The 115343-nt window shown below is 71.3% G+C and carries 95 protein-coding genes, 3 tRNA genes and 1 pseudogene (2 of these 99 cut by a window edge); 50 read left to right on the forward strand and 49 right to left on the reverse strand.

From position 1 onward, the window contains the following. Positions 1-1061, reverse strand: partial view of an MFS transporter gene (locus HW837_RS24815; protein WP_045557745.1) — the 5' portion only. It extends 385 nt beyond the left edge of the window; 1061 of the gene's 1446 nt are visible here — the first part of the coding sequence; it begins with the start codon at positions 1059-1061; its stop codon lies off the left edge, out of view. 82 nt (positions 1062-1143) lie between these two features. Here HW837_RS24815 and dusB point away from each other — a divergent pair, with 82 nt between their 5' ends. After that, positions 1144-2298 (forward strand): tRNA dihydrouridine synthase DusB, encoded by a 1155-nt coding sequence (gene dusB / locus HW837_RS24820; protein ID WP_045557744.1) that lies wholly within the window; start codon positions 1144-1146, stop codon positions 2296-2298. Between the two features lie 98 nt (positions 2299-2396). Beyond that, positions 2397-3578 carry a polysaccharide pyruvyl transferase family protein gene (locus tag HW837_RS24825; RefSeq protein WP_193380073.1) on the forward strand — a complete coding sequence of 394 codons (1182 nt, stop codon included), beginning with the start codon at positions 2397-2399 and terminating at the stop codon, positions 3576-3578. Between the two features lie 547 nt (positions 3579-4125). On the opposite strand, the gene HW837_RS24830 is transcribed toward HW837_RS24825, so the two are convergent. Both HW837_RS24830 and HW837_RS24835 read right to left on the reverse strand, forming a co-directional pair. Further along, positions 4126-6066, reverse strand: a complete 1941-nt coding sequence (locus tag HW837_RS24830) for an amylo-alpha-1,6-glucosidase (protein ID WP_193380072.1) — start codon at positions 6064-6066, stop codon at positions 4126-4128. Then, on the reverse strand, positions 6063-7622 hold the full coding sequence (locus tag HW837_RS24835; RefSeq protein WP_193380071.1) for an MGH1-like glycoside hydrolase domain-containing protein: 1560 nt from the start codon (positions 7620-7622) through the stop codon (positions 6063-6065). The genes HW837_RS24830 and HW837_RS24835 overlap by 4 nt, the downstream gene beginning before the upstream one ends. Positions 7623-7788: 166 nt before the next feature. Here HW837_RS24835 and HW837_RS24840 point away from each other — a divergent pair, with 166 nt between their 5' ends. The 6 genes from HW837_RS24840 to HW837_RS24865 all read left to right on the forward strand — a co-directional run bounded on the left by HW837_RS24840 (position 7789) and on the right by HW837_RS24865 (position 16478). Then, positions 7789-9009: an ROK family protein gene (locus HW837_RS24840; RefSeq protein WP_177261764.1), complete on the forward strand. Its 1221-nt coding sequence runs from the start codon at positions 7789-7791 to the stop codon at positions 9007-9009. Between the two features lie 406 nt (positions 9010-9415). Beyond that, positions 9416-12166, forward strand: coding sequence for a pyruvate, phosphate dikinase (gene ppdK, locus HW837_RS24845; protein ID WP_045557443.1), 2751 nt, complete (start codon positions 9416-9418; stop codon positions 12164-12166). Between the two features lie 227 nt (positions 12167-12393). After that, positions 12394-12855 carry a hypothetical protein gene (locus tag HW837_RS24850; RefSeq protein ID WP_256254880.1) on the forward strand — a complete coding sequence of 154 codons (462 nt, stop codon included), beginning with the start codon at positions 12394-12396 and terminating at the stop codon, positions 12853-12855. Between the two features lie 102 nt (positions 12856-12957). Further along, entirely contained in the window at positions 12958-13605 is a 648-nt protein-coding gene (locus HW837_RS24855) for an ABC transporter ATP-binding protein (protein WP_237270369.1), read from the forward strand. After that, positions 13602-15902, forward strand: coding sequence for an FtsX-like permease family protein (locus HW837_RS24860; RefSeq protein WP_093789175.1), 2301 nt, complete (start codon positions 13602-13604; stop codon positions 15900-15902). The genes HW837_RS24855 and HW837_RS24860 overlap by 4 nt, the downstream gene beginning before the upstream one ends. A 213-nt stretch (positions 15903-16115) precedes the next feature. Next, positions 16116-16478, forward strand: a complete 363-nt coding sequence (locus HW837_RS24865) for a hypothetical protein (RefSeq protein WP_045557440.1) — start codon at positions 16116-16118, stop codon at positions 16476-16478. 88 nt (positions 16479-16566) lie between these two features. On the opposite strand, the gene HW837_RS24870 is transcribed toward HW837_RS24865, so the two are convergent. The 6 genes and pseudogenes from HW837_RS24870 to HW837_RS48835 form a co-directional block, all read right to left on the reverse strand. Then, entirely contained in the window at positions 16567-18159 is a 1593-nt protein-coding gene (locus HW837_RS24870) for a condensation domain-containing protein (protein ID WP_193380070.1), read from the reverse strand. Positions 18160-18261: 102 nt separating this feature from the next. Continuing rightward, entirely contained in the window at positions 18262-19596 is a 1335-nt protein-coding gene (locus HW837_RS24875) for a glycosyltransferase (protein ID WP_193380106.1), read from the reverse strand. Positions 19597-19676: 80 nt separating this feature from the next. Then, positions 19677-20837 (reverse strand): alkaline phosphatase PhoX, encoded by a 1161-nt coding sequence (locus tag HW837_RS24880; RefSeq protein ID WP_045557437.1) that lies wholly within the window; start codon positions 20835-20837, stop codon positions 19677-19679. A gap of 152 nt (positions 20838-20989) precedes the next feature. Continuing rightward, the gene (locus tag HW837_RS24885) at positions 20990-22741 is read right to left on the reverse strand and encodes a sensor histidine kinase (protein WP_193380069.1); all 1752 of its coding nucleotides are present in this window, start codon (positions 22739-22741) and stop codon (positions 20990-20992) included. After that, positions 22738-23898 (reverse strand): winged helix-turn-helix domain-containing protein, encoded by a 1161-nt coding sequence (locus tag HW837_RS50395; RefSeq protein ID WP_390623579.1) that lies wholly within the window; start codon positions 23896-23898, stop codon positions 22738-22740. Before HW837_RS50395 ends, HW837_RS24885 begins: the two co-directional genes overlap by 4 nt. A 27-nt stretch (positions 23899-23925) precedes the next feature. Next, positions 23926-24282: pseudogene (locus tag HW837_RS48835) on the reverse strand (response regulator transcription factor); the annotation flags it as partial. A 274-nt stretch (positions 24283-24556) separates the two neighbouring features. On the opposite strand from HW837_RS48835, the gene HW837_RS24895 reads away from it, so the two are divergent. The 3 genes from HW837_RS24895 (at position 24557) to HW837_RS24905 (ending at position 28514) form a co-directional block, all read left to right on the forward strand. Then, entirely contained in the window at positions 24557-25219 is a 663-nt protein-coding gene (locus HW837_RS24895; RefSeq protein WP_045557434.1) for a carbonic anhydrase, read from the forward strand. Then, entirely contained in the window at positions 25216-27276 is a 2061-nt protein-coding gene (locus HW837_RS24900; RefSeq protein ID WP_237270353.1) for a SulP family inorganic anion transporter, read from the forward strand. Before HW837_RS24895 ends, HW837_RS24900 begins: the two co-directional genes overlap by 4 nt. Positions 27277-27581: 305 nt before the next feature. Continuing rightward, entirely contained in the window at positions 27582-28514 is a 933-nt protein-coding gene (locus HW837_RS24905; RefSeq protein WP_045557433.1) for an oxidoreductase, read from the forward strand. Between the two features lie 126 nt (positions 28515-28640). Here the strand turns inward: HW837_RS24905 and nirD are convergent, their stop codons facing one another. From nirD to HW837_RS49655, 6 genes are all read right to left on the reverse strand, one after another. Further along, positions 28641-28991 (reverse strand): nitrite reductase small subunit NirD, encoded by a 351-nt coding sequence (nirD, locus tag HW837_RS24910; RefSeq protein WP_045557432.1) that lies wholly within the window; start codon positions 28989-28991, stop codon positions 28641-28643. Further along, positions 28988-31591 (reverse strand): nitrite reductase large subunit NirB, encoded by a 2604-nt coding sequence (gene nirB / locus HW837_RS24915; protein ID WP_045557431.1) that lies wholly within the window; start codon positions 31589-31591, stop codon positions 28988-28990. Before nirB ends, nirD begins: the two co-directional genes overlap by 4 nt. Then, entirely contained in the window at positions 31592-32809 is a 1218-nt protein-coding gene (locus tag HW837_RS24920) for an NAD(P)/FAD-dependent oxidoreductase (protein ID WP_093789179.1), read from the reverse strand. It abuts the gene before it with no gap. Positions 32810-33158: 349 nt separating this feature from the next. After that, the gene (locus HW837_RS24925; protein ID WP_093789180.1) at positions 33159-33857 is read right to left on the reverse strand and encodes a class F sortase; all 699 of its coding nucleotides are present in this window, start codon (positions 33855-33857) and stop codon (positions 33159-33161) included. A gap of 197 nt (positions 33858-34054) precedes the next feature. Then, positions 34055-34582: a hypothetical protein gene (locus HW837_RS24930; RefSeq protein ID WP_060884797.1), complete on the reverse strand. Its 528-nt coding sequence runs from the start codon at positions 34580-34582 to the stop codon at positions 34055-34057. 943 nt (positions 34583-35525) lie between these two features. Next, positions 35526-37328, reverse strand: a complete 1803-nt coding sequence (locus HW837_RS49655; protein ID WP_193380068.1) for a sigma-70 family RNA polymerase sigma factor — start codon at positions 37326-37328, stop codon at positions 35526-35528. A 401-nt stretch (positions 37329-37729) separates the two neighbouring features. On the opposite strand from HW837_RS49655, the gene HW837_RS24940 reads away from it, so the two are divergent. From HW837_RS24940 to HW837_RS24950, 3 genes are all read left to right on the forward strand, one after another. Continuing rightward, positions 37730-38170 carry an SsgA family sporulation/cell division regulator gene (locus HW837_RS24940; protein WP_078853434.1) on the forward strand — a complete coding sequence of 147 codons (441 nt, stop codon included), beginning with the start codon at positions 37730-37732 and terminating at the stop codon, positions 38168-38170. A 208-nt stretch (positions 38171-38378) separates the two neighbouring features. Then, positions 38379-39401 carry a permease gene (locus tag HW837_RS24945; RefSeq protein WP_371271410.1) on the forward strand — a complete coding sequence of 341 codons (1023 nt, stop codon included), beginning with the start codon at positions 38379-38381 and terminating at the stop codon, positions 39399-39401. After that, entirely contained in the window at positions 39398-40303 is a 906-nt protein-coding gene (locus tag HW837_RS24950; protein WP_193380067.1) for a TIGR03943 family putative permease subunit, read from the forward strand. Before HW837_RS24945 ends, HW837_RS24950 begins: the two co-directional genes overlap by 4 nt. Before the next feature lie 14 nt (positions 40304-40317). On the opposite strand, the gene HW837_RS24955 is transcribed toward HW837_RS24950, so the two are convergent. Next, positions 40318-41961: a M4 family metallopeptidase gene (locus HW837_RS24955; RefSeq protein ID WP_093789183.1), complete on the reverse strand. Its 1644-nt coding sequence runs from the start codon at positions 41959-41961 to the stop codon at positions 40318-40320. Positions 41962-42133: 172 nt separating this feature from the next. On the opposite strand from HW837_RS24955, the gene HW837_RS24960 reads away from it, so the two are divergent. Next, entirely contained in the window at positions 42134-42613 is a 480-nt protein-coding gene (locus HW837_RS24960; protein WP_093789184.1) for a gamma-glutamylcyclotransferase family protein, read from the forward strand. On the opposite strand, the gene HW837_RS24965 is transcribed toward HW837_RS24960, so the two are convergent. Continuing rightward, the gene (locus HW837_RS24965) at positions 42602-44788 is read right to left on the reverse strand and encodes a glycoside hydrolase family 36 protein (RefSeq protein ID WP_193380066.1); all 2187 of its coding nucleotides are present in this window, start codon (positions 44786-44788) and stop codon (positions 42602-42604) included. The two genes, HW837_RS24960 and HW837_RS24965, sit on opposite strands and share 12 nt — an antisense overlap. Positions 44789-44908: 120 nt before the next feature. Here HW837_RS24965 and HW837_RS24970 point away from each other — a divergent pair, with 120 nt between their 5' ends. Then, positions 44909-45460, forward strand: coding sequence for a GAF domain-containing protein (locus tag HW837_RS24970; RefSeq protein ID WP_193380065.1), 552 nt, complete (start codon positions 44909-44911; stop codon positions 45458-45460). A gap of 30 nt (positions 45461-45490) precedes the next feature. Here HW837_RS24970 and HW837_RS24975 read toward each other — a convergent pair whose 3' ends face one another. Then, the gene (locus tag HW837_RS24975) at positions 45491-47605 is read right to left on the reverse strand and encodes a molybdopterin oxidoreductase family protein (protein ID WP_045557422.1); all 2115 of its coding nucleotides are present in this window, start codon (positions 47603-47605) and stop codon (positions 45491-45493) included. 296 nt (positions 47606-47901) lie between these two features. Here HW837_RS24975 and HW837_RS24980 point away from each other — a divergent pair, with 296 nt between their 5' ends. Continuing rightward, positions 47902-48387, forward strand: a complete 486-nt coding sequence (locus HW837_RS24980) for a hypothetical protein (RefSeq protein WP_196789421.1) — start codon at positions 47902-47904, stop codon at positions 48385-48387. A gap of 64 nt (positions 48388-48451) precedes the next feature. Here HW837_RS24980 and HW837_RS24985 read toward each other — a convergent pair whose 3' ends face one another. Then, positions 48452-49084: a SanA/YdcF family protein gene (locus HW837_RS24985; protein ID WP_078853433.1), complete on the reverse strand. Its 633-nt coding sequence runs from the start codon at positions 49082-49084 to the stop codon at positions 48452-48454. A gap of 361 nt (positions 49085-49445) precedes the next feature. Here HW837_RS24985 and HW837_RS24990 point away from each other — a divergent pair, with 361 nt between their 5' ends. The 5 genes from HW837_RS24990 (at position 49446) to HW837_RS25010 (ending at position 56684) form a co-directional block, all read left to right on the forward strand. Further along, positions 49446-50306, forward strand: coding sequence for a sirohydrochlorin chelatase (locus tag HW837_RS24990; RefSeq protein WP_193380064.1), 861 nt, complete (start codon positions 49446-49448; stop codon positions 50304-50306). Positions 50307-50435: 129 nt separating this feature from the next. Further along, the gene (locus HW837_RS24995) at positions 50436-51764 is read left to right on the forward strand and encodes a deoxyguanosinetriphosphate triphosphohydrolase (protein ID WP_045557418.1); all 1329 of its coding nucleotides are present in this window, start codon (positions 50436-50438) and stop codon (positions 51762-51764) included. Between the two features lie 104 nt (positions 51765-51868). After that, the gene (locus HW837_RS25000; RefSeq protein ID WP_045557417.1) at positions 51869-53134 is read left to right on the forward strand and encodes an NAD(P)/FAD-dependent oxidoreductase; all 1266 of its coding nucleotides are present in this window, start codon (positions 51869-51871) and stop codon (positions 53132-53134) included. Positions 53135-53248: 114 nt separating this feature from the next. Further along, on the forward strand, positions 53249-55150 hold the full coding sequence (dnaG, locus tag HW837_RS25005) for a DNA primase (RefSeq protein ID WP_193380063.1): 1902 nt from the start codon (positions 53249-53251) through the stop codon (positions 55148-55150). A gap of 214 nt (positions 55151-55364) precedes the next feature. Next, a complete protein-coding gene (locus tag HW837_RS25010; protein ID WP_045557415.1) occupies positions 55365-56684 on the forward strand; it encodes an RNA polymerase sigma factor in 1320 nt (439 codons plus the stop codon). A 211-nt stretch (positions 56685-56895) separates the two neighbouring features. Here HW837_RS25010 and HW837_RS25015 read toward each other — a convergent pair whose 3' ends face one another. The 4 genes from HW837_RS25015 to HW837_RS25030 form a co-directional block, all read right to left on the reverse strand. Further along, positions 56896-58830 (reverse strand): ABC transporter ATP-binding protein, encoded by a 1935-nt coding sequence (locus HW837_RS25015; protein ID WP_093789190.1) that lies wholly within the window; start codon positions 58828-58830, stop codon positions 56896-56898. Continuing rightward, on the reverse strand, positions 58830-60563 hold the full coding sequence (locus HW837_RS25020) for an ABC transporter ATP-binding protein (protein WP_045557736.1): 1734 nt from the start codon (positions 60561-60563) through the stop codon (positions 58830-58832). The genes HW837_RS25015 and HW837_RS25020 overlap by 1 nt, the downstream gene beginning before the upstream one ends. Before the next feature lie 138 nt (positions 60564-60701). After that, positions 60702-62156, reverse strand: coding sequence for an FGGY family carbohydrate kinase (locus HW837_RS25025; protein WP_078853407.1), 1455 nt, complete (start codon positions 62154-62156; stop codon positions 60702-60704). A gap of 79 nt (positions 62157-62235) precedes the next feature. Beyond that, positions 62236-62541 (reverse strand): hypothetical protein, encoded by a 306-nt coding sequence (locus tag HW837_RS25030; RefSeq protein WP_045557412.1) that lies wholly within the window; start codon positions 62539-62541, stop codon positions 62236-62238. 175 nt (positions 62542-62716) lie between these two features. On the opposite strand from HW837_RS25030, the gene HW837_RS25035 reads away from it, so the two are divergent. The 4 genes from HW837_RS25035 to HW837_RS25050 all read left to right on the forward strand — a co-directional run bounded on the left by HW837_RS25035 (position 62717) and on the right by HW837_RS25050 (position 64054). Beyond that, positions 62717-62789, forward strand: a tRNA-Asn gene (locus HW837_RS25035). A 6-nt stretch (positions 62790-62795) separates the two neighbouring features. Beyond that, positions 62796-62871: transfer RNA gene (locus HW837_RS25040), tRNA-Asn, on the forward strand. 184 nt (positions 62872-63055) lie between these two features. Beyond that, a tRNA-Ile gene (locus tag HW837_RS25045) sits at positions 63056-63129 on the forward strand. A gap of 763 nt (positions 63130-63892) precedes the next feature. Continuing rightward, positions 63893-64054: a hypothetical protein gene (locus HW837_RS25050; protein ID WP_159040880.1), complete on the forward strand. Its 162-nt coding sequence runs from the start codon at positions 63893-63895 to the stop codon at positions 64052-64054. A gap of 152 nt (positions 64055-64206) precedes the next feature. Here the strand turns inward: HW837_RS25050 and HW837_RS25055 are convergent, their stop codons facing one another. The 15 genes from HW837_RS25055 to HW837_RS25125 all read right to left on the reverse strand — a co-directional run bounded on the left by HW837_RS25055 (position 64207) and on the right by HW837_RS25125 (position 79427). Next, on the reverse strand, positions 64207-65379 hold the full coding sequence (locus HW837_RS25055) for an XdhC family protein (RefSeq protein ID WP_045557411.1): 1173 nt from the start codon (positions 65377-65379) through the stop codon (positions 64207-64209). Between the two features lie 150 nt (positions 65380-65529). Then, positions 65530-67725, reverse strand: coding sequence for a xanthine dehydrogenase family protein molybdopterin-binding subunit (locus tag HW837_RS25060; protein ID WP_193380062.1), 2196 nt, complete (start codon positions 67723-67725; stop codon positions 65530-65532). Beyond that, positions 67722-68702, reverse strand: a complete 981-nt coding sequence (locus tag HW837_RS25065; protein ID WP_093789192.1) for an FAD binding domain-containing protein — start codon at positions 68700-68702, stop codon at positions 67722-67724. Before HW837_RS25065 ends, HW837_RS25060 begins: the two co-directional genes overlap by 4 nt. Before the next feature lie 12 nt (positions 68703-68714). Continuing rightward, a complete protein-coding gene (locus HW837_RS25070) occupies positions 68715-69356 on the reverse strand; it encodes a (2Fe-2S)-binding protein (protein ID WP_093789193.1) in 642 nt (213 codons plus the stop codon). Positions 69357-69434: 78 nt separating this feature from the next. Further along, the gene (locus tag HW837_RS25075) at positions 69435-70133 is read right to left on the reverse strand and encodes an SDR family oxidoreductase (protein ID WP_045557407.1); all 699 of its coding nucleotides are present in this window, start codon (positions 70131-70133) and stop codon (positions 69435-69437) included. Between the two features lie 109 nt (positions 70134-70242). Further along, positions 70243-70803: a PaaI family thioesterase gene (locus tag HW837_RS25080; RefSeq protein ID WP_045557406.1), complete on the reverse strand. Its 561-nt coding sequence runs from the start codon at positions 70801-70803 to the stop codon at positions 70243-70245. Next, the gene (locus tag HW837_RS25085) at positions 70800-72434 is read right to left on the reverse strand and encodes an MFS transporter (RefSeq protein WP_078853406.1); all 1635 of its coding nucleotides are present in this window, start codon (positions 72432-72434) and stop codon (positions 70800-70802) included. The genes HW837_RS25080 and HW837_RS25085 overlap by 4 nt, the downstream gene beginning before the upstream one ends. A gap of 156 nt (positions 72435-72590) precedes the next feature. Then, positions 72591-73424, reverse strand: a complete 834-nt coding sequence (locus HW837_RS25090; RefSeq protein WP_045557405.1) for an enoyl-CoA hydratase/isomerase family protein — start codon at positions 73422-73424, stop codon at positions 72591-72593. Next, a complete protein-coding gene (locus tag HW837_RS25095; RefSeq protein WP_045557404.1) occupies positions 73421-74041 on the reverse strand; it encodes a class I SAM-dependent methyltransferase in 621 nt (206 codons plus the stop codon). Before HW837_RS25095 ends, HW837_RS25090 begins: the two co-directional genes overlap by 4 nt. 57 nt (positions 74042-74098) lie before the next feature. Further along, positions 74099-74758, reverse strand: coding sequence for a response regulator (locus HW837_RS25100; protein ID WP_045557403.1), 660 nt, complete (start codon positions 74756-74758; stop codon positions 74099-74101). Next, positions 74737-74901, reverse strand: coding sequence for a hypothetical protein (locus HW837_RS25105; protein ID WP_159040879.1), 165 nt, complete (start codon positions 74899-74901; stop codon positions 74737-74739). The genes HW837_RS25100 and HW837_RS25105 overlap by 22 nt, the downstream gene beginning before the upstream one ends. Before the next feature lie 63 nt (positions 74902-74964). Beyond that, the gene (locus tag HW837_RS25110; protein WP_193380061.1) at positions 74965-76194 is read right to left on the reverse strand and encodes a low temperature requirement protein A; all 1230 of its coding nucleotides are present in this window, start codon (positions 76192-76194) and stop codon (positions 74965-74967) included. 62 nt (positions 76195-76256) lie between these two features. After that, on the reverse strand, positions 76257-77108 hold the full coding sequence (locus HW837_RS25115) for an alpha/beta fold hydrolase (protein ID WP_193380060.1): 852 nt from the start codon (positions 77106-77108) through the stop codon (positions 76257-76259). A gap of 56 nt (positions 77109-77164) precedes the next feature. Then, on the reverse strand, positions 77165-77980 hold the full coding sequence (locus HW837_RS25120; protein WP_193380059.1) for an oxidoreductase: 816 nt from the start codon (positions 77978-77980) through the stop codon (positions 77165-77167). A gap of 436 nt (positions 77981-78416) precedes the next feature. Then, entirely contained in the window at positions 78417-79427 is a 1011-nt protein-coding gene (locus HW837_RS25125) for an alpha/beta fold hydrolase (RefSeq protein WP_196789370.1), read from the reverse strand. A gap of 616 nt (positions 79428-80043) precedes the next feature. On the opposite strand from HW837_RS25125, the gene HW837_RS25130 reads away from it, so the two are divergent. The 5 genes from HW837_RS25130 (at position 80044) to HW837_RS48850 (ending at position 85487) form a co-directional block, all read left to right on the forward strand. After that, positions 80044-80622 (forward strand): TetR/AcrR family transcriptional regulator, encoded by a 579-nt coding sequence (locus tag HW837_RS25130; RefSeq protein WP_045557399.1) that lies wholly within the window; start codon positions 80044-80046, stop codon positions 80620-80622. 1383 nt (positions 80623-82005) lie between these two features. After that, complete coding sequence (locus HW837_RS25135) at positions 82006-83442, forward strand: carboxylesterase family protein (RefSeq protein WP_045557398.1); 1437 nt, start codon at positions 82006-82008, stop codon at positions 83440-83442. A 62-nt stretch (positions 83443-83504) separates the two neighbouring features. Then, positions 83505-84527, forward strand: coding sequence for a zinc-binding dehydrogenase (locus HW837_RS25140; RefSeq protein WP_193380058.1), 1023 nt, complete (start codon positions 83505-83507; stop codon positions 84525-84527). Positions 84528-84718: 191 nt separating this feature from the next. Continuing rightward, complete coding sequence (locus HW837_RS48845) at positions 84719-85015, forward strand: hypothetical protein (protein WP_234442501.1); 297 nt, start codon at positions 84719-84721, stop codon at positions 85013-85015. 169 nt (positions 85016-85184) lie between these two features. Then, positions 85185-85487 carry an alpha/beta hydrolase gene (locus tag HW837_RS48850; protein WP_234442500.1) on the forward strand — a complete coding sequence of 101 codons (303 nt, stop codon included), beginning with the start codon at positions 85185-85187 and terminating at the stop codon, positions 85485-85487. A 30-nt stretch (positions 85488-85517) separates the two neighbouring features. Here the strand turns inward: HW837_RS48850 and HW837_RS25150 are convergent, their stop codons facing one another. After that, positions 85518-86348, reverse strand: coding sequence for a helix-turn-helix domain-containing protein (locus HW837_RS25150; RefSeq protein WP_313895576.1), 831 nt, complete (start codon positions 86346-86348; stop codon positions 85518-85520). 236 nt (positions 86349-86584) lie between these two features. Here HW837_RS25150 and HW837_RS25155 point away from each other — a divergent pair, with 236 nt between their 5' ends. The 4 genes from HW837_RS25155 (at position 86585) to HW837_RS25170 (ending at position 89000) form a co-directional block, all read left to right on the forward strand. After that, positions 86585-86980: an MmcQ/YjbR family DNA-binding protein gene (locus tag HW837_RS25155; protein WP_045557395.1), complete on the forward strand. Its 396-nt coding sequence runs from the start codon at positions 86585-86587 to the stop codon at positions 86978-86980. Continuing rightward, positions 86977-87372, forward strand: a complete 396-nt coding sequence (locus tag HW837_RS25160) for an MmcQ/YjbR family DNA-binding protein (protein ID WP_045557394.1) — start codon at positions 86977-86979, stop codon at positions 87370-87372. The genes HW837_RS25155 and HW837_RS25160 overlap by 4 nt, the downstream gene beginning before the upstream one ends. 81 nt (positions 87373-87453) lie before the next feature. Beyond that, positions 87454-88767: a replication-associated recombination protein A gene (locus tag HW837_RS25165; protein ID WP_093789200.1), complete on the forward strand. Its 1314-nt coding sequence runs from the start codon at positions 87454-87456 to the stop codon at positions 88765-88767. Positions 88768-88862: 95 nt separating this feature from the next. Further along, on the forward strand, positions 88863-89000 hold the full coding sequence (locus HW837_RS25170) for a hypothetical protein (protein ID WP_371271404.1): 138 nt from the start codon (positions 88863-88865) through the stop codon (positions 88998-89000). A 1047-nt stretch (positions 89001-90047) separates the two neighbouring features. Here HW837_RS25170 and HW837_RS25175 read toward each other — a convergent pair. The 3 genes from HW837_RS25175 to HW837_RS25185 form a co-directional block, all read right to left on the reverse strand. Beyond that, the gene (locus tag HW837_RS25175) at positions 90048-90467 is read right to left on the reverse strand and encodes an ester cyclase (protein WP_045557388.1); all 420 of its coding nucleotides are present in this window, start codon (positions 90465-90467) and stop codon (positions 90048-90050) included. A 44-nt stretch (positions 90468-90511) separates the two neighbouring features. Next, positions 90512-91465: an alpha/beta fold hydrolase gene (locus HW837_RS25180; RefSeq protein ID WP_193380056.1), complete on the reverse strand. Its 954-nt coding sequence runs from the start codon at positions 91463-91465 to the stop codon at positions 90512-90514. 102 nt (positions 91466-91567) lie between these two features. Further along, complete coding sequence (locus HW837_RS25185) at positions 91568-92332, reverse strand: 3-oxoacyl-ACP reductase family protein (protein WP_234442496.1); 765 nt, start codon at positions 92330-92332, stop codon at positions 91568-91570. Positions 92333-92464: 132 nt separating this feature from the next. Between HW837_RS25185 and HW837_RS25190 the strand changes: the two genes are divergently transcribed. The 3 genes from HW837_RS25190 (at position 92465) to HW837_RS25200 (ending at position 93948) form a co-directional block, all read left to right on the forward strand. Continuing rightward, on the forward strand, positions 92465-93058 hold the full coding sequence (locus tag HW837_RS25190) for a TetR/AcrR family transcriptional regulator (protein ID WP_045557386.1): 594 nt from the start codon (positions 92465-92467) through the stop codon (positions 93056-93058). Between the two features lie 390 nt (positions 93059-93448). Next, complete coding sequence (locus HW837_RS50085; protein ID WP_313895577.1) at positions 93449-93613, forward strand: type II toxin-antitoxin system RelE/ParE family toxin; 165 nt, start codon at positions 93449-93451, stop codon at positions 93611-93613. Beyond that, positions 93610-93948 carry a helix-turn-helix domain-containing protein gene (locus tag HW837_RS25200; protein ID WP_045557385.1) on the forward strand — a complete coding sequence of 113 codons (339 nt, stop codon included), beginning with the start codon at positions 93610-93612 and terminating at the stop codon, positions 93946-93948. Before HW837_RS50085 ends, HW837_RS25200 begins: the two co-directional genes overlap by 4 nt. 44 nt (positions 93949-93992) lie before the next feature. Here HW837_RS25200 and HW837_RS50400 read toward each other — a convergent pair. Further along, positions 93993-95062, reverse strand: a protein-coding gene (locus HW837_RS50400; protein ID WP_419583497.1) for an IS630 family transposase whose coding sequence is annotated in 2 segments (ribosomal slippage) — positions 93993-94591 and positions 94591-95062 — 1071 coding nt in all. Because the reading frame shifts where the segments join, the coding sequence is not laid out codon by codon here. A gap of 760 nt (positions 95063-95822) precedes the next feature. On the opposite strand from HW837_RS50400, the gene HW837_RS25215 reads away from it, so the two are divergent. The 6 genes from HW837_RS25215 to HW837_RS25240 all read left to right on the forward strand — a co-directional run bounded on the left by HW837_RS25215 (position 95823) and on the right by HW837_RS25240 (position 99637). Next, on the forward strand, positions 95823-96056 hold the full coding sequence (locus HW837_RS25215) for a type II toxin-antitoxin system VapB family antitoxin (protein WP_045557384.1): 234 nt from the start codon (positions 95823-95825) through the stop codon (positions 96054-96056). Next, entirely contained in the window at positions 96053-96460 is a 408-nt protein-coding gene (locus tag HW837_RS25220; protein ID WP_045557383.1) for a PIN domain nuclease, read from the forward strand. Before HW837_RS25215 ends, HW837_RS25220 begins: the two co-directional genes overlap by 4 nt. A gap of 556 nt (positions 96461-97016) precedes the next feature. Beyond that, complete coding sequence (locus tag HW837_RS49660; protein WP_159040878.1) at positions 97017-97484, forward strand: gas vesicle protein; 468 nt, start codon at positions 97017-97019, stop codon at positions 97482-97484. Continuing rightward, a complete protein-coding gene (locus HW837_RS25230; RefSeq protein ID WP_234442495.1) occupies positions 97474-98409 on the forward strand; it encodes a gas vesicle protein in 936 nt (311 codons plus the stop codon). The genes HW837_RS49660 and HW837_RS25230 overlap by 11 nt, the downstream gene beginning before the upstream one ends. A gap of 47 nt (positions 98410-98456) precedes the next feature. After that, positions 98457-98771 carry a gas vesicle protein K gene (locus HW837_RS25235; protein WP_045557382.1) on the forward strand — a complete coding sequence of 105 codons (315 nt, stop codon included), beginning with the start codon at positions 98457-98459 and terminating at the stop codon, positions 98769-98771. Continuing rightward, a complete protein-coding gene (locus HW837_RS25240; RefSeq protein ID WP_093789202.1) occupies positions 98768-99637 on the forward strand; it encodes a GvpL/GvpF family gas vesicle protein in 870 nt (289 codons plus the stop codon). The genes HW837_RS25235 and HW837_RS25240 overlap by 4 nt, the downstream gene beginning before the upstream one ends. Before the next feature lie 603 nt (positions 99638-100240). On the opposite strand, the gene HW837_RS25245 is transcribed toward HW837_RS25240, so the two are convergent. Further along, positions 100241-100867: an NAD(P)-dependent oxidoreductase gene (locus HW837_RS25245; RefSeq protein WP_193380053.1), complete on the reverse strand. Its 627-nt coding sequence runs from the start codon at positions 100865-100867 to the stop codon at positions 100241-100243. 164 nt (positions 100868-101031) lie between these two features. Between HW837_RS25245 and HW837_RS25250 the strand changes: the two genes are divergently transcribed. Together HW837_RS25250 and HW837_RS25255 are read left to right on the forward strand one after the other, a co-directional pair. Then, positions 101032-101697 (forward strand): helix-turn-helix domain-containing protein, encoded by a 666-nt coding sequence (locus tag HW837_RS25250; protein ID WP_193380052.1) that lies wholly within the window; start codon positions 101032-101034, stop codon positions 101695-101697. A gap of 146 nt (positions 101698-101843) precedes the next feature. Next, complete coding sequence (locus HW837_RS25255; protein ID WP_045557379.1) at positions 101844-102503, forward strand: TetR/AcrR family transcriptional regulator; 660 nt, start codon at positions 101844-101846, stop codon at positions 102501-102503. 242 nt (positions 102504-102745) lie between these two features. On the opposite strand, the gene HW837_RS25260 is transcribed toward HW837_RS25255, so the two are convergent. Further along, positions 102746-103594 (reverse strand): TetR/AcrR family transcriptional regulator, encoded by an 849-nt coding sequence (locus HW837_RS25260; protein WP_313895579.1) that lies wholly within the window; start codon positions 103592-103594, stop codon positions 102746-102748. Between the two features lie 132 nt (positions 103595-103726). Between HW837_RS25260 and HW837_RS25265 the strand changes: the two genes are divergently transcribed. Beyond that, a complete protein-coding gene (locus HW837_RS25265) occupies positions 103727-105412 on the forward strand; it encodes an MFS transporter (RefSeq protein ID WP_193380050.1) in 1686 nt (561 codons plus the stop codon). A gap of 228 nt (positions 105413-105640) precedes the next feature. Here the strand turns inward: HW837_RS25265 and HW837_RS25270 are convergent, their stop codons facing one another. After that, complete coding sequence (locus HW837_RS25270) at positions 105641-106564, reverse strand: LysR family transcriptional regulator (RefSeq protein WP_045557841.1); 924 nt, start codon at positions 106562-106564, stop codon at positions 105641-105643. A 71-nt stretch (positions 106565-106635) separates the two neighbouring features. Between HW837_RS25270 and HW837_RS25275 the strand changes: the two genes are divergently transcribed. Then, positions 106636-107316 (forward strand): cyclase family protein, encoded by a 681-nt coding sequence (locus HW837_RS25275; protein WP_234442522.1) that lies wholly within the window; start codon positions 106636-106638, stop codon positions 107314-107316. A 48-nt stretch (positions 107317-107364) separates the two neighbouring features. Next, complete coding sequence (locus HW837_RS25280) at positions 107365-107832, forward strand: GNAT family N-acetyltransferase (protein WP_177261769.1); 468 nt, start codon at positions 107365-107367, stop codon at positions 107830-107832. Positions 107833-107842: 10 nt separating this feature from the next. On the opposite strand, the gene kstD is transcribed toward HW837_RS25280, so the two are convergent. Next, on the reverse strand, positions 107843-109642 hold the full coding sequence (gene kstD / locus HW837_RS25285; RefSeq protein ID WP_193382441.1) for a 3-oxosteroid 1-dehydrogenase: 1800 nt from the start codon (positions 109640-109642) through the stop codon (positions 107843-107845). Positions 109643-109932: 290 nt separating this feature from the next. On the opposite strand from kstD, the gene HW837_RS25290 reads away from it, so the two are divergent. After that, positions 109933-110844 carry an alpha/beta fold hydrolase gene (locus tag HW837_RS25290; RefSeq protein ID WP_045557845.1) on the forward strand — a complete coding sequence of 304 codons (912 nt, stop codon included), beginning with the start codon at positions 109933-109935 and terminating at the stop codon, positions 110842-110844. 27 nt (positions 110845-110871) lie between these two features. On the opposite strand, the gene fxsT is transcribed toward HW837_RS25290, so the two are convergent. Beyond that, the gene (gene fxsT, locus HW837_RS25295) at positions 110872-114810 is read right to left on the reverse strand and encodes an FxSxx-COOH system tetratricopeptide repeat protein (RefSeq protein ID WP_193380048.1); all 3939 of its coding nucleotides are present in this window, start codon (positions 114808-114810) and stop codon (positions 110872-110874) included. Then, positions 114807-115343: the 3' portion of a TIR-like protein FxsC gene (locus tag HW837_RS25300; RefSeq protein ID WP_159040885.1), read on the reverse strand. 801 nt of this gene lie beyond the right edge of the window; only the last 537 of its 1338 coding nucleotides appear in the window; its start codon lies off the right edge, out of view — the gene reads right to left on this strand; it ends in the stop codon at positions 114807-114809. The genes fxsT and HW837_RS25300 overlap by 4 nt, the downstream gene beginning before the upstream one ends.

The following is a 115343-nucleotide window of genomic DNA, read 5'->3' on the forward strand; positions in this document are numbered from 1 at the left end:
TTGCCGGTCTCGGCCTCGAACGCCGCGAAGAGCACCCCGCTCGCGGTCATCGCGACGCCGGCGATCAGCAGGGGCAGACGCGGCCCCCGGCTGCCGACCAGCCGCCCGGCGATCGGCGCGGAGACGAAGCACAGCAGCGCCATCGGGAGCATCCACAGCCCGGCGTGCAGGGCGTCGAGGCCGCGGACGTTCTGGAGGTACAGCGTGGACAGGAAGAGGAAGCCGCCGAGCGCGGCGAACGCGCTGACCGCTGTCACCGTCGCCCCGCTGAACGGCGCCGAATGGAAGAAGCGCAGGTCGATGAGGGGTTCGGCGCGGCGCGGCTCGTAGCGCAGGAGGGCCAGGAGCGCGGCGAGCGCGACACCGCCGAGAGCCAGGGTCTCGGCGACCGGGGCCGTCGGCGCCTCGATGATCGCGTAGGTGAGGGAGCCGAGCAGCGCGATCACGAGGAGCTGCCCCACGGGGTCGGGGCGGCGGGCCTTCGGGGCGCGGGACTCGGGGACGTACCGCCAGGTCAGCAGCAGCGCGGCCAGACCGACCGGCAGGTTGATCCAGAAGATCGAGCGCCAGCCGACCGACTCCACGAGCAGCCCGCCGATGATCGGTCCGGCGGCCATCGAGATGCCCACCACCGCACCCCAGATCCCGATCGCCCGCGCCCGCTCGCGCGGGTCCGTGAACGTGTTGGTGATGATCGACATCGCGACCGGGTTGAGCATCGAGCCGCCGACCGCCTGCACCATCCGGAAGGCGACCAGTGATTCCAGGTTCGGGGCGAGGGAGCACAGCAGGGAGCCGATCGCGAAGACGACCAGGCCCGCCATGAAGACCCGCTTGCGGCCGATCCGGTCCGCGGTGGAGCCGGCCAGCATCAGCAGCGCGGCCAGGACCAGCGTGTAGGCGTCGATGGTCCACTGCAGACCGGCGAGGCTCGCGTTCAGGTCACGCTGCATCGAGGGCAGGGCGACGTTCAGGACGGTGTTGTCCAGGCTCACGATCAGGAGGCTGGTGCAGCAGATCGCGAGCACCAGCAGACGGTGGCGGCGGCTGAGCTCGGGCATGCGGCCCATCGTACGCCCAACTCAATAGTGCGCCTAACTAATGAATGGCGGGGTGTGCGTCCGTGTGCGTGACAATGGGGAGATGTCCACGCCCTCGAACGCGCCCGCCCCGCCGCTCCGGATCGGCCCGCACACCGTCGCCCCGCCCGTCGTCCTGGCCCCGATGGCCGGCATCACGAACGCGCCCTTCCGCACCCTGTGCCGGGAGTTCAGCGGCGGCAAGGGGCTGTTCGTCAGCGAGATGATCACCACGCGGGCGCTGGTCGAGCGCAACGAGAAGACCATGCAGCTGATCCACTTCGACGCGACCGAGAAGCCGCGCTCGATCCAGCTCTACGGCGTGGACCCGGCCACCGTCGGCAAGGCCGTCCGCATGATCGCGGAGGAGGGCCTCGCCGACCACATCGACCTCAACTTCGGCTGCCCGGTCCCCAAGGTGACCCGCAAGGGCGGCGGCTCCGCCCTCCCCTACAAGCGCAACCTCCTCCGCGCGATCCTCCGCGAGGCGGTGAGCGGCGCCGGTGACCTCCCGGTCACCATGAAGATGCGCAAGGGCATCGACGACGACCACATCACCTACCTCGACGCCGGCCGGATCGCCGTCGAGGAGGGCGTCACCGCGATCGCCCTGCACGGCCGCACCGCCGCCCAGCACTACGGCGGCACCGCCGACTGGGACGCCATCGCCCGCCTCAAGGAGCACGTCCCCGAGATCCCCGTCCTCGGCAACGGCGACATCTGGTCGGCGGAGGACGCGCTGCGCATGGTCCGCGAGACCGGCTGCGACGGCGTGGTCGTGGGGCGCGGCTGCCTCGGCCGCCCGTGGCTGTTCGCGGACCTGGTGGCGGCCTTCGAGGGGCGGACGCAGGACATCGCGCGGCCCGCGCTCCGTGAGGTCGCCGACATCATGGTCCGGCACGCCACGCTCCTCGGCGAGTGGATCGGTGACGAGTCCAAGGGGGTCGTCGACTTCCGCAAGCACGTCGCCTGGTACCTCAAGGGCTTCGCGGTCGGCTCCGAGATGCGCAAACGCCTCGCCATCACCTCCTCCCTCGCCGAACTCCGCTCCGGACTCGACGAGTTGGACCTCGACCAGCCCTGGCCCGCCGGCGCCGACGGCCCGCGCGGCCGCACCTCCGGCAACAACCGCGTCGTCCTGCCGGACGGCTGGCTCAAGGACCCGTACGACTGCGCGGGCGTCGGCGAGGAAGCCGAACTGGACACGTCCGGGGGGTAGTTGATCGGGACTGCCCGTTCTGCCGGTGTTCCGGTCGATGTGCGGCCGGTTTCCGTCATCTCGGAATGAGTACGGAAATGTCCGGGTAGCGCCTTTTGGTGTGCGGAGCGAACGAGACCCCGAAGAAGCCGGCCAGGACACCGCCGAAGCGGCCCTCACGCAGACCGACGCCCCGGCCGGCGGCCCGGCTGCGGGAACCGTCCCGGCCCTCCGCCCCCTACGCGTCGCCCCCGTCCCACGTCCCCCACTGCGCCCACCACGTCGCATACGTCCTGACCGTCCTGGACCGGCTGGTCCCGGCCGGCACCCGGTGCGCGCTCATCGGCGCCCCGCTCAACTCCGACGTCGGCGACAGCGCGATCTGGCTCGGCCAGCGCGCCCTGCTCGGCGCGCTCGGGGCCGAGGTGCGCTACGCCTGCGACCTGATGTCGTACGACGCCGGGCAGTTGGCGGCCTGTCTCCCGGACGGTCCGATCATGCTGACGGGCGGCGGCACCCTCGGTGACCTGTGGGAGGACAGCCAACTCCTGCGCGAACAGGTCCTGCGCGACTTCCCGGACCGCCGGATCGTCCAGCTGCCCCAGTCCGTGCACTTCACGGACTACGCCAACCTCACCCGGGCCCGCCGCGTCTTCGACGCCCACCCCGACCTGACGCTGCTGCTGCGCGACCGGCACAGCCTGCACCGCTGCCGCACGGTCTTCGAGGCCCGCTCGCTGCTCGCCCCCGACCTGGCCTTCGCCGTGCCGCCGGACGCCCTCACCGGCGGCACGGCCGCCCATGACGTGGTCTGGCTGGCCAGGGAGGACAAGGAATCAGCGAAGGGCCCACCGGCCGGGCGGGGCGCGGCACGCAAGGAGCGCGGCGGCCCGTACGTCTTCGACTGGACCCGGGAGGGCGACGACACCGGCTGGCGGCGGGCCAAGGAGGCGCTGTGGCGGAGCCGGGCCCGCGCCCTGTGCCGCGCCGGTTCGGGCGACCCGCCCGGCGCCGCGCCCGCGCTCCTCGCCGCCTACGACGGCCTCGCCCGCCTCCAACTGGCGCGGGGCTGCCGCCTGTTGACCGCAGGCCGGGTCGCCGTCACCGACCGCCTCCACGGCCACGTCCTCGCCCTCCTCCTCGACCTGCCCCACGTCCTGCTGGCCGACCGCTACGGCAAGTCCCGCAGCCACTGGGACACCTGGACGACCCACCGCCCCCCGACAACGGAATGGGCCTGGACGGAAGCGGAAGCGAGGCGGACAGCGGAACGCCTACTGAAGACCGTCCGGGCCGCGTAAGGGGGATGGGGAAGGCTGCGGTGGGGCGTCGGGGCGTCGGGGGCGTCGGGGGCGTCGGGGCCGCGAGGCGTTGGGGCCGCGGGGCGGGGGGACGGCAGGGTGTTGGGGCGTCGGGGCCGCGGGGCGCCGGGGCGGCCGGGTTCGGGTGCGAGGGTTGCGGGCCCGGGTGCGGGGGTTGGGGGCTCGGGCGCGGGGTTCGGAGTCGGGGTTCAGGTGAGGGGGCGGGGGGCGTTGGGGCTGCGGGGTGTCGGGCGGCCGGGTTCGGGTTCGGGGGGTTGGGGGTTCGGAGTCGGGGTTCGGGTGCGGGGGTTCGGGTTCGGGTTCGGGGGGTTGGGGGTTCGGAGTCGGGGTTCAGGTTGGGGTGCGGGCGCCGGGGGCCGGAGTCGGCATCGAGGTCCGGGCGCCGGGCTTCCGGCCCGAAAGGCAAGGGGCGCAGCCCCTGCCTTTCAGGGGCGCGGGGAACTGCGCGAGAAGCCCCACCCACCCGCACCCGCCGACGAACCCCCACCCCCACGACCCCTAGGCGCCCCACCCCACCGACGGCGTCCTACGCGCCCCCGACCGCCGTCAACAAAGCCAACGGCGCCGCCGCGGACCGCGACTCCCGCACGCACGCGTGCGGATACGGCACCGGCGCCGGATGCGTGTCCCTCCCGTACCCGGCCAACACCTCCGGCAGCCGATGCCCGGCCGCCGTCGCCGCGTCCACCATGCCGGAGGCCACCGCCCGCGCCTCGTCGTGCAGCCCGTACCGCGCCAGCCCCAGCGTGATCAGCGCGTTGTCGTGCGGCCACACCGACCCCCGGTGGTACGACAGCGGGTGGTACGCCGGCTGCCCGGCGGCCAGCGTCCGCACGCCCCACCCGGAGAAGAAGTCCGGCTCCAGCAACCGCCGCCCCACCACCTTCCCGTACTCCTTGTCCAGCAGCCCCGACCACAGCAGATGCCCCGCGTCCGAGGCGAGCGCGTCGACCTGCCCGCCCTCCGCGTCCAGCGCCAGCGCGGGGAAACCGTGTCCGGGCATCCAGAAGTCCCGCTGGAACCGGTCGCGGAGATCACCCGCCGCCTGCTCCAGGAGCGCCGCGTACACCTCGTCCTCCCACACCGTGCGGGCCAGCACGGCGGTGCGGCGCAGCGCGTCGTACGCGTAGCCCTGCGCGCCCGCCGCCATCACCGGCCCGGCGGCGGGCCGGCTGCCGTCGGCGGAGCAGATCGCGCCGGGGGAGTCCTTCCAGTTCTGGTTGGCGAGGCCGCCCTGGTCGGCGCGGTAGACGAGGTAGCCGCGGGACGTGAGGCCGCCGTGGTCGAGCATCCAGCCGATCGCCGCCCGCGCGTGGGGTTCCAGACGGCGGGCCAGGGTGACGTCCCCGGTCTGCTCGACGTACGTGCCGAGCAGGACGAGGAAGAGCGGCGTCGCGTCCACCGAGCCGTAGTAACGGCCGTACGGGACCTGCCCGAAGTGCGCCAGCTCTCCATGGCGCATCTCGTGCACGATCTTGCCGGGCTGGGCCACCGAGTCGACCCCGACCTCGGTCGCCTGGGCGGCGGCGAGCGCGAGCAGCGTGGCGGCGGCCGGCTCCGGCCGGTAGGGGAGCGCGAAGAGCGAGGTCAGCAGGGCGTCCCGGCCGAGGAGGGTGAGGAACCAGGGCGCCCCGGCGGCGGGCACCCGCAGGGTCTCGCCGTCCGGGCCGGTCGCCGGGACCTGGAGCGCGGCGAGATCGGCGAGGCCGCGCGCGCACGCGGCGGCCAGCTCCGGCCAGCCGGTGGGGAAGGCCACGCCCTCCACGAACTCGTCCTCCGCCGACCGCAGTTGTTCGTGCACGGCGGCCGGGGAACGCGGCACCCGCAGGGCCCGGCGGTCGCCGTGCGTGCGCGCCATCACCCGGCAGGTCAGCTCCGCCGAGCCGTGCGGCGCCACGTCCAGGGCCCAGACGAGCCGCCGTGCGCCCGTCCCGGTCTCCTCCACGCCGTCCGGCGCGGGCTCGGCCGTCACCGTCGTACAGGATCGCCACTCGCCGCGCCGGTAGCTGAACTCCACCCCGTCGTCGAGGACTTCGCGCTTCCTGATGACGCCGCTCTTGGCGTACGTGCGGAAGTCGGAGCGCAGCTCGAACTGGTCGGTGAAGTCGGCGTCGACGGTGATCGCGATCCGGACCGTCGTCGGCACCGGCCGGTTGCTGGTGACGCGCAGGGTCTCCACGAACGCGCTGTCGGAGACGGCCTGTTCACGGAAGAGCGTGTACGCGGGCGGCTCCCGGCGGCCACCCCGGGGCACGAGCACACAGCGGGCGACGTCGCCGTCCGTGACCGGTGTGAGCGTCTCGGGGACCGCGCCGTCGACGGTCAACTGCCACCGGCTCAGATGCCGGGCGTCCCGGACGAACAGACCGTCCGGCGAACTGCCGCCCCGTACGCCGCTGATGTCGCCGCCGTCGCCCACGGCGGCGAACGTCCCGCCGCGCACGAGCAGGTGATGCCGGTCCGTCATCCCCGGTCCCCTCCCTGGTCACTCATGCCGAACTTGGCCTCGTTGGTGTCGTTGGTGTCGTGCTGCCGTGCGTGGTGGCGCTCCCGGGCGTGGTGCCGCTCCCGGGCGCGCGGGTGACCGTGGTCGTCCTGGTGCAGCAGGTCGAGGGTGAGCGCGGCCGTCCAGCCGAAGCCGGCCGCCCCGCACGCCGCTCCGGTGAACGGGTCCACGTACTCGGCGAACCCGGACGCCACCGCCGTCTCCAGCAGCGCTGTCCGTAGCACGTCGGCCCGCCGCCGCTCCCCGTGCAGCCGGAGCCCGCGCTCCAGCATCCAGTTGGTGTTGAACCAGGCGGGGCCGCGCCAGTAGCGGTGCGGATCGAAGGCCTCGCCGGTCAGGTCGTACGACGGTACGAGCACCGTCGTGTCGCCGAGCCCGAAGCGCGGGCCGTGCACGGTGCGGACGAGGGCGGCGGCGATGTCGCGGGGCAGCCCCGGGAGCAGCAGGGGGATCAGGCCGGAGACACCGCGCTCGGGGAGGAGGGTGCCGGTGGTGACGTCCCGGCAGAGGAACATGCCCTCCGCCGGGTCCCACAGCCGTTCCACCAGGGCCGCCGTCAGCCGTTCGGCGCGCTCGTGCCGGGCCGTCCCCGGCGCGCCCAACTCCTTCGCGACATGGGCGAGGGCGTGCTCGGAGGCGATCAGCAGCGCGTTGAACGCCGGATCCTCGACGGCGAACTCCGCCTCCCCGGGCCCGCGTCCCCGGGCCGACCGGTCACCCGCCCGGTCCCGGTGTCCGGCGTCCCGGTGTCCGGCATCGCGATATCCCGCGTCCCGGTAGTCCGCCGCCAGCCGCACGTACCGCCCGTAGTCCAGATCCGTCGGCCGGTCCTCGGCCGCCCCGTGGTCGAGGTCGGCCCGCCGGAAGGAGCGCGCCGGGGCCGGGGTGATCCGGGCGAGGGGCGCGTCCCAGGCGGGGCTGTTGTCCATGCCCTGCTCCCAGGGGTGGACGACCGAGGCCAGTCCGCCCCCGCCCAGGTCGCGGCGGTCCAGCAGATAGCGGTGCCAGGCGGCAAGACCCGGATAGACCCGGGCCAGGAAGCCGCGCGCCCGGGACAGCTCCGGGTCGGCCCGGTGCACCAGCCACGCCGCCAGCGCGTGCACCGGCGGCTGCACGATGCCCGAGGTCTCGGTGGTGCGCGGGGCGCCGGCGGCGCGTCCCGCGGTCGAGGAGCGCCAGAAGTCGGGGCTCGGGAAGTACGCGTCCAGCGGCACCGAGGGGTTGAAGACGATGTGCGGGATCCGCCCGTCCCCCCACTGCGCGGCGAGCAGCGTCTCCAGCTCGGTCTGCGCCCGCAGCGGCGACAGGTGCCGCAGGCCGATCGCGACGAACGCCGAGTCCCACGACCACTGGTGGGGATACAGCGTGCGCGACGGCACGGTGGACCGGCCCGTCCAGTTGGCCGCCAGCACCTCGGCCGCCGCGCGGTGCGGCGAACCGGCCGGATCGTATACGTCGTCCCCGGCTCGGGCTCTCGTGCCTGGCCGACGGGCGGTGAGCTGGGTTGTGCGGTCCACGCGGGGCTCCCTGAGGAGAAGGTGCCGACCGGTTCGGCGGTAGCTACCGTAGGGTTACGTCTACTTAACACGCAAAACTCAATATGTAATGCAGAGTTGGTGAACGCAAGAGGGTGAGCGGGAACGGATTCCCCGGGGGCCGCGACAATGGCGGCACCGAGACGACATGAGCGGAAGGGCCGTGAAGGTGGGCAGTCACGCCGGTGCAGGAGATCTGCTGGAGCTGGTCCGCAGCGGGCGGGCCACCACCCGCGGCGCGCTCCAGCAGGCCACGGGCCTCTCCCGGGCGACCGTCGGCCAGCGCCTGGACCGGCTCTTCCGCGCGGGCTGGCTCCGCGAGGGCGCCGGTGGCCCCGTCGACTCGCCGCTGGGCGGACGCCCCTCCATCACCCTGGAGTTCGACGACGAGCACGCGGTCGTCCTCGCCGCCGACCTCGACACCCGCCACGCCCGCGCCGCCGTCCTCTCCCTCACCGGCGAGATCCAGGCCGAGCACACCGGCATCCTGGTCATCGAGGAGGGCCCCGACGCCGTACTGGACGAACTCGGGCGCTGGTTCGCCGAGTTGCTGGAGAAGGCGGGCCGCCCGGCCGGCGCGGTCTGCGGCATCGGCCTCGCGGTCCCCGGCCCGGTCGACTCCGACACAGGCCGCGTCGTCCAGCCGCCGATCATGCCCGGCTGGGACGGCTACGACATAAGAGGCCGCCTGGCCCGCGCCTTCACCGACCACGCGTCCGGGCCGGCCGGGACACCGGTCCTGGTCGACAACGACGCCAACCTCATGGCGTACGGCGAACAGCGCGCGGGATACGCCGACTGCTCGGCGTTCGCGCTGGTCAAGGTCTCCACGGGCATCGGCGCCGGGGTCGTGGTCGGCGGCTCGATATACCGGGGGACCGACGGCGGCGCCGGCGACATCGGCCACATCCGGGTGCCGCAGGGCGCGGAGGCGCTGTGCAAGTGCGGCTCGTACGGCTGTCTGGCGGCGGTCGCGAGCGGCGGCGCCGTGGCCCGGCGGCTGGCGGAGGCCGGGGTTCCGGCGGCCTCCGGCTCGGATGTGCGGGATCTGCTGGTCGCCGGCCACCCGGGGGCGACGGCGCTCGCGCGGGAGGCGGGCCGGGTCGTCGGCGACGTCCTGGCGACGGTCGTGACCCTGCTGAACCCGGGCGTTCTGATGATCGCCGGCGATTTGGCCGGAACCCCCTTCCTCACGGGCGTCCGCGAACTGCTCTACCAGCGCGCCCTGCCTCGCTCCACGGCCCATCTGGACGTGGTGACCTCGAAGCTGGGGGAGCGGGCGGGGCTGGTGGGAGCGGGTGCACTGGTCGTCGAGCATCTGTACGCGCCGGAGCGGGCCGAGCAGCGGCTGGTCGCGCTGGGGGTGTGACGGGGGTGTTTCCGTCCCGTGGAGCGGTCCGCATGGTGAAATCGGGCCCCTTCGAACGGCGTGATTCTCGCCACCTCTGATAGCGGTTGCGCTCAGATGAGCGAATCGTGGGCGGCTCTGCGACTTCAAAGGGTGGCACTGGGTGCCACCCTTTGATCGTTCATCGAGCGAACTCAGGCGTGCCGAATGCCGCTCAGGTGAGCGAAATGGCGACCGGGTGGGGATGGTCGCCTTCAAGAAGTAAACGCATATCCGCTCTGCTCCTTGCCAAGCCTTGACTTTCGATCTCCTGGCGGACGGGTGGTTACAGGCGCATGACGCGCAAGTGGACGTACCCAGGTGCCTTCGATCTGGGTATGTTCCTCGCCGTCAGGGCAGCCACCGCGTCCTCAAGGAGTTGGGACCTGTGTCGGAAAACAAAGATCCCCACGTAGGCCACCACGTAGCTCAGAGCGTTGAGGGCGTGAAGTTTGTTTATGACTTCACCGAAGGCAACAAGGACCTCAAGGACCTCCTCGGCGGCAAGGGCGCCAACCTCGCCGAGATGACCAACCTCGGTCTCCCCGTGCCTCCCGGCTTCACCATCACCACCGAGGCGTGCAAGGTCTACCTCGACAGCGGCGACGAGCCCGCGGCACTCCGTGACGAGGTCACCGCCCACCTCGCGGCCCTCGAGGAGCGGATGGGCAAGAAGCTCGGCCAGGCCGACGACCCGCTGCTCGTCTCGGTCCGCTCCGGCGCCAAGTTCTCGATGCCCGGCATGATGGACACGGTCCTCAACATCGGGCTGTCGGACAAGTCGGTCCAGGGCCTGGCCAAGCAGGCCGGCGACGACCGCTTCGCGTGGGACTCCTACCGCCGCCTCATCCAGATGTTCGGCAAGACGGTGCTCGGCGTCGACGGCGACCTCTTCGAGGAGGCGCTGGAGGCGGCGAAGGCGGCCAAGAAGGTCACGGTCGACACGGAGCTGGAGGCGGCCGACCTCAAGAAGCTCGTCACCAAGTTCAAGAAGATCGTCAAGACCGAGGCCGGCCGGGACTTCCCGCAGGACCCCCGCGAGCAGATGGACCTCGCCATCCACGCGGTCTTCGACTCCTGGAACACCGACCGCGCCAAGCTCTACCGCCGCCAGGAGCGCATCCCCGGCGACCTCGGCACGGCGGTCAACGTCTGCTCGATGGTCTTCGGCAACCTCGGCCCCGACTCCGGCACCGGCGTCGCCTTCACCCGCGACCCCGCCTCCGGCCACCAGGGCGTGTACGGCGACTACCTGCAGAACGCGCAGGGCGAGGACGTGGTGGCGGGCATCCGCAACACCGTCCCGCTGGCGGAGCTGGAGGCCATCGACAAGAAGTCGTACGACCAGCTGATGCAGATCATGGAGACCCTGGAGAACCACTACAAGGATCTCTGCGACATCGAGTTCACCATCGAGCGCGGCCAGCTGTGGATGCTCCAGACGCGGGTGGGCAAGCGCACCGCCGGCGCGGCCTTCCGTATCGCGACCCAGCTGGTGGACCAGGGCCTGATCGACGAGGCGGAGGCCCTCCAGCGGGTCACGGGCGCCCAGCTCGCGCAGCTGATGTTCCCCCGCTTCGACGAGGACGCGAAGGTCGCCCAGGTCGGCCGCGGCATCGCCGCCTCGCCGGGCGCGGCGGTCGGCAAGGCGGTCTTCGACTCGTACACGGCCGTGAAGTGGTCGCGTTCGGGCGAGAAGGTCATCCTGGTCCGCCGCGAGACCAACCCCGACGACCTCGACGGCATGATCGCGGCCGAGGGCATCCTGACCTCGCGCGGCGGCAAGACCTCCCACGCGGCCGTCGTCGCGCGCGGCATGGGCAAGACCTGTGTCTGCGGCGCGGAGGAGCTGGAGGTCGACACCAAGCGCCGGCGGATGACGGTGCCCGGCGGCCATGTGGTGGAAGAGGGCGACCTCATCTCCATCGACGGTTCGAGCGGCAAGGTCTACCTGGGCGAGGTCCCGGTCGTCCCGTCCCCCGTCGTGGAGTACTTCGAGGGCCGGATGCACGCGGGTGCCCAGGACGCCGACGAACTGGTCGAGGCGGTCCACCGCATCATGGCCTTCGCCGACCGCAAGCGCCGCCTGCGGGTCCGCGCCAACGCCGACAACGCCGAGGACGCGCTGCGCGCCCGCCGCTTCGGCGCCCAGGGCATCGGTCTGTGCCGTACGGAGCACATGTTCCTCGGCGACCGTCGTGAGCTGGTGGAACGCCTGATCCTGGCCGACACGCAGGTGGAGCGCGAGGAGTCCCTCAAGGCGCTGCTCCCGCTCCAGAAGCAGGACTTCGTCGAACTCTTCTCGGCGATGGACGGCCTCCCGGTGACGGTCCGTCTCCTCGACCCGCCGCTGCACGAGTTCCTCCCCGACATCACGGAACTCTCGGTCCGCGTGGCCCTCGCGGAGTCCCGCCAGGAGCCCCACGAGAACGAGCTGCGGCTGCTCCAGGCCGTGCACCGCCTGCACGAGCAGAACCCGATGCTGGGTCTGCGCGGCGTACGCCTCGGCCTGGTCATCCCCGGCCTGTTCACCATGCAGGTCCGCGCCATCGCCGAGGCGGCGGCCGAGCGCAAGAACGCGAAGGGCGACCCGCGCGCCGAGATCATGATTCCGCTCGTCGGCACGGTGCAGGAGCTGGAGATCGTCCGCGAGGAGGCCGACGCGGTGATCGCGGAGGTCGAGGCGGCGAGGGGGGTGTCGCTGAAGCTGTCGATCGGCACGATGATCGAACTGCCGCGCGCCGCCCTCACGGCCGGTCAGATCGCCGAGGCGGCGGAGTTCTTCTCCTTCGGCACGAACGACCTGACGCAGACGGTGTGGGGCTTCAGCCGCGACGACGTCGAGGCGTCCTTCTTCACGGCCTACCTGGAGAAGGGCATCTTCGGGGTCAGCCCGTTCGAGACGATCGACAAGGACGGCGTGGGCTCCCTGGTGAAGCTGGCGGCGGAGGCGGGCCGGGCGACCCGCCCCGACCTCAAGCTCGGCGTCTGCGGCGAGCACGGCGGTGACCCGGAGTCGGTCCACTTCTTCCACGAGGTCGGCCTCGACTACGTCTCCTGCTCCCCGTTCCGCATCCCCGTGGCCCGCCTGGAGGCGGGGCGCGCGGCGTCGCAGTCGACGGGCAGCGACCACCGGTAGCCTCCGGCTCCCACCAGCCCCGGAACCGCCGCTCGTCCCCGACCGACCCTCACCGATGGGCGGCGGCTCCGGTCCACGAAAAGAAGGCGGCACCCCGTGCGGGGGGTGCCGCCTTCTGTGTTTTGGGTGGTTGTGCTTCGTGTGCTTCAAGATCACCTGATTCGGTGGCGGTTGGGCGGATCGATCGTTTCTGTGCGAAGTCGGGACGTTACAGTCCGTGATTCACGGTGGTGGTCGAGCTGCCGGTCGACACGGAGGTACGCATGAAGAGGGCGATGGTCGGGGTCGTGGCTGCGGGGCTGTTTCTCGCGGGGGCGGGGGTCGCGCTGGCGGCGTCGAAGCAACAGGGGAGCATCCCGACGCTCGATACGCGGGGCGTCAAGTTCTTGGAGGGGGAGTACAAGTTCAACCCGCCAGGCGTCAACCACGGATCTTTCGAGTGGACCGGGAAGCTCAGGGACGACAACGCGCGCGACGGCCACAACGTGTACGTGCAGGTGAAGGTCGAGGGGCATGGCTGGGCCCGCTACTACGGAAAGCAGGGCAGGACGGTGGAGATGCGCCACTCCAACTGGAGTGGTTCTCAGAGCTACACGGACGACGCGGACGTCCGAGTGTGCCGTGACCGCGGTTCTCTGCGCCCGGACAACTGCTCGCCGACCGTGAGCTTCCACTACAACCGCGACTGAGGCTTCCCGCGCCCACAGCCCAGGCAGTACAGCCTGGGCTCCTGCACTTCCTAGGGGTATGAGATCGACACTTCAGAAGTACTGTCCGCCAAGGGGGTCGACCTGCTCTACGGGGAGACGCCCGCCGTCAGGGGCGCGGAGATCTCCCTGCGCCGGGGAGAGGTCGCGGCGATCACCGGGCAGAGTGGCTCGGGGAAGTCTTCCCTGTTGTACTGCCTGGCAGGGGTACTGCCGGTGGCTCGGGGTGAGGTCCGCTTCGAGGGACGACGCCTCGCGGAACTCGACGACGAGGAACTCAGCCAACTGCGCAGGGAGCGGTTCGGGTTCGTCTTCCAGTACGGCGAACTGCTCCCCGAGTTGACGGTGGAGGAGAACACGGCCCTCCCGCTGCGGCTCGCCGGACAGCGCAAGAAGGAGGCGCTGGCCACAGCTGGAGAGGTGCTCGGCCGCCTGGGTCTCGCGGACCTGCGGGAGCGGCGGCCCTCCCAGGTGTCCGGCGGGCAGAGCCAACGTGTGGCGGTGGCACGGGCGCTGGTGCACCGGCCGGCGGTGGTATTCGCCGACGAGCCGACCGGATCGCTCGACAGCTCCAATGCCACCGCCGTGCTGGATGAGTTCCTCGCTCTCGCCCGGTCCCAGGGGACGGCTGTGGTGCTGGTGACGCACGACTCCGAGGTCGCCTCCCGCGCGGACAGCCGCTTCACGATGTGCGACGGGGTTCTCTCGGCCGAGGTGCGGGAGGTGTCGTGAAGGAACTCCTCTTGGGGCTTCGGCTGCTCCTGGGGGCCGGACACGGGAGCCGGGTGCGCTTCCTCCTCATGGTCGCGGGCAGCGCGATCGGTGTGTGCTGTCTGGCTGTTGTCCTCGCCATTCCCGGGATCCTGGAAGCGCAGGACGGGCGCAAGGCGGCACGTGTCCCGGACTGCAAGCGGGAAGCCAGCGGCGTGAAGTGTGTCGTGACGGAGGGTGATCCGTTCGAGCTCACCCGCATGGACCCCTACGGCTCAGAACCTCTCACTCGGGTCTTTGTGGCTCGGGGCACCAGGCGTATCGAGCCTCCGCCGGGCCTGAGGGAACTCCCCGCCCCCGGCGAGGTGTTCGTATCCCCGCGGCTGCGCGAGGCGCTTCAGCGGGAACCCGCGCTGGCCCAGCTTCTACCGGGTGACGACAGCGGGACCATCAGTGCCCAGGGGTTGGCTCACCCCGACGAGCTGTACGCGTACGTGGGCGTCGGCCGGGAGGAACTCGAAGACGGTGGCGACCGTGTGACGACCTTCGGCAAGAGCTACGCCGACTTTCCCACCCTGGAATCCTCGACGCTCGACATCGTGCGTTTCACTCTCGCCGGCGTCGTGCTCCTCCCCCTGGCGGTGTTCCTCTCCGTGTGCGCCAGGCTCTCGGCGGCGGCGCGCGCCAGGCGACTGGCCGCTCTGCGATTGCTGGGCCTGAGCAGGAAGGGCACCCAGCGGGTCAACGCCGCCGAGACCGTCGCGGCCGCGGCGTTCGGTACCGCGCTCGGACTGGGCGCCTACTCGATCACGAACCAGCTCGTCTCGCGCATCGGCCTGCCCGGCTTCAAGTGGTATCCCGGCGACGGGGCGTTGTCGCTGTCCACGGTGTTGATCTGCGGCGTCGGCTGCCCGGCACTCGCGTGGTACGTGGGCCGGGCCAGTGCGCGCAACGCGGCGGCGAACCCGCTGGCCGTTCGGCGGAGCGCCGTGGAGAAGGCGCCCCGAAAGTGGGGGCTGCTTCCACTGCTCCCGGGCATGGGCATCGTGATCGGTTACTGCGTCGCCGGGTTGACGGACAACGCACCCCGGGACACGACACTCTCTTCGTTCCTCATGCCCCTTGCCGTCGTTCTGGTCGGCACCGGGCTCGTGATGATGCTTCCGGTCTTCTCACGGGCCCTCTCGCAGAGGGTGGCCCGCGCCACCCACTCGGTCTCCCTCGGTCTGGCCATGCGGCGCAACGAAATGGAACCCGGGGGCGCGTTGCGGGTGGCCACCGGTCTGGTGATGTTGGTCTTCGCCGCTTCGCTGGTGCAGGGCGTGCTGATCGAACTGGACCAGGTCTCCAAGAACACGTCGCCGACCCAGACGTACGACATCTCGCTCGCGGGGACGACGGCAGACCGGCAGCGGGCTTGGGAGAAGGTCGAGGGCGTCCGGGGACACGCGGTCGTCATGCGATCGCGGCCGAGTTCCGGGTTCGGTCAGTTCGACCCGAGCCTGAACGTCGTGCTCGCCACGTGTGATCAACTGCGGCAGCTGGTGAGGGGGGCCCACGGCTGCGTCGACGGCCGCCCGATGCGGCTGTGGGACCCGAACCAGGTCGCGTCCGAGCAGAGCAAGCCGGGAACTCGCTTCCCCTTCGATCTGCGGCACGAAGGGCATCGGCGCGTGATGCACGTGAAGGTGCCGCGAGATGTCCTGCGGTACACCGACGACCACGAACTCCCGGTCATCGACAGCGGTTCCGTCCTGCTCCCTCCGTCTGCGATCCCCGCCGGTCACCGTCCCGACGTCGCCACCCTCACCCTCATCAGCAGCTCAGCCCCCGAAACCGTCCGTGCCGTGCTCGACGGCATCGGAGGCGTGGACCCGACCACCAAGGTCGGTACGCGGGGGGTCGTCGTCACGTCCTTGCAGCAGATCACCGTGGTGAAGAGCCTGTTGGGTATCGGCATGGTGTTGGGGCTCGTCATCGGTGTCGCCGCATACCTCGTCGCCGCCACCGACCGTGCCGTCGAGCGGAAGCCCCAGGTCACCGCTCTGTCGCTGCTCGGGGCCCGGCCCCGTACGCTGCGGGCCGTGCAAGTCGCCCAGGTCGTCGTGCCGTTGGCCGTCGGTCTGGCCCTCGCCGTCGTGCTGGGCAAGCTCGCCGAGTCCAGCTACCTCGTGACCGGCGGCGGTGCCGTCTACTGGGACGGCGCCGGCATCCCCCTGCTGCTCGCCTGCGCGCTCGGCGCGGTCGCCGTCGCAGCCCTCGGTGCCCTGCCGCTCGTCGGCCGCCGTATCGACCCGGAACTGATCCGGCGGGACTGAGCCACCGGAGGTGGAAGCTCCGGGGAGTGACAGGCGGCGCCGTCGGCAGAGGCGCCGCCTGTCGCTGTTCCCGCTCCGGCCCAGGTCACCGGAGCCGGGCGCCCGCGCTCACCACCGGTCGGCGCGAGCCGTATTTCCCGTGCCTCTCCCCCCGACGTGTCGGTAGTGTCGCCGCCCGGCGGGCCGAATCGAGGTCGCCGTGGTCGGGGAGTGATGAGTTCTGTGGGCGGGCAGCGAGAGACGACGACCCTGTGGCGGCCGACCGGCCCCGTGGAGCTGGGGCTGGTGCGGGAGGCGGGATGGCGGGCCTGGCCTCCCCGGCTCCCCGAGCAGCCGATCTTCTATCCGGTGCTCGACGAGGCGTACGCCGTCAAGATCGCCCGCGACTGGAACGTGAAGCACGACGGGGCCGGGTACGTCACCCGGTTCGAGGTCGACACGGAGTTCCTGCGGCGCTACCCGGTGCGCCAGGCCGGCGGGAGGACGATCCTCGAACTCTGGGTGCCGGCGGAGGAGCTGGAGGAGTTCAACGCGCACCTCGTGGGTGAGATCGAGGTCGTGCACGAGTTCCGCTGAACGGCGGCGCGGCAGCGGCGGCGATGTGGCCGCGGCGGGCGGTGGGGCGGCGGGGCGGTCGCCCGGCCCGCCGGCCCCCGTCGACGGATCAGCTCCGCACGGCCGGCCTCCCCCGGGAGGGGCGGGGGATGGACACCGGCACGCTGTCCCGAACGCCCTCGCCCGCGATCTCCCGGAGGACCCGTACGAGCTCGTCGTGGAGGGCGTCGCCGATCTCGTGTGCCTGGGGTGTGTCGACGTGCAGCATGTTGACGTGCAGGCCGGTGGCTGTGCGGTGGAACCAGTGGCTGATGCCGTTGCCACGGGCGGCCCAGACGTGCAACTTCGGCTTCCAGAGCGGGTGGTGGGCGCCGCCGGGCGTCCTGCGGAAGTCGATGTAGGAGAAGAAGTTCACCGGGTACGGCCAGTGGTGCAGCGCGAAGGTCTCCGGGGCGAGCAGCTCCCACGCCCGTACGAAGGGGATCTCGGTGTGCCGCTGCAACTCGTCGTACGCCGCGCGGGCCCGCGCGATGGTGGTGGCGTGGTCCGCGCCGCCCTCGCCCACCCGGAACTCGATCGGCATCGTGTTCACGAACCAGCCGACGGAGTGCTGCCACGGGTTCGGCGCCCCTCGGCCGACCCTCGCGTCCTCGCGCTCCGTGCGTTCGCTGATGGGGAGCAGGCCCCGGTAGACCCCCGGCCCACCGAAGCGGTGCTGAGCTGTCGCGGCGGCGGCCAGTACGGCGGTGAAGACGCTGCCGCCCGAGGCACGGGCGCCCGCCGCCAGGGCGTCGGTGCGGGGCGGGTCCAGGAGGGGGAGAGCCCGGTTCACCAGCGGGTACAGGCCGCCCTCCGGGACGCCCAGGTCGAAGGGGAACCTGGGGAAGAAGCCGCCCTCGCCCCGGATGAAGTCCTTCCAGTGGCTCAGGCGGTCGTCGTCGGGGCGGAGCGCGGCGTAGCGGCGTCGCTGCTCGTCCCCGAAGGTCAAGTAGCTTGCGGCGGAGGGGAGTTCGGGGTCGCGCCCGGCGGAGAGGGCGGCGTAGGAGGTCTGGAGTTCGTTCACGACGACGGGCATGGACAGGCCGTCGCACACGATGTGGTCGAAGCAGAGGTAGACCGTCGCACTGTCGTCCCGGACCACCGCGCCCATGAGGAACAGCGGCCAGGAGAGCGTGTCGATGCTCTTGAAGGTCTTGTCGAGGTGGGTGTGCAGGTCGTCGCCGCTGTGGAAGCGGCCGACCTCCTCCGCCTCCAGGACGACGGCCTCGGGCGCCAGCGCGGTGCAGCTGAGATCACCGGCCAGACGCTGGAACCGGCTACGGAGCACCTCGTGGCGCCGTACGAGGAGCAGGAGCGCCGCTTCGAGTGCCGCGGTGTCCGGCCGTCCCTCGATCTCGAAGGTGACCGTGATGGAGCTGGCGATCCCGTCGCTCGTGCTCCGCGTCGCCTCGGACGACGAGTGGTGCTTGTCCTGGTTGAACGAGGCCGACTTGAACGAGGCCGATCTGAACGAAGCGGATGTGGACGAGGTGGATTCACGCTCGGCCGATGCGTTCGCGGCCGATGTGGGTGAGGGTGTTGTGGACTCGGCCGGATCGGTGGGGGAATCCTCTCCGGAGTCGGGCGAGTGCTTTGTGTAGAGGGACCAGGAGACGACGGTCCCGGGCTCGATGGTGGCGTCGGAGAAGGGAATTTGCTGCACTCGGGGGCTTTCTGTTCATGACTTGTGGGGGGAAGTCGAGGGGGGATTAGTGGAAGGGGATTGCTGGAAAAAGGATTACTGGACGGGGATTGCTGGACGGGATCACATGACGTGCGCCAGTAGGGAATTCACCGCCGCGTCGACGCCGTCCTCGGCGCGGACCAGGTGGGCGATCTCGTTCGCCCTGACTTCCATACGGCGGTCCGTCACCGCCGTGGTGATCGCCTCCGCGAGCCCGGGCGCGGTGAGCGTGCGGGCGGTGACGGGAGCGGGGGCGACGCCCAGTGCGCGCATACGGGCGGACCAGTGGGTCTGGTCACCCATGTGCGGGCAGAGGATCTGGGGGCGGCCCGCGGCGAGGGCGGCTCCGACCGTCCCCCGGCCGCCGTGGTGGACGATCGCGGCCGTGCGCGGGAAGAGCCAGTCGTGCGGGGCCTCGTCGATCACCAGGACGTTCGGCGACAGGGGTGCCGAGTTCCTGCCGGGCGCGCCGATGCCGCCCCAGCCGGTCGCGACGACGGCCCGTACGCCGGTGCGGCGGACCGCCTCGGTGACCAGGGCGTGGTTCCGGCGGGCCCGGGTGCCGGTCATGCTGCCGAAGCCGATGTAGACGGGGGGCGGGCCCGCGTCCAGGAACCGGCTCAGCACCCCGGGCGGCGTCCAGTCGGGGCGCGCGGGCAGGTACCAGAACCCCGTGGTGCGTACGGCGTCGCCCCACGCCGGGTCGACCGGCGTGATGTGCCGGCTGAACGGCTGGAGCACCGGGCGTCGCCGGCCCTCGGGGTCCCGCAGCCACCGCCGGGCACCGTGGCGGCGCGGCGCCAGCCCCAGTTCGCCCGTCCGCCAGCGTTCCACGGCACGGGACCGCTGGGCCGCCGCGACCACGGCGTACGTGCTCCGGTTCAGGACGCGCGGCACCCGGGGGAGAGGCATCAGCGGGCAGGGGAACGCGTCGGTGGGGATCCAGCCCGGCTGGAGCGCCACGACGACGGCGGGCACGCCCAGTATGTCGGCGACGTGCTGGACGGGGAACGCCGCCGAATGCACCACCGCCGCCACGTCACCGTGGTCGTGGGCGACGGCCGCCACGTCCCGCAGCGGGGCGATCATCAGGTGCTTCAGCCGGGCGACGGTCCGCGCGGCCGCGATCTTGCCCCGCATCCCCAGGAGACCCTCGTCGATGATCCGCCGGGTCGCCGTCTCGTCGAGAATCCGGGTCGGGCCGTCGTCGATCGCGGCGAAATCGACGCCGTACGCGGCCGCTTCGGACGTATATGCGGAAGGGGCCGCCAATAACGGCCGATGGCCGTGGCGACGCAGCGCCACGGCCAATGCGAGAAAGGGTTGTACATCCCCGCGAGTACCGCATGCCGCGAGAAGAACCTTGCGCGGACGGGTGCCGACTCCGAGGCTCTGCGGCCCCGATTCATTGGGCATGACCACGCGCTGAACCTAGCAGACGGAAAATCGAACAAGTCTGGGTTGGTAATGAGTTCGATATTTTCCGCGCATTCCCTTTACGCGGACCGGAAAGGGCCCGTCACCTCGTACGTGATCCCGCCCGACGAACTGCCGCTGCTCCCGCGCTGGCTGGAGAAGTAGAGACGGCGGCCGTCGGGGGAGAAGGCGGGGCCGGTGATCTCGGAGGCTGACTGGCCCTCGACGCGCAGGAAGGGGGCGATCGTGTCGTCCGGGGTGATGAGGCAGATCTCCATGGTGCCGCCGTCCTCGGCGACATAGAGGTCCCCCGAGGAACTGCCCGTGACGTTGTCGACACCGGTGAGCGGTGCCGTTCCACCGGTGACCAGCGAGTCGTCGTAGGCGAGTTCGATGGTCTGCGCGGCCGCGTCGTACTGCCAGACGCGGTTGTCGCCCTTCGTCGTGAACCAGCAGATGCCGTCGGCGTAGTGGCAGCCCTCGCCGCCGTTGAAGCGCTTGGCGCCGGACACCTGGTTGCGGGTGGCGGTGGCGCCGGTGGGATCCGGGACCCGGGCCCAGCTCACCGGCCCGCTGGTGGCGGTGCCGGCCACCAGGACCTCCAGCGTGCCCGACGACAGGTCGCCCCAGGTCGTGGGCCGGAAGCGGTAGAAGCAGCCGTCGGTGACGTCCTCGGTCAGGTAGACGACACCCCGGGTGGGGTCGGCGGCCGCCGCCTCGTGCTTGAACCGGCCCATCGCGTCCCGGCGGACCGCCGCCTTCGCGCCCCACGGGTCCGTCTCGTAGACGTAGCCCCGGTCCACCTCCTCGCAGGACAGCCAGGTGTTCCAGGGCGTCCGCCCGCCGGCGCAGTTCTGCCGGGTGCCGGAGAGGATGCGGTACGCCGACGTCACCGCGCCCGTCGACGAGAACCGCACCGCGCTCGCGCCCCCGGACGGATTGATCTCCGAGTTCGAGACATAGATCCACCCGGTGCCGTCCGCGTAACAGGCGCCGCCGTCGGGGGCGTTGTGCCAGGTGTACGACGTCCCCGGCACCGTCTGGCCGGAGCGGGCGATCACCCGGCTGGTGAAGCCGCTCGGCAGCCGGATGCCGTTGGCATCCGCCGAGCCCAGGGTCCCGTAAGGGCCGGGGCCGGGCTGGGCCGGCGCGGCGTACGCGGCGCCGCGCCACAGGGTGCCGCCGAAGACGGTCGATGTGCCGCCGAGCACGGCCGCGCGCAGGAGAGTACGACGTTCCACAGTCGCTCCAAGGGGTGCCTTGACCGGCCCGCCGCACGGTCGGCGGCGGGGTCGCGCGCTGATGGAACTTAGGGGAGCGAAGTTGACGAGACATGGACAACTCATGTCGCCGGGGCGGACGGGGCCCCGACAGGGTGCGGGCCGCCTCGCGCTCAGGCCGGCAACGGCGGTGCCTCACGGCGCCGTTGCCCCGGCCGCCCGCCGAACCCGTGGCCATGGCCGTGGCTGTGGCCATGCACCGGCCCCGGCGGCTCGGCGGACGGCAGGCGGACGACCGCGTCCAAGCCGCCCGTCGCCGCCTCCCGCAGCGTCACCTCACCCCCACTGGCGTGGGCGAGCCGCTGGACGAGGGAGAGGCCCAGCCCGGTGCCGCCCTTGGGTGCGCCGGGGGCGCGCCAGAAACGGTCGAACGCGCGGGCGCGCTGCTCGGGCGTCATACCCGGGCCCTCGTCGGTGACGTGCAGGTCGACCCAGCTGGGCCGGGCGTCGCGCAGTGCCCGGCGGGCGGGGACGAGGAGCCGTAGCTCCATGGTGACCGTGCTGTACGCGGGGGAGGCGCGCAGGGCGTTGGAGAGGAGGTTGTCGAGGATCTGCTCCACCGCTCCGGGCACGGCCGTCACCGGCCCCACCACACCGGCGAAGAGGACCAGGGAAACCCCCTCGCGTTCGAACAACGGCCCCCACGTACGGTGCCGTTCCGCGCAGATCGCCCCCAGGTCGACCGGGGCCGGAATGGCCGCCGACTCCTCCAGGCGGGCCATCGCCAGCAGCCCCTCGACCATCCGGGCCAGCCGGTCGGTCTCGGTGACGGCCGCGTCGAGGCTCGGCCGGGCGCGCCGGGCGATGTCAGGTTCCAGGTTCTCCAGCCGTAGCCGCAGCGCCGCCAGGGGGGTCTTCAACTGGTGCGAGGCCTCACCGGCGAACGCTCGCTGGGAGGCCAGCAGATGTTCGAGGCGGGCCGCGGTCGTGTTGAAGGCCGCCGCGAGACTCCGCACCTCCGGCGGGCCGGAGGTGACCACGACACTGGTCGCCGTGCCGCCCTCGGCCAGCCGGTGGGTGGCCTCCTCCAACTGCCGGATGGGGCGCCCCGTCCAGCGCGCGAACGCGAACGCGACCGCGGCGACGCCGGTGAGCACGGCGAGCCCGGCCAGCGCCAGCAGCAGCCAGACCGCGAACACGCGGGCGTGCACCATCGTGGTCGGCAACGTGATGCGCACGGCACCCTGCGCGGCCGCGCCCGACTCCGGACGGGTGCCCGAGGCGGGGTGGGTGTGCGAGGCGGGGTGGGTGTGCGAGGCGGGGAGGGGGTCGGCTGTCGTGCCCGTGCCCGTGCCCGTGCCCGTGCCCGTGCCCGTGCCCGTGCCCGTGCCCGTGCCCGAGACGGTGTACGTGACCGGGGCCGTTTTCGCGCCGGAGCCGGGATCCGAGCCCGTGTCCGTGCCCGAGTCGGGATCCGTGCCCGAGTCGGTGTCCGTGCCCGCTGTCGCGTGGCCCACCGGGGCCGCCACGGACAGGTAGTGGACCCCGCCGGTCGTCGTCGTGCGGACGTCCGTGGTGGCGCGGCCCCGGAGCGCGGCGGAGATCTCGGGGAGGGAGGAGAGAGACTGCTTCTCCTCGGCGGACAGGGAGTGGGAGGAGGCGAGGAGTTCACCGTCCGCGTCGACGATGACGACCCTTCCGCCGATGCGTTCGGCGCAGTGCCTGGCCCGTTCGACGAGTTCGTCCGGTCGGTCGGCGGCGAGCGACAGCGCGGTGAACGCGGCCACCGACTCGGCCTCGTCGTTGGCCGAGTTGACGATCCGCTCCCGCTCGGCCCGGGAGTAGACGAAGCCCAGCGGGATCTCCAGGCCGAGCAGGACGAGGGCGGCGAGGCTGAGGTAACTCAGCAGCAGGCGCCGGGTCATGAGGCCCTGGCCTCGGGCGTCCGATGCCTCCCCGCCCCCGACCCCGATCGCGACCCTGATCCCGCTCCCGACCCCGAAGCGGCTCCCGATGTGGACGCCGCCCTCGACTCCGGCCCGCGCCCACCGCCGTGTCCCTGTCCCGGCCCTGGGGTGCGTACGGCGAGCCGGAAGCCGACGCCGCGCAGGGTCTGGATCCACGCCGGGTCGCCCAACTTGCGGCGCAGGGTGGCGACATGGACGTCCAGCGTCTTGGTCGGGCCCTGATAGTGGTCGTCCCAGACACGGTTGAGGATCTGCTGCCGGGAGTAGACCGCCCCGGGGTCCTCGGTGAGCAGCGCCAGCAGTTCGAACTCCTTCGGCGTCAGCGCGACCGGGACCTCGCCGACCCACACCTGCCGGGTCCGCCGGTCCACGACGAGCGGACCGGGGGGTGGGGCCGTACCGTCGTCGGCGGCCTCGGCCCCGGAGGGGTCCCGGGGTGGGGGCGGGGCCTGCTCGTACATGGGGGGCTCGTAGACGGGGGGTTCGTAGGGCGGGGGTTCGTGGACCGGGCTGCCGTGCGGCGGGGTGGCGTGGGAGGGGGTGCCGTACGCCGGGCCGACCGAGGCCGAAGCGCCGGGCGCAGGGCTCCCGAAGGGGGGCGCGCCGGGCGCCGGGGTGGCGTACGTGGGTGTGCCGTGCGCCGGCGTGTCGTACGGGGCGGCCGACCAGTCGTACTCCCCGCCGGCCGAGCGCCCCACGTCGTCGGCCCCGAAGCGCGCTGAGCCCTCGCCCACGCCCCCTGCCCGATGGCGGGTCTCGGTCCCGGCGTCACCGACGGCGGCGAAGTCGCTCCCGGCCCCGAAACGGCTCCCGGTCCGGTCCCGGCCCCCGAATCCGTCCCCGGTCGCCGACACCCGCCGGGCCGGGGACTCCGGCGCGGGGTCGTCCCAAGCGGACGCCGCCCACGACCCGTACGCCGCACCGCCGGCCACGGCTTCGAACTCGGCCGCGGCCCCAGTGTCCGTTCCCGCCCTGTCCGTGCCCCAGTCCGTGCCCCTGTTCCTGCCCCTGGCCCCGTCCCCGGCCGCCGTCCCGACGCCCGACTCGGCCAGCACGACCCCGGCCACCACCCCGCCCGTGCCGCCGGCCATGAACCCGTCCGCGACCGCGCCCATGTCGCCACCCGCGACCCCGTTGCCCCGGCGCTGGTGGCGGCGGGAGACCGCACGTATCCGGGCGACCAGTTCGCGGATGCTGAATGGTTTCGCCAGGTAGTCGTCGGCGCCGAGTTCGAGGCCCAGTACACGGTCGGCCTCCTCGCCGCGCGCGCTGAGGATGATGATGGGGACGTCGGAGGTCCGGCGGATCCCACGGCAGACGTCGATGCCGTCCATGTCGGGCAGGCCCAGGTCCAGCAGGACGACATCACCGTGCGGACCTCTCAACCCGTCCGCGCCGTTCGCCACGTGGTGGACCGTCAGGCCGAAGTGCCGCAGCCCGTCGGCGAGCGGTTCGGCGATCGTCTCGTCGTCCTCGATGAGCAGCACTCGTACGCCCATGGCCGCCTGTCTCTCCAGAAAGTCGGGACAACACGAGAGCCGTGCTGTGGGGCGCCACGCTACAAGAGAACGAACGGATGTGGGCAGGGAATCCGGAGCATTGTGAAATGACCCTCAGAAACCGCTTGTATTCGGTCGCCCGACCTGCGGTGAAGGAGCCGATGGCCGAAATATGTGGAGAATCTGGCGGCGCTTTAGTGTTCTCTTAACCTTCCTCTGTTCATCGCCCCTCTACGGTCGTAAGAGCTGGTCAGAGCCATTGCAGGGAGGCATGATGAAGGCGTTGCTGGATCGCGCCCGTTCGTTCAAGCGGCGGGTCGACTTCGAGAGCGACGAATACCGGAAGCTCGCCGTCGGGCAATTCCCCGAGGCGCTGTTCATTACCTGCTCGGACTCACGGGTGATTCCCGCCCTGATCACCGGGGCGCGGCCCGGCGAGATATTCGAGCTGCGAAACGCGGGCAACATCGTGCCGCCGCACGACGCGTACGGGGCCGCCTCCGGCGAGGCCGCCACCATCGAGTACGCGCTGGAGGTGCTCGGCGTTCAGGACATCGTGGTGTGTGGTCATTCCCACTGCGGTGCGATGGGCGCGCTGAAGTACGGCGCCGATCTGTCGGGCCTGCCCCGGGTGGACGCCTGGCTCGACTACGCCAGGCCCGCGCTCGAACCGGTCCTGGGGGCCGCCACGGGCGGGAACGGCACCGACGGGAACGACGGCTCCGGCAGGGGCAGCGCCTCGTCCGAGGATCCCGCCCTGCGCGAGGTCGTGCAGCTGAACATCCGCAACCAGCTCGCCGTCCTGCGGGAGTACCCGGTCGCTCGGCAGCAACTCGACGCCGGACGGCTCCGGTTGCACGGCTGGTACTACGAGATCGACACCGGCCAGGTCCACGAACTTGACGCGGACGGCGACTTCCAGGTGCACGGCTCATGAGCGGCGCGCACGGCGGCCGGCACGCGGCGGGCGGCGGCCCCCGCCGGTCCCACCGCAACGCCCGGAGCGGTGGGCCGGGGTCCCCGGCCCACATACCCGGCCCGCCCCCGTACGCCCCGGACCACGCCACCGCCTCAGCCTCGTATCCCGCCCCGGATTACGCGCCGTACTCGGCCCCGGACGCCGCCGCATACTCCGCTCCGGACTTCGCCCACGGCCACGGTGATCCTCCGGAGTGGCCCCCCGCCGAGCCCTTGGGCCGGGACCGTCCGCCCCCGGGGGCACGGGCAGGGGCAGGGGCCGGCACCGAGGACCCCGGCCCCGGGCCCGGCCCCGGCGCCAAGGGCCCCCGTCCCGGTGCCTCCGCCGGTCGTATCGACTTCGCCACCGAGATCACCGCGTCCCTCGTCGTCTTCCTGGTCGCGCTGCCGCTCTGCATCGGCGTGGCCGTGGCCTCCGGCGTGCCGGCCGAGCTGGGCATCATCTCCGGCGTGATCGGCGGTCTGGTCGTCGGCGCGGTGCGGGGCAGCACCCTCCAGGTCAGCGGCCCGGCGGCCGGACTCGCGGCGCTCGTCGCGGAGACGGTCATGGAGTTCGGCGTCGCGATGCTCGGCGTGATCGTCCTCTTCTCCGGCATCCTCCAGATCGTGCTGGGCCTCGTGAAACTGGGCCGGATGTTCCAGGCGATCTCCCTGGCCGTCGTGCAGGGCATGCTCGCCGGCATCGGACTGCCGCTGATGTTCAGCCAGCTCTACCCGATGTCCGACTCCAAGGCGCCCGGCACCCCCTTGGAGAACATGGCGGGCGTCCCCGGACTCGTCGCCGACACCGTGACGAACCCGCAGGCGCTGATCGCGGCCGGACTCGGCATCGTCACGATCGTGCTGAGCTTCCTGTGGAAGCAGGTACCGGGGCCGGCGAAGAAGATCCCGGCCGCGCTCGTGGCCGTCGGGATCGGCATCGCGGTGGCCTCGTTGCCGGGCGTCGAGGTGAAGACGCTCCAGGTAGGCAATCTGCTGGCGTCCGTGGACGTGCCCGGGCCGGATCAGCTGGCCGGGCTCGCCGACGTCGGGATCATCACGGCGATCCTCACCTTCACCGTGATCGCCTCGGCGGAGAGCCTGTTCACCGCCGCCGCCGTGGACCGGATGCACAACGGTCCGCGCACCCGCTACAACACCGAACTCATCGCCCAGGGCGCGGGCAACACCGTCGCCGGCGTCCTCGGCGCGCTGCCCATCACGGCGGTCGTCGCGCGCAGTTCGGCGAACGTGCAGGCCGGTGCCAAGACCCGGCTCTCCCGTACGCTGCACGGCCTGTGGCTGCTCGCCTTCGCGCTGCTGCTGCCGCAGGTGCTGGCGCTGATCCCGATCTCGGTGCTCGCGGGTGTCCTCGTGCACAGCGGGTGGAAGCTGTTCGCGCCGGAGCAGTTCCCGAAGATGTGGCGGCAGGACCGGGGCGAGTTCGCGGTCATGACGCTGACGACGCTGGTCATCACGGTGACCGCACTCCTCGAAGGGGTGCTGTTCGGGCTGGCCGCGGGGGTGGTGCTGGCCGCGCTGCGGATGTCGCAGACCGTCGTACGGCAGCACATCGAGGACGACACGGCGAAGGTCGTGATGGCGGGCAACGCGACGTTCCTGCGGCTGCCCAAGCTGATCGACGCGCTGGAGGGCGCGGCCGCGGCCGGCAAGCCGCGCATCCGGCTGGACCTGCTGGGGGTGACCCACCTCGACCATGCCTGCCGCAGCCAGATCGAGGAGTTCGTGGCGCAGCAGCGGGGGGCCGGGCTGCGGGTGGAACTGCTGATGCCGGACCTCACGAAGTTGCCGGCGGCAGCCGAGCCGAGGGCCGCGGAGGGGGAGCCGGCGTTCACGGAGATGCCGGAGCCGGTGTCGACGGAGGTGTGGGACTACGCGACGGTCGGTACGGCGGCGGTGGGCGGTACGGGGCCGATGCCGGCCGGGGCCGGGCCGGGGCCCGACGCCGAGTGGTTCTACCTGGACACCCGCCCGATGCCGGGGGCGCGATTGGGGGGAGTGACCAGGGGCTCGTGAGCGGGTGCGGGTCCGGTGGGGGCTGATCGCGCAGTTCCCCGCGCCCCTGAAAGACCAGGCCCCTGCGGGCCCGAAAGACCACGGCCCCGCGGGCCTGAAAGACCACGGCCCCGCGGGCCTGAAAAGCAGGGGGCGCAGCCCCTGCTTTTCAGGGGCGCGGGGAACTGCGCGATCAGCTCCCACCGGACCCGCACCCGCCACACCCTCCGCAACCCCCCGACCCGTTAGCGCCACGCCTCCCGCGATACCCCCACCCGGTCTACGCTGGACCACACCCCCAGGAACCCCTCGGGAAGGCGGCGGTCATGACCGACTGGAACGTGCGCGACATCCCCGATCAGCACGGCCGCTCCGCCGTCGTCACAGGTGCCAACAGCGGTATCGGATACGCCGCCGCCAGGGCGCTCGCCCGCCGCGGTGCCCATGTCGTCCTCGCCTGCCGCAGCGCGGAGCGCGGCGCCGCGGCGCTGGAGCGGATGAGTGCCGAAGTGCCGGACGGCAGCGTCGAGTTGATGCGGCTCGACCTCGGGGACCTGGGCTCCGTACGGGAGTTCGCGGACGCCTACGCGCAGGCGAGCGACCGGCTGGACCTGCTCGTCAACAACGCGGGTGTGATGGCCGTGGCGCGGAGCCGGACGGCCGACGGCTTCGAGACGCAGTTCGGGACCAACCACCTCGGCCACTTCGCCCTCACCGGTCTCCTCCTGCCGGCCCTCCTCGCCACCCCCGGCGCCCGCGTCGTGACCGTCTCCAGCCTGATGCACCTGCGGGCGAACATCGACATCGACGACCTCGACAGCGAGCGCCCGTACGGGCGTTGGCTCGCCTACGGCCGTTCCAAGACCGCCAATCTGCTCTTCACCCACGAGCTGGCCCGGCGCCTGGCGGCGAACGGCTCGGACGTCGTCGCCGCGGCCGCGCACCCCGGCTACGCGTCGACCAACCTCCAGACGGCCGGCCCCAGCGCCGAGGGCCGCAAGAGCGTCGAACGCTTCATGCGGGTCGGCAACCGCTTCTTCGCCCAGTCCGCCGAGGGCGGCGCCCTGCCCACCCTCTACGCGGCGACCGCCCCCGACGTACGCCCCGACTCCTTCATCGGCCCGTCCTTCGCGATGTGGCGCGGCAGCCCGGCACCCTCCCTCCGAGCCTCCTGGACCCGCGACGACCGCGCGAGCGAACGCCTCTGGGCCGCCTCGGCGCACCTCACCGGCGTCACGTACGACGAACTGAAGGCCTGACACCACGTCCGAGGCACCGGAACGCGCGAACGGCCGAGACACCAGAACGCGCGCGGCGCGCGGACGTCCGTACCCTCGTACGGTCGTCCGCGCGCCACGCGCGACGGGCGGGTGAGCGGCGACGGGCTACGCGGCCCGTACCTCGTACGCCGTGATGCGTACCGTGTCGTCGTCCAGGCACTGCCCGCTCTCCAGGTCGAAGCGCTGCTTCAGGAGCGGGGAGGCGACGAAGGGGCGGCCCTGGTGGTTGCCGGTGAGGCCCCGGGAGAGGACGGCGGCGCCGCCGAAGGGGTCCCGGTTGTCGATGGCGTACAGCTTGCCCGCGCGGTCCATGAAGAGCGCGGCCTGGCTGCCGTCGGGGAGCAGGGCGGCCACACCGCGGCCCGGCATCAGCAGGTCCAGGTCGCAGACCGTGAACCAGCCGTCCGCCAGCCGCAGCTGGACCTTGACGTCGATCTTCTCGGGGGCGAGGGTCATCGCTGGGCGCTTCCTTCCAGGACATCGGCGGGCCGCAGGCCGATGGACAGCAGGGGCAGGTCGGGCTTGATCTGGTCGCGCTCGGGGACGAAGCCGACGACCGGGTCCGGGGTGTCCGGGGCGTTGACGAAGGACACGAACCGGGCCAGCTTCTCGGGGTCGTTGATGGTGGAGGCCCACTCGTCGGCGTAGTGCGAGACGTGGTCCGTCATCAGGGACTCCAGTTCCTCGCAGATGCCGAGGGAGTCCTCCACGACCACGTCACGGACGTGGTCCAGGCCGCCGGGGATCCGCTCCAGCCACGTCGAGGTGCGCTCCAGGCGGTCCGCGGTGCGGATGTAGAACATCAGGAACCGGTCGATCAGCTTGATCAGTTCGGCGTCGGAGAGATCCTGGGCCAGCAGGTCCGCGTGGCGCGGGGTGGCGCCGCCGTTGCCGCCGACGTACAGGTTCCAGCCGTTGGAGGTGGCGATGACGCCGAAGTCCTTCGACTGGGCCTCCGCGCACTCGCGGGCGCAGCCCGAGACCGCCGACTTCAGCTTGTGCGGGGAACGCAGGCCCCGGTAGCGCAGCTCCAGGTCGATCGCCATGCGGACCGAGTCCTGGACGCCGTAGCGGCACCAGGTCTGGCCGACGCAGGACTTCACCGTACGCAGCGACTTGCCGTAGGCGTGGCCCGACTCGAAGCCGGCGTCGACCAACCGGGTCCAGATGAGCGGCAGTTGCTCGACCCGGGCGCCGAACATGTCGATCCGCTGACCACCCGTGATCTTGGTGTAGAGACCGAAGTCGCGGGCGATCTCGCCGATCACGATCAGGCCCTCGGGGGTGATCTCACCGCCGGGGATGCGCGGGACGACCGAGTACGAGCCGTTCTTCTGCAGGTTGGCCAGGAAGTGGTCGTTGGTCTCCTGGAGCGCCGCCTGCTCGCCGTCGAGGACGTAGCCGCTCGCGCCGATCGTCGGGGCGAGGGAGGCGATGATCGAGCCGACCGCCGGCTTGCAGATGTCGCAGCCGTCGCCGCCCTTGGCCTCGTCGCGGCCGTAGCGGTCCAGCAGGTCCTGGTAGGTGTTGATGCGCAGGGCGAGGACGATCTCGTACAGCTCCTCGCGGGTCTGCGCGAAGCAGCCGCACAGGCCCTTGTCGACGACGACGCCGCTGGCCTCCAGCTCGGCCGTGACCAGCTGGCCCAGCACCTTCACACAGCTGCCGCAGCCCGTGCCGGCCTTGGTGCACTTCTTGACCTCGGGCACCGTGGTGCACTGGTGGTCGGTGACCGCGCCGCGGATCGCGCCCTTGGACACGTTGTGGCAGGAGCAGATGACCGCGTCGTCCGGCAGCGCGGACGGGCCGAGCTGGGCGCCGCCGCCGGAGCCCGCCGGAAGCACCAGCGACTCGGGGGAGACGGGCGGGACGGAGCCGGTGAACGCCCTCAGCGTGCCGTACGCGTCCGCGTCGCCGACCAGGATGCCGCCGAGCAGCTCGCCGTCGCGGCCGATGACCAGCTTCTTGTAGACACCCGAGCGGGAGTCGGAGTACACGACGTCCAGGCAGTCGGCGGTCGCGCCGTGCGCGTCACCGAAGGAGGCGACGTCGACGCCGAGCAGCTTCAGCTTCGTCGACATGTCCGCGCCCGTGAACGCGGCCTCGTCGGCGGCGATCGTCGCGGCGGCCGTCTCGGCCTGCTCGTAACCGGGGGCCACCAGGCCGTACACCCGGCCGTCGGAGGCCAGGGCGCACTCGCCGATCGCGAAGACGTTCGGGTCGTTGACGGTCCGGCACTGCTCGTCGACGCTGATGCCGCCGCGGTCGCCGACCGCCAGACCGCAGTCGCGGGCGAGCTGGTCGCGGGGGCGGACACCGGCGCTGAACACGACCAGGTCGGTGGCGAGTTCGGAGCCGTCGGACAGCTTCATCCCGGTGACGGCACCCTGCTCGTCGACCACGATCTCCTGGGTGCCGACGCCGGTGTGCACGCTCAGGCCCATGTTCTCGATCGTGCGCAGCAGCGCGGCGCCACCACCGTCGTCCACCTGCACCGGCATCAGCCGGGGCGCGAACTCCACGATGTGGGAGGTGAGTCCGAGACCCTTCAGCGCGCCCGCCGCCTCCAGACCGAGCAGACCGCCGCCGACCACGGCACCGACCTCGGCCGTCTTCGCGTACTCCTCGATCGCGAGCAGGTCCTCGATCGTGCGGTAGACGAAGCAGCCGGCCGCGTCCTTGTTGGGGACCGGCGGCACGAAGGGGAACGAACCGGTGGCGAGGACGAGGATGTCGTACTCGAAGACCTGCCCGGAGCGCGCCGTGACCTTCTTCGCCTCACGGTCGATCGTCTCGGCCGGGTCGCCGACGAGCAGTTCGATCCCGTGCGTCTCGATGAACTCCATGTCGGTCATGGAGAGGTCCTCGGGGCTCTTGCCCGCGAAGTACGAGGTGAGCGCCACCCGGTCGTACGCCGGGCGCGGCTCCTCGCAGAGCACGACCACGCGGTGCGTGGCGGTCAGGCCGCGCTCGGCGAGCGCTTCGAGGAAGCGCTGGCCGACCATGCCGTGGCCGACGAGCACGATCGTGGGGGTGGCCCCCAGGGTGGCGGACATTCAGGAGCCTCCATCGTTGGTGAGCAGGTGGAGCAGGGGAGCGCCGTCTCCGGGGAGCGGCTCCGCTCCCTCCCAGGCGCGGGCGAGCGCGCCCACGGTGCCGAGTTCGCCGACGAGCACCCCGCCGACCAGGCGGTCGTCGCGGACGACGACCTTGCGGTAGGTGCCGCGCGTGGCGTCGGTGAGCTGGATGACGTCGTCGCCGGGCAGCGGCTCGGGCTCGCCGAACGCGGCGAGGTCGAGGAAGTCCGCTCCGGCGAGCGTCAGCCGGGTCAGGGCGCGGGTGCCGGTGTACCGGGAGCCGGTGTTCCCCGCGAGCAACTCGGCCAGCACATCGGCCTGTTCGAGCGCCGGGGTGGCGAGCCCGTACACCGTGCCCTCGAACTGGGCGCAGTCGCCGATGGCGTGGATGCGCGGGTCGGAGCTGCGCAGCTCCTCGTCGACGATGACGCCCTTGTGCACCGCGAGCCCCGCATCCTGGGCGAGACCCACCCGGGGGTGGACGCCGCAGGCGATGACCACGAGGTCCGCGTCGAGGGCGTATCCGTCGGCCATCGACACCGACCGCACGGTCCCGCCGACGCTGCGCACGGCGCGTACGCGCGTCTCGGTGTGCACCTCGACGCCGAGGTCGGTGAGATGCCGACGGACCAACTTCGAGGCGGACGGGTCGAGTTGACGTTCCATCAGGCGCTCGCCCTGCTGGGCGAGGACGACCTGGGCGCCGCGCAGGGCGAGGGCGCGGGAGGCGGAGACCCCGAGGAGTCCGCCGCCGATGACGACGGCCCGCGAGCCCGGCCGTACGGCCTTGGACAGCCGCATGCAGTCGTCCATGGTCCGGAAGGCGTGCACCCCGTCGGGGAACTCGTGCCGCTCCGGGTCCCAGAGGCCGCGCAGCGGCGGCAGCACCGGGTTCGAGCCGGTCGCGAGGACCAGCCTGTCGTACGCGATCTCCGCACCGTCCGCGAGATGTACGGCTCGCATCTCGCGGTCGATCCGGACCACCCTGCCGCGCGTCAGCTCGGCGGGGGCGGGCAACGCGATGACCTCGGGCGCGTACCGCCCGGCCAGCACCTCGGCGAGCAGCACCCGGTTGTACGGTGAGTGCTCCTCCTCGCCCACCAGCGTGGCGGGCATGCCGAGCTCTCCCAGCCGCCGGGCGAGACGTACACCCGCGAGGCCGGAGCCGATCACCACCACACGCTCATTCGAGGTCATGTCCTTGAGCGTGCGGTGCCGGTGTTACCCGACCGCATCGCATCTGTTTCCCACGAGGAACGCTGCCCTCCCCGCGGCCCCGAAGGGAGTGTGAGGGGTTTCCACACAGGCCGGGTGGGGTGTGAGGACGCCCGGAATCACGGCGCTGACCTGGTGATACGAGGCTCATGCGGGCGTATACGGGAGGACGGGCCGGCGCACGGGCGGGGGCGCGTGCCCCGGGGCGCGGTGCCGTAGGTCACGTCGGAAGCCGCCGTGCGCGCTTCTGGCGGGCCGTCGGCGGCTGCGCGGTCGGCTCGTTCGTGGCCGTCGGCGGCTGCGGGGTCGGCCTGCTCCTGGCCGTCGGCGGCTACGTGGTCGGCTCGTTCGTGGCCGGTGGCGACGCGGCCGTCCGGCTGCCGGTGAGGTGGGCGAAGGCGACCACGTTCCCCTGGTAGCCGGTCGCCCGCGAGTATCCGCCGCCGCAGGTGATGACCCGCAGCTCGGGCCCCGGCGCGGCCCCGTACACCTTCTCGTCGGGGAAGTCCCGCGCCTCGTACACCTCCACCGCGTCCACCGTGAACACGGCCGTCCCGCCGTCCCGCCGGTCCACCTCGACGGTGGCGCCCCGCCGCAGCGCGCCGAGGCGGTAGAAGACGGCGGCACCGTCGGCGTTGTCCACGTGCCCGGCGACGATCGCGGTGCCGCGCTCGCCCGGGGTCGTGCCGGCCTCGTACCAGCCCGCGAGGTTCTCCTTCTCGGCGGGCGGGACGTCGAGGCTGCCGGTGGGCGTGAGCCCGAGTCCCATGAGCGGCGCGTCGACGCGGAGGGAGGGGATGCGGATCCGCACGGGTGGGGAGGGCGGCAGCGCGACGGCCGGCCGACCGCCGTCGGCCCGGTCGCTCCCCGTGCCCGAGGTCCCCGAGGCACCGCCCGGCCGGCTGTGGGCCTGCGCGGCCGACGGCTGCGGCGGAGCGTGCGACGCGGTGCCGTCGTGCAGCAGCCACGCCCCCGTACAGAGGGCCACCACGGTGACCCCGGCTATGACGGCATCGGCGAGCCCACGCACCAGAAACCTCCTCGACCCCCTCGACCCCCTCGACCCTCTCAACCCCTGGATTCCTCGACCTCCTCATGGGCCGACGGGCGCCCGAGGGCGCGCCGCGAGCCTGGTCCCCGTGTTCCTCCCCTCCGGGTCGAGGGGCGTCGGGCCCGGAGGGGAGGAGGGGACGGCGGTACCGGCGGACGGACGGCGGAGGGTGTCCGTCAGATCCCGTCGCCTCTCGCCCGGCGATGCAGGAGCCAGGTACCGCCCGCGGCGGCGACGGCCAGGGCCGCCACACCCGCCGCGGTCTGCACGGGGTCGGGGCCGAGTGCGCCGCCGACCCCCGTCTTCACACTGCCTCTCGGATACGTCGGCTGCCCGGTCAGGGTGCCGTTGAGCGAGACCACCAGGTCGCCGGTGATCCGACCGTCCCCGTCCGTGCAGGCAGCGACGATCTCGTACGTCCCCGGCTGCGCGCTCGGCGGCACCTCGAACCGCCCGCCGAGCCGCTGCCCGGCGACGGGGGTGAGCGAGAAGGAGCCGGCGCCGACCGCGCTGGCGTCCCCCGTGGCCGTACCGCCCGCGCCGCAGGCCGTCGTACGGACGGTGACCTCGTCGCCGGGGACGACGGTGGCGGGGGACAGTTCCAGCAACTCGGTGCCCACACCGCCGTACGCGGGCGCGCCGGCGAGGGCCGCGAAGGCGAGGGCGAGCGCGGTCGTGGTCAGCGGCCGGGCGGTACGTCGCATCGTGCTGCCTCCTCCGAGAGTCCTCCGTTCCCTTCCGAGATAAGTGGCTCTCCGGCCCGCGCGCTTGCTGATGGGGCGTCAGAAATGAGGTGAACGGGTGTCAGGTGGCATGCGGCAAAAGCCGGAATGCCGGGCGTTTGGGCAGGTCATGGGGCTGAGCGCGAGGAGTGCGGGCAAACGGGGAGCACCGGGTGCCGGTCGGGGGTGTGAACGGGTGACCGGGGGCTGCGAAGCGCCCCGGCGCGCCGGCGGGCGGGGACTGCCGGACACGCCTTCACCTCAGGCGCGGAGGGCGGCGGAGCGGGGCGCAGACCGGGGGGCGAGCGGGGGCCGCCCGAGCGGGGGTGCGCACCGGGGGCCGGGCGGGAGCGGGGGTGCGCATGGCGGGGCACGCACCCCACTCGGGCCCCGCTCGGACCCCTGACCCGCCCTCCCCGTTCGCACCTCCACGCCTCCCGGGGGGTGCGAACGGGGCGCAGTCCAGGGGTCCGAGCGGACTGCCTACCGGGGGTGCGAGCGGGGGTGCGCATGGCGGGAGGCGTGGAGGTGCGAACGGGGGGCAGGCCGGGGGTCCGAGCGGACTGCCTACCGGGGGGTGCGAACGGGGGCGCGCATGGGGGACCGTGGAGGTGCGAAAGGGGGCGCAGGCCAGGGTCCGAGCGGGGGTGCGCACCGGGGGTGCGACGGGGTGCAGGCCATGGGCCCGAGCGGACTGCCCACCGGGGGTGCGAACGGGGGGCGCGCATGGGGGACGTACGGAGGTGCGAACGGAGGTGTGAACGGGGGGCCAGGCCAGGGGCCCGAGCGGACTGGCTACCGGGGGGTGTGAACGGGGGTGCGCATGGGCTGCGTGTGGGGGTCGAAGGGGCGCAGCCCCTGGGGATGGGACGGGTAGGGGCGGCGGGGGCGAGGAAACCCCACGCCCCCGCCGCCCCCCTCGACATCAACAACCGCCTCCGGCCCCATCCCCCGGCTGCTCCGGGCCCGCCTCGACGGGCGGTACAGACGGTGCCTCCTCGGCGGGCGGTTCGACGGCGGGCGGGGCTTCCTCGGTGGGCGGCTCCACGACCGGCGGTGCCTCCTCGGTGGGCGGCTCGGCGACGGGCGCTTCCTCGGCAGGTGGTTCCGCGACCGGCGGGGCTTCCTCGACGGGCGGCTCGGCGACGGGCGGTGCTTCCTCGGTGGGCGGCTCGGCGACGGGCGGGGCTTCCTCGGTGGGCGGCTCGGCGACGGGCGGTGCCTCCTCCACGGGCGGCTCCACGACGGGGGGAGCTTCCTCGGCAGGGGGTTCCGCGACCGGCGGCGCCTCCTCGGCAGGCGGCTCGACCAGGGGCGGCCCTTCCTCCACCGGCGGCTCGACGACGGGCGGCGCTCCCTCCACCGGCGGTTCCCCAACAGGCGGCGCTTCCTCGGCAGGCGGCTCGACCACGTGCGGCGCTTCGTCCACCGGCGGCTCCTCCACAGGCGGCGCCTCCACCACCGGCGGCACCTCCGCGGACGGCCCCTCCTCCACCCGCGGCTCCACCCCAGCCCCAGTCGGTTCCTCGCCCCCCGGCTCCTCACCCCCCGGTCCCGCACGCCCCGGCAAGTCAGGCACACCCACTCCCAGCTCGCCCCCCTGCTCCCCGCCCCCGGCCCCGCCCGCACCCTCCACACGCGGTGAGACCACCACGTCCGTGAGCACCCCCCGGTGCTCGACGACATCGGGAGACAGGACCTCGGGCCGATGCGGCGCGGGCGCCTGCGCGACCGGCATCCGCTGTGCCGGACCCACCCCGGAGTCGAGGGGCCCGAGAACGACGCCGGCCACGACGGCGGCGGCAGCCGCGGCCGCCCCGACCGCCGCCACGGTGGGCACCTTCACCCCACCCGCACGTCCGCCCGCCCCACTCGCCGCCTGCCGCACGGCGTGCAGCCACTGGCCACCCCCGTGCCCACCCGCGGCACCGACGACCGCGGCCGTACCGGCGGAGCCCCCCGTGAGGGCCATCAGCAGCTTGCCCCCGCCCCCGCCCACGACGAACACCAGCAGAGCCGGACCGACGAACGCGGGCAGCCGGTCGTTCGTGCGCATCAGCTCGGCCAGTCGCGCCCGGCAGTCGTCGCACGCGTCCACATGGCTGAGCAGTTGCTCGGACTGCCGAGCGGTCGCGGTGCCGCGCACGTACGCCGGCATACGCCCCCAACGCACCTGGCACGCCGGATCGATCGGCGCCCCCGGCTGCTCGCGCAGGAACGCCTGGCGCATCCCCTCGCGCGCCCGGTGCAACAGCACCGCCGTCGCACCCTGCTTCGCGCCGATGCGCTGCCCGACGGCCTCCAGCGGATGCCCCTCCGCCTCGGCCAGCCACAGCGCCTGGACCCACCGGTCGGGCAGCTGCCCCAGCACCCGCACCAACAGGTCGACGGAGGAGACCTGTTCGGCGGGGTCGGCGCCGTCGGCCACCCGCACATCGACCTCGACCCGCTCGGGTGCCGTCGGATCGAGCGGCGTCTCCCGCGCGGCGGTGGAGCCCGCCGCCGTCGCGAGGTGCCGCACCGTCGTCATCAGGTAGGCGGGCACGTTGTCGATCTCGTGCCCTCCGGAGAGCCGCCGCCACACACGGAAGTGGGCCTCGGCGACGAGGTCTTCGGCGGTCCAGGAGTTCCGCGTGAGGGAACGCGCGTACGCGACGAGGCGCGGATGCTGTTCCTCGTAGATCCGGGTGTACGCGGTGGTCGCGGACCCGGACGGGCCGTCGGTCATGGCGGGAACGCTCTCCAGTCGCGTGCTGCTTGAGGGGGCAGGACGATTTTGTATGTGGAGATGACATAAATCTCAAGTAGTTACGCAAAGTGACATTCATCACAGCGGGTAACTTCGAAAGCGGCGTAATACATGGGGGCTTGGCGCGGTCGACAGGGTGTGTCGCCCGAAGAAGCATCAGACGAACGCATGAACCCACAGCATCCGAGCATCCGAAAAGCCCGAGCCGCGTGAAGAAGCCCAAGCGCCCGAACCGCTTGATCCGCCTGACGTGCCTGAACCACCGGAACTACCTGAAGCACCTGACGTACCTGAAGCACCTGACGTACCTGAAGCACCTGCACCACTTGACGCGCCCGCATCGCCCCAACCGCCCGACGCGCCCGAACAGGAGACCGCCCATGCCCGCCGCCCGGCCCGCCCGCCCGACGCCTCCCGCACTGGAACAGAGCGCCCGTGCCCGCCTGATCACCCCCGACTACGACGAGATCCCGGTCCGCACCACCCTGCGCTACACCCCCGACGACCCCTTCGCCGTGCACATCGACTTCCCCTCCGGCGCCTCCGCCGACGACGCGGACGTCACATGGGCGTTCGCCCGCACCCTCCTCGCGGAGGGCCTGACCGCCCCGGCCGGGATCGGTGACGTACACCTGTGGCCCTGCGGCCCGGCGCACACCGTCGTGGAGCTGCACTCGCCGCACGGCATGGCCATGATCCGCTTCGACACGCCCTCGCTCCGCCGCTTCCTGCACCGCTCGTACGCCGTCGTCGCGCTCGGCGGCGAGGACCTGGGGTCGGCTCTCGACGACGGCCTCACCTCTCTCCTGGGTGGGGTCTGAGACGTCGGCCCGGAGCGCCCGCTATGTTCGATCCGATCGTGCGGACGTTCGGAGTGGGCATGCGGAAGACAGAGAGACCGGCCGACGGGCCCGGACCGGGACCGGGGGCAAGACCGTGAGCGGGGCCGCGAGCAGGACCTCGACCGGCACCCCGGCCGGAGCGGCCTTCGCCGACGCGGTGAACGATGACGCGGTGAGCGCCGACGCGGTGAACGATGACGCGGCCGGCGACGACGCCGACGACGCGGGCCCCCTCGACCGGCCCGGCGGCCCCACCTGGCCCCGGCACTGGCCCCTGCTGCTCCTCGGCGCGGCCGTCGTCCCCGGTGTCGTGCTCTTCGTGGTGGGGCGGTGGATGGAGGAGCCGGCGCTTCAGGCATGGCGGACCGTCTGTCTCTCCATCACCGTGCAGGCGCTGCCGTTCCTGCTGCTCGGGACGGCCCTGTCCGGTGCCATCAACGCCTTCGTCCCGGCGCGGGTGTTCACCCGGGTGCTGCCGAGGAGGCCGGCGCTCGCGGTCCCGGTCGCCGGTGCCGCCGGCGTGGTGCTGCCGGGCTGCGAGTGCGCCTCGGTGCCGGTCGCGCAGAGCCTGATCCGCCGGGGGGTCGACCCGGCCGCCGCCTTCGCGTTCCTGCTCTCCGCCCCCGCCATCAACCCGATCGTCCTGACCGCCACGGCCATCGCCTTCCCCGGCAGTCCCGCGATGGTGCTGGCCCGGCTGCTGGCCTCCCTCGTCACCGCCGCCGCGATGGGCTGGCTGTGGCTCTGGCTGGGGCGCGCGGAGTGGCTGAAGCCGGTCGCGCGGCAGACGGGACACCGGCCCGGACAGAGCCGCTGGAACGAGTTCCGGACCGGCTTCCAGCACGACTTCCTGCACGCGGGCGGCTTCCTCGTCGTCGGCGCGATGGCCGCGGCCACCTTCAACGTCCTCGTCCCGCGTACCGTGCTCGACACCTTCGCCGGCTCGCCCTGGCTGTCGGTGCTGTTCCTCGCCGCGCTCGCCATCCTTCTCTCGGTGTGCTCCGAGGCGGACGCCTTCGTCGCCGCCTCCCTCACCGGGTTCTCACCCACCGCGCGGCTGACCTTCATGGTGGTCGGTCCCATGGTGGACCTGAAACTGATCGCCCTGCAGACCGGCACCTTCGGCCGGGCCTTCGCGGTCCGCTTCTCGGCCGCGACGGTCGTCGTGGCGATCCTGTGCAGCGTCCTGATCGGAGCCGTACTCCTGTGAAACGACCCCTCCAGGCGCTGCTGCTCCTCCTCAGCGGCCTCGGCCTCCTGCACGCCACGGTCGTCACCGACGACTACACGAGGTACGTCAAGGAGGGCATGCACCCCCTCCTCGTGGCCTCGGGCGCACTGCTGCTCGTCCTGGGCGCGGCGGAGTCCTGGTCCCTGTGGAAGGACGGCAGGAACGAAGGAAAGGCCGCCACCGCGCCCGACACAGTGAGCAACGCCCCCGGCCACGACGACACCCCCGACCCCGACGATGCCCACGCCCACGCCCCCGGCCGCGACGACACCCCCGACGGCCGAGACGACCACGGTCACGACCACGACCACGACCACGGTCACGACCACTCCACCCCGCCCCGAGTCGCCTGGCTCCTGCTCCTCCCCGCGCTGAGCCTGCTCTTCTACGCCCCGCCGGCCATCGGCGCGTACACGGCGTCCCGGGAGGCGCCGAAGGCGGTGGCGGTCACGGACCAGGACGACTTCGACCCCCTGCCGAAGACCTCACCGCTCCCGATCACCCTCACCGACTTCACCGCCCGGGTGCAGCAGGACCGCGACCGGGCCATCGACGGCCGCGTCGTCGAGATGACCGGCTTCGTCACCCCCGACAAGGGCGCGTCCGACAAGGGCGGGTCCGGCAAGGGCGACGGAAACCCCGGCTGGTACCTGACCCGCGCCATCTTCAGCTGCTGCGCCGCCGACGCCCAGTTCGTGAAGGTACGTGTGCACGGCGCCCCGCCCCCGCCCGCCGACACCTGGGTGGCCCTCACCGGTACCTGGCACCCCGCCGGCACCCTCGGCACGAGTTCCGCCGAGGCCGCCGTCGACGCCCGCACCGTCAAGAAGGTCCCCCGCCCGCCCAACGCGTACGCCGACGCCCTTCCCGTCACCGGCTGACGGCCAGCCACCGGTCAGACCACGGCCACCGCACTCCACGCCGCCGCCACCGCGGCGCGCTCCGCGCTGTCCGGCCCGTACAGGTCCCGCGCCGCGTTCAGGGTCGCCGTGCGCGCCCCGGCGTAGTTCGTGGACGAGGTCATGTAGACGGTCAGCGCCCGGTACCAGATCGCGCCCAGCCTGTCCTTGCCGATGCCGGTCACCGTCGAGCCGTCGCAGGTGGTGCTGGAGTGCGTGACGCCGCCGATGGTCTTGGTGCCGCTGCCCTCCGCGAGGAGATACGCGAAGTGGTTCGCGACGCCCGAGGAGTAGTGGACGTCCAGGTTCCCCACCGTCGGACTCCAGCAGTCCGCCGAGGAGCCGTCCTTGCTGGGCCGGTCCATGAAGCGGAGCGCCGGCTTCCCGAAGCCGGGGCGGACGATCTTCTCGCCGACGAGCCAGTCACCGGGGTCGGAGGCGTTGTCCGCGGAGAACTCGACGAGCGTGCCGAAGACGTCCGAGGTGGCCTCGTTGAGCGCGCCCGGCTCGCCCGAGTAGGTCAGGTCGGCCGTCGCGGAGGTGACACCGTGGGTCATCTCGTGGCCGGCGACATCCAGCGAGACGAGCGGGCCGAGCTGGGTCCCGTCACCGTCGCCGTACGTCATGCAGAAGCAACTGTCGTCCCAGAAGGCGTTGTTGTAGCCGTTGCCGTAGTGGACCCGGTTGTACGAGCCCCGGCCGTCGCCGGCGATGCCGTTCCGGCCGTGGACCTTCTTGTAGTAGTCCCAGGTGGTGTCAGTGCCGTACTGCGCGTCGACGGCCGCCGTGGCGCGGTCCGCCGTCGTGCCCGTGCCCCAGTGGTTGTCGGCGTCGGTGAGGAGCGTCGCGGGGGCGCGCCGGACGCAGATGCCGAGGACGCACAGGTCGGTCTGGTTCGCGGCGTCACCGGTGTACGTGCCGCCGCGGGTGGGGTCCTTGAGCTGGTACGCCGACCCGGAGACGGTCGTCTCCAGCGGAACCGTGCCGCCGTAGAGCGACTTGCCGTCGCCCGCGGCGCTCTCCAGCGCGTCCCAGGCGTCGATCTGGCCGCCCGTCGTGGCGTCCGTGAGGACCGTGCGGGCGACCGGGTTGCCGGCCTCGTCCCGGGCGAGCGCGTGCGTCCGCCAGGCCAGCCGGGGGGTGCCGTGCAGGGCGTCGACGACCAGCCCGGGCTTCGACGTCAGCCCGCGCAGTGTCTCGCCGACGTTCGCGGCGCGCAGCGCGGCGCCGGCGATGTCGGCGGCCCGCGGCGCCTTGACGACGGGGGTGACGCCGGGGACGTCGAGGGCGCGCGTCGTCGCCCTGCTCGCGCTCCGGAACTCGCCGTCGGGAGCGAGATGGACGACGAAGTCGCCGCCGAGCACCGGGAGTCCGCGGTAGGCCCGGTCGTAGCGGACGTGCTGCGCGCCGTCCGCGTCCACGATCACGTCCCGTACGGTGGTCCTCTGGGCGGAGGTGAGCCCCAGGCTCGCCGCGCGCTCCCGCAGGACGTCGGCGGCATGGGCGATCGCGGTGCTCCGAGCGGGTCTGCCGGCGGCCCCGGCGGTGGGGGTGAGCGTCGCCGCCAGCAGTGCGGCGGCCGCGACGGCGGTGCCGGTGGTGGCGGGGTGCGGACGTCGGAGGTGCCGTATCCGGCTCATCTGTCTCCCAGGGACGAGGGGCGACGGTGGTCGTGGGGCCGACCACGGATCCCGTCAGATTTAAGTGGGCATGACAGGGTGCGGTCCAGGGGCGTCGGCTGGGGGATGTGTGAGGGGTGAGAATCGTTTCTGCAAAGAGTCCCCACACCCCTGGAGAGGAGAGACGACAGCGGTGCTCCCCTTCTTCGTCTACGGCACCCTCCGCCCCGGCGAGCCCAACCACGACCTCTTCCTGCGCGGCCGCACCGTCGCGGAGGAACCGGCCCGGATGCGCGGCATGGCGCTCTACGACGGCCCCGGCTACCCGTACGCGGTCGAGAGCCTCGCTGACGGTGACGGTGACGGTGGCGGTGCAGGTGACAGGGCCGGCGACGGGGCCGGGCGGGGGCGCGGGGGAACGGGCGAGGTGAGCGGCGAGATCGTCACCGCCGCCCCCGAGGAGTACGCCGAACTCCTGCGCGTCCTCGACCAGTTGGAGGAGTACGCCCCGGGAGACCCGGCGAACCTCTACGAGCGGGTGGAACGCCCCGCCACCCTCGCCGACGGCACGGTCGTCCGCGCCTGGGTCTACGTCGCCGCCCCGGCCGTCGCGGCCGGACTGCGGGCCAGGGGGAAGCCGATCGAGAGCGGGGACTGGCGTCTACGCGGTTGAGGTCCGCCGCAGCCTCAGCAGGACGACCGACGGGGCGTCCGGCATGCTGACCCGTAGCTCGGAGCCGTTCCACCGCGCCGTGGCCGTCGTCGCCCTCGGGTGCAGGATCTCCACCCGTACGTCCCCCGGGCCCGACCTGGGCGGTGTGAAGGACCGTTCGGTGTCTCCGCCCCGGCGCCAGAGCGTCACGTACACCGGGCCAGGGCCCGCCCCCGGCTGTCTCAGCCCCAGCGCGATCCAGTCGTCCGACCAGCCCGGCAGACCCAGGGGCCAGCAGGGCACGGCGGTGCGCAGATCGCCCCGGATCGACTTGTACGTGTCCAAGGCGTCCCGCACCAGACCGAGTTGACGTTCCGTCATGCGATCCAGGTGGCCGGACAGATGGACGCGGCCGAGGAGCGCGGAACCGAGGGTGAAGGCGATCTCCTCGTCGGTGCAGGACGGTTGCGGGTAGGCCCACACGGCGCCCTGCTCCGGCGGCACGGCGGTGGGGGCGGCCGCGGCGATCGGCGGACAGCGCAGGGGATCCTGCTGGTCGGAGGTGGACTGGAGCTGGGCCACCGCGAGCGAGGCACCGTCCATCCGCATGCCGCCCGAGGCGCAGTTCTCCACGACCAGACCGGGGTGGCGGTCCAGGATCGAGGACAGCCAGGAGAGCCAGGCCCGGGAGTGGGCGAGGTGGGCCGGTGCCGAGGTGGTGATGTTGTAGTCGAGTTTGAGGTAGCCGACGCCCCACTCGCCGACCAGGCGGTCCACCGTCCGGTCCAGCTGGGCCCGGGCCGCCGGATGGGTCAGATCCAGCTGGTGGCGGCCCTGTTCGGTCACCCGGGTGCCGTCCTCGTGGCGGAGGAAGGCCTCGGCGGGCAGCTCGGCGGCGAGCGGACTGCGGACCCCGACCACCTCGGGCTCCAGCCACAGCCCCGGCACCATCCCGCGCTCCCGGATCCGGTCGAGCACGACCCGGATGCCACCCTCACCGGGGAACCGCCGGACCGACGGCAGCCAGGCCCCCACACTGTCCCACCAGCCCCCGACCGGGCCGGCGCCCTCCTGCCCGTCGCCCGGTGCCCCTTCACCGCCCGCACCGCTGTCGTCGTACCACCCGGCGTCCACGCAGAAGTACTCCGCGCCCACCTTCGCCGCCGCGTCGATCAGCGGGAGCAGTTTCTCGGTGGTGGGGTCGCCCATCAGGGTGTTCATGTAGTCGTTGTAGATCACCGGGAGCCGGGTGTGGTCCGGGTGCGGGCGGCGTACGAGCCGGCGGTAGGTGGTCAGCGCGGCCAGGGCCCCCTCGAAGCCGTCGCCCAGGGCGAGGGCGGCCCACTCCGTGGTGAACTCGGCTCCTGGCCGGAGGACTTGGCGCCACTGGTGCTCGTCGTGGGTCGGTCCGCCGAGCGCCAGACACGTCCGGCCCGCCGACTCGCCGGCCTCCCAGACCCAGCTGGACGCCGACTCGATCTGCCACAACCAGCCGCGGCCGTCGCCACGGTGCCGGAGCCCGCCCATCGCGAGGTGCCCGTCGGTGGGCCAGCTGCCGCGCCCGGCGAGGCGGGCCGCCGCGTGCCCGCCGCCGCCGTGCAGTTCGTGGCCGACGTCGGGCACGGAGTCCCGCAGCGGCTCGGCGTACCAACGGCACTCCGCGAGCCAGTCGTTGCGCGCCCGCAGGACGGACAGCTCGTCGGGGGAGGGGAGCCCGCCGAGGAGCAGACTGCCGACGGAGCGCACGGTGACCGGCTCGGAGCCGTCGTTGCGCAGCCGGACCCGGGAGCGCAGCACGGGGATGCCGTCCGGGGAGGCGTACTCGACGAAGGCGGTCGACCCGGTCGCCGGATCGTGGAGTTCGAAGGTCAGCCGATGCCATCGCACGCGGTCACCGGAGTCGCAAGTGGAGTGGTGGGACCGGTACGCCAGACGGGAGCCGATCGCCGTGCCGGTGAAGCGGGGTCTCGCCCAGCCGGTGCCGGCACCGAGCAGGACCAGGTCGACCAGGGGCAGGGCGGGGCCGGTCCCGGGCTCCTCGGGGCCGGGCTCGGGGTCGCCGGGGCGACGCACGCACAGCAGCCGGGGCGTGTCCCCGCTCAGGTCGAAGTCGGCGGTCAGCGCGGAGTGCCCCCAACGGTAGGAGAGGCTCCACGGGAACGAGTCGGTCCACTGGTGACGGTCGTGCTGCGGCATGCGAACCCCCGGGTCGACCACACAGGATCTACGTAATCGAGAGTATGAATGTTCAAGCAGGTGGGGTAACGATGTCGATCACGACAGCGGCACCTGAGCCGCGAGCACGAGGAGCCCCCCATGCACGAAACCGCCTCGAACGAGACATCCCTGAACGAGACCGCACCGAACGACACCTCACCGAACCAGACCGCCCTGAACGAGACCGTCCTGAAGAACGCCCGCCCCGAAGTCGACGCGTGGCTCGCCGAGTTCGTCGCACGCAACGCCGGCTTCGCCGGCTCCGTCCACCTCGCCGAGCCCGCGGAGCCCGCCGAGTCCGCCGAGTCCGCCGGGGAGGGCGAGATCGTCCTCGTCGCCTCGTACAACCTGCCGGTCTCGGTGCGCAACGGCACCGCCGTGATACCGATCGGCAAGGGCATGGCGGGGACGGCCGCGCAGCGCCGTGAGCCCGTCGCCGTCTCCGACTTTCAGACCGACACGACCGGCGTCGCCGTCCGCGCGGGCCGCGCCGCCGGTGCCATGGGCTCCCTCACCCTCCCCGTCTTCGACCCGGCGGACGACACCCTCGTCGCCGTCGTCGGGATCGGCTTCACGGAACGCCGTGACTTCACCCCCGAGGAGACGGCGAAGTACTCCGAGGACGCGGCCACGGTGCGCATGATCCTCTGAGCCTCCCGACCCCGCTCGGGCCGGCCCGCCCTACTTCCCCACCGCCTCCACCCGCACCGCGCAGGTCTTGAACTCCGGCATGCGGGAGGTGGGGTCGAGGGCGGGGTTGGTGAGGGTGTTGGCGCGGCCCTCGCCCGGCCAGTGGAACGGCATGAAGACCGTGTCCGGGCGGATGCCGGTCGTGATGCGGGCCGGGGCGACGGCCCGCCCCCGGCGGGAGACCACGGCAACCGGGTCGCCCTCGGCCGCGCCGAGCCGCTCGGCCAGCCGCGGGTGCAGCTCCACGAACGGCCCCGGCGCGGCGGCGTTGAGCTCGTCGACCCGCCGGGTCTGGGCGCCCGACTGGTACTGGGCGACCACCCGCCCGGTGGTGAGCAGCACCGGGTACTCCGCGTCCGGTTCCTCGGCCGCCGCCCGGTGCGAGACGGGCACGAACCGGGCCCGGCCGTCCTCCGTGGCGAACCGGTCGAGGAAGAGCCGCGGTGTCCCGGGGTGCACCTCGGCGGGCGGTACGGCCCCCGCCTCGGCCGTCGGTGTGGGGCAGGGCCAGAACACCCCGTTCTCCTCGGCCAACCGCCGGTAGGTGATGCCCGAGTAGTCGGCGGGCCCGCCCGCGCTCGCCCGGCGCAGCTCCTCGAAGACCTCCTCGGGGTCGGTCGAAAAGCCCTTCTCGACGCCCAGCCGGTCGGCCAGTTCGCGCATGATCTCCAGGTCGCTGCGGACCCCGTCGGGAGCTGTGATCGCGCGCCGCCGCAGCAGCACCCGGCCCTCCAGATTGGTCATGGTGCCGGTCTCCTCCGCCCACTGCGTCACCGGCAGGACGACGTCCGCGAGGGCCGCCGTCTCCGACAGCACGACATCGCACACGGCCAGGAAGTCCAGCGACTTGATCCGGTCCTCGATGTGCGCGGCGCGCGGCGCCGACACCACCGGGTTGGAGGCCATCAGCAGCAGCGACTTGATGTCGGTGCCGAGCGCGTCCAGCAGCTCGTACGCGCTGCGCCCCGGCCCGGGCAGGCTGTCGGGGTCCACGCCCCAGACCTCGGCGACGTGCCGCCGCGCCTCGGGGTCGACCAGCTTGCGGTAGCCGGGCAGCTGGTCGGCCTTCTGGCCGTGCTCGCGCCCGCCCTGCCCGTTGCCCTGCCCGGTGAGGCAGCCGTACCCGGACAGCGGCCGGCCGGCGCGGCCCGTCGCCAGCGTGAGGTTGATCCACGCGCCGACGGTGTCCGTGCCCTTGGACTGCTGCTCGGGCCCGCGCGCCGTGAGCACCATCGCGTGCTCGGGCTCGCAGAACAGCCGTACCGCCTCGCGGAGTTCGGGAACGGACACCCCCGTGATCCGTTCCACGTACTCCGGCCAGTGCGCCATGGCCGCCGCCCGGGCCTCCTCCCATCCGCTGGTCCGCTCGCGGATGTACTCCTCGTCCACCCGCCCCTCGGCCACGATCAGATGCAGCAGGCCGAGGGCCAGGGCCAGATCGGTGCCGGGGCGCGGGGACAGGTGCAGGTCGGCCTGTTCGGCCGTACGGGTGCGGCGCGGATCGATGACGATCAGCGTGCCGCCGTTCTCCTTCAGCTCGGTGAGATAGCGCAGGGCCGGCGGCATGGTCTCCGCGAGGTTCGACCCGACGAGGATCACGCACCCCGTCCTCGGGATGTCCTCCAGCGGGAACGGCAGCCCCCGGTCCAGCCCGAACGCCTTGATCCCGGCGGCGGCCGCCGAGGACATGCAGAAACGGCCGTTGTAGTCGATCTGTGAGGTGCCGAGCACCACCCGGGCGAACTTGCCCAGCGCGTAGGCCTTCTCGTTCGTCAGTCCGCCGCCGCCGAACACTCCGCACGCGTCCGGGCCATGTTCCGTCCGCGTGCGGGTGAGCCCCTCGGCGATCCGGTCGAGTGCCTCGTCCCAGGAGGCGGGTTCCAGGTTGCCCGCCCTTCTGACCAAGGGACTGGTCAGCCTGACCCGGGACGAGAGCACCGCCGGCGCCGTACGGCCCTTGCCGCACAGCGCTCCCCGGTTCACCGGGAAGTCCGCGCGCTCCGTGACCACTACGACCCCTTCGGTCCCGTCCGCACCGGGCGTCAGGTTCATCCCGCACTGCAGGGCGCAGTACGGGCAGTGGGTGGGCGTCGCGGAGTTCGGCATACCGCTCAGCGTGCGTCGCACGTGTTACGCGCCGGGACGCCCCTCGTTACACGACCGGCACGGGGACCTCCCGGCGGCCTCGGGCCCGGCGTGAGGAAGCGTGCCGCCGGATGTCGCGATTCTGTCACCGTATGCGGTCACCCTGCTCCTTTCCGTCCATGCGTTCGGGCCGCGCGTGCTAAGAACTACGGGCGCCGCAGACACGGGAGTCGTGCCGCGAACCCCGTGTGGCGTACGACCTGTCACCCGGCCCGTGACGCGGGCCGCCGGGGGAAGAGGACCATCACGTGAACCGTATGCGCACCACCGCCGCCGTCCTGGGTGCCGTCGGCGCCCTGACCGCCACCCAGCTCGGCCTCGCCGGGGCCGCCTCCGCGGCGCCCCAGGCCGCCGGCTGCCCGATCGAACTCAGCTCGCCGAAGAACTTCACCCTGGACGCGAAGAACCGGGTGCAGGGCGGCCTCTACTTCGCGCTCAAGAACAAGAGCAAGACCGCGAGTTTCAAGGACGTCAGCCTGAAGGTCAGCAAGCCCGTCAACCTGACCTTCACCTACGCCACCGCCACCAAGGGCAGCAAGATCACCAAGCGGACCTCGAAGGTCGCCACCGTCTACACCAAGACCCTGAAGAAGAAGGGCACCACCGGTCTGCGCATCAGCGCCTACATGACCAACCGCAAGAAGCCCTACGAGGTCCGCTTCACCGTCCACGGCAAGACCGCCGCGGGCAAGACGTGGGGCTGCGCCGTGGACCAGGGCTGGTGGGGCAGCATCAAGCACTGAGGCCCTTCGAGCACTGAGGCCCGTCGAGCACCGAGGCCCGTCGAGCACCGAGGCCCTTCGGGCGCTAAGGCGCTTCCGTGGGCGTCCGTCCCGCCGACGCGAGCGCCTTCTCGACCCCCGTCTCCTCCGGTCCGAGGAAGCGGGGGTCCGGCTCGAACAGGGCGTCCAGGGAGGCCTTGCCCGCCGCGAACAGCTCCCGGGTGGCGCCGTAGTACCAGGTCGCGTCGTGCCGGTCCTGGACGCCGACGCCGTACGACTCGACGCCCGCCTCCTCGCACAGCGCGACCGCCCGGCGTATGTGGAAGCCCTGGCTGATGAGCACCGCCCGGTCCACGCCGAAGATCTTCTTGGCGCGGACGCAGGAGTCCCAGGTGTCGAACCCGGCGTAGTCGCTGACGATCCGGTCGTCGGGCACGCCGTGCTCGGTGAGGTAGCCGCGCATCGCGTCCGGCTCGTCGTACTCCACCCGGCTGTTGTCCCCGGTGACCAGGACCACCTTGATCCGGCCCGACCGGTACAGCTCGGCCGCCGCGTCCAGCCGGCGCGCCAGGTACGGGGACGGCTCGCCCTGCCACAGCCCGGCGCCGAAGACCATCGCGACCTCCGTGCGCGGCGCGTCGGCCGTGGTTCGCAGCCGGTCGCCGGCCGCCGTGAACATCCAGGTCGAGGGCAGCAGCGCCAGCACGCACAGCAGCATCACCGCCTGCACGGCCCGCCGCCGCCCCGCCCGCGTCCGCGGCAACCGAACGGCGCGCGCGACCCGCCTGATACGCCTCACTGCGCCCCCGTCCCGTCGGACCCGCTCATGTGTCCTGCCACGCGTCCCGCTATGTGTCCTGCGTGTTTCCGGCGGGCCCGTCCGTGCCCGCCCTCCCGACCAACGAAGACGTCATCCGCGGAGATCCGGTTCACCGCCCAGCGTGACAAGCTTCACTCGAACGAGTTGAAATGCCAGGTCACGGAGGTTCACACACCCGTACCGCGCGCGGTGAAGCGCTGGTAAACACCCGTCACCACCGTGCAACGGGAAGGCAATGTCCTCCCGGCACCATCGGTGCATGACGGCGACGACGAGCAAGTCGAACGCGGACCTCGACAGTACGGCGCACATCATGAACCTGATCAGTGACCAGCTGGCCACCCAGCTCAGCCTCGTCTCCCGCGACGGGACCCGGCGCCCCGCCCCACCGGCGCTCGTCCTGGTCGCGCACGGCAGCCGCGACCCGCGCGCCCTGGCGACCGTGCGCACCCTCATGGACCGCGTCCGCGAACAGCGCCCCGGCCTCACCGTGCGTCTCGGCCACATCGAGCTGAACGAGCCCCTGCTCCCCGACACCCTCGCCGCCCTCGGCGACCGGGAAGCGGTGCTGGTCCCCCTCCTCCTGAGCCGCGGCTACCACGTCAAGCAGGACATCCCCGAGATGGCCGCCGCCGCCGAGGCCCGCACCCGTCTGGCCGCGCCGCTCGGCCCGCACCCCCTCCTCGTCGAGACCCTGCACGCCCGCCTCGTCGAGGCCGGCTGGCGCACCCGGACGAGCGAGGCGCACCGCCGTACGAGCGCCGTGGTGCTCGCCGCCGCGGGCTCCCGCGACCCCGAGGCCGCCGAGGACACCGGCCTGACGGCCCGCCTCCTCGCCGACCGCCTGGGCGTCCCGGTCGTCCCCGCCTACGCCTCGGCAGCCACCCCCACGGTCCCCGAAGCCGTCCGCACCCTCACCGCCCAGGGCCGCACGCGCATAGCCCTGGCCTCCTACTTCACGGCCCCGGGCCGCTTCGCCAGAGAGTGCGCGGAAGCGGCCCCGGGCATCACCGCGGCCCCCCTGGGCGCCCACCCGTCGATGGCGAACCTGATCCTGCACCGCTACGACGAGGCCCTGACGACCGGCACCAGGCCGCTGCCGCTACTGGCGTCAGCGTAGAAGGAACGCGCACCCCGAAGGGGCGCGGGGAACTGCGCGAGAAGCCCCACCCACCCGCACCCGCCAAAGAACCGAACCCGGCAGCCGAGTAGGCACCCTTTTGTCACACCCGCCCCGTACTGTCGAATCATGGAAGGCACCACACCCCCCAGCCCCCACACCCCGCCCACCCACGACACCCCGGCCGCCACCTACCCCCCGCCCTCCGCGGAGCGCTACGCCCCGGAGCCCGACAAACGCCCCGGCCGCACCGCCTTCCAACGCGACCGCGCCCGTGTGCTGCACTCCGCGGCCCTGCGCAGACTCGCCGGCAAGACCCAGGTCGTCACCCCCGGCACCCGCACCCACGTCTGGGACGCCAGCCCCCGCACCCGCCTCACCCACTCCCTGGAGTGCGCCCAGGTGGGCCGCGAGCTGGGCGCCGCCCTCGGCTGCGACCCCGATCTCGTGGAGGCCGCCTGCCTCTCCCACGACCTCGGCCACCCCCCGTTCGGCCACAACGGCGAACAGGCGCTCAACGAATTCGCCGAGGACTGCGGCGGTTTCGAGGGCAACGCCCAGTCCCTGCGGCTGCTGACCCGCATCGAGCCCAAGCGCTTCGTCCGGTCCCCGGAGTCGGGCGACCTCGTCAGCGTCGGCCTCAACCTCACCCGCGCCGCCCTGGACGCCGCCACCAAGTACCCCTGGCCGCGCGGCGGTCACCCCACCGACCCCGCCTCGCCCAAGTTCGGCGTGTACGACGACGACCGGCCCGTCTTCGACTGGGTCCGCAAGGACGCCCCCGGCACCCGCACCACCTTCGAGGCCCAGGTCATGGACTGGTCCGACGACGTGGCGTACTCCGTGCACGACGTGGAGGACGGCCTGCACGCGGGCCACATCGACCCCAACTGCCTGCACGCGGACCCCGAACGCCAGGCGGTGTTCGAGGTGGCCCGCGGCCGGTACGTCCCCGCGGACACCGACCCGGCCGAGCTCGCCGAAGCCCTCGACCGCCTCCTCGACCAGGAGTGGTGGCCCCACGGCTACGACGGGACGGCCGTCGCCCAGGCCCGGTTGAAGGACGCCACCAGCCAGCTCATCGGCCGCTTCTGCCTGGCCGCCGAGGGCGCCACCCGGCAGGCGTACGGCGGCGGCCCCCTCACCCGGTACGCCGCCGAGCTGGTCGTCCCGCGCGAGGCGCGGCTGGAGTGCGCCGTGCTGAAGGCCGTCGCCGACCGCTATGTGATGCAGCGGGACGAGCAGGAGCGGCTCCGTGCCGACCAGCGCGTCGTCGTCGCCGAACTGGCCGAGGCGCTCACCGCCCGCGCCCCCGAGGGACTCGAACCCCAGTTCCGCGCGCTGTTCGACGCGGCTCCGGACAACCGTGCCCGCAAGCGGGTGATCGTCGACCAGATCGCTTCCCTGACCGACACCTCCGCCCGCGCGTCACACGCGAGACTGACGGGTCGGATGTGACGAAAACGTGACCCTGCGTGGCCTGATCGGGTCACTACCTCTTCCCGCATCACGCTCCGTGCGGGACGCTCGCATGTGGACGCACCCTTAAGAGGAGGCATCAAGTGGTCGACGCGGATCAGACATTCGTCATCGTCGGAGGCGGTCTCGCCGGCGCGAAGGCGGCCGAGACGCTCCGAGCGGAGGGCTTCACCGGCCGCGTGATACTGATCTGCGACGAACGCGACCACCCGTACGAGCGTCCGCCGCTCTCCAAGGGCTATCTGCTCGGCAAGGAGGAGCGCGACAGCGTCTTCGTCCACGAGCCGTCCTGGTACGCGAGCAACGACATCGAACTCCACCTGGGCCAGACCGTCGACGCGATCGACCGCACGGCCAGGACCGTCCGCTTCGGCGACGACGGCACCCTCGTCCACTACGACAAGCTGCTGCTCGCGACGGGCGCCGAGCCCCGCCGCCTGGACATCCCGGGCACCGATCTCGCGGGCGTCCACCATCTGCGCCGCCTCGCCCACGCCGAGCGCCTCAAGGGGGTCCTCGCCGCCCTCGGCCGGGACAACGGCCACCTCGTCATCGCCGGCGCCGGCTGGATCGGCCTGGAAGTGGCGGCCGCGGCCCGCGAGTACGGCGCCGAGGTCACCGTCGTCGAGCCGGAAGCGACCCCGCTGTACGGCGTCCTCGGCCCCGAGCTGGGCAACCTCTTCGCCGAGCTGCACCGCGAGCACGGCGTCCGCTTCCACTTCGGCGCGCGGCTCACCGAGATCGTCGGCCAGGACGGGATGGTCCTCGCGGCCCGCACGGACACGGGGGAGGAGCACCCGGCGCACGACGTCCTCGCGGCGATCGGCGCGGGTCCGCGCACGGGCCTGGCCGAAGCGGCGGGGCTGGAGGTGGCCGACCGGTCCCAGGGCGGCGGCATCCTGGTGGACGCGGGGCTCCGTACGTCCGACCCCTCCGTCTACGCGGCCGGCGACGTCGTGTCCTTCCCGCACGCCCTCTTCGACACCCGCCTGCGCGTCGAGCACTGGGCCAACGCGCTCAACGGCGGACCCGCCGCCGCCCGCTCCATGCTCGGGCAGGACGTCACGTACGACCGGGTCCCGTACTTCTTCTCCGACCAGTACGACCTGGGGATGGAGTACTCGGGGTGGGCGCCGCCCGGCTCGTACGACCAGGTGCTGATCCGGGGGGACGCGGGGAAGCGGGAGTTCATCGCGTTCTGGGTGAAGGAGGGACGGGTGCTGGCCGGGATGAACGTGAACGTGTGGGATGTCACTGAGCCGATCCAGAAACTCATCCGGTCCCGGGCGCGGGTGGATGTGGAGGCGCTCTCGAATCCCCAGGTACCGCTGGAGAGTCTGATCGCCTAGACATCCGTGGGGTGGGGCGCGAGGACGAGTGCGGGCGGTATGTGGTTGCTCGCGCGGTTCCGCGCGCCCCTTCCGCAGCGCGGCCATGTCAGTAGGTCACCGTAGAATCTCCGCGTGGCAGGACGGATCAACGACGAGGACGTGAAGGCGGTACGGGACGCGGTCCCGATCGACGCCGTGGTGTCCGAGTACCTCCAGCTGCGCAACGCGGGCGGCGGGAACCTCAAGGGGCTCTGCCCGTTCCACGACGAGAAGTCGCCGTCGTTCCAGGTCAGCCCGAGCAAGGGGCTCTTCCACTGCTTCGGCTGCCAGGAGGGCGGCGACACCATCACGTTCGTGATGAAGGTCGACCATCTGTCCTTCTCGGAGGCCGTCGAGCGCCTCGCCGGCCAGGCCGGCATCACCCTGCGCTACGAGGAGGGCGGGTACAACCCCTCCCACCAGCGCGGTGAACGCATCCGCCTGGTCGAAGCGCACAAGATCGCCGCCGAGTGGTACGCGGAACAGCTCGCCACCGCCCCCGAGGCCGACACCGGCCGGATCTTCCTTGCCGAACGCGGCTTCGACCAGGCCGCCGCCGTCCACTTCGGCGTCGGCTACAGCCCCCAGGGCTGGGACCACCTCACCCGCTTCCTGCGCGGCAAGGGCTTCACCGACAAGGAACTGCTGCTGTCCGGCCTCTCCCAGGAGGGCCGCCGGGGCCCGATCGACCGCTTCCGGGGCCGTCTGATGTGGCCCATCCGCGACATCGGCGGGGACGTGGTCGGCTTCGGCGCGCGGAAACTGTACGAGTCGGACAACGGGCCCAAGTACCTCAACACCCCCGACACGGCGATCTACCGCAAGTCCCAGGTCCTCTACGGCATCGACCTCGCCAAGAAGGACATCGCCAAGGCCAGCCGGGCCGTCGTGGTCGAGGGCTACACCGACGTCATGGCCTGCCACCTCGCAGGCGTCACCACGGCCATCGCCACCTGCGGCACGGCCTTCGGCGGCGAGCACATCAAGATCCTCCGCCGGCTGCTGATGGACAACGGCTCGGCCCGCGTGATCTTCACCTTCGACGGCGACGCGGCCGGCCAGAAGGCCGCCCTGCGCGCCTTCGAGGACGACCAGAAATTCGCCGCCGAGACGTACATCGCCATCGCCCCCGACGGCATGGACCCCTGCGAACTCCGCCTGGCCAAGGGCGACGAGGCCGTCGCCGAACTGACCGAACCCCGCACCCCGCTCTTCGAGTTCGCCCTCCGCCAGATCGTCGCCCGCTACGACCTGGAGACCCCCGCCGGGCGCGCCGCCGCCCTCGACGAGGCCGCGCCGATCGTCGCCCGCATCAAGAACAGCGGCGCCCAGCACGAGGTCGCCGTGCAACTCGCCGGCATGCTCGGCATCCTCGACACCCAGTTCGTCGTCAAGCGCGTCGCCCAGCTCGCCCGCTGGGCCCGCGACCGCGGCGGCCAGGGCCCCGCCCCGGCCGCCCAGCGCGGCGCGCAGCCCTACGAGTCCACCGCCCGGCCCCCCTCCGGCCCGGCCCTCACCCTGCGCAACCCGGTCTTCGCCACCGAGCGCGAACTCCTCAAACTCGCCCTGCAACGGCCCGAGTTGGTCGCCCCCGCCTTCGACGCCTACGGGGTCGACGAGTTCACCGCCGCCCCGTACGCGGCCGTCCGCGAGGCGATCATCGAGGCGGGCGGCGTGGAATACGGCGCCGAGGACCCGCAGGAGTACCTGGTCCGGGTCCGCGAGGCGGCGCCGGACGACACCGTGCGGGCCATGGTGACCGAGCTGGCCGTCGAGGCGATCATGCGCAAGAAGGTCGACGAGGTGTACGCGGGCGACCAACTCGTCACCGTACGCCGCCGGGCCGTCGAGCGCCGGGTGCGCGACGTCCAGGGCAGCCTGGCGCGGGCGGCCGCCCAGGGCGACCCCGCCCAGCTGGCCGCCGTACAGAACGAGTTGTGGGTCCTCCAGCAGTACGACCAGGCACTGCGGGAGCGGGGCGCGGAGGCGCTCTGATCCGGTGCCGACGCGCGCCCCCGGCCGCGCACGTCCCCGGAGCACATGCCAATCCACGCCGGAGCCACCCCGCTCCGAACGGCCCACGAGCGGTGCACGGCCCTCCCAGCAGCGCACTCCTACGGCACGGTAACCGTGCGGTCACGGCCCGGACGCAAAAAGTCACCGCACGCCCCTCGTGGTGGCTGTGTGTCGTACTCCACACTGGGTTCCGGTGCCTGAGTCCTCGGAGCGCGGCCGACCCGTCCCCCACGGGTCCGAGATCCCCGCGGTTCCGCTCGATGAGTACGGGATGGACGGCGGAGAGGCCGCCCGCGCCATCCCAGACGTACCGCTGCCGTACGCCCTGGCAGCGACATTCCTGGAGGTCGCCCCCGTGCAGACCCAGACCCTCATACAGAACGACACCGGTACGGCCATCGGTACCGACGGCTCGGAGCCGGCCGCGGAGACCGATGTGATCACCGCGGTGCCCGCCCAGAGCCGCGCCGCGCACCACCCCGAGGCGGCCACCGACGGCCCGCCCGACCTGGACGAACCGCCTGCCGCGGCGGTCGAGGCCCTGGAGACGGCCGAGCCCCCCGAGCCCGTGGAGCTGCCCCGCGCCCGCCCGGACACCAGCGGCCCCTCCTCCGACCTCTTCCGCCAGTACCTGCGCGAGATCGGCCGCATCCCCCTCCTGACGGCCGCGGAGGAAGTGGAGCTGGCCCGCCGCGTCGAGGCCGGCCTCTTCGCCGAGGAACGGCTCGGCAACGCCCCCGACCTCGACACCCGGCTCGCCCTCGACCTCGACCGGCTGGTCGTCATGGGCCGCATGGCCAAACGCCGCCTGATCGAGGCGAACCTGCGGCTCGTCGTCTCCGTGGCGAAGCGTTACGTCGGCCGTGGCCTGACCATGCTGGACCTGGTCCAGGAGGGAAACCTGGGCCTCATCCGGGCCGTCGAGAAGTTCGACTACGCGCGCGGCTACAAGTTCTCGACCTACGCCACCTGGTGGATCCGCCAGGCCATGTCCCGAGCCCTCGCCGACCAGGCCCGCACCATCCGGGTCCCGGTCCACGTGGTCGAGTTGATCAACCGGGTCGTCCGCGTCCAGCGCCGGATGCTCCAGGAGCGGGGTTACGAGCCCACGCCCGAGGAGGTCGCCGCCCACCTCGACCTGGCGCCCGAGCGCGTCAGCGAGGTGCTCCGCCTCGCCCAGGAACCGGTCTCGCTCCACGCGCCCGTGGGCGAGGAGGACGACGTGGCCCTCGGCGACCTCATCGAGGACGGCGACGCGACGAGCCCCGTGGAGTCGGCCGCGTTCCTGCTGCTGCGCGAACACCTGGAGGCGGTGCTGTCGACCCTCGGCGAGCGGGAACGCAAGGTGGTCCAGCTCCGCTACGGCCTCGCCGACGGCCGCCCCCGCACGCTGGAGGAGATCGGCCGCATCTTCGGCGTGACCCGGGAACGCATAAGGCAGATCGAGTCCAAGACGCTCAACAAACTCCGCGACCACGCCTTCGCGGACCAGCTGCGGGGGTATTTGGACTGAGGGGGCGTGTTGTCGGCCGCGGGTGCGTGAGGGCTGGTCGCGCAGTTCCCCGCGCCCCTGAAAAGCAGGGGCTGCGCCCCGTGCTTTTCAGGCCCGCAGGGCCGTGGTCGTTCAGGCCCGCAGGGGCCTGGTCTTTTAGGGGCGCGGGGAACTGCGCGACCAGCCCCCACCGGCCCGCACCCGACAACGCACCCCAACCAGCCCCCACCCCTCAGTCCACCTCGGCCACCGCCTCCGCGAACTGCGCCCGATACAGCCGCGCATACGCCCCACCCGCCGCCAACAACTCCTCGTGCGCCCCCTGCTCCACGATGGAACCGTTCTCCATCACCAGGATCGTGTCGGCGTCCCGGATCGTCGACAGCCGGTGCGCGATCACGAACGACGTCCGCCCGTGCGCCAGCTTCGCCATCGCCTTCTGGATCAGCACCTCCGTACGCGTGTCCACCGAGGACGTCGCCTCGTCCAGCACAAGGATCACCGGATCCGACAGGAACGCCCGGGCGATCGTGATGAGCTGCTTCTCACCCGCGCTCACCCCGGTCCCCTCGTCGTCGATCACCGTGTCGTACCCGTCCGGCAGCGTCCGGATGAACCGGTCCGCGTGCGCGGCCCGAGCCGCCTCCTCGATCTCCCCCCGCGTCACCTTCCGCGCGGCCGACGCCCCGTACGCGATGTTCTCCGCGATGCTTCCCCCGAACAGCCAGGTGTCCTGGAGCACCATCCCTATCCCGTCCCGGAGTTCGTCCCGGGACATGGACGCGACATCGACCCCGTCGAGCGTGATCCGCCCCCCGGTGACCTCGTAGAACCGCATCAGCAGGTTGACCAGCGTGGTCTTCCCCGCCCCCGTCGGCCCCACGATCGCCACCGTGTGCCCCGGCTCGACGACCAGCGACAGGTCCTCGATCAGCGGCTTGTCGGGCTCGTACCGGAAGGACACCCCCTCCAGCGCCACCCGCCCCCGCAGTTCCTCGGGCCGTACGCCGGGCACCGCGTCGGCCTCCTGCTCCTCCGCGTCGAGCAGTTCGAAGATCCGCTCGGCGGAGGCGACCCCCGACTGCACCAGGTTCGCCATGGACGCGACCTGCGTCAGCGGCATCGAGAACTGCCGCGAGTACTGGATGAAGGCCTGCACATCACCGATGGACAGCGCGCCCGTGGCGACCCGCAGCCCGCCCACGACCGCGACCAGCACATAGTTGATGTTGGAGACGAAGAGCATCAGCGGCTGCATGATCCCGCTGTTGAACTGGGCCTTGAAGCCGGCCTCGTACAGCCGCTCGTTCTCCTCGGCGAACTGCTGCGCCGACTCCTCCTGCCGCCCGAACACCTTCACGAGCGTGTGTCCGGTGTACATCTCCTCGATATGGGCGTTGAGCTTGCCCGTCACCCGCCACTGCGCCACGAAGTGCGGCTGCGACCGCTTGCCGACCCGCGTGGCCACCAGGAACGACACCGGCACGGTCACCAGCGCGACCAGCGCCAGCAGCGGCGACACCCAGAACATCATCACCAGTACGCCGATGATGGTGAGCAGCGAGTTGACGAGCTGCCCCATCGACTGCTGCAACGTCTGTCCGATGTTGTCGATGTCGTTGGTCGCCCGGCTCAGCACCTCCCCGCGCTGCCGCTTGTCGAAGTACGACAGCGGCAGCCGTGAGAGCTTCGCCTGGAGCTGTTCGCGCATGTGGTAGACGGTCCGGTTGATCGCCCGGTTGGAGAGCCGGGTGGCCACCGCCATCAGCAGGCCCGCGACCAGGAAGATGCCGAGGGCAACCAGCAGCACCGCGCCGACGGCCTCGAAGTCGATGCCCTTGCCCGGCGTGAAGTCCGTGCCCGACAGCATGTCGGCGACCGCGCCGTCCCCGCGCTCCCGCATGGCCTGAAGGACCTCGGCCTTGGTGGCGCCCTCCGGCATCTCCCGCCCGACGACCCCCGCGAAGACCAGGTCGGTCGCGCGGCCGAGGATCCAGGGCCCCAGCACCGACAGCCCGACGCTGAGCACCGCGCACAGGACCATCGCGTACATCGTGAACCGCTCGGGCCTGAACTGCGCCAGCAGCCGCTTCCCGGAGCCCTTGAAGTCCATGGAGTGCTGATCGGGTGCCCCGGCCCCCGCCATCCGTGCCAACGGCCCGGCCATCAGGCTGCCTCCGCTTCCGTGAGCTGGGAGAGGACGATCTCCCGGTACGTCTCGTTGTCGGTCATCAGTTCGTGGTGACGTCCGGTGCCGACGACCCGGCCCTCGTCGAGGACGACGATCCGGTCGGCGTCCCGGATGGTCGCCACCCGCTGGGCCACGATCACCACGGTCGCGTCGGCGGTCTCCCGCGCCAGCGCCGCCCGCAGCGCCGCGTCGGTCGCGTAGTCCAGCGCGGAGAAGGAGTCGTCGAACAGATAGATCTCCGGCCGCTGCACCAGCGTCCGCGCGATGGCGAGCCGCTGCCGCTGCCCGCCGGACACGTTCGTCCCGCCCTGCGCGATGGGGGAGTCCAGCCCGTTCTCCAGCCGCTCCACGAACTCCTTGGCCTGCGCCACCTCCAGCGCGTGCCACAGCTCCTCGTCGGTGGCGTCCGGATTGCCGTACCGCAGGTTCGTCGCCACGGTCCCGGAGAACAGATACGGCTTCTGCGGCACCAGCCCCACCGTCCTCGCCAGCAGCTTCGGATCGAGCGTGCGTACGTCGACGCCGTCCACCAGCACCTCGCCCTCGGTGACGTCGAACAGCCGGGGGACGAGCCCCAGCAGCGTCGACTTCCCGCTGCCCGTGGACCCGATGACGGCGGTCGTCTCACCGGGCCGCGCGACGACCTCGATGGACCTGAGCACCGGCTCCTCGGCCCCCGGATAGCGGAACCCCGCCCCCCGGACCTCCAGGAACCCGTGGCGCCGCAGCTCCCGTACGGGCTCGACCGGCGGCACCACACTCGTGTCAGTGTCCAGCACCTCCTGGATGCGCTCGGCACACACCTCGGCGCGCGGCATCATCATGAACATGAAGGTGGCCATCATCACCGCCATGACGATCTGCATCAGATAGGCGAGGAACGCGGTGAGCGCGCCGATCTCCATGCCGCCGCTGTCGATCCGATGGGCGCCGAACCACACCACCGCGATCGACGACAGATTGATCACCGTCATCACGATCGGGAACATCAGCGCCAGCATCCGCCCGGTCCCCAGCGACACATCCGTCAGCTCGACGTTCGCCTTCCGGAACCGGTCCTTCTCGTAGTCGTCCCGCACGAAGGCCCGGATCACCCGGTTACCGGTGATCTGCTCCCGCAACACCCGGTTCACGGTGTCCAGCCGCTCCTGCATCGTGCGGAACAGGGGGCGCAGCCGGCGCACGATCAGGCTGACGGAGATCCCGAGCACCGGTACGACGGCGAGGAGCACCCCCGACAGCGGCACGTCCAGCCCGAGCGCCAGCACGATGCCGCCGACGCACATGATCGGCGCCGACACCACCAGCGTGAACGTCATGAGGACCAGCATCTGGACCTGCTGCACGTCGTTCGTCGTCCGCGTGATCAGCGACGGGGCCCCGAAGTGACCGACCTCACGCGCCGAGAACGACTGCACTCGGTCGAACACGGCGGCCCGGATGTCCCGGCCGACCGCCGACGCGGTGCGGGCGCCGTAGTACACGGCCCCGATGTTGCAGACGACCTGCACCAGCGAGATACCGATCATCAGCGCGCCGAAGGACAGGATGTAACCCGTGTCCCCCTCCACCACGCCCTCGTCGATGATGTCCGCGTTCAGCGTGGGCAGATACAGCGTGGCGCACGTCTGCACGAACTGCAGCAGCACCAGCAGGGTGATCGGTGTCCGGTAGGGACGGAGATGACTTCTCAACAATCGTATGAGCACGCGAGATCTCTCGGAGTCGAAGACGGGGTTCTGGACGCACCACCCCCCATCGTCGAACACTCCACCCGCGTTACCTCAACCGAATTAACCCAACGGTGAGGAATCGATGGCCGAACCTTGCCGGTGAGACCGGGACGCTCAGGTCCGGAACGCCCCGGGATGCGTCTGTTCCCGGACCGCCACGTACTGCTGCCGCACCGCCTGCCCCACCGCCAGCTCGTCCCCCGGCTCCAGCACCTGGGCCGCCGCCCCCGGCCACATCGGCGGAGTACGCGGATCGAGCGCCCCCTGCGAGACCCCGAGCGCCCACGCGGCCTGCCGGGCCGCGCCCACCGCCGCGTAGTCCGCCGGCTGCGGCACCACCACCTGCACCCCGAAGAGCGCCGGCGCCGCCGCCTGCACGGCCGGCAGTTCCGCCGCCGCGCCCAGCAGGAAGATCCGCCGTACGTCCACGCCCCGCCCCCGCAGCACGTCCAGCGCGTCCGCGAGCCCGCACAGCATGCCCTCGAACGCGGCCCGCGCGAAGTGCTCCGGCTTCATCGACTCCCGCCGCAGGCCGGCCAGCGTCCCCGCCGTGTGCGGCAGGTTCGGCGTCCGCTCGCCCTCCAGGTACGGCAGCATGACCAGCCCGTGCGACCCCGGCGTCGACTTCATCGCCAGGTCGGACAGCGCCTCCAGATCGGCGACACCCAGCAGTTCGGTGGCCCCGCGCAGGGTCCGTACGGCGTTCAGCGTGGTGACCACCGGCAGATGCATCCCCGTGGCGTCGGCCAGCGAGGTGATCATCCCGGAGGAGTCGACGAGCGCCTGGGTGTGGACGGCCATGACGGACCCGGAGGCCCCCAGCGACACCACCGCGTCCCCGAGCCCGATACCGAGCCCGAACGCGGCGGCCATGGTCTCGCCGGTGCCGGCGGAGATGAGGAGCCCCTCCGGCGTCGTACCGGCGGCGTCCGAGGGACCCAGCACCTCGGGAAGCATCACCTGATGCCCGAGCGCCATCTCCACGAGGTCCGTCCGGTACTGCCCGGTCGCCGCGTTCCAGTACCCGGTCCCGGAGGCCCCGCCCCGGTCCGTAGTCCTCCTGACCGGTCGCCCCAGCAACTGCCAGACCAGCCAGTCGTGCGCCTGGAGCAGTACGGCCGTCCGCATCGCGGCATCAGGCTCGGTACGGCTCATCCAGCGCAGCTTGGTCACCGGCTGGGCGGCCCCCGGCACACAGCCGACGGCTTCCGCCCACGCCCCTCGCCCGCCGAGCGCGTCGACGAGGTCGGCCGCCGCGACCTGGGTCCGCCTGTCGCCGCCGACCATCGCCGGACGCACGGTGTTGCCCTGCGCGTCCAGCGCGATCAGCCCGTTCTGCTGGGACGAGACCCCGATCGCCTGCACACCCTCCAGCAGCCCGCCGCCGGCCGCCTCGCCCAGGGACAGCAGCCAGGCCTGCGGATCGACGTCGGAGGGACGCCCCCCGCTCTCCGCCGGCTCCAACGGGTGCGGGGCATACCCCTGCCTGAGCACGGCCCCTGTGTCCGAGTCACAGACGACAATGCGCGTAAAATCGGGCGAACTGTCCAGCCCGGCGACTATCCCCATGGCGGAAATTCTGCCGCACGGGAAGGGGTGAGAGCGCCGCACGGTGGTCCGGTCGGCGCAATACGGCCCCGGGTCCCGGCTACGTGTTGCTCGTGCCCCAATCGTCCCCGGCCGAGCCGTTGGCGTTGCGTTCCCGCAGTGAGCGGACCCGCTCGGCGACCAGATCGGGCATACGGTCACCCACCTTCTCGCTGACCACGTGGTAGGCCTTGCCGGCGTAGACCCGCCCCTGCTGGGCGGCCGACTCGGCGGTGTTCCGCACGGCGGGGTTCTGTGCGACCTGCCGCGCCGACTTCTTCAACTGCTCGTAGCGTTCGCGACCGGCCTTCGTGCCGAGCACGTACCCCAGGGCCAGTCCGGCAAAGAACGTGAGCCGATAGCGCATGGCGGCCACCCTTCCTTATACGTCTGCGTCGGTCCCTAGCGTCGCGCTGCGCGGCGACGGGCGCGGGGGATACCGATTGGCGGAGCACCCCCCTGCTTGCGCTAATGTATGTGTCGCAGCGAGCGCACGCCCCCTGGCGAATACCCAGGGAGGTACGTTCGATGCAGCGAGGCAATCCTCCGTAGCTCAATTGGCAGAGCAGCCGGCTGTTAACCGGCAGGTTACTGGTTCGAGTCCAGTCGGGGGAGCTTCGATCTTCCGTAGCTCAATTGGCAGAGCAGCCGGCTGTTAACCGGCAGGTTACTGGTTCGAGTCCAGTCGGGAGAGCCATCGAGCAAGGACCGAGGAAGGACCCCGTGGGGGTCCTTTTTCATGTCCGGGGGAACCGCGTGTGCCGCGCCGGGGTCCTCAAGGTCAAGAAGCGCATGCGAAGGCCGACCATCCGAAGCAGGAGATCGTATGAGCGGCTATGCTGCGGCAGACGGCGCGCACACATGTACGCGACACGCCGTACGGGGCGGTAGCTCAGCCGGTTAGAGCAGCGGACTCATAATCCGTCGGCCGTGGGTTCGAGTCCCACCCGCCCCACTTCAGCAGGGCTCTGACCTGCGGAAACGTTCATTTTGTCCTGGCGGAGCGTCAACTTCGCCTGAACGGACTGAATCCGCTGCTCGTGAGCTTGGGATCTCGCCGGTCCCGTGGTGCTCGGAAGTGTATTGATCGCTCTGACCTGCGACGGAACAGGAATTCAAGCCTGTCGTCGGCCTCCAAGTCCGCTGCCCCGGGGGCTCGAAGCCACAGTCCAGGGACCAGACAGGGACCAAGACGGCGCCGACACCATGCGTCGCGTGTGTGGGATCCAGGGTCGGGGCGCTTCTCATCCGCTGGCTGTGGGCCGTCGCCCGCGATGTATCCGGTCGGGCGCCGGGCGCACCGGGCGTAGTGAATGGTGGTGAGTCTTGGTGCTGCCAGTGGTGGGACGGCGCGTGTCGGACGGCGTGGCCGATCGGTGATCCCGGGTATTGAGAGTCCCTGCGCTGGAGAGTGGTGGTCGCCACTGCCGCTCAGTGACCGCGGGGCCGTCGAGCGCCCTGGGCTGTCCGGAAACGGCCCGAACAGAGAACGGCCCCTCCGGGAGCATTCGCTGGCTGTCGGGCCGTCGGGATCGAGTGTGGTTGAGGTGATCGGACAGGGGGCTTGGTGACGTCGATGAGTGCTGCGCCCTTGTAGACGGGGTAACGCTCGGTGATGGCCTTCTCGTAGGTGTCGCCGTAGTCGCCCAGCGGTTCGGGGCCGGGGTTGAGGTAGTCGGCCGCCCGTGACCTTCTCGAACTCGAAGGGGATGCCGTAGATGATCTCGGTGCCGGGGGTGATCTCCACGGTCGGGGTCATGTGGGCGAGCGGGATCGGGGCGCCGGTGGGCAGGTCGGACTTGGCGCCCGCGGCGACGATCTCCGCGGTGGTCTCCGGCATGGCGAGCACGGGGACGCCGAGGCGGGCCGCGCCCTGGTAGTGATCCGGGCGTGGTGGCGTCCGGGTTGTCCTCGGAGGCGGTGTGGCTGTGGATGTGTACCTGACCCCTGTCGACGACTGTGATGGTGCCGTTCATGGCTGCTCCTGACGAAGGTCGGGGCAGAGGACTGCGGAGAAGGGGCAAAGAGGTGTTCACCCGGCCCGGGCAGGGTCACGCTGCGCTTCGAGCTGCCTTGAAGGCCCTGGGTTCGCAGGGCCGGAGCGGTGGATGGGTCCGGTGCCGTCGGACAGGGGCAGGCCGGGGGCCCGGTGGCTGTGGGCGATGATCTCCGCGGTGATGGATATGGCCGTCTCCTCGGGAGTGTGGGCGCCGAGGTCGAGGCCGATCGGGGAGTTGAGGCGGGCGAGTTGTGCTGTCGAGACGCCGGCCTCGCGCAGACGCTGGTCGCGGTCCGCGTGGGTGCGGCGGGAGCCCATCGCACCGATGTATCCGACGGGGAGACGCAGCGCCAGGCTCAGTAGGGGGATGTCGAATTTGGCGTCGTGGGTGAGGACGCAGATGGCGGTGCGGGCGTCCGCCTCGGTGGCTGCGAGGTAGCGATGGGGCCAGTCGACGACGACTTCGTCGGCGTGCGGGAAGCGGGCTGTGGTGGCGAAGACGGGGCGGGCGTCGCAGACGGTGACGCGGTAGCCGAGGAAGCTTCCGGCCTGGCTGAGGGCGGCGGCGAAGTCGACGGCGCCGAAGATCAGCATGCGGGGCGGTGCGGCGTGGGTGTGGACGAGGACCGAGAGCTTGGTGGGACAGGTGTCGGGGTCCCCGCCGACTTCGGTTCTGGCGGTGCGTCCTGCTCTGAGCAGGGCGCGGGCCTGTGCCGCGACTGCTCGGTCCTCGTTCTCGCCGCCCAGGGTGCCGTTGTACGCGCTGCCGTCCCCGAGGAGGGTGAGGGTGCGGCCGAGGTGTTCGTCGGGGCCGTCGACGATCTGGGCCACGGCGGCGGGTCTGCCCCGTACCGCTTCTTCGAGGGCGTCGGCCAGGTGGGGTTGGGCTGTCGGTTCGATGCGTTGGACCAAGACGTCGATCTCGCCGCCGCAGGTCAGGCCGACGGCGAAGGCGTCAGCGTCGGAGTAGCCGAACCGGGTGCGGGCGGGGAGGCCGTGGTCCTGGAGCACCTGTTGGCACTGGTCGTAGACAGCTCCTTCCACGCAGCCGCCGGAGACGCTGCCGACCACCTGGCCGTCGGCGTTGACCGCGAGGGCGGTGCCGGGTGGCAGGGGTGCGCTGCCGCTGGTCTGGATGACGGTGGCGAGGGCGAAGGGGCGGGCTTCGCGGCACCAGGCGTGCAGCGTGTCGGCGATGTTCAGCATGGACGGGTCTCTCGTGGGGGACGTGGTGTTGGGCGGGCCGCCGCAGCGTCGGGCGGGGGAGAGGTGACACTGCGGCGGCCCTGGTGTCCGGCGGTGGGCCGCTCACCTGCCGCCGGACGGTCGGAGGGGTGCCCAGGGGCACCTTGGTGCTCAGAGCAGGGCTTCTGCGGTGATGGGCAGTTCGCGGATACGGCGGCCGGTGGCGTGGAAGACGGCGTTGGCGATGGCGGGTGCCACGCCGACCTGGACGATCTCTCCCAGGCCTTTGACGCCGATGGGGTCGGCCTCGCGGTCGTCTCCGTCGAGGTAGATGGCCTTCAGGTCGGGGACGTCGGCGTTGACGGGGACGAGGTAGTTGGCGAGGTCGGCGTTGACGATGCGGCCGTCGCGGTGGTCGGTGACCGTGTGTTCGAGGAGGGCTTGGCCGATGCCGCCGACCATGCCGCCGAGGGCCTGGCTGTCGGCGAGTTTGGGGCTGATGATGCGGCCCGCGTCGTAGACGCCGAGCATCCGCCGGACCCGGACCAGCCCCAGCCGGGCGTCGACACCGACCTCGGCGAAGACCGCGCCGTAGGCGAACAGGGAGTGCCGTTCCGGTCCTGTGGGCCGGGTGAAGGATCCCATCGCTTCGAGGTGGGTGCGTTTGTTGCGGGTCAGGAGTTGCCGGTAGGTCTCGCCGCGTGTGGGGTTGTTCTTCGCGTGCAGTCGGCCGGCGCGGACGACGACGTTGTCGGGGTCGACGCCGTGCAGTGGCGACTTGTCGTCCTCGACGGCGAGCCTGATGGCTTGCTTGCGCAGTTTGTCGCAGCCGTCCTGGACGGCCGATCCGACGCTGGCCATGGTCCAGGAGCCGCCGTGCGGCGGGGCGGGCGGCATGAGGGAGTCGCCGAGGCGGAAGGTCACCTTGCCCATCGTCAGGCCGAGGGCGTCTGCGGCGAGTTGTGTGTTGGAGGTGTAGGTGCCCGGGCCCATGTCGCTGGCCGCGGACTGGACGAGTGCGGTGCCGTCGGCGTTCAGCCTGACCGACGCCTGGGCGTCCTGGCGGGCCGTGTCGTAGACGCCGGTGGCCATGGCGGTGCCGATCAGCCAGTCGCCGTCCCGGGTGGAGCGTGGTTTCGGGTTGCGGCGGTGCCAGCCGAACTCGCGGGCGCCGACGGTGTAGCACTCGCGCAGCTTGCGGGTGGAGAACGGCAGCCCGCTGGACTCGTCCTCGCCGGGTTCGTTGCGTAGCCGCAGCTCGATCGGGTCGATGCCCAGCTTGTGGGCGAGTTCGTCCATCGCCGACTCGATGGCGTAGGAGGCGGTGGTGTATCCGGGGCCGCGCATGAACAGCGGGGTGTGCACGTCCAGGGGTACTGTCCGGTACTCCTGGCTCACGTGGGGCATGCTGTACAGCATCTGCCCCGGGACCAGCACGGACTCCATGAACGTCTCGTACGACGACGTCTCGGCGCGCACGCCGTGGGTCATGGCGGTCAGGCGGCCGCGCCGGTCGCTGCCCAGGCGGACCGCGTATTCGTACGTGGGCCGGAAGCCCGTTCCGAAGTACAACTGCTTGCGAGTAAGGGCGAGTTTGACGGGGCGTTTCGTCTCGCGGGCGGCGAGGGCCGCGATGGTGACGTGCGGCCAGGCCCGCAGCCCGCTGCCGAAGCCGCCGCCGACGAACGGCGAGATGACGCGCACCGACTCCGGCGCGACACCGAACACCACGGCGAGTTCTATCTGGGTGCCGAAGACCCACTGGGTCTTGTCCCACACGGTGAGCTTGTCGCCGTCCCAGCGGGCGGTGGTGGCGTGCGGCTCCATCGCGTTGTGGTTGTTGCGGGCGAGGTGGTAGGTCATCTCCATGCGGACGGCGGCGGAGTCCAGTGCCTTGTCGGCATCGCCCCGCGCGTATTTCTGGGGCTCGCCTGCCGGTGCGTGGGCCATGTCGGTCGACGGCTGCTCGGCGTCGTAGGTCACCTTCACCAGACTGGCGCCGTGCTGGGCGGCCTCCAGCGTGGTGGCCACGACGACGGCGACCGGCTGCCCGTGGAAGAGGACCTTGTCGTCCTGGAAGACGTGCAGCCGCTCGCCGGGCGGGGCGACCGGGAGCGGGTTGCGCTGGTAGGGCAGTTTGGGGGCGTTGAGGTGGCTGATCACCTTCAGGACGCCGGAGTGGGCGAGGGCGGCGCGGGTGTCGATGCCGGTGATGCGGCCCCGGCCGATGCTGCTGTCGACGACGACCGCGTGCACGGCTCCGTCGATGTCGTGGTCGACGGCGTACTTCGCCCGACCGGTGACCTTCAGCCGGCCGTCCACCCGGGAGAGCGGGGTGCCGACGGCTGCCTGCGGCTGCGGACTCATGCGGTGCCTCCTACGATGCGCAGCTGGCGCTCGACGGTGCGTTTGAGGAGTTCGGTCTTGAAGCGGTTGTGCTCCAGGGGGCGCGCTCCGTCCGCCGCTCGTTCGGCGGCCTGTGCCCACAGGGCTTTCGAGGGGCGTTCGCCGATCAGGTGCCGCTCGACGGCGGGCAGCTTCCACGGCACGGTGCCGACGCCTCCCGCGGCGACCTTCGCCTCGCGGATCACCCCGCCGCGGATGTGCAGGGCGACGGCCGCGGAGGTGAGGGCGAACTCGTAGGACTGCCGGTCGCGGACCTTCAGGTAGCCCGACTTCAGCGGGCGCGGAAGGGCCGGGATCTCCACTGCGGTGATCAACTCGCCTTTTCGCAAGGCCTGTTCACGATTCGGGGTACTGCCGGGCCGCAGCAGAAAGTCCGCGAAGGCGACGCTGCGCTCCCCGTCCGGGCCGAGCAGGTGCACTGTCGCCTCCAGCGCGGCGAAGGCCACGGCGACGTCGGAGGGGTGAGTGGCCACGCACTGGTCCGAGGACCCCAGGATCGCGTGGGTGCGGTTGAAGCCTTCCAGTGCCGCGCACCCGCTGCCCGGCTCACGCTTGTTGCACGCGGCCGTCACATCGCGGAAGTACGTGCACCGGGTGCGCTGCATGATGTTGCCGCCGATGGTGGCCATGTTCCGCAACTGGGCTGATGCGCTCAGCTCCAGCGCCTCGGAGATGACCGGGTGGAGAGCGCGGACCTTGGGATGGGCGGCGGCCTCGGCCATCCGCACCAGGGCGCCGATGCGCAGGCCCCCGCGCTCGGTGACCGTGACCTTGCGCAGCGGCAGCGCGCTGATGTCCACCAGCGTGGCGGGGCGTTCGACGGTCTCGCGCATCAGGTCGAGGAGGGTGGTACCGCCGGCGATGTAGCGCCCGCCGCGCTGCCCGGCCGCGAGTGCGCTCCGGGTGTCTGCGGCCTTGGTGAAGGAGAAGGGATACACGGTGGCCGGGCCTCATTTCCCGCGTGCGGTCTGCTCGACCGCCCGCACGATCTTCACGTAGCAGCCGCAGCGGCAGATGTTGCCGCTCATCCACTCCCGGATCTCCTCGGCGGAGTCCGTGTGGCCCTCCTCGACGCAGCCGACGCCGGACATGATCTGACCCGGCGTGCAGAACCCGCACTGGAAGGCGTCCTGGTCCACGAACGCCTGTTGCAGCGGGTGCAGTCGGTCGCCGTCGGCCAGGCCCTCGATGGTGGTGACCTCGGCGCCGTCCAGGCGCACGGCCAGCGTCAGGCAGGAGTTGACCCGCCGTCCGTCGACCAGAACCGTGCAGGCCCCGCAGGCACCGGCGTTGCAGCCCTTCTTCGTGCCGGGCAGGCCGAGCTGCTCGCGCAGCAGGTCCAGCAGCGAGGTCCGGTTGTCGATCACGGCGATGCGCCGCTCACCGTTCACGGTCAGCGAGACCCGACCGCTGGGTGGAGATTCGGAGGCGGCCGCCTCCTCGGCACCGGACAGAGAGGCTCCCGCAGCCAGGCCGCCCGCCATCACGGCGCCACCGACGGCGGTCGTCGTGGCGATGAACGTTCGTCGGGACGGGGGCGACGGCTGCCCTTTGGGGGGAGGGCCGTATGACTTGGGAAGTTCGGTGGACATGGCCACTCTCTTCGTTCGGCGACGGTTTGGGCGGAGGGAACGGTGGTCTCACTCATTGGCATACGGGTCGAGCGTCGGTCAGGGCAGCTGCGGGTACAGCGCGGCGACGCCTCCGGCCAACCCGCCCTGAACCTGGCGGCTGATGTCGTCGACGACGATCTCGTAGGCGCCGTCGGCGAGGCCGTCGGCGGCGAGGCGGGCGACGTCGGCGGGGGCGGTCTTGGGCGCGGTGACCGTGCTGGTCATGTCGGTGTCCATGTAGCCGACGTGCAGCCCGGCCACCCGGATGCCCTGGTCGGCCAGTTGGAGGCGCAGGGCGTTGGTGAGCGACCACTGTGCGGACTTGGCGGCGCAGTAGGCGCCGATGTCCGGGAAGCTGAACCAGGACAGGGCGGACAGGATGTTCAGGACGGCACCGCCGCCGCCCGCCGCGATCTGCGGTGCGAAGGCCCGGACCACCGAGAGGGTGCCGAAGAAGTTGGTGTCCATGTCCCGGCGGATGTCGTCCGGGTCGCCGGTGAGCAGGTCGGCGCCGGTGGATATGCCGGCGTTGTTGATCAGGACGGTGACGTCACCCGTGGCCTTGGCGGCGGCCGCGACGGAGGCGGGGTCGGTGATGTCGAGCGCGATCGGTGTGACGCCGGGCAGGTCAACCTGGTCGGGGTTGCGGGCACCGGCGTAGACGGTCGCGCCGCGGCTGAGCAGTTCGGCGGTGAGCGCGCGGCCGAGGCCCCGGTTGGCTCCGGTGACTAGGACGGTGCTGGCGGAGAGGTCCATGAAAGCTCCTGGTGCTGTGGTGCAGGTGCTGAATGAGGGGATGGAGTACTGGTCGGATAGGGGCGGCAGGCTCTGTCTTCTGTCTGTCTGTCTGCCGGTCCGGGGTGGGTCAGGCGGTCGGGCCGGTGCCGTGGGCAGCGTGGTGACTGGTGCGAGCGGGCTGTCGGCCGTCGGCCCGGAAGATCAGGCACGTGGTGGTGGCGTGGGCGAGCAGCCGACCGGTGAGGTCGGTGACCGTGGCGGTGGCATAGGCGCTACTGCGGCCGACATGGACAGCCGTGCCCTCGCAGCGGATGCGGCCGGTGTCGACGGTGACCGGGCGCAGGAAGGTGATGGTGAGGCCCTGCGTGGTGTAGCCGGTTCCGGCGGGGAGGCGGGTGAAGACGGCGGCGCCCAGGGCGTTGTCGGCGAGAGTCGCGAGGACGCCGCCGTGGACGGTGCCGAGCGCGTTGTAGTGCCATTCCGCGGGGGTCAGCTCGAACACGGTGCGGCCCGGTTCGATCTCGAGGGGTTCGATGGCGAGGGTGTCCATGGCCGGCGGGGTCGGGAGCGTTCCCTCGCCGATTCCCCGCAGCACCTCAAGGCCGCTCATCTGCCCGATGGCCTCGGCGGTCGGGCGGGGATCCTGCCAGGTGTAGGCGCGGTGCCGAGGGGTGGGGTGCGTGCTCATGAGGCGGTGGGGGTGGTCGTGGGGGCGGGCATGCGCGTTCCGTTCTGGTGGGGGCGGTTGTGTACGGAGGTCAGGGCCACGACGGCGGCGGCGAGGAAGACGGCCGCGGTGACGGCCAGGCCGGCGTGTACGCCGGAGGTGAAGGCGTCCTCGATCGCCGCGCGCACGGCGCCGGGCGGCGCGGTGGTGCCGGTCGTCCCGGAGGCGACGGCCTGCTCGACGGGTGCGCGGGCGGCGGCGGGCACGCCGTGCGCGGCGAGTTGCCGGGGCAGGTCCGCGGTGACGCGGTCGGCGAGCAGTGAGCCGAGCAGCGCGGTGCCCATGACCGCGCCGACCTGCCGGGCGGTGTTGACGGCGCCGGAGGCCATGCCCGCGCGTTCAGGGGCGACGCTGACCAGCGCGGCGGCTGTGCTGGGCGCGATGACCAGGCCGGATGCGGCACCGAACAGGGCGAACAGCGGCCAGACCCTGGCGTAGGGGGTGTCCGCGCCGACCGTGGTCAGACCGAGAACGGCGAGGGCGCCGAGCAACAGACCGACCGTCAGGGGTGCCTTGAAGCCGGTACGCCGGATCACTCTGCCGGTGAGGAACGCCGAGACGACGTAGACGCCGAACAGGGGCAGCATGCGCCAGCTGGTGTCCAGCGCGCTCAGGTGCTGGACGTTGTTGTAGAACATCACCACGAGGACGGCCACGCCGGTGAAACCGAACAGCGACACCGCGGCGATGACCATCACGGCACTGAACGAGCGCGAGGCGAACAACCGGACGTCGAGCATCGGCGCCGCCACCCGCAACTCCACGGCGACGAACACCACCGCGCCGACCGCGGCCGCGACCCAGGCGGCGAGGACGGGACCAGCGGTGTACCCGTCCTGGCCGCCCTGGATGAGGGCGTGGACGAGACTCGCGATCGTGAGGGTGCCCAGCAGGGCGCCAGCCACGTCCAGGCGGCCGTCGGGGGCCAGGGACTCCGCGGCGAACGGGACCGCGACCAGCAGCGTGATCACACCCAGGACGGTGTTCGACACGAACACCGCGTGCCAGCTGAAGCGGTCCAGCAGGAGACCGGCGAGCAGCGGGCCGACGGCCAGGCCGATGCCCGACGACGCCGCCCACACGGTGATCACCTCGGTCCGCCGCTGCGGATCGGCGAAGGCCGCGCCCAAGAGAGCCAGACTGTTGGGCAGGATGAGCGCGCCGCCGACACCGGAGACCAGCTGCGCGACGATCACCGTGGCAGTGGTGTCGGCGGTCGCGGCCAGCACGCCTCCCGCGATCATGATCACCACGCCGACGCAGAACATCCGCTTGCGGCCCAGGAGGTTGCCCAGGGTGCCGGCCGACAGCACCAGCGCGGCCACCACCAGCGTGTACGCGCTGGGGATCCAGACCAGCACGCCTGGGCCGACGTGCAGATCGGCCTGGATCGCCGACAGCGCCGAGATCGTGGCGGTGACGAGCAGGAACGTCATCATCACGCCCAGGCACATCGCCATCAGCGTCAGAAGTTCCCTGCGCCGTACGGCGGTTCCTCTGCCTGTTCCCGCCCGGTGGCCGGCCCTGCCGCCCGGCAGTCGGTCCGCAGCCGACGGAGAGGTGCCGGAGGCGGGGACATGGTCCCTGGTCATGGAGGTCCTTCTGCGTTTCGCATGGAAGTGGGGGATCAGATGCGGGACGCACTCGTCGGAGGTGCGCTGCGGCGAGCACTGGTGACGGGTTGTCGTCCGCGTGACACCGGCCCGCCGCCGCACCATCCGCCCGGCGTCTTCGTGCGCAGGCGGTGGCTATGCCTGCTGGTTCGCGATGCCGAGGTAGTCGCCCAGGTTCCGCTCGATCTCCTCGACGCCGATCTCGGCGATGAGCTTGCCGAGTTGCGGGATGCGGGCCTGGAATCCCGGCCACGTGACCGACTCCGCGAAGTCCGCCCAGGACGCTCGCAGGTCGGCCACCGGCGGCAGGGTCGAACGGTTGATCTGTGCCTTGGCGCCGAGGACGGACGTCTTGTCGAAGGACGCGATGCGCGCCGCCACGCTGCTGACGAAGTCGTCGAGTTCGGTGTCCGGGACGGCCCGGGTCACCCATCCGTACCGCTCGGCGCGCTCGGCGTCGTAGTCATGCCCGGTGAGGACCGCTTCGAGCGCGCGGTCCCGTCCCAGCAGCCTGGCCAGACGGTCGCTGCCGCCACCACCGGGCACGATGCCGATCGCGACCTCGGGCTGGCAGAAGACCGCTTCCTCACGGCTGGCGTAGCGCAAGTCGAAGGCCAGGGTGATCTCGTCCCCTCCGCCCCGCGTGCGTCCTCGGATGGAGGCGATGCTGATGAACGGGGCGTTGCTCAGGCGGGTGACGAGCTCGACCCAGGTCGGAGTCCCCTCCGCGTTGTTGAGCGCCAAGAGGTCGGGCACCTGGGCGAGATCGGCGTGGTTGTAGAAGTATCCGGGCGTGTCGCTGTCGAAGACGACTACCTGAACCTGCTCGTCCTGGCTCAACTCGTTGACGATATCGAGCAGTTGGACGACGGTGTCCGCGCCGACGACGTTCACCGGCGGATTCGAGAAGGTGACCCTGCGGATCTTCGGCGCGACGATCTCGATCTTGAACATGCTGTGCTGGGTCATGTTGTGCTCCGGTGCTGAGGAGTTCGAGTGGGGGTGGGAAGTGGTGTTTGGGTCGGCGTCAGCGCGCGGTGCACGAACGCCGGCGGAAGGTTCGGCCATATGACCGGGCTGCGCTCCACGGTGGAGAACCGTGCGGTCAGCTCGGCGGCGAACCGACGGGCCGGGAGGGTCCAGGCCGCGTGGCAGTAGGCGAAGGTGCTGAACCGGCCGTCCGTGCGCAGTACGCCGGCCACGGCGTCGAGGATCCGGCGCTGCCGCCCGTGCGGCATGACGGTCCACGGCAGACCGGACACGATGACGTCGACCGGGCGTGGGACGAGTGTCGCCAGGTCCTCGGCGCTGCCCTGGACCACCTCGACGGGGCTGTCATCGGCGTACCGGTCCGTGAGCCGGCGGGCGAACGCCGGGTTGAGCTCGACCGTGATCAGCCGCGCGCCCGGAGCCAGCTGCCGCAGGATCGTTCCGGTGATCGCGCCGGTGCCGGACCCGAGTTCCACCACGACGTCGGCGCGGTGAAGGTCCAGACCGGCGGTCATGACCTTGGCGAGTGTGGGGGAGCTGGGCGCGACGGCGCCGGTGAGCCGGGGGCTGCGGAGGAACTCCCGCATGATCGACATGTCCAGAAGCTAGAAACCGACGGTGTCGTCGGGAGTCCTCCCGGCCGCCCGACCGTGTCATCCGCCAGGGCGAACCAGTCCGCTCTCGTAGGCCATGACGACGGCCTCTATCCGGTCGCGGATCTGGAGTTTGGTGAGGATGCGGGCCACGTGGGTCTTGACCGTGGTCTCGCCGAGGAACAGCTTCTCGGCGATCTCCGTGTTGTTCAGGCCGCGGGCGACCAGGGCCAGCACCTCACGCTCGCGGTCGGTCAGTATGGCGAGGCGCTTGTCGGTGAGGGGAGCGATGGCGCCCGTGACATACCGGTCGATCAGTCGTCGGGTCACCGAGGGGGCGATCATCGTGTCGCCGCGCAGCACGCCGCGCACGGCGACGAGCATCTCCGCGGCCGGTGTGTCCTTGACGAGGAAGCCGCCGGCTCCGGCACGCAGCGCCGCGTAGGCGTATTCGTCGCGGTCGCAGGCGGTGATGACCAGAACCTGTGTCTGCGGCAGTGCGGCGCGGACCTGCGCGGTGGCCGAGATGCCGTCGAGGCGCGGCAGCCGCACATCCATGAGGACCAGGTCCGGGCGCAGCGTGAGTGCCTTCGCCACGGCCGCCTCGCCGTCCCCGGCTTCGCCGACGACCGAGAGGTCCGACTGGCTGTCCACCACCATGCGCAGGCCGACCCGCATCAGCTCCTGGTCGTCACAGATCAACACACCGGCCTCCGCCATGGCGTCCCTCCTTCGTAGACCCGGTCGCCGGCGCGGGCACCGGCGTGGACGCCGTGCTCGCGCTTGAGGAGCCGGGCGGTGAGGTCCCGGCCCGGACGTCGGTCGGCACCGGTGGCGAGAACGGCGCTGGGGAAAAAGTCCATGGACAGCTCCTGGGTGATGGACGGATACGGCGCATGCAGCGGATCGGAAGGCGTGCTCGCGTCTCACCCGACCGGCCTGTCGCCGACCGGCCGGGACCGGGAGGCCGACCGCGGTGGCGCCGTAGGTCGGGGACGTGGGCGGCTTGAGGAGACCGGCTTCGCAGCGGCATCCCCGGGCGGGCGGCGGTCTTCGAGCGCGGCCAGCGTGACGACGGTCGCGGCGGCGATGACGGCCGCCAAGTAGGCGGGGGCCGTCGTCGTGACGGCGCATCCGAGGACCAGAGCGGACAGCGCGAGCAGCCGCGCCTTGGGCAGGTCGTCGAACAGGGTCCTGCCGTGCCACGTCTGCGCCCCGATGAAGAGGGCGGGCCCGCCGAACAGCAGCAGGTTTGTGGTGATGCCGGCGTGATGGGCGGGATGCGCGATGACGCGTTCGTCGCCTGCGGCGGCGGCGATCATCCCGGCGACGGAGACCATGAGGCTGTAGACGCCGCTGCGCCCCGCCCGGATCGGGTCCTCGGTCCGCTCGTAGTGGCGCACGATGTGCTCGGAGCGGCTGAAGAACAGCCAGAACAACGCGACCGTGCCGGTGAGCGCCACGCACGCGGTCAGCAGGGTCATCGGCGCGTACGGCGCCGTGCTGAGGGCGGTGCCGGTGGTCAGGATCGTCTCACCGAACGCGATGATCATGAACAGTCGGCCGCGCTCCAGCAGGTGGCCGCCGGCGAAGGTGACCTGTCGGGAGTCCAGCCTGCGGCCGGGCAGAGGATGCGCCGTCCAGGTGCCCGCCAGCTCGACCAGGGTCGCCGCGGCCCACCACGTCAGCCGCGCGCCTCCGTCGGCCGCCGCGCCGGTCAGCCAGAAGGGGGCGGCCGCGGCGAACCAGACCAGGACGCGGCGCCAATGCTCCTGCTCACGCCGGTCGAGGCCGACCGTGAGCAGCCATCCCGTCCGGCCGAGGTGAATCAGCAGGAAGGTGGCGACGAAGACCCACCCGGCGTCGCCGAAGGCACGCGGGATCGCGGCGTTCATGAACAGCCCCAGGAGCATGACCGTCAGCAGCATCCGCCGGGTTCGCGGGTCCTCGGCCGGGACGAGGGTCACCGCCCAGGTGGTGTACGCCCACGCCGCGTAGACGGCGAGGTAGAGCACGAGCGTCTGGGCGGCGCCGGTCCACGTCGGGTGCGCCAGCAGCTGATGCGACAGCCGGCCGATCGCGAAGACGAAGACCAGGTCGAAGAACAACTCCAGCGGCGTCACCTCCCGGCGCACCGGATCGCTGGTCGACTGCACGATGTATCTCCTAGGTCGGGCAGGCGCGGGGTCTGCCCGGTCTCCGGCGTCCGGGTGAGCGGTCAGTCGGCGAGGAAGGCCGTCACCTGGGCGGCGAAGTCCTTGGCATGCTGGAAGAGGAAGGCGTGGCCGGCGTCGCCGTAGACCACGAGGGTGGCGTCGGTCAGGTGCTGGACGGCGGTGTAGGCGGCCAGGGCGGGGATCATCGCGTCCTTCATGCCGGTCGCGTACAGGACGGGCTGCTTGATGGACGCGAGGTCCGCCTGCACCTGGTCGAAGGGAATCGCCGCGTCCTTGGCGATCGCGGCGATCTGCCCCATGGCCGCCGCCTCGGACACGCCGGGGATGCCGGTGGCCAGCCGGGTGGCCACCCTGGCGATGTGCTCGTACCCGGCGGCGCGTCCGGTGTCCGTATCGGGGAAGAACAGAAACACCAGGTCGTCCCCGGTGACCTCGGGCTTGGTCATGGTGGCCCGAACCTTGGGGTCCGGGTCCGGAGCGCCGGGCACCGTGCCGCCGGGGTTGGCGGCCGCCACGACCAGCTTGCGGACCAGGTCGGGCTGGGTGCGGGCGATGTGCTGGGCGACGGTGCCGCCCAGGGTCCAGCCGAGCAGGTCGACCTGCGGCAGGCCGAGGGCCTCGATGAACTCGACGGTGCCGTCGGCGAGTCCCTCGACGGAGTCATGTGGTGTGCCGGTGGTGTAGCCGGTGCCGACGTTGTCGAACACGATCACGTCGTGAGCGGCGGCCAGGCGGTCCAGGAGTTCGGGGTCCCACCAGTCGAGGGTGCCCCGGACCCGGTTGAGCAGGACCAGCGGGATGCCGCCCCGCGGGCCGATGCGTCGGTAGGTGAACGTCGCGGAGGGGCCGTCCGCGGTGAGGCCCTCGGCCGCGTCTGCCAGATAGGTAGTCATGACGAGCGTCGCTTTCTCGTTGCTGTGCCTCGTGGAGGGAAGTGAGCGCGCGGGTGTCAGACGGGCAGCCGGTTCATCTTGCGCAGCTGCTGGTCGAACACGCGGGTGGGGACGACGCGGCGCATGGTGCGGACGCGCCCGGTCATGGCACCGGCGGTGTAGCGCACCTTGGGCTTGGCGTCGGTGGCGGCCGCGACGATCTCCTTGGCGACGACGGCGGGGTCGTCGCCGTCCTTCACCGCGCCTGCCATGTACTCCTCGAAGAGCTGCCGCTGGCCGGCGTAGATGCCCAGGGGCTGGTCGGGGCGGACGCTGGCGGCGTCGAAGGCGGTGTTCGTCCAGGCGGGCTCGACGAGCAGGACCCGTATGCCGTATTCGCGGAGCTCGTGGTCGACGGACTCGGAGTAGCCCTCGACGGCGTGCTTGGAGGCGGCGTAGACGGCCATGTAGGGCTGCGGCATGAACCCGACGATGGAGGAGATGTTGATGATGCGTCCGCTGCGCCGGGCGCGCATGTGGGGCAGGACGGCGTTGGTCATGCGGATGACGCCGAAGACGTTGATGTCGAACAGGTACTGGGCCTGGGCGGCGGAGCACTCCTCGGCCGCGCCCGCCGAGCCGATGCCCGCGTTGTTGACCAGGACGTCGATCCGTCCGAACCGGTCGATCACCTCTCCGACCGCGTCGGTCACCGAATCATCGCTGGTCACGTCGAGGTCGAGGAAGGTCACGCCCTTCACGGGGGTGACGTGCGCGGTGTTACGGCTGGTGCCGACCACCTCGTAGCCCGCCGCGGCCAGCGCGAGGGCAGCCGCCTTTCCGATGCCGGAGGACGCACCCGTCACGAGGGCTACCGGACGTGTTGTTGCCATTGTGTGCTCCTGACTCATGGGACTGATGTCGTCTTGCGGGGTGAGGGGATCTCGGTGTCGGACGCGGATGACGGTCGTACCGAGGTCCGTCGCTGTCGCTGCAACACCCTCAATCGGTTTCATCAATGTATCAGCTTCTAAGTCACTCGCAACATCTAAGCATCAATTAAACAAGTATCCGTAGCGTTCGCGTATCCGCTACGGAGGGTCAGGGCGTCAACTCGTGCGGAGTGAGGCAGGCGAGGGCCGCCCGTGCCAACGGCGTGCCGCGGTGACAGCGCCCGCCGTGGGCCTGTATCGACCTGGTCGGCACCCAGTTGCACGGCGATACCCCGCCGGGTTCGGCTCCGGGCGGGGTATCGGGCGTGGGCTGCCGGTCGGCGGTCGGCGGTCGCCGTTCCTGCCGCCAGGGCGACCGTCTCGTGGCGAGGTGGTGTCAGCGGTCGAGGAAGGTGTTCACCTCGGTGCCGAACTTGACGGCGTACTGATAGAGGAAGCCATGGCCGGCGTCCGGGTAGATGTGCAGTTGGGCGTTGGGGAGGTGCTTGGCCAGCAGGTGGGAGTTCTTGGCGGGCATCAGCATGTCGCTCTCGCCGTCGGCGACCAGGACCGGCTGGAAGAGGGCCTTCAGGCGGACCAGCTTGGACTTGTCGGGGATGCCCCACTCGGACCACGCGGTGAGCTGGCGGTCGCGGGTGGCGAGGCTGGAGGGGGCGTCGTGGTCGGTGGTGCGCTGTCCGAGGCGCTGGAGGAACTCCTTCCCCGCGGCCTGGCTGGTGGCGGTGTTCTTGAAGAACAGGAAGAGGTAGTCCTCGGGGCCGGGGTTGTCCTTCAGGGTCCGCTGCAGGATGTCAGGGTCGGTCGCGCGCTGGTCGACTCCGCCCTGGGGGCCGGTGCCGGCCAGGACGACGCGGCGGACCTGCCAGGGGCGGCGCAGGGCGACCTCCTGGGCGACCTCGCCGCCGAGGGAGAAGCCGAACACGTCGTAGCGGGGCAGCTTGAGGGCGTCGATGAAGTCGATGGCGTCCAGGGCCATCTGCTGGACGGTGCTGGCGGTGGTGCCGGTGGAACCGCCGACGCCGACGTTGTCGACGAGGATGACTTCGCGCTTGGCGGCGATGGTGTCGATGAGCTTGGGGTCCCAGGCGTCGAGGTTGCCGCGGAAGTGCTGCAGGAAGACAAGGGGCACGCTGCCGGGGGTGGGGTGGCCGAAGCGGCGGTACTGGTAGGTGACGCCGTTGGTGGCCTCGACGCGCAGGTTGGGGGCGGTGCTGGCGCTCTCCGCGTTCTGTGTCCGGGTGGCCGAGTGCCGGGTGCCGCTGGAGCTGGGGCTCACGGCGTTGGCCATGGTCGGTGCTGTGGCCGCGACGGCCGCGACGACCGATATGCCGGCCAGCGCCATCGCGGTCCGCCGGGAGATACGGGTTCGTCGGTTGGTTGAGGACATGCCAATTCCTTGAGTCGGGCCGGAGGTTCCCCCGGCGCGTTGAGCCTGCTGTGCGCTCGACATGCGGATGTGCTGCTGGGGTGTGCGGGTGTGGGGCTACCGCCGACTCGGCGGCGTCGTGCGGCCGGGCCGCCCGCCGTTCGCGTCTGAAGGCCCCGATGGGTCCGCTGACCTCCCGCTCGGATGCGGACCGGAGGTCAGGGGCTGCGCGAAGGTGGGGGAGCCGAGAGCGACGACGCCGGTGAGCCGGAGGCGGCGAAGGGACTCCCGCATGATCGACATGTCCAGAAGCTAGGGATCGATAATGTCGTCGGGAGTCATCCCGGGCGCCGGACCGTGTCATCCGCCAGGGCGAACCAGTCGGCTCTCGCGGGCCACGGCGTCGGCCTCCGTCCGGCCGCGCCCGAAGGTTGGTCGTGGGTATGGCACTTTCATGGTCACGACCGGAGGGCGTCGGGCCCTCGGCTGTCGTGAGGCGTGCCGTGACCCCGTAGATGTATCATCGTCGCATCAGATTGAGGTGCATGCGCGGCAGGAGAGCATCAATTATCGGGATACCCGTAGCGTTCACGTATCCTCTAGGAGGACGAAAAACGCACTAGACAGGGAGACCGTTATGGGCCGACCGCTGCGGGCAGATGCCGAGCGCAGTGTGCGTGCGATTTTGGAGGCGGCCGAGCGGGTCCTCGCTGATGATGCCGGTGCCTCCATGGAGCAGATCGCCGAAGCGGCGGGGCTGACCAGGATCACGGTGCACCGGCGGTTCGCGAACCGGCAGGCGCTGCTGGAGGCGCTCGCCGTCTCCGCGAAGCAGCAGCTCCTCGATGCCATCGGGGAAGCCCGGCCCGACTCCGCTCCCGCGCTCGTGGCCCTGTACCGGGTGACCGCGAACGTCCTGCGGGTCAAGAGCACCTGGCGCTTCACCCTCAGCCACGCCACCCCCCACACCGAGACCGCGGCCGCCCTCTGGGCCGAGATCGACAGGTATACCGTCGAACTCCTGACCCGCGCGCAGAGGGAGGGAATCCTCGCCCCGGACGCGGACCTGGACTGGACGCGGCAGGTGTACTACGCGCTCCTGAGCGAAGCCCTCGACAGGCCCGGCACCGACCAGGACCCGGCCGCACAGGATCACGACGCGCTCGCCGCACTCGTCATCGACACACTCCTGCACGGCGCGGGCCCACACGTCTGAGACCCGGCACGGCAAACGCCACCGCCAGACGCGCACCAGGCCGAGACGCCCGCCACGGACGACGGCGACGCCCCGCGGCTGAGCCCTCCTTCCCGGATGTGGGCTGGCCGTGAGCGGAGTTGAACCGACGTGGAGAACCTTGTCGGAACGTCCGGCCGAGGACGTGCTCTCCGCGCGAGGGGAGGTGAACCGTACGGCGGCAGCTGTTTCTGCGGGTTACTCCGACCACCAGGGCGGAGCCTCTGCGAGGTGGAAGGGAAATCCGCTGCGCCATGGTTCGACCGTGCCCGTTGAGCAGGGGCGCCAGCCAGGATTCTGTAGTGGGCAGGCCTCTCAAGGAGCGGCAGGGACCGTGTAGGGACCGCAAGGACAGGAACCAACCGACAGGGACCGCGCAAAGCTGACAGAGATGCACGCGCCTGACCTGCAAGAACGCCTTCAATCGGCACTGATCGGCAAGGGCCGCCAAGATCCTCAATGGACTCATAATCCGTCGGCCGTGGGTTCGAGTCCCACCCGCCCCACTTTTGCAGGTCTCTGACCTGCGGAAACGTTCATTTTGTCCTGCCGGGGCGTCAACTTCGCCTGAACGGACTGAATCCGCTGCTCGTGGGTTTGGAGGCCGGCGGAGGTCGGGGGAGTTCCAGCCCCTCTGACCTGCGGCGGAGTAGGTGCTCGCGGTTACCGATCGTCGTTCGGGCCACTGCTCTGAGGGGCGATGCCAAGCCCCAGGGGCCGGGGCGGCGCGCTCGTGTCCAGTCGACGGTGTCTGCGGGGCGACTCGTTGTCCCATTAGCCGGTGTGCGGCAGGGCTGCCATCGTGCTGTGTAGACGCTGTCGCCCTCGCTGTGTTCCCTCTGCGATGACGTCCAGGGGTGGGGAAACTGCCCCAAGAGGAAACCGCCCGGTCAGGTTGATCGCCCTCTAGGGCAGAGCCTGCGGTTCGGCCGTCAGGCCGGTGCGACGGCCGACCCTGCACCGCTTCTAGGGCAGGTGCGGCCCCACGAGAGCGAACCTCAGAAGATCAACGCTTCTGTAGCCGACTCGCAATCCCTGGGCGAGGCCAGGAAGATCACCGTCCGATGCAGCAGCATGATCAGCGGCATGCTCGGGCCCGCGAGCTGCACCGGCTTACCTGGGCAAGTCGGCGTGTCGAGTCAGGGGACCCGCTGACGGCAGCGTCTCAGGTCGCCCTCGCCTGCTTGGCGACGGGCCAGGAGAAGAGGACGAGCAGGCAGGTGTCGCCTGGTGACCATCAGGTGACCGCTGTCCGCCCGACGATTTACCGGAGTCCAGGGAATGCTTGGGGAGCGCCACCGCGAGCGGTCAGCTGCCGACGCGCCGCGCAAAACACCCGAAACGCTCCGGAAGGAATCTCACGCCATGACTACGACCGCGCCCAAGGCCCCGACTGCACCAGGGGTGCGGTCCTGGTGGGGAATCCCGTACGCCACCGCCGAGCGGTATCGCCGCCCCGTGGTCGCGGACTTCGCTCCGGACCGACCCTATGACCGCAAGGGCGTCGTCTCTGTCCAGCCCGACAGCGGCGACTGGCTGGAAGCGGACAGCGGGATGGGCGAGAACTGTCTGAACCTGAACGTGTGGGCTCCCGAGCAGCCGGCCGGGACGGCGCTTCCGGTGGCCGTGTACATCCACGGCGGCGGATTCGAGTACGGCGCGAACACGCAGATCACGTCGAACGCCTCCGGTCTCGCCGCGTCGGGGCGCGTGGTGAGCGTGTCGGTCAACTACCGGCTCGGCGCCCTGGGCGCGCTCTCGCTCTCGCAGTACGGCGGGCGGCTCGCCGAGGTCAGCAACCTTTTCCTGCAGGACGTCATCGCCGCGCTGACCTGGGTCAAGCGGAACATCGCCCACTTCGGCGGCGACCCCGACCAGGTCACGGTCTACGGCCACAGCGCCGGCGCCTACTCCACCTTCGGTCTGCTCGGCGCCTCCTCCGCCGACGGCCTGTACCGGCGGCTGGCCGGGTTCTCCGGCGGGCCCGCTCGTAGCGTCCCGGCCTGGTGGGCCGAGGAGCTCGCGCACCTGTTCGTCACCGAACTCGGCGTAGCGGACAACCCGGAGAAGCTGCTCGACCTCGACGCGGTCTCCCTGAGGGACGCCCTGCGTAAGGTCGCCCCGACGGACCTCGGAGTCCGCGGCGGGGTGGACAACAAGGCCACCGGCGTCGTCCTGGACATCGGGCAGCCCGGCGCGGTGGTGCACGCCCATCCCATGGACGTCCTCGCCTCGGGGGCGCACCGCGATGTCGACGTGCTGCTGAGCATGGCGAGTGACGACATGGGGTGGTGGGTGGCGAACGACCTCGACCGTTTCGACCCGCACACCCTCGACCGCGTCGTCGACGAGGTCGCGGGGTGGCGTATTTCCCGCTCCCGCGCAAAGAAGATCGTCGACGCCTACGACCAGGGCGGCCGTACCCCGGCCGAGGTCCGCGCCGCGGTCATGGCGGACTACCTCTTCGCACTCCCGGCAGCCCGCGGCGCCCTGGCGCACGCCGCCGCGGGCGGCAACGCCCATCTCCTGATGATCGGGCCCGCCGAGGGCGCACCCGCCGTGCACGGCACCGAGATGTACGCCCTGGTCGGCCAGGAACAGCCGGGCCGCAGCGCCGAACAGGCCGAGCGTGACACGCGGATCCGCGACATCGTGCTCGACTTCGCCACCGGTGAACAGTCCCGTCTGTGGCCCGCTGTCACGGACAAACCCACCTCGGGAAGCGTCGGCAACCCGCCCTTCGAAGCCACGGCCCACTACCAGCAGACCCTCGGCCTGTGGGAGGGCATCGACCGTCCTTGACGGCTGGCGGGACGCCATCCGGAACAGCGCACCAGGGGGCGAAACAGAGTGAGGAACTCGGTATGAGCCAACCGACAGCAGCCGGCGACGCCGCACCGGCGACGATGCGGGCCGTCGTCGTCACCCGGCCCGGCGGCCTGGACGCACTTCAGATCCAGGATGTGCCGGTGCCGGTACGCAAGCCCGGCTGGGTGCGGATCAGGGTGAAGGCGTTCGGCGTCAACGAGTCCGAGGTCACCACCCGCAAGGGCGAGTCCGACGCGGAGGTCACCTACCCGCGGATCCCCGGCATCGAAGGCGTCGGCGTGGTCGATGCGGCCGACGAGGACAGCGTCCTCGGCCCGGGTCGGCAGGTGGCCACGATGATGGGCAACATGGGCCGCTCGTACGACGGCGCGTACGCCCAGTACGTGACCGTCCCCGCGGCACAGGTCATCCCGTTCGAGACCACCCTGCCGTGGGACGTCGTCGGCGCCCTGCCCGAGATGTTCCAGACCGCCTACGGATCCCTGACCCGTGGCCTGGACCTCAAGGCCGGACAGACGCTGCTGATCCGCGGCGGCACCTCCACGGTCGGGCTGAGCGCGGCGGCGATGGCCAAGGACATCGGCGCCACCGTCATCTCCACCACGCGTCACGCCGGGCGTGCCGACGAACTGCGGGCCATGGGTGTCGACCATCCGATCGTGGACGACGGACACATCGCCGAGAAGGTCCGGGACCTCGCACCGCAGGGCGTGGACGCCGCGCTGGAACTGGTGGGCTGCACAGCCCTGCCGGACTCCTTCGGATGCGTGCGCGTGCACGGCACCGTCTGCTTCACCGGCGCCCTGGGCGGCGCGTGGACGATCCCCGACTTCACCCCGTTCATGATCCCCAGCGGGGTGCGGCTGACCAGTTACGCGGGCGAGGCCGCCGACCTCCCGGCCGACGTCCTCGCCCATCAACTCCAGGCCATTGCGGAGGGACGGCTCAAGGTCCCGGTCGCGAAGGTCTACCAGGGCCTGGAACAGGTCCGTGACGCCCAGGCCGACGTCGAGTCCGGCACCACGCCGGGCAAGCACGTCGTCGTCCTGGACGACTGAGAACTGATCACGGGACGCGACGAGGTCATCGCACACCTCGACTCGATCTGCTCGCACCCGCACGTCGTTCGCAGTGAGTCCTTCAGCCCGGCGGAGAGCGCCTCCGCTCCCCGTCGTTGTTTCCGAAGGAGAGAACAGATGACGGACCGGACAGCAGCAGACTCTTTCGGTGCCACGACCATCCGGCCCCGTTGGACCCGGAACTCGCGCCCGTCGAGGAGGCGCGGGGAGCCGTCTTTCCGGCCCTGTCGGACGAGGCCCTGCCAGAGATCCGACGGCAGATCGCGGAGGGTTCTCCCGGGTTGGATTCGGAGGCTCTGACGGCGGGCGGCAGAGTGCGGGTGGAGGAGCGCCAGGTACCGGGGCCGGAAGGCGAGCCGGACATCACGGTGCTGATCCTCAGCCCCGCCGAGGACCGAGGCCCCAAGGGAGGCATCCTCAGCCTCCACGGGGGCGGGATGATCATGGGGGACGCCGGGACCACGTGAGTCATCTCCTTCCCCATGTGATCGAGGGGAGTGCGGTCGTCGTGTCGGTCGAATACCGGCTGGCGCCGGATCACCCCGATCCCACGCCTTTCCCCCGCTCAGCCACCAAATTCTGAGCAACCTGTATGCGTGGACCTCCGTGCTGGGTGAGCGGTGGGGCGGTCCGGAGGTGTCGCAGTACGCCGCGTCGGCCCGCGCCGATGATCTCAGCCGGCTGCCGCGCACCTACATCGACACCGGCTCGGCCGAGGGGTTCCGCGACGAGATCCTGAGCTACGCCGGCCGCCTGGCCGAGGCGGGAGTGAGCGTCGACCTGCACATGTGGGGCGGGAGCTTCCACGGGTTCGACATGACGGTGGATCATGCGGCTGTGTCGCGCGCTTCCAGCGCGACCCGTGAGGAGTTCATCCGGCCCTTGACAGGTGAGTGGTGCGACAACGCGCAGACTGCGAAGACAGCCATTGCCTCCTGACGGGCAAGCCCGGCGGTCACCGCGTTTCCGTCAAGCGTCGGTCCTCGTTTCGCGGGCCGCGTAGGCGGCCGGGGTGAGGCCGGTGCGGTCGCGGAAGAAGCGGCCGAAGTTCGCGGCGTCGGTGAAGCCGAGGTGGACGGCCACGGCCCGGGCGTCCCACCGGGCAGCTTCCAGCAGGCGCCGGGCTTCCAGGAGGCGCCGGTCGTCGATCAGTTCGCGTACTCCCTTGCCGGTGGCGTCCCGGGCGGTGCGGCTGAGGGTGCGGACCGAGCAGCCGAGCAACTCGGCGTAGTCCGCGGCGTGGTGCAGTTCGCGGAAGTGCAGCTCCAGGGCGTCCAGGAAGCGTCCGTACCGGTCGGCACGGCCGGCGCCGGCCGTGGCCGTTCCGATGGTGGCGATGCCAGGGGAGTTGGCCAGGCGCAGCAGCAGCGATTCGAGCAGGCTGCGGCGCAGGGCGTGGTGGATGTCGAGGGGGCGGCGCCCCAGTATGCGGTGTTCGTCCAGGAGTTGGAGTGCCGTCTGCTGGAGCCATGCGGTGTCGTCGGGGTGCGGGCTGAGCACGGCGGAGGCCTCGTGCGCGGTGAGCGGGGCCAGGAGGCGGGCGATATCGGGCCTCAGCACGTCCGGTTCGAACAGGATGAGCGGGCCGCGGGCCGCGCCGGGCGGATGCCAGCACTGTGCGTGCCCGGGACGCACCCACAGCCACTGGCCGGGGGCGACGGTCCGCGTGACGTGGTCGACGTCGTGCCGCAGCTCACCCTCGGTGACCGCGATGAGGTAGTGGAAGGTGGCACGGCCCGGACGGGGCGGGTTCCACGGCCAGTCGTCGTGGTGGGTGAAGAAGTCCTCGACGGTGCTCACTTCAAGGCCGTAGGGAGTACCGACCGGGGGCTGGAAACCGTACAGCGGTACCACAGCCGGACCGGCCGCGCTTCCGCTCGGGTCAGGGTGTCGCCTGTCGACCATCACGTGTCCGCAGCCTACTGCCTTTCTGGTTGGCTGCGGCGGAAGGATGGGACGTGCCGCCGCGCCCGCGCGGCGTGCCCTCCACGTCTTTCGATGCCACAGTCCGTCACCACTTGAGGAAGCGCACGCCCATGAACGGACCGGCCCTGCACAAGACCGCCGCCGACTGCGCGGAGGAGCTCCCCGGAGCTCAGCTGGAACACCCTTTCGGTCCTGATTGGGAGGTCTTCAAGGTGCGCGGCAAGGTGTTCATGCTGATGACCGAAGTCCCGGGGCGGCCCGTGGTGATCCTCAAGGCGGATCCCGGTGAGGCTCAGGCCCTGCGGGAGCAGTACCGCCACATCACCCCCGGCTATCACATGAACAAGAAGCACTGGATCACCCTGGAGAGCGGAGACGGCATCGACCAAGAGCTCGTCAGGGAGCTCGTCACCGACTCCTACCGGCTCGTCGTCGCCCACCTGCCCAAGGCCGAGCAGCCCGTCGACCCGCACACCTACGGCACCGGCACGCGGGCGCCCCGGTGAGCGCGGCCGGTGACCGGCTCCAGGACACCGCCCGCCGGGCGGCCCTGGCCCTCCCCGACGTCAGCCACGGCTACCCCTTCACCCCCGGACTCGACGTATACAAGGTCGCGGGCAAGGTGTTCCTGATCGTCACCGACGACCCGGACGAACAGATCATCACGGTCAAGTGCGAACCCGAGCACGCGCGGGCACTGGAGCGCGGCCACGCATCGATCACACCGGGCCGCTATCTCGACAAACGGCACTGGATCTCACTGGGGCCGGGACCCCGCATCACCGAGCGGCTGGTCACCGACGTGGTCGAGGACTCCTACCACCTGGCCGTCGAGCGGCTGCCGCGACGCGACCGCCCGGTGCCCGATGAACTCCGCGACCTTCCCCCTAGCGGCTGAGCCGACGCCTGTCAGTGCCCCGTGCAAGGCTCGTCATGTCCGCACACGTACGCACACGTCCGCCTGCGACCCGAGAGACGGATGGAACCGACCGAAGTGACCCTCCCGCTCTTCCGCGAGGAGCCCTCCCGGCCCCTCGCCGACCGCCTGCGCCCCACCCAGCTGGAAGATGTCGTCGGGCAGGACCACCTCCTTGCCCCGGACGCCCCGCTCGGCCGCATGGTCGCCCAGCAGCGCCTCGGCTCCGCCATCCTGTGGGGCCCTCCCGGCGTCGGGAAGACCACCATCGCCCGGCTCCTCGCGGACGCCGGCAACCTGGCCTTCGAGCCAGTGTCGGCCACCTTCTCCGGCGTCGCCGATCTGCGCAAGGTCTTCGCCGCCGCACGAAGCCGACGTGGCATCGGCCAGGGCACCCTGCTGTTCGTCGACGAGATCCACCGCTTCAACCGCGCCCAGCAGGACAGCTTCCTGCCCTACGTCGAGGACGGCACCGTCACCCTGATCGGCGCCACCACGGAGAACCCGAGCTTCGAACTCAACGGCGCCCTCCTCTCCCGCACCCAGGTCCTCGTCCTCAAACGCCTCGACGAAGCCGCACTGTCCACGCTCCTCGACCGCGCCGAGCAGCTCACCGGCCACCATCTGCCCCTGGACGACGACGCCCGCCGCGCACTGATCGCCATGGCCGACGGCGACGGCCGCTACCTCCTCAACATGGCCGAACAGCTCCAAGCCCTCCCGGACACCGAAACCACCCTGGACACCGCCGGGCTCGCCCATCACATCCAGCAGCGCGCCCCGCTGTACGACAAGGCGCAGGAGGGCCACTACAACCTGATCTCCGCGCTGCACAAGTCGATGCGCGGCTCCGACCCGGACGCGGCCCTGTACTGGCTCGCCCGCATGCTCGACGGCGGCGAGGACCCGCTGTTCGTCGCCCGCCGCCTGGTCCGCTTCGCGAACGAGGACATCGGCATGGCCGACCCGCACGCCGTCCAGCAGGCCCTCGCCGCCTGGGACGTGTACGAGCGACTCGGCTCCCCCGAGGGTGAGTTGGCGATCGCCCAGGCCGTCGTCCACCTCGCCACCGCCCCCAAGTCCATCGCCGTCTACCGCGGCTTCAACGCCGCACACCGATCAGCCCGGCACACCGGTTCACTCATGCCACCCGCCCACATCCTCAACGCCCCGACCCGGCTGATGAAAGACCTTGGCTACGGCAGGGACTACCAGTACGACCCGGACACAGCCGACGGCTTCTCCGGTGACGACTACTTCCCTGACGACATGAATCGCCAGACGTACTACCAGCCCACCCGCAACGGCTACGAAGCCCAGATCACCGAGCGCCTGCGCCACTGGGCCGCGCTGCGCGCCCGCCGGCAACGCGGCTGAACGGCCGCGCCCGCGACGTCTCCGCGAGGGCCCTCCCAGGCGGAGCAGGCGTACGCGGAGCATCTGAAGCGAATCGATGGAGAGGACGGGGCACTATGACTGACGTCTCGCGCATCGAGAAGGGCCAACTGGAGCGCAGTGAGGGCGACACCCTCGCTGCCTACGTCAAGGCGCTCGGCGGCAAGCTGAAGATCGTCGCTGACTTCGGCGATGAGAGCTACGTCCTCGGCTGACGCGATCGACGCGCCGCTACCCAGCTCGATGCGCAGTCCGGTGGACGGGATCGCATCCGACGTCAGGGATGATGCCCCACCCGGGTCTGGGATGGAGCATCATCGCGTCGGTAAGAGACTCCGCTGCGCGAAGGTTCCAGCCCCTCGGCCTTGCTGGGCGGACGCGGCTGATGTTGTGGAAGGCGCCCAACTCATCGACCCCCAGGGGCCATTGAGGGGCCACAAGGACAGGAACAGGCCGACAAGCACTGCACAGGGCTGAAGCAGATCAGCACGTCTGACCTGCAAGAACGGCGTGAATCGGCACGGATCGGCAAGGACCGCCAAGATCCTCAATGGACTCATAATCCGTCGGCCGTGGGTTCGAGTCCCACCCGCCCCACCTATGCAGGTCTCTGACCTGCGGAAACGTTCATTCTTGGCTGTCGGAGTATCAACTTCGCCTGAATGGAGTGAATCCGCTGGTCGTGGGATTGGAGTCCGGCGGCGGTCGGGGGAGCTCCAACCCATCTGACCTGCGGCTGAGTAGATGACCGAGGGTGTCGCTCGCGGCCCGGGCGACTGCCTTGGGGCCGACGAAGAGACCCAGGGGCCGCACAGGAGCCGGGGCGGCGGGGGTGTCGGCCCCGGAGGGCCGTCGGCGGGCCAATTACCGAAGTGTTCGCCCGGTGAGCCGGCCGCGTGCGGCCGTGAGGAGCTCGTGCGCGGCGCGTCCCTGAGCAGTTGATCCGCGTCCGCCTCGATGCTCGGCAGGGTGTCGGAGTCGGCGTAGAAGCCGACAACGACGGGAACGACGTGGGACCGTTCCTTGCGGCGTGACGTTTCTGGCCTCGGGAGGCACGCTCTCGTTCTCGCTGAACGCGGAGGCCGTCACGATACTGCCGCGAGGCTCCCTGCAGGACGCGCTTGACCGGGACCTGGAGCTTCGTGCCGGTGATGGTGTGGGGAACCCCCGGCGAAGGGTCTAGGGGGCGATCGACTTCGACTCTTCGCCGGGGGTTCTCGTCTGGTCAGCTCACGCCGCGATGATGCGCCTTTGCTGCTGCCTCAGTCGGTGAGCTGCATCTGCATCTGCAGTTGCAGCAGCTCCTCGACGTGCCGGACCTCGACGATCCGGCCGTCGACCACGCGCGCGAGATCGATGCCGGAGCAGGTCACGTCACGGCCTGTCGCGGGCAGTCCGAACCAAGGGCCGGTGTGGGTCGCCGTGACCACCCACTGGGAGACGACCCAGCCGTCGTCGGTCTCGGCCTGGTAGACGATCTCGTGGTGAGGGTTGGTGAACCCGTCGCGCATGGCAGCGACCATCCCCTTCATCCCCTCGATCGCCGAGGGAGCCCCTGCGGGCAGGTTGTGGTCGATGAGGTCGGGGGAGACGAGGGTGTCCAGTGCGTCGGTGTCGCCCGCGTCGAAGGCGGCGAACAGGCGGGTGGGGACCTCGCGGGCGGACGTGGGTTGGCTGTTCATCAGGGGTTTTCCTCTCACCTCGGTGTGACGGCTCTCGAAGCCGGTCAGGCTGTGGGGTTGGTGGGGTAGAAGGCGTTGATCTCGGTCAGGACGCGGTCGGGTGCCTCGTGGAGGAGGAAGTGTCCGGCGCCGGGGACGTCGGCGGAGGTGGCGTGGGGGGCGGCGTCCTGGAGGGGCGGCAGGACCATGTCGGCGAGGCCGGCCTGGGTGATCATGCGGACCGGGATGGTCAGCGGGGTCTCCTGGAGTCTGGTGTTGTCGGCCTCGTCCTGGATCTCGGTCCGGTAGAGCTCGAAGCCGGCGTGCAGGACCTGGGGGCGGGAGTACAGCCGGACGAACTCGGCCAGTTCGTCGGCGGAGATGTTCTCGCCGGCGGTCTTCATCCCCTGGAAGAAGTGGGTGAGGAAGGTCTCGACCCGGCCGGTGACCAGTTCCTCCGCGAGGGGACGCTGCTTGTTGAAGGAGAAGTGCCAGAACATCGACTCGATGGCGGCGAACTTCAGGTTCTTGCCGGTCAGGCCGTAGTCCATGAGGAACAGGCCCGACACCTGCTCGCGGTACTGGGCGGCCAGTGGATAGGCGACGCTGACGCCGAAGTCGTGGGCGACGACCTGCACGTTCTCGCGGTGGCCGAGGTGGTCGAGCAGCTTGTGGACGTAGGTCGCCAGGACCGTCTTGGCCCTGGAGGGCGGGTTCCCGGTCGAGTCGCCCAGGCCCGGCAGGTCGATGGCGATGACGGTGCGGCCGGGCAGCAGCGAGGGCATGATCTGGCGGTACTCGTACCAGCTCTGCGGCCAGCCGTGCAGCAGCACCATGACCTGCGGGCCGTCGCCGCCGATGACGTAGTGCATCTGTACGTCGTCGATGGTGGTGAAGCCGTGCCGGAAGAGCTCGTTGAACTCGGCGTCGTCCTTGGTCGCCGCGTCGTAGCCGGGGCTGAGCGGCTCCTCCGACCCGACGGCCAAGGCGGTCCTGGAAGCTGTGGTGGAAGCGTTCATGGCGGTGGTACGTCCTTTTCGTGACAGGGGGTGTTGTCGTGCACGGCGGTGCGGCTGGAGGCCGGTGGACCGCGCCTGCGTGCGGCCGCCCGGGGTGGGCGGTCAGACGGCGATGCCGCCGTCGACGTTCCAGCTGGTGCCGGTGATGAAGTGGGCTTCGGGGCCGGCGAGATAGGCGACGGCGCCGGCGATGTCGGCGGGCTGGGCGAAGTGGTCGAGTGGCATGAGCTGCTTCAGGGATTCCGCGTACGGGCCGGAGTCGGGGGTCATGTCCGTAGCTGTGGGGCCGGGTTGCACGTTGTTGACGGTGATGCCGCGCGGACCGAGTTCGCGGGCCAGGCCGCGGGTGAGGCCCGCGACGGCGGCCTTGGTCAGGGCGTAGACGGTTGCGCCGGGGAAGGGGACGCGGTCGACGATGACGCTGCCGATCGTGATGATGCGACCACCCGGGCCGAGGTGGGGAGTGGCGGCCTGCACCGCGCTGAACACGCCCCGGACGTTGACCGCGATCATCCGGTCGAACTCCTCCAGCGGGAAGTCCTCGATCGGCGCCATGTGGGCGACGCCGGCGTTGTTGACGAGGATGTCCAGTCCGCCGAAACGCTCCGTGGTGCGGCTGACCGCGGCCCGGACGGCTTCGTGGTCCGCGTTGTCCGCCTGTACGGCAAGGGCGCCCGTCGCCTCGGCCACGGCGTCGGCCTGGTCCTTGGCGTTGGCGTAGGTGAAGGCGACCTGGGCGCCGTCGGCGGTCAGACGGCGCACGATCGCGGCACCGATGCCCCGGGAGCCGCCCGTGACCAGGGCGGTCTTGCCGTCGAGGGGCCGCATGCCGGACTGGGTGGTGCCAGGGTCGGGCTGGGTGCTCATAAGAGGGGTCTCCGATGTCTGCGTCACTTCATTTACGAACCGAACCGCTCGGTTACTATATGCACGGTGACATTAACCTGAGCAACCACGGGAGTCATTCCGTAGCGGCGAACTTTTCTCAAGGAGGCTTCGATGCCCAGCACGGGACGGCCCCGGTCCTTCGACACCGACGAGGCGCTGGAGGTGGCGATGCGGGTGTTCTGGGCCGAGGGTTACGAGGGTGCCTCGCTTGCCGCGCTGACCGAGGCCATGGGGATCAACCGGCGCAGCATCTACGCCGCCTTCGGTAACAAGGAGGAGCTGTTCCGCAAGGCCGTCGACCGCTATGTGCAGGGCCCGGGAGCCTTTGTGGGCCCGGCACTTGAGCTGCCCACCGCGCGGCAGGTGGCCGAGGCGATGCTGCACGGAGGCGTGGAGGCCCACACCGCGCCCGGCTGCCCGCGCGGCTGCCTGCTGGTGCAGTCCGCGCTGGCCGCCGGCCCGGAAAGCGAATCGGTCCGCCGCGACCTGGCCGAACGCCGCGAGGCCGGAGTGGCCGCCCTGCGGAAACGGTTCGAACAAGCCCAGGCGGAGGGCGACCTGCCACTCACCGCCGACCCGGAAACCCTCGCCCGCTATGTGCACACCGTGGGGCAGGGCCTCGCCGTGCAGGCCGCCGGCGGCGCCGGCCGAGAAGACATGCACCGCGTCGTCGACCAGGCACTCAGTACATGGCCGAGTTCGTGAAATCGGCAAGTTGAAGTTTCGTTGCCGAGTCAGGCGATGAGACCTACGTCCTCGGCTGATCCGATGCGCGTGATTCCATCCTCTCGGCTGACCGGGCCGGACCGGTCCCACGCCTGCCGTTATGATGCCAGCGGTGTATGCTGCCAGTGTAATAAATTGCAGATGGGGGCGCATGCGTGGCTTGGGAGATCGTCGTGGTCGAGCCGGCTCTTTCGTGGCTGCACGGCCTGCGGCGTACTGACCGCGACACGCTGATTCAGGTCAGCCATGCTGTCGCTGCCCTTCAGGAGGAAGGTCCCGCGCTGGGCCGGGCCTCTGGTGGACACGATCAAGGGCTCGGTGCTGTCGAACCTCAAGGAGCTCCGCCCCGGCTAGGCAGGGGCCACGGAAGTGCGGTTGCTGTTCGTGTTCGACCCGGACCGCCAGGCTGTGATCCTGGTCGGCGGTGACAAGGCAGGCAACTGGTCCGGCTGGTACCGCGCCGCGGTGCCCCAGGCGGAGCAGGCGTACGCGGAGCATCTGAAGCGAATCGATGGAGAGGACGGGGCACGATGACTGATCACCTCAAGGACCCGCAGGCCGTCTCCTGGGGAGACCTGGCCGAGGATTTCGCGTTCACCGATGCCGAAAGGGACCAGATCCAGAAGGGGGCGCAGGCGATGGTCCTGGCCTCTCGTGTGCACCGACTCGCCGAGTTGCGGAAGCGGCAGCACACCACGCAGGTCCAGGTTGCCGAAGCCATGGGTGTCACCCAGGCCCGCGTCTCACGCATCGAGAAGGGTCGGCTGGAGCGCAGCGAGGTCGACACCCTCGCTGCCTACGTCAGGGCACTCGGTGGCGAGCTGAAGATCGTCGCTGATTTCGGCGATGAGAGCTACGTACTCGGCTGACCCGATCGGCACGCCGCTACTGAGGTTTTCGGTTCGGGGTGACGTTATGGCGGCGTCGTGATCAGTCCGGTCTCGGCGACGAACCCGTCGAGCAGGCCGGGCCGGTACTGCATCCGTTTGAGGCGGGTCCGGACCAGCCCGGCGAGGTCATCGATGCTGCATGGGGCCAGATTGCCCAGGCTCTTCTTCAGATGCGCCCACACCCCCTCGGCCGGGTTGAGGTCGGGGCTGTAGGTCGGGAAGCGGAAGACTGTCAGCCACGGCCGTTTCCCGATCAGCTCGCGCATGGCGGCGTCGACGTGGTGGCTGTAGTTGTCCCAGACCAGCACGATGTTGCCGCCGAGCTGCTGGTGAGCGGCATCCAGGAGCGAGGCGAAGTCCCTCTCCCGAAAGCCCTTCTTCTCGCCTTTGCGGCCGTGGTGCACCAGCATCCGGAAGATCAGCCGGGTGCGCCGGCCGGCCTTGCGGCAGACCAGACCCGCCAGGGAGATGCGTCCCGAACCCGCAGCCCTGACCCTGACACAGGGCGTGTGACCGCGCCGGGACCAGGTCCGTGCCCTCGGCGGCCGGAGCATCTGGCCCGACTCATCCGCGAAGCACAGCCACGCGTCCTGGTCCCTCACCGTCTTTCCACCCGCGGCCACGTCTCCTTGATCCACGTGGCCACGGCGTCCTCGTCGCGTTCGGCGGCCCGGCGTGCCGGGGCCTGCACCGTGAAGCCCATCTGGTGCAGGATGCGCCAGGTCTGCGCCGCACTGAAGCGGACATGGAAGCGCCTCGCGATCACCACAGCGATGCGGTCCAGCGTCCACCGCTGGTCCTCCACCCAGCCGTGCGCGGCCGGCCCCTTCTCCAACTCCGCGGCCAGCCACTTGCGCCAGCTGGGCTTCATTCGGGAGGGCCGCCCTGAGGGGCCCTTGGATCGCAGCGCCTCCATACCGCCCTCCCGCCAGCGGGAATGCCAGGCGTAAGCGGACTTACGAGAGACCCGTAACCGCCGTGCGACCTGCGGCGGCGCCACCCCTTGCGCGAATAACTCGGCGGCCTCGCACCGCACTTGCTCCCGCTGAGCCCGCTGCTTCGCGGTCAGGCCACCCCCATCGGGATACCGCATGACACCGGGATACACCCACCAGCGAGATCACCGTCACCCTATGCCGAAAACCTCAGTAGCCAGGTCGATGCGCAGTCCGGTGGACGGGATCGCATCCGACGTCAGGGATGATGCCCCACCCGGGTCTGGGATGGAGCATCATCGCGTCGGTAAGAGACTCCGCTGCGCGAAGGTTCCAGCCCCTCGGCCTTGCTGGGCGGACGCGGCTGATGTTGTGGAAGGCGCCCAACTCATCGACCCCCAGGGGCCATTGAGGGGCCACAAGGACAGAAACAGGCCGACAAGCACTGCACAGGGCTGAAGCAGATCAGCACGTCTGACCTGCAAGAACGGCGTGAATCGGCACGGATCGGCAAGGACCGCCAAGATCCTCAATGGACTCATAATCCGTCGGCCGTGGGTTCGAGTCCCACCCGCCCCACCACTCGCTACGCGAGGAGAAACCGTCTGGCCAGGCGTTTTCCTGGTCAGGGCGAGAGTCTGAGGGTCCTGGCGGCCCCGTTGTGATCACGACTTCTCGACCGTCTGGACAAAGTCTGGACGCCGATTCCGGTCAAGTCGGATGTGGTGCTTATGGGGTGTTTCGTGGCGGCGTCGGACGAGTCTCCGCTGGCTCGTCCCGCAGTGAGAAGTGGGTCCATGTGAACGCCCTGACGCCGGCGTGCCGCCCCTGCGTGGTCTGTTTGTGATTGATGGTTGGTCGCGCTCGATGTTGGTGACGTATCCTGAGCGCATACATCGTGGACATGGGAGGTGTGCGATGTCCGTCACGCAGATTGATCTCGACGACGAGGCACTGGCCGAGGCCATGCGGCTCATGGGTGCCACGACGAAGAAGGAGACCGTCAACGCGGCCCTTCGGGACTACGTAGCGCGGATCAGGAGGCTTGAGGCCGCGGAGAAGCTGTCCGCGCGAGGTGAGCGCGGCGAGTTTGAGCAGGCCGCAGCGGCGCATGAAGCCGAGAAGCGCGCGCGGCGCAAGGCCTTCGAGTGATCACGTATCTGGTCGACACCTCGGCTCTGTGGCATCTGTTCCGTACCCCAGGTGCGCTGCGCCCCTGGGAGGGACACATCGCCGCCGGGGTGTTCCACCTCTGTGAGCCGACACGTGCCGAATTCCTTTACTCGGCGACCAGCCCGTCTCACCGAGATGAGCTGGCCGAGGAACTGGACGCGCTCTGTCTGCTCTCCCCGGTTCCGAAGAACGCTTGGCGGTGGGTCGACACCGCCCAGTACAAACTGACCCAGAAGGGCCAGCATCGGACGGCGGGAGCGATCGACCTGTTGGTGTGTGCGACAGCTGTACACCATGGGCACACCGTCCTCCACGTGGACAATGACTTCGCGACGGTGGCCGGAGTCCTCAAGGAAGTTCAGCAGCGAGACGCACGAGCCTGATCTCCGGAGGCGGGAACGCGTCTGTCGGCTTATGGCCTCGGTGATCGATGTCTCCGGGGTGCATCACTACGACCTATCCCCGTATACGCGGAGACGGCTCCGTCATCAAGATGTACTCGCGGATGCTCCCGTCGTCGGCCTCGTGCACGCGGGGACGGCTCGTGCGCTGATCGTTGAGGCTCCCGGAGGGGCTCGCTCTCCCATGCCTTTGAGTCGCTGTAGGAGAATCCGCTGCGTGCCAGTGCAGGAGACGCTGGCTGGGCGCGGGGAAAGGCCCGTACTGAAACGGCCGTAGATCGCACCACGGAGTCGCCCCGCAGTGCCTCACGGTTTCGGAAGGCTTCCTCGCTGATGCGCACCGTGAGGGTCGGGCTGCCCGGTGTCGGTAAGGCGCGCAGGCCGTCGCGTACCCCGCGCCAGGATGGCCGCCCTCCGCCGTGTCGGGTGTGTAAGTCACGTGAGGGCGGATACTTGCACAGGCATGAGCAGCTATCCGGACGACAACGTGGGCAACCGGGCCGCCTTACCGCCCGCAAGCACACGCCGCGATGGGGCGATGGCCGGAACGCGAGGCGCGGGAGCCGTTCCGCTGCAGCCCAGACGGGACGGCGACGGGGGTCTGGCCCATGTCGTGGAGACCCTGCTGGACAAAGGACTGGTCCTCAACGCCGACATCATGGTGTCGGTGGCGGGGGTGGAACTGCTCGGCATCCGTCTGCGCGCCGCCTTGGCCTCGTTCGAGACGGCCGCTCACTACGGGCTGGAGTTCCCCTCCGGTACGGACACGGAGACGGCCGCCTGGCGGCAGGCGCGGGTGGCGAAGGAGACATGCCCCCAGTGCGGCAAACGTGCTCCCGTCGAGCAACTGCTGCAGGAGTACTGTCCTTGGTGCGGTTGGCGCAGTGCCCAGGCCCGCCTGACGGAGCAAGCTCTTGCGGGTCCCGTCCCTCTCGACGGCTCTGCCGCCGGCGGCGACCGCGCGAGCGTGGAGGCTGGGAACGAGGCGGCCCGGCGTGACCGCTGAGCCATCGCCCCTGCGTCCGACGCGTGACCCCCGGGTGACACTGGACGACCTGGTCGAGGTCCTGCTGAACAAGGGCGCGGTCCTGCACCTGGACCTCATTGTCGCCGTGTCGGACGTCCCGTTGATCGGGGTCAGCCTTCGGGCGGCCGTCGCAGGTATGGAGACGATGCTCGAGTACGGCATGATGCGGAACTGGGACGAGGCGACCCGGGCCTGGGCCGAACGGTCCGCCGCACGCCGCACGATCGACCTGCGGGACGGCGAAAGAGTCGTCAGCCGCATGAGCGGTGGGCACCTGCTGACAGAGGGGCCGAACCACACGTGGCGGCCCGGCATCGTCTGGTTGACCGACCAGCGGCTGGCCGTGGTGCGGGACCAGCCTCGGGAAGTCCTGTGGGAGAGCGATCTCGGCGTCGTCCGGGGTGTCCGACTCGCCCCGGAGCCCACGGTGGGCGGCGAGGAACGCCTGCGGGTGCGGGTGGCGCTGGCCGACGGTACGGAGGAACTGCTTTCGGCCCAGGACCCCGAGCGGCTGCACGACCATCTCACCGACGCGTGCGCGGGCCGTCTGGACAACGCGTTCTGGCACACGTCGCCGGCCGTCGAGGAGCGGCCGCTGGCGGAGGGGCGGCTGTGGTTCCACGAGCCGCGCCGCAGCGGCCCGTTGTGGCGCTGTGGGCAGGGACGGCTCACCGGTGAGGCCCTGACCTGGAAGTCGCCCATGGATTCCCGGCCCGCCCTGGTCGTACCCACCGCGGAGATCACCGGTGTGCGTCGTACGGCGCACGGGACCAGCCCCGCCGGGGACGGCGAAGTGCTCGTCCTACGTGCCAGGGGGTGGGGCGAAGTGCTGCTGGCCGCAGACGACTCGGCGCCTTGGACGCAGGCGCTGAACACGGCGGGGTCCATACCGCCGGCCGCATGACCGTCGTACGACCATGCGGCGAACCGCGACACAGAAAGGTGGCAGTCATGCCCCTGACCGTCGACGAGAAAAGCCTCAAACACGGCGTGTTGTCTCTGGTGGTCACGCTGGTGGAGGTCATCCAGGAGGCGTTGGAACGCCAGGCTCTGCGCCGTATCAACGGAGGCGACCTGACGTTGGAGGAGAGCGAGCGCCTGGCCGACGCCCTGCTGGAACTGGATGAGGCGATGGACCAGATCAAGGACGACCACGGCATCACTTCCTCCGTCGCGGACCTGCACCGGGGACTGGACGAGGTGGTCGACGACGTGGTCGACAAACTCGTCAACCCCCGGCGCTGGGCCGAGGAGGCCGACGCATGACCGGGCACCACGCCCTGTACGTGTACGCCCTACTCCGTTCGGAGACAGCGGCCACCTGTGAGGTCACCGGTCTCGACGGGTGTCCCACACGGCTCGTACACGCCCCGGGCACAGGCATCGCGGCCCTGGTGCACGATGCCCCCGCCACCCCGTACCAGGGCAGTGACGACCAGGTCCGCCGCTGGGTGAGGCAGCAGAACGAGGTCGTCACCACCGTGTGGGAACGAACCGGCAGTGTCCTGCCCATGACCTTCAATGTCCTGGTCGCCGATGAGTCGTCCGATGAGCCGGCCCCGGCGGGCGGGTCCGCAGGCGGGCGGAAGGCGGCCGAGCGACTGACGGAATGGATCGCCGAACGGGCGGCCGACATCGACGAACAGCTACGCACCCTGGCTGACCGGTGCGAACTGCGCGTGGAGATAGCCCTGGACCGCAGAGCCCTCGGCGCCACACCGGCCCCGCACGCAGACGCAGCCTCGACGCACCGCTCGGCGGGCATGCGCCGGCTCCTCGCCAAACAGGAGGAACAGACCGCCAGGCAGACGGCCGAGCGGCTGGCCGACGAGGTGCACGCGGAGGTCCGCGGCAGGCTGCTCGCCCTCGCGGAAGACCTGCGTGACCGCGGCCGCACCCAGCAATCCCCGGACGAGACACACGTGCTGTCAGTGGCCCTCCTCACCCGGCAGGAGGACATCGACACCGTGGGTGGAGTCCTGAGCGAACTCCAGGCACGCCAACCCGCCGTGCGTATCCGCTTTTTGGGCCCCTGGCCTCCGTATTCCTTCACTGAACTGCCGGATCCCCCGCCAACCGCAGCCCCGCTCGCGGGGCAGCGGTTGGCCGGCGCACGCTCTGATCCGCCGTGATCAACGCATCCCGACCGGATCGACGCCACGCCGGAGGTGCATGCCGCCGGCATCGGATGCCGACGGCGGCCGGGGCGTCGCTCATGCACCGGGCTCCGCGTCGCTCATGCACCGCGGGCACCTCAGCCGGCGGGTCCATCGCGACACCACGCCGTCAGGGCGGCAGTCGTTGCCGCAAGGTTTCCCTGCCGACAACGCATCGTGCAGTCGGCCTCGACCCGCCTCCTCACTGTGCGGCGACCGCTCTGGCCACCGGGCCGCGCCGAGTGCTGCGGGCAAAGTCAGGCCGCCGACGCCCTCGGTCCGGCGAACCCACGGTGAACCTCGATCGCCGACATCACCGCCGAGTTCTACGGCTTCGGTTTCGCCATCGACGTGATCCGCGAGGCACTGCGCCCCGAGGACCACATCCTGGTCGTCACGAAGGTCGGCGCCGACCCCGACCCCACCGCGCGAACGCCGCGGCCGACCCGGGGGCCTGGCCCGGGGGCCTGGCCCGGGGACCCGGTCTGGGGACCGGTCTGGGGACCCGGCCTAGGGACCGGTCTGGGGCGCTGTCCTGCCGAATGCCGAATGCCGAATGCCGAATGCCGGGCGCTGGGTTCAGTCCGTGATGACGGCGTCGCGGTGGATCCAGGTGGGGTCGTGGGCCGCCTTGTGCAGGAAGTCGGCGACGTCCGCGCGGCTGATCGTCGGGTTGCCCTTCATCGGGAGACGGTCGTCGGCGCGATAGCCGCCCTTGGCGGGGCCCTTGGTCAGCATGGTCGGGTAGACCAGCGTCCAGTCCAGGCCGCTGGAGCGGATCGCCCGCTCGGAGATCGCCTTGTTCGCGTAGATGGTCCGGAGGAAGGTGCGGTAGAAGATCTTCTGTACGAGGCTCGCCGAGCGGTAGGTCTCGCCCACCCCGAACGAGGACAGCCACACCAGCCGGGCGACGTTCTGTTCCCGCGCCGCGCCGATCACGGCCGCCGCGGCGCGGGTGAACAGGTCGTCGGCCCGGATCGAGGTGCTCCTGCCGAGCGCGGAGACGACGGCGTCCTGCCCGACCATGGCTTTCGCGACGTCACCGTGCGAGGTCGCGTCCCCGGCGACCACGGTCACCCGGTCCGCCAGGTCCTCCAGTGCTTCCGGCCTGCGAGCCAGGACGGTGACCCCGTCGCCCGCCGCGAGGGCCAGGTCGACGACATGGCGGCCGGTGGGACCGCTCGCACCGAGGATCAGGAGATTCATGGGAGCGTCCTTCGTCTGAGGATCGGAAGAGCGGGGTGACGACTCGAGGGTCGGGGTGCGGGGCGACGGCCGGGCGGAACCTGCCGTTCATGGAGGCGAGCCTGCAAGACCCGCGCCCCTCCGGCGAGCCCGTGGCACCTTCCTGCCAACGGCATACTGAACGCATGGCACAGGTCATCGAACTCCGCGGTGATGTCGAGTTCTGGGCCCGGGTCGGGCCCCTGGCGGAGTCGGACGTCGGGGAATGGGTTCACATCGCCCACGATCTCGACACCTGGCCCGGAGCCCGTGAGGCCGCCCGCCGCCAGATGCGCCTCGGCAAGGTGCACCGGGCGCGCAAGCTGTACAGCCCCGCCGTTCTCGCCGACGAGCGCGACCGGGACGCCCTGCGGGAGATGGCCGCGTCCGGCTTCCGGATCCGGATCGCCACGGCCCCCCTGCCGCAGGGCACCGTCATCATCGACCGGCGGACCATGATCCTCACCGACCCGGCGTCCTCCGCGCCGGGCGCCCAGCAGCCGCGGACATACACGATGAGCGCCTCGCCGGCCCTGATCGGCGGCACCTACGCGCTCTTCGAGGCCGCCTGGGAGAGCGCGGCCGACCTGTCCACCTTCCTCGATCCGCAGCGGCCCCGCATGGGCGCCGGTACCTCCAAGGTCCTGCGCGCACTGGTCTCCGGCGCCACCGACGAGGTGGCCGCACGCGAGCTGGGCATGTCGCTGCGTACCTACCGCCGCCGGGTCGCGGAACTGCTCGTCAGCCTGGACGCGGCCTCACGTTTCCAGGCGGGCGTACGGGCGGGGGAGTTGGGCCTGACCCGCGGATGATCGGCGCCGGGTCGGCGGTGAGGCAGCGGGGGTGGGCGGTGTGTTCCGCGTGTGGCCGGTGGGCGCGCGGCGGGAGATGGGGGCTTCGGCACGGCGTGACAAAATAGGGGGCCGTTCGTCCGTCCTCCGATGCTGCGAGGTTCTCCGTGAGCAAGCCCGTGGCCCGCGAGCCGTTGCGCCGTAATTCGCGGTCCAACCGGGCGCGCATCCTGGCCACGGCCCGTGAGGAGCTGGGGCGGAACCCCGATGTCACGCTGGAGGAGCTGGCGCGGGCCGCCGGCGTCGTCCGGCGCACCCTCTTCGGGCACTTCCCGGGGCGGGCCGCGCTGCTGGAGGCGCTCGCCGAGGAAGCCGCCGAGACGTTGCGGAACACGGTCGAGGCCGGGCCGGAGTCGGGGGATCCGGCGGAGCCGGCCGAGCGGGCGCTGGCGCGGTTCGTGCTCCGGATGTGGCCCGTGGGCGACCGCTACCGGATGCTGCTGGCGCTCGCCCGGCGGGACCTCGGCTCCGAGCGCGTCGCCGAGGTGCTCGCGCCGGCCCGCGAGGCCGCCACGGCGATCCTGGAACGCGGGCAGCGGGACGGCGTCTTCCACTCCCGTCTGCCGCCGGCCGTGCAGAGCGCCGGCCTGGAGGCGATGCACGTCGCGCTCCTGGAGTCCGTCAACACCGGTGCGCTGGAGGACGACGGGCACCGGATCGCCACGACCACCCTCATCGCGGCCGGAGTGCCGGAGGAGCGGGCGAGTGCGGTGGTCGAGGAGGTCGCGTCGGCGCTCGCCACGGCACTTCCGGCGGACGGCGCCTGACGCCTCTCAGGCCGAACCGTTCGCGACGACGCCCGGTGGTGCCCCCGGCGTCGTCGCGGCGGTAGGTGACCGACTTGCCGGAGAAGCGCCACGCCGTGAGGCCCTGCTCCCTGGTGGTGACCGAGCGCAGCCGGAGGCCGCCGAGACGGTCTTCGTCGTGGTGACCTCGAAGCCGAGCGTGGTCAGGACGCGGGCGCGGATCCGGCCGGAGCCGTAGCCCTGGGTCGGTTCCAGGCTCGCTGTCATCGTCCGACTTCATCAATCCGGCCATCTCCAGGACGAGTTAGGTCATCGGGAGCGGGCGAGCGGAGCCGTCGGCGGGGATGACGCACACCGTGATGTCCACCCGGTCCAGGGTGGCGTACGGGATCGGGGTTTCGGGCGGGGCGCTGGGGCGACCCGGTCTTCCGTACGTGCGCGACCTTCGCGGTGGCGGTGTCGGGGGCGACTCCGGCGGTGATGAGGGCGGCGGCGCCGGTGCCGTCGTCGGACCAGAGGCCGCGGTTGACGCAGTCGAGCAGGCCCAGCAGATGGGCCTCGACGGCCCGGGTGAGCGGGGCGGGCGGGAGGGTGGTCTGGAAGACGCCCTGCCGGTGGCCGTGTGTGAGCACCCTCGTGACCAAGTCGCGGGCGGGGGACAGCAGTTCGTCGACTCGGGCGGGGGCGAGGTCCTGGCCGCGCGCCAGCCGGATGAGGGTGCGGTAGCGGTCGCCGACGGGCCACACGGTGAGGACGCATCGCGCCAGGTCGGCGGCGGCGTCGGGGGTCTCGGCGGGGGCGTCCGCGACGGCCCGCCGGATCGCCTCCGCGGCCTCGGCGGCCAGGCCCTCGACGAGCGCGGCCCGGCCGGCGAAGTGGACGTAGACGGTGCGCCGGGCCACACCGGCGGCAGCGGCGATGTTCTCCAGGCTGCTGTCGGGGTCGCGGGTCAGCTCCCGCCGGGCCGCGTCGAGGATCCGGGCGCGGGTGGCCCGCGCGTCCCGCCGCTGCGCCGAGGCCGCGGCCGGACGGGGAGGAGGTGGCGTCTCGTGGCGCTGTGGCGGAGACGGCCTCGGCCTCGCCGTCGGTGTTCGTGCTGGTCGGCTGGTCACGTCGGTACCTCGGGGGTGGGTGGGAGGAGGGCGCATCGCGATATTTGCACAGCAGTGGGCAATAAACTAGTCTGCACATCGATGGGCAATTAAGTGATTCCGCTCGTCGTACCCGTCCTCTAGGAGCTACCGATGCCCTTCCTCGCGAACACCCCCGTGGAGAAGATGACCGGGCCGTACGCGCGGCGCTGGTGGGCGCTGCTCGTGCTGTGCCTGAGCCTGCTGATCGTGGTGATGGCGAACACGTCGCTGATCGTCGCGGCCCCCGACATGACCACCGACCTGGGCCTGAGCAGCAGTGATCTGCAGTGGGTCGTCGACGGCTACACCGTCCCGTACGCGGCGTTGATGCTGGTGCTGGGCTCGATCGGCGACAAGTACAGTCGGCGCGGTGCGCTGGTGCTGGGTCTGCTGATCTTCGCCGGCGGTTCGGTGATGGGGAGCATGGTCGACGAGACCGCGCTGGTCATCGCGGCCCGCGCGATCATGGGTGTCGGTGCCGCGGTCGTGATGCCGGCCACGCTGTCATTGCTGGTCGCGACCTTCCCGCGGAGCGAGCGCGTCAAGGCCATCACCGCGTGGACCGCGACCTCGGGCCTCGCGATAGCCGTCGGGCCGCTGGTCGCCGGCTGGCTGCTGGAGGACCACGCCTGGGGCTCGACCTTCCTGATCAACGTGCCGATCGCCGTCGTCGCCGTGGTCGGCGCGCTCGCCCTGGTGCCGCCGTCCAAGGCGGAGGGCATGGGCCGGATCGACTACGTCGGTGGTCTGCTGTCGATCGTCTCGGTCGGCTCCCTGGTGTACGCGGCCATCGAGGGCCCGCACTTCGGCTGGGGCGCCGGTCCCGTCACCGCGGCCGTGGTCGCGGGTGTCGGTCTGCTCGCCTTCGTCGCCTGGGAGTTGCGTCACCCGCACCCGATGCTGGACGTTCGCAAGTTCGCGCTGCGGCCCTTCAGCGGCTCGATGCTCGCGGTGCTGTTCTTCTTCTTCGGCACGTTCGGCGCGATCTACTACGCGACGCAGTTCCTGCAGTTCGTCCTCGGCTACGGCTCCCTGGAGACGGGTGTACGGCTGCTGCCGCTGGCCGGTGCGGTGTTCGTCGGCGCCATGGTGACCGGGAAGCTGACCCCGAAGCTGGGGGTGAAGGCGATGGTCGTGACCGGCATGCTCGTCGGTACGGCGGGCGTGTTCCTGCTCACCCAGATCGACAAGGGTTCGGCGTACGGGGACTTCCTGGCGCCGATGATGATGCTGGGGTTCGCGATCGGACTGAGCGTCTCCCCGGCGACCGACACGATCATGGACTCCTTCCCCGAGTCCGAGCTGGGTGTCGGCGGCGGTGCCAACGACACCGCGCTGGAACTGGGCGGGGCACTGGGCATCGCGGTGCTGGGCTCGCTGCTGGGCACGGCCTACCGGGACGAGCTGACCGATCTGGTGGGCAACCGGCTCCCGGGCGAGGCGATGGAGGTCGCCCAGGACTCGGTCGGCGGTGGCCTGGCGGTCGCGGAGCGGGTCGCGCAGGATCCCTCGGCCGGGCCGCAGCAGGCGCAGGCCGTCGTGGACGCCGTCCACCAGGCCTTCGCCCACGGGGTCGCCCAGACCAGCCTCATCGGCGGGATCATCATGGCCGCCGGCACCCTGATCGTCCTCGCGGTCCTGCCGGGCCGGCGCGGCTTCGCCGAGACCGAGAAGAACGCGGAGCCGGTGGCCGGGACGACGGCGAACGAGACGGCGACGGCGGACGAGGCGGCGGTGGACGAGGCGACGGCGGACGAGGCGGCGGCGGAGCGGGAGCGGGCCGGGTCCATCCGCTAGATCGCCGGGCGGGGCGAACGCCTCACCGTCCTCGGCCTCCGGGCCGCTCCGGGGCTCGAACTCCGGGGTGGCCCGGAGGCCGAGGGCCGTGAGATGACGGCGGCGGTCGCCGCAGAGGCTGCCGTGGCCGGTGCCCCCTGCGGCGACAGACCGCCGCCGCTCTCCTCAGCTGCTCGCACCCCCCCCCGCGACAGAGCTCCGCACGTCACGCCCGCCCCCCGACCCCCCTCACGGCGCCGGCGTGAGTCCCAAGTGCTCGGCCGACTGTCTCAGGGCCTCGACCAGTGCCGAAGTCCGGGGCTGGGGGCCGGACGGGGAGGCGGGCCAGGTGGCTGCGATGCGGCGGTGGCCCGCCACCGGGACCGTGGGCAGGGCCACGGTCTCCGGGGGTGCGTCGGTGAGGGCCAGGGTGGGGACCACGGCCGCGCCGAGGCCCGCCCGGACCAGGGACAGCGCGGTCGGGAACTCCCGAGCGGTGTGGGCGCGGTTCGGGGTGAAGGCGTACTGCGCGGAGATGCGCGCCAGGGCGCGGCCGCACGCCGTGCCGGGCGGTGCGGTGACCCAGGGGCGGTCGGCGAGTTCCCTGACCGAGCGGGGCGTCGGTGACCAGTCGGCCGGGGTGACCACGCGGTACGCGTCGTCGGCGACCGGCGCGGACGCCAGGTCGCGCCACTGCTCGTGCGGGTCGGGATCGTCGCCGTCGTACTCGACGACGAGCAGGTCCAGCCCGCCGGTACGCAGCTCGCGCAGCGCCTCGGGGCCCTCGGCCTCCACCACCCTCGGCTTGAGTTCCGGGTGGGTGCGGGCGAGGGCGGCGAGGGCCGGGACGAGCAGATGGCACACCGCCGAGGAGAACGCGGCGACCGTCACCGGCCCCGTCGAACGGCCGGTCAGCTCGGCGAGTTCACGGCGGGCCTCCGCCAGTTCCCGCTCGATCCGTTCCGCCCGCGCCGCCAGCAGCCGTCCCGCCGGGGTCAGCCCCGCCCGGCGCCGTGACCGGTCCACCAGCGGTTGACCCACCTCCCGCTCCAGCTGCGCCAGATGCTGCGACACGGCCGACGGCGTCAGATGCAGCACCTTCGCCGCGTCCACCACCCCACCGCGCAACGCCACCGCACGCAGGACGCGCAGCCGACGGGGATCCAGTTCCATAAGCCACACTGTAGTGCTGCTTCAGTAAATCTTGCTTGTGATGAAGTGGCACTACAGGGAGGATGCGTGGCATGAGCACCAAGTCACGGCGGATCGTCGACCTCAGCCACCCCATCCGGCACGGAATGATCACCTACCCCGGGCTGCCCGGCCCCGAGATCGGCGAGCACCTCACCCGGGAGGCCTCGCGGAAGATCTACGCCCCCGGCACCGAGTTCGCCATGGGCCGCATCTCGATGGTGTCCAACACCGGCACCTACGTCGACAGCCCCCACCACCGCTTCGACGACGGCCAGGATCTCGCGGGCCTGCCGCTCGACCGGCTGATCGACCTGGACGGTGTCGTCGTACGGGTCGAGGGCGTCGCCGACCGCGGCCGGGCCGTGGACCGGGAGGCGCTGCTGCCGTACGACGTGAGCGGCCGGGCGGTGCTGATCCACACGGGCTGGGCCCGGCACTGGGGCACCGACCGCTACGGCCACGGCCACCCCTACCTCACCGCCGACGCGGTGGCCTGGCTGGTCGAGCAGGGCGCCGTCCTCGTCGGGATGGACACCCTCAACATCGACGACACCGACGACGGCACCCGCCCCGCGCACACCGGCCTCCTCGCCGCCGGCGTCCCCGTCGTCGAACACCTGCGGGGCCTGGAGCAACTGCCCGCGCGGGGCTTCCGTTTCCACGCCGCGCCGCCGGCCGTCGAGGGCATGGGGACGTTCCCGGTACGGGCGTACGCGCTCCTCGACGCGTAGCCGAAAACCGGTCGGCGCGGGCGGTGTCCGGGGCCCTAGGCTGACGCCGTGACCGATCTCGACATCAAGCGCGTGGACGGTGCGGCCGGGGACGAGGAACTCGAGGCCTGGCGGCACGTCCACAACACGATCATCCCGGCCCACCTGCTCTCCCTCGACGACGTCCGCGAGCGCGCCGTGCGCAACCACCTCGAACTCGCCCACGCGGACGGCGTCCTCGTCGGCAACTCCACCGTGCGTCCGCCCGAGGGGGACGGCGCGACGGCCATGGTGATCGCGCGCGTGCTCGCCGAACACCGGCGTCGGGGGTTCGGCGAGCAGCTGTACGAGCGGGCGGTGCGGCGGGCGCGCGAACTGGGCGCCCGGACGATCGAGACCTGCGTCCTGTCCTCGAACGAGGACGGCCTGCGGTTCGCGCTCGACCACGGGTTCGTGGAGACCGAGCGCTATCTGCTGGACGGCGACACGATCCCGTGGATCGACCTGCGGCTCGACGACACGGGTCCCTCTTCCTAGCGCCCCGGCCCTACAGCTTCCCGGCGATGTCCAGCGCCGCCACGTATCCGAAGGTCATCGCCGGGCCGATCGTCGAGCCGGCGCCCGCGTAACTGTGGCCCATCACGGCGGCGCTGGCGTTGCCCGCCGCGTAGAGGCCGGGGATCACCGTGCCGTCCGGGCGCAGAACCCGGGCGCGGGCGTCGGTGAGCAGTCCGCCCTTGGTGCCGAGGTCGCCGGGGACGATGCGCAGGGCGTAGAACGGCGGCAACCACAGTGGTGCCAGGCAGGAGTTGGGCGTCACGGACGGGTCCGAGTAGTAGTGGTCGTACACGCTGTCGCCGCGCCCGAAGTCGGTGTCGTCGCCCTGCCGGGCCAGGGAGTTGAAGCGGTCGACGGTGGAGCGGAGGGCGGCGGCGGGTACGCCGATCGCGCCGGCGAGCGCGTCGAGCGTCCACTCCTTGTGGACCGCCCCGGCGTCGTACCACTCGTCGGGGAACGGGAAGGTCGGCGCGATGTCCTTGAACAGGTACCGGTTGCGGTAGTTCTGGTCGACGATCAGCCAGGCCGGGATGTGCGAGGCGGACGAGGTGTCCTTCTCGTACATCGTGTGGACGACATCGCTGTACGGGCCCGCCTCGTTGACGAACCGCGCACCGGCCTTGTTGACCAACAGCCCACCGGGCAGCGTGCGTTCGGCGAGACAGAACCAGGCCTGGCCCGGGGTGTCGACGGCCGGACCCCACCAGGCGTCGTCCATCAGCGCGACATCGGCACCGGCGCGCTGGCCGGCCCGTATCCCGTCGCCGGTGTTCTCCTTGGCCCCCACCGACCACTTCGTGCCGACCGGCTGCTCCTGGTACTGCGCCCGCATGGCGGCGTTGTGCTCGAAACCGCCGGAGCCGACGACGACGCCCCGGCGGGCGCGGACGAGACCGGCGGAACCGTTGCGGGTGACGACCGCTCCCGTCACCGCCCCGTTCTCCAAGTAGAGGTCGGTCAAAGGGGAGTTGAGCCACACCGGCACATTCGCGCCGAGCAGCCCGGCCCGCAGCCCGCCCGCCAGTGCCTGCCCCATCGTCAGCGGCTTCTGCCCGAGCAGGGCGGCCTTGGTGCCCCGGGCGAGACACTCGGTGGCGACGGCCAGCCCCTTGGCGCTCACGGCGGTCAGCGCGAGCCACTTGTAGTCGGCGCTGAACACCACCATCCCGGCCGGCGTGGCCAGATAGGCGGGATTCAGCCGCGCCAGCTCCTCGCCCAGCAGGTTGCCGTCGAACTGGTCCGGTTCGATGGACCGCCCGTTCGGCAGCCCGCCCGGCAGCTCCGGGTAGTAGTCGCTGTACCCCTCCATCCAGCGGAACCTGAGCGGGCTGTTCGCCATGACGAACGACAGCATGGCGGGCCCTTGGTCGAGGAACGTCTTCTGCCGGTCGGCGGGCACGTCGTCGCCGACCACGGCCGCGAGGTACCGCGCCGCCTTGGCCGGGGTGTCCGGCACCCCCGCCGCCTTGATCACACTGTTGTTGGGCAGCCAGATCCCGGCCCCCGACCGCGCCGCCGACCCGCCGAACGTCGGCGCCTTCTCCACGACGACACAACTCAAGCCCTGCTTCGCCGCCGTGAGCGCGGCGGTCATCCCGGCCGCGCCGGAGCCGACGACGACCACGTCGTAGGTGCCGAGCAGGGGCGGAGCGGCGGCGACGGCGGTCCCCGCGAGCCCGCCGCCCGCGGCGACCGCGGCCCCGGCCCCCGCGGCCGTCCCCAGCACCCGCCGCCGACTCGGGCCCGCCTCGGGCCCCGTACGTCTCTCAGGATCCGCGCTCTTGGACATGCGGCGCTCCAGCCTCGCGAAGGGACGGGTGGCGGTGCTGATCCCCCGGCGGCAACGCGACAACGCTCCCGTACGCCCCGGGCTGTGTGCGGAGCCTCGAATCTGACGTGAAGGCATGGTGAAGTCAAGACACGCGTCGGGCATGGTGCTTGTGGGGTGCGAACCACGCGTGGACCCTCCTCTCCCCAGGGCGAGCAGGGCGGTCGGCGCGGTTCGTTTCGCGGGGTGGGCGGCCGGGAAATGTTCCGGCAGCGTGTTCTCGGCCCACGGGCCGAGGGAGGGGGAGCGCTGTGTATGACCTGGCACGGGCACCGACCCATGTCCGGGCGCCCGACGGGCGGTTGCTGAGGGTCGAGTGCTCGGGGGATCCCGCTGGGCGGCCCGTCTTCCTGTTCCACGGCATGCCCGGCAGCCGGGTCGGCCCCCGGCCGCGGCCGATGTTCCTCTACCAGCGGGGGACCAGGCTCATCAGCTACGACCGACCCGGGTACGGGGGGTCCGACCGCAGACCCGGCCGGCGGGTCGTCGACGCCGTGGAGGACGTGACCGTCGTCGCCGACGCGCTGGGCGTGGACCGCTTCGCGGTGGTGGGCCGTTCCGGCGGCGCCCCGCACGCCCTGGCCTGCGCGGCGCTGCTGCCGCACCGGGTGACCCGTGCGGCGGCGCTGGTGACGCTGGCGCCGCAGGACGCCGCCGGACTCGACTGGTACGCGGGTATGGCCTCGTCCAACGTCCACGAGTTCCACTCCGCGCTCACCGACCCGCAAGGCTTCACGGCCCGGCTGATCCCGCGCTCGGCGGCGATCCGCTCCGATCCCGCGCGGCTGCTGGAGCAACTGCGCGACGACCTCACCGTCGAGGACCGGCTGATCGTCTCCGACAACGGCATCCGCTCGATGCTGCTGCGCAACTACCAGGAAGCGCTGCGCACTTCACCCTACGGATGGATCGACGACGCGCTGGCGCTGACCTCCCCCTGGGGGTTCGAGCCCGGCGAGATACGGGTGCCGGTGCTGTTCTGGTACGGCGCGAAGGACGTCTTCTCCCCGGCGGCCCACTCCTCCTGGCTCGCCGACCGCATCCCCCGCGCCACCGCTGTCCTCGAACCCGCCGCCGCCCACTTCGCCTCGCTCCGGGCCTTGCCGGGGGTCCTCAGCTGGCTCCTCCGCGGCACCCTGCTGTCCCTGGCTCCGTCGGTCTGATCTTCGGGCGGCCCCGCGCCGGGGCCCTCACACCGCCAGCGGTTCCAGGTCGCGGTAGACCCGCCGGCCCTGCGCCACCAGTTGGGTGACACCACTGCCCTCGCCCAACTGGCGTTTGAGTTTGGAGAGTTCGGCGACCACCGCCTCGCGCTGCCGGTCGGCCTCGGCGACCCGCCCCAGGGCGCGCAGCGTCAGTGTGGAGTTGGCGACGACGGCCAGGGCCTCCGGGTGGTGTTCTCCGAGCACCTCCTTCAGAACGTCGCGGGAGGACTCCTCCAGGACCCACGCCTCCTCCGCGCGGCCCTGCTCGGCCAGGACGTTGGCGTAGTTGGTGCGGCAGAAGAGCGTGTGGGGATGGTGCTCACCCAGCACCTCGACCATGCGGAGCATCACCCGCAGGAACACCCGCCCCGCCTCTTCCGCGTCCCCGCAGGCCCAGTGGTAGACGCCCAGGTTGTTCAGCGCGGCCTGGGTGTACGGATGCTCCTCGCCCGGCACCTTGCGGTACTCGGCCAGCGCCTCCAGCGCGATCCGGCGCGCCTCCTCCCGCTTGTCGGCGGCGTAGAGGTCGGCCGCCAGGTTCAGGTCGCAGGCGAGCGAGTCGGGGGTGTGGGCGTCGTACTGCGCGTGGTACTGGTCCCGGGTCGCCTGCGTCAGACGGTGCGCGTCCTTGAACTCGCCCGCCCGCCTCAGCGACACGGCCAGCGACTTGGCGCAGCTGAGGGTGCCGGGGAAGTCCTTGCCGAGCACGCGCTTGTGGGCCTCGTACGCCCCCGACAGCAGCGTGACCGACTCGGTGTAGTGGCCCACCTCGCGCAGATCCCGGCCGAGACTGGAGGCCGACGACAGGGTGTACGGGTGGTCGGGGCCGAGAACGTCCTTGCGGCGGAAGTAGGTGTCCTGGTCGATGTCCCGGGCGTCGTCGTAGCGCCCGACCATGCGCAGGGCCAGCGCCAGGTTGTTCGCCGCGCTCAGCGTCCGCGGGTGCGCGGGGTAGAAGGTTCGGCTGAACCCCTCCCGTGCCTCGCGGGCCAGCTTCTCCGCCTTGCCGTACTCGCCCAGGGCCGCGTAGTCGCTCGCGAGGGACGAGGTGGTGATGTACGTGTGCGCGTCCGAGGGCCCCAGCACTCGCCGCTGACGGTCCAGCAGATCCCGGTCGATCTCCTCGGCCTCCACGTAACGCCCTTGCGAGCGCAGCACGTTGGCGAGCTGGCAGCGCAGATACAGGTACTGCCGGTGGTCCTCGCCCAGTTCGGGCTTCCAGTGCACCAGCAGATCGTCGGCGAGGCGCTGGGCGCCCGGGAAGTCCCCGCGCTTCCACATGTAGCGGACACGGTCGATGAGCAGCCGGCGGGGTTCCGACTCCGTGCAGTTGCGGATGTCCGAGGCCCGCAGATGGGGCCAGATCACCTCGAACCGCGGCCAGTCCTCGGGGTTGTCGGTGGGCTCGTCGTCGTCGGGCCGGGCGCCCGCGAGCACGGTGTGGACGATGTGCCGGGCGTGGCGCTGCTCCTCCTCGGTGAGCTGGGAGCGGATGACCGCCTGCACCAGCCGGTGGATCTGGACGCTGTTGCTGACCTGGTCGACCTTGGCGAGGGCGAGCCTGGCGATCTCGCTGATGGCCCGGCCCACCATCAGGCTCTCCTGGAAGGCGGGGTCCACCTTGCGCAGCTCGTCCCGCATCTCCTTGCTGTAGAGCAGACGGGACGATATCGGCTCGGGCGCCATGAACGCACACAGCTGAAGCAGCCGCACCGACGCAGGAGAACGTTCCTGCAGTCGGGCGATGGAGATGTTCCAGGTCGCGGCGACCGTGGTCGGGTAGTCGGTGGGCTGGTTGAGGTCGAGCACATGGGTGGTCTGCTCGGCGAGCTCGCTGAGGTACTCCTCAACCGGTGTGGCCGTCTCGGCGAGCCACGCGGCCGCCTGTTCCACGGCGAGCGGGAGGTCGCCCACCGCTTCCGCCACCCGGTCCGCCTCCTCGGCGCTGAGACCGGGCGCCCTGAGAGAGAGGTGCTCCACGCTCTCCTGGCGGAGGAACACGTCGACGGGAAGCGACGCGCCCTGCTGCGCCCAGGCCTGGTTCCGGGAGGTGACGAGGATGTGCCCGCCACCGCCCGTGGGGAAGAAGCGGGTGAGTTCCTCGGGGTTGTCGGCGTTGTCGAAGACCAGTAGCCAGCGCTTGGTCGGCACGCCCCGGCCCAGCATGCGCACGGCCTCCTGGCAGGCCAGGGCCATGTCGTCACCGCCGGGGGCGCCGATCCGGGAGCCGAGTTCGGCGAGCGAGGCCACCACGTTGTCGATGTGCTCGGCGGAGACCCACCACACCAGGTCGTAGTCGGCCATGAACCGATGCACGTACTCCAGCGCCACCTGAGTCTTGCCGACGCCGCCGAGCCCGAACAGCGCCTGGGGGCGTGGCAGTACGACGGAGATACCGCCGCGGAGCTGTTCCCGGAGCTGGTCGAGGATCACGCTCCGGCCGGTGAAGGTGGTGTTGCGTTGGGGCGCGTCCCAGATGTCGGGGGCCCGGCCCGGGAACCTGGCGTCCGCCCCCCCGGCGGTCACGGGCTCGGCCCGCAGACGCAGGACCTCGTGGAGTCCGTCGGCGCCTTCCGCCTCGCCGAGCCGGTGCAGGTCCACCACGTCGGTGTAGGCGCCGGTCGGCCGGACCTCCTCCACCCGGGCCAGGGCATGCAGGGCGGCCGGGGCGTTCTGGACGGCCGTGGTGAGGGCCTGGCGGACCGTCTCCGCGTGACGGGACTTGTCGAAGGCGTGCGACAGCAGGAGCAGGACCCGGGTGTCCGGGGCGGGGGGCTCCGGCGGGCCGGTGGCCACGTCGTGCAGGGTGACGCGGCAGCCGGACCGCTTGAGCACGCCCTCCACCCACTCGGCCCACATACGGTTCTCCGCCGCGTGGACCACCAGGACCTCCACGGCCTGCGTCTGCGGCAGCTGCCGGGTGAACGCCTCCAGGCAGCGCAGCCGCACCTGTTCCGGCACGGACGGCAGCGTGGTGACCTCGTCGTCGGAGAGCACCGAGGTCAGGCGTTCGAAGGCGGACAGCAGGGAGTTCGCGTTGCCGCTCCTGTCGCCGACGGTGGCGAGCATCTCCTCGTAGGCGTAGTAGGGGCGGTAGGGGATCTCGACGTTGCCCCAGTACGCGTCCAGCGCCTCGGGTGCCAGGTCCTCACGGTCGGCTCCCTTCGGTAACCCCTCGAACTTCAGCCGGGCCAGCGCCCGTCCCGCGTCGGCTTTCTCCTTCTCGGCCTCGTCGACCCGCATCGGGACCGGCAGCACCCGGATCCATCGCTTGCCGTACCCCTTCTCGGCGCTGTGCGCCACGGCGGCCGCGCCGTCCAGCGCCTGGCCGCTGAGTGTGAAGCAGTCGACGAGCACGTCGGGCATCTGGATGGTGCAGATGTCCGCGTTGTCGGACAGGCCCGTCCGGCTGTCGATGAGGACGTAGTCGTAGGACGCCTTCATGTCCTCGCGGAGCGTGTCCAGGAACAGGCCTCCGCCCAGCCGCTCGTAGAAGTTGTCCCACTCGAAGGACGACACCGTCGCCGAGTACTCGCGGTTCTGCCGCCCGGCCGACAGGAAGTCGAGGGAACCGCCCTCCGGGAACGCCAGGTTGAGGCGCTCGGGGGTGAGCGAGATGGCGTGGTCCTCGACCCGGGCGTAGTCGCGGTGCCAGGCACCCGGACGTGGCCCGCCGGTGGTCGCGGCCCAGCAGTAGTCCGTGATGATGTCGATCACGCCGGAGGTGGCGGCGAGCACGTTGGGGTCCAGGAACGGCTCGAAGAAGCGGTGCAGCCCCGGCGCCTCCAGATCCCAGTCGACCGTCAGGACCCGCTTGCCGTTCGCGGCGAGGATCCATGCCGTGTTGGCCAGGGCCATCGTGCGGCCCGTACCACCCTTGTACGAATAGAAGGTGATGATCCGTCCACGCTGCCCGGCCGTCATGCTTCTCCTCCGTGATCGGAACCCGCGGCGGGCTGCTGCGGGTAGGTGGGGCCCATGAGGCGGGGCTGCGGCAACTGTGGGCCCTCGGGCGGATGCGCCTGCGCGTGCCTGAGGTACTGGCGGGTCGTGTGCGCCGCCAGGGCCGGCAGCACGTCGGCGAACACCTGGAGCGAGGGCACGCCGTTGGCCGCGATCCGGCAGTCGGTCCGGCGCCCCCGCTCCAGGATCAGGGGGAGAGTGCGTTCCAGCTTCGCCTTGACCTGCCGCCCTTCCGCGCCGTGGCACTCCTCGTCGCTGTGGTTCCAGGGGACGATCGCGCCGACCCAGGGGCGGGCGTTCGCGTCGAATGCCTTCAGCCTGCGCCGCCGGTCCTCGTCGAGGACCGCCCAGCAGTCCACCAGCAGGATCGCCGGGTGGCCCGGTTCGGGCTCCTCGGCCCCGGGGTGCTCGTCGGGCCCGCCGGCCGTCAGCTCGTCGGTGGTCGGATCCTCGTTGTCGAAGTCGGACACCGTGATCCGGTAGTCCAGCGACCG

Source organism: Streptomyces caniscabiei (assembly GCF_014930365.1).
Lineage (GTDB): Bacteria > Actinomycetota > Actinomycetes > Streptomycetales > Streptomycetaceae > Streptomyces > Streptomyces caniscabiei.

Coding starts and splice junctions, on each gene's coding strand:
- HW837_RS49655 (WP_193380068.1), bottom strand. CDS start 37,328: ATGACCGACGGCCCGTCCGGGTCCGCGACCACCGCGTACACCCGGATC.
- HW837_RS25185 (WP_234442496.1), bottom strand. CDS start 92,332: ATGAGCACCCAGCCCGACCCTGGCACCACCCAGTCCGGCATGCGGCCC.
- HW837_RS25120 (WP_193380059.1), bottom strand. CDS start 77,980: ATGGCAACAACACGTCCGGTAGCCCTCGTGACGGGTGCGTCCTCCGGC.
- HW837_RS24990 (WP_193380064.1), top strand. CDS start 49,446: ATGACGGCGACGACGAGCAAGTCGAACGCGGACCTCGACAGTACGGCG.
- HW837_RS24965 (WP_193380066.1), bottom strand. CDS start 44,788: ATGCCGCAGCACGACCGTCACCAGTGGACCGACTCGTTCCCGTGGAGC.
- HW837_RS24920 (WP_093789179.1), bottom strand. CDS start 32,809: ATGACCTCGAATGAGCGTGTGGTGGTGATCGGCTCCGGCCTCGCGGGT.
- HW837_RS49660 (WP_159040878.1), top strand. CDS start 97,017: ATGGCCGGAACGCGAGGCGCGGGAGCCGTTCCGCTGCAGCCCAGACGG.
- HW837_RS24875 (WP_193380106.1), bottom strand. CDS start 19,596: ATGCCCAATGAATCGGGGCCGCAGAGCCTCGGAGTCGGCACCCGTCCG.
- HW837_RS24985 (WP_078853433.1), bottom strand. CDS start 49,084: ATGCTGCTGTGCGTGCTGGCGCTGCTGCCCTCGACCTGGATGTTCACG.
- HW837_RS24975 (WP_045557422.1), bottom strand. CDS start 47,605: ATGCCGAACTCCGCGACGCCCACCCACTGCCCGTACTGCGCCCTGCAG.
- HW837_RS24885 (WP_193380069.1), bottom strand. CDS start 22,741: ATGACCCGGCGCCTGCTGCTGAGTTACCTCAGCCTCGCCGCCCTCGTC.
- HW837_RS25165 (WP_093789200.1), top strand. CDS start 87,454: ATGGAACCGACCGAAGTGACCCTCCCGCTCTTCCGCGAGGAGCCCTCC.
- HW837_RS25240 (WP_093789202.1), top strand. CDS start 98,768: ATGACCGGGCACCACGCCCTGTACGTGTACGCCCTACTCCGTTCGGAG.
- HW837_RS25125 (WP_196789370.1), bottom strand. CDS start 79,427: ATGTCCTCAACCAACCGACGAACCCGTATCTCCCGGCGGACCGCGATG.
- HW837_RS25080 (WP_045557406.1), bottom strand. CDS start 70,803: ATGAGCACGCACCCCACCCCTCGGCACCGCGCCTACACCTGGCAGGAT.
- HW837_RS24865 (WP_045557440.1), top strand. CDS start 16,116: ATGAGTTCTGTGGGCGGGCAGCGAGAGACGACGACCCTGTGGCGGCCG.
- HW837_RS25085 (WP_078853406.1), bottom strand. CDS start 72,434: ATGACCAGGGACCATGTCCCCGCCTCCGGCACCTCTCCGTCGGCTGCG.
- HW837_RS50395 (WP_390623579.1), bottom strand. CDS start 23,898: ATGGGCGCGGTCGCGGACGGGTTCATGGCCGGCGGCACGGGCGGGGTG.
- HW837_RS25070 (WP_093789193.1), bottom strand. CDS start 69,356: ATGTCCACCGAACTTCCCAAGTCATACGGCCCTCCCCCCAAAGGGCAG.
- HW837_RS25115 (WP_193380060.1), bottom strand. CDS start 77,108: ATGACTACCTATCTGGCAGACGCGGCCGAGGGCCTCACCGCGGACGGC.
- nirB (WP_045557431.1), bottom strand. CDS start 31,591: ATGTCCGCCACCCTGGGGGCCACCCCCACGATCGTGCTCGTCGGCCAC.
- HW837_RS24905 (WP_045557433.1), top strand. CDS start 27,582: ATGACCGACTGGAACGTGCGCGACATCCCCGATCAGCACGGCCGCTCC.
- HW837_RS24955 (WP_093789183.1), bottom strand. CDS start 41,961: ATGAGCCGGATACGGCACCTCCGACGTCCGCACCCCGCCACCACCGGC.
- HW837_RS25025 (WP_078853407.1), bottom strand. CDS start 62,156: ATGGGGATAGTCGCCGGGCTGGACAGTTCGCCCGATTTTACGCGCATT.
- HW837_RS25095 (WP_045557404.1), bottom strand. CDS start 74,041: ATGTCGATCATGCGGGAGTTCCTCCGCAGCCCCCGGCTCACCGGCGCC.
- HW837_RS25235 (WP_045557382.1), top strand. CDS start 98,457: ATGCCCCTGACCGTCGACGAGAAAAGCCTCAAACACGGCGTGTTGTCT.
- HW837_RS25190 (WP_045557386.1), top strand. CDS start 92,465: ATGCCCAGCACGGGACGGCCCCGGTCCTTCGACACCGACGAGGCGCTG.
- HW837_RS24830 (WP_193380072.1), bottom strand. CDS start 6,066: ATGACGGACCGGCATCACCTGCTCGTGCGCGGCGGGACGTTCGCCGCC.
- HW837_RS25155 (WP_045557395.1), top strand. CDS start 86,585: ATGAACGGACCGGCCCTGCACAAGACCGCCGCCGACTGCGCGGAGGAG.
- HW837_RS25030 (WP_045557412.1), bottom strand. CDS start 62,541: ATGCGCTATCGGCTCACGTTCTTTGCCGGACTGGCCCTGGGGTACGTG.
- HW837_RS25055 (WP_045557411.1), bottom strand. CDS start 65,379: ATGCTGAACATCGCCGACACGCTGCACGCCTGGTGCCGCGAAGCCCGC.
- dusB (WP_045557744.1), top strand. CDS start 1,144: ATGTCCACGCCCTCGAACGCGCCCGCCCCGCCGCTCCGGATCGGCCCG.
- HW837_RS25050 (WP_159040880.1), top strand. CDS start 63,893: ATGATCTCGGTGCCGGGGGTGATCTCCACGGTCGGGGTCATGTGGGCG.
- HW837_RS25100 (WP_045557403.1), bottom strand. CDS start 74,758: ATGGCGGAGGCCGGTGTGTTGATCTGTGACGACCAGGAGCTGATGCGG.
- HW837_RS24895 (WP_045557434.1), top strand. CDS start 24,557: ATGAAGGCGTTGCTGGATCGCGCCCGTTCGTTCAAGCGGCGGGTCGAC.
- HW837_RS25075 (WP_045557407.1), bottom strand. CDS start 70,133: ATGGACCTCTCCGCCAGCACCGTCCTAGTCACCGGAGCCAACCGGGGC.
- HW837_RS25060 (WP_193380062.1), bottom strand. CDS start 67,725: ATGAGTCCGCAGCCGCAGGCAGCCGTCGGCACCCCGCTCTCCCGGGTG.
- HW837_RS25265 (WP_193380050.1), top strand. CDS start 103,727: ATGCCCTTCCTCGCGAACACCCCCGTGGAGAAGATGACCGGGCCGTAC.
- HW837_RS25015 (WP_093789190.1), bottom strand. CDS start 58,830: ATGGCCGGGCCGTTGGCACGGATGGCGGGGGCCGGGGCACCCGATCAG.
- kstD (WP_193382441.1), bottom strand. CDS start 109,642: ATGTCCAAGAGCGCGGATCCTGAGAGACGTACGGGGCCCGAGGCGGGC.
- HW837_RS25130 (WP_045557399.1), top strand. CDS start 80,044: ATGGGCCGACCGCTGCGGGCAGATGCCGAGCGCAGTGTGCGTGCGATT.
- HW837_RS24970 (WP_193380065.1), top strand. CDS start 44,909: ATGCACGAAACCGCCTCGAACGAGACATCCCTGAACGAGACCGCACCG.
- HW837_RS25140 (WP_193380058.1), top strand. CDS start 83,505: ATGAGCCAACCGACAGCAGCCGGCGACGCCGCACCGGCGACGATGCGG.
- HW837_RS25170 (WP_371271404.1), top strand. CDS start 88,863: ATGACTGACGTCTCGCGCATCGAGAAGGGCCAACTGGAGCGCAGTGAG.
- HW837_RS24995 (WP_045557418.1), top strand. CDS start 50,436: ATGGAAGGCACCACACCCCCCAGCCCCCACACCCCGCCCACCCACGAC.
- nirD (WP_045557432.1), bottom strand. CDS start 28,991: ATGACCCTCGCCCCCGAGAAGATCGACGTCAAGGTCCAGCTGCGGCTG.
- fxsT (WP_193380048.1), bottom strand. CDS start 114,810: ATGACGGCCGGGCAGCGTGGACGGATCATCACCTTCTATTCGTACAAG.
- HW837_RS25215 (WP_045557384.1), top strand. CDS start 95,823: ATGTCCGTCACGCAGATTGATCTCGACGACGAGGCACTGGCCGAGGCC.
- HW837_RS25250 (WP_193380052.1), top strand. CDS start 101,032: ATGGCACAGGTCATCGAACTCCGCGGTGATGTCGAGTTCTGGGCCCGG.
- HW837_RS25245 (WP_193380053.1), bottom strand. CDS start 100,867: ATGAATCTCCTGATCCTCGGTGCGAGCGGTCCCACCGGCCGCCATGTC.
- HW837_RS25270 (WP_045557841.1), bottom strand. CDS start 106,564: ATGGAACTGGATCCCCGTCGGCTGCGCGTCCTGCGTGCGGTGGCGTTG.
- HW837_RS25090 (WP_045557405.1), bottom strand. CDS start 73,424: ATGACCCAGCACAGCATGTTCAAGATCGAGATCGTCGCGCCGAAGATC.
- HW837_RS25275 (WP_234442522.1), top strand. CDS start 106,636: ATGAGCACCAAGTCACGGCGGATCGTCGACCTCAGCCACCCCATCCGG.
- HW837_RS25105 (WP_159040879.1), bottom strand. CDS start 74,901: ATGGACTTTTTCCCCAGCGCCGTTCTCGCCACCGGTGCCGACCGACGT.
- HW837_RS24930 (WP_060884797.1), bottom strand. CDS start 34,582: ATGCGACGTACCGCCCGGCCGCTGACCACGACCGCGCTCGCCCTCGCC.
- HW837_RS24840 (WP_177261764.1), top strand. CDS start 7,789: ATGAGCGGAAGGGCCGTGAAGGTGGGCAGTCACGCCGGTGCAGGAGAT.
- HW837_RS24940 (WP_078853434.1), top strand. CDS start 37,730: ATGCCCGCCGCCCGGCCCGCCCGCCCGACGCCTCCCGCACTGGAACAG.
- HW837_RS24980 (WP_196789421.1), top strand. CDS start 47,902: ATGCGCACCACCGCCGCCGTCCTGGGTGCCGTCGGCGCCCTGACCGCC.
- HW837_RS25175 (WP_045557388.1), bottom strand. CDS start 90,467: ATGAACAGCCAACCCACGTCCGCCCGCGAGGTCCCCACCCGCCTGTTC.
- HW837_RS25200 (WP_045557385.1), top strand. CDS start 93,610: ATGACTGATCACCTCAAGGACCCGCAGGCCGTCTCCTGGGGAGACCTG.
- HW837_RS24900 (WP_237270353.1), top strand. CDS start 25,216: ATGAGCGGCGCGCACGGCGGCCGGCACGCGGCGGGCGGCGGCCCCCGC.
- HW837_RS25180 (WP_193380056.1), bottom strand. CDS start 91,465: ATGAACGCTTCCACCACAGCTTCCAGGACCGCCTTGGCCGTCGGGTCG.
- HW837_RS25135 (WP_045557398.1), top strand. CDS start 82,006: ATGACTACGACCGCGCCCAAGGCCCCGACTGCACCAGGGGTGCGGTCC.